Raw genomic sequence first — 111512 nt, 5'->3', positions numbered from 1 at the left:
GTTCACGACGGAGGTGAAGTCGTCCTCGGCGGTGAGGACCTCGGCGCCCGGGGCCAGCGAGGCGGCGACCAGGCCCGAGTGGGTGGACACGGACGGTCCCGCCGCGACCCGGGTGACCGGGACGCCGGCGAGCCGGGCGAACGCGGCGCGGGACTGCTCCACGTCCTCGAACAGCGGATCCAGCGGCCTGCCCTCGGCGCGGATCAGCGCGGCCTCCTGGAGGGCGGTCACGGTGCGGGCGGGGAGCAGGCCGCTGCTCGCGGTGTTGAGGAAGGTGTTCTTCGGGGTGAACTCGGCACGGACGAGGCTCTCGAAGGTCTCCATGGATCCACTGTGGGGCCGGGAGACCTGTCGGTCCATTGCGTTTTTCTTCGTGGTTTCGCCAAGGAACGCTTATACATCCGCGCCGACCTGCGTGTTTGTCAGCCGTGCTGGGGTACGGCGCACCCGTCGGGGCCGCAGGCCTCCGCGCCGGTGTCGCCCTGGTCGATCAGCTGCAGCGGGGAGCGGTTGGCCCAGGCCTGGGTGAGGGCCTGGGTGAAGACCTCGGCGGGCTGGGCGCCGGAGACGCCGTACGTGCGGTCCAGGACGAAGAAGGGGACGCCGTTCGCGCCGAGCTCGGCGGCCTCGCGCTCGTCGGCGCGGACCTCGTCGGCGTAGGCGGTGGGGTCGGCGAGAACCTTGCGGACCTCGTCGGCGTCGAGCCCGGCCTCGACGGCGAGCTCGACGAGCCGCTCGTCGCCCTCGGTGAACAGGGACTTCTCCTCGGCGAAGTTGGCCCGGTAGAAGATCTGGACGAGCTCATCCTGCCTGCCGTGCTCCTTGGCGAGATGCAGGAGGCGGTGCAGGTCGAAGGTGTTGCCGTGGTCGCGGTCACGGGTCCGGTAGGCGAGGCCCTCGGCGGCGGCCTGGGCGCCGAGGTTCTCCTCGCCGGCCTGCGCCTGGGCCTGGCTCATGCCGTACTTCTTGCTGAGCATGGCGAGGACGGGCTCGACGTCGTTCTTGTCCCGCCCCGGATCCAGCTCGAACGACCGGTGCACCACCTCGACCCCGTCACGGTGCGGGAAGGCCTCCAGCGCCTTCTCGAAGCGGGCCTTGCCCACGTAGCACCACGGGCAGGCGATGTCGCTCCAGATCTCGACGCGCATGTCTACGGCTCTCTCCAGGTCGGACGGCTGCGGAGGCTCCCCCGCTCAGTGGGTGAACATTCAAGCAGCGGGTCTCATTCCCCGGGTGGCTGCACCTGCTCAGGGGCGCGGGGCCGTTTCGATGTGCGGCTCCGCCGCGTGGCGCGACCAGCCCCCTCTCACCCGCGGCCGCCCGACCACCGAACCCGGCACCCCGCGGGTGGCGCCCGGCTCGGGCCCAGCGCAGCGCTCAGGTACCGTCCCGCAGATCCGCCGGCCATTCGGGTCGGTACTCGATGTGGTCGTACGTCACCACGCAGCCCTCCCCCATCGGTGACTGGGCCATGAAGCCGACCAGGGCCGCGTCGGTCTCCTTCTCGTCGCCGAGGGTGAAGAGGCGGACGAAGGTCCAGTGGCTGCCGTCGCGGGAGGCGTGGAAGGCGAAGGCGCGGCCGGTGCGGCTGACCCGCAGCCACACCGAACTGCCGTCCACGGTGAAGGAGTTGCAGTCGTCGGAGTGACCCCGGGTGACGACCGTGCAGACGGTGGGGACGTCCGGCGAGTTCTCCAGGCAGAGTTTGGCCCAGGCCCGCTCGCCGACATGGACGTACAGGACGCCCGCGTCGAAGGATCCGTTGAAGCCCACGGTGACGCGGGCTATCAGCTGGAAGTCCCCCTCGGGGGCGCCGAGCAGACGCGGCGCGTCGGCGGCGGGGTCCAGGGACTCTCCGGTGGGCGGCACGAACCGGTCCTGCCGGGGGCCGGCCCAGCCGGAGAGAAAGCCGTCCTCGTACTTCCAGTGCCCGTCGGGGCCGTAGGTGCGGAGCGAGAAGGGGAGTTGGGGAAGGTCGACGTCCATCCTCAGAGTTTTCCAGTTCCCTCTCCGCGGGCGGCCCTCGGGTGCCTAGCGCTCCAGAACGTTGTTGAAACGCCGGGGCACACCCAGCGGGTTGTCGTCCCTCAGCTCCGGCGGCAGCAGGGCCTCCGGCGCGTTCTGGTACGCCACCGGCCGCAGCCAGCGCTCGATCGCCGTGCCGCCCACCGAGGTCGATGTGGAGGTCGTCGCCGGGTACGGGCCGCCGTGCTGCTGGGCCGGGGCCACGGCCACGCCCGTCGGCCAGCCGTTCACCAGGACCCGGCCGGCCAGCGGGGTCAGCTCGGCCAGGATCTCGGCGCCGCGCCCCTCGCCCGCGGCCTCCTGCTCCGACAGGTGGACGGTCGCGGTGAGGTTGCCCGGAAGCCGGGACAGCACGGCGCGCGCCTGGTCGTCGTCCTCGTAGCGGGCCACCACGGTGACCGGGCCGAAGCACTCCTCCAGGAGCAGGTCGTACGCCCCCTCTTCGGTCAGTTTCTCCGCCGCCACCGTGAGGAAGCCCGCGCTGACCGTGTGCTCGCCGCCCGCGCCGGGCGTCACCGGGGTCTCGACCTCGGGGAGCTCCGCGCGCTCGGCGACGCCGGCGACGAAGTTGTCCCGCATGCGGTGGTCGAGCAGAACGCCCGCGTCCGTGTCGCTGACCGCGTCGGTCAGGGACTTCACCAGGCCGTCGCCCGCCGCACTGGACGGCACGAGGACCAGGCCCGGCTTCACGCAGAACTGGCCGACGCCGAGAGTCATGGAGCCGGCGAGCCCGGCACCGATGGCCTCGGCCCGCTCGGCCGCAGCGTCCTCGGTGATCACGACGGGGTTCAGGGAGCCCAGCTCGCCGTGGAACGGGATCGGCACCGGACGCGCGGCCGCCGCGTCGAACAGGGCGCGGCCGCCCTTCACGGAACCGGTGAAGCCGGCGGCGGCGACCAGCGGGTGCTTGATCAGCTCGATGCCGGCCTCGAAGCCGTGCACGAGACCCAGCACGCCCGCGGGGATGCCGTGCTCGTCGGCGGCCCGGCGCAGCACGGACGCGACCAGCTCGGACAGACCCGGGTGGTCGGGGTGGGCCTTGACGACGACCGGGTTGCCGGCCGCCAGCGCGCTCGCGGTGTCGCCGCCGGCGACCGAGAAGGCGAAGGGGAAGTTGGAGGCCGAGTACACGGCGACGACGCCCAGCGGCACCTTGTAGCGGCGCAGGTCCGGGATCGGCGGGGTCGCGGTGTCGTCGGGGTGGTTGATCACCACGTCGAGGAAGGCGCCCTCGTCGACGATGTCCGCGAAGGCCCGCAGCTGGTAGCAGGTGCGGGCGAGCTCGCCGGTCAGCCGGACCGGGCCGAGCGCGGTCTCGGCGTCCGCGGCCTCGACGAGGTGCTCCTTGGAGCCCTCCAGCTTGTCGGCGGCGGTGCGCAGGAAGGCCGCGCGGACGGTGCGGTCGGCGAGGGAAGCACGCGCGTCGTGCGCGGCGCGGACGGCGGCGTCCACCTCCTGGGCTGTGGCCTCCACCGCAACCTGCTCACGCTGCTTCCCGGTTCGGGGGTCGACACTCCAGACTGGTGCTGCTGCCACCGCGGGTCCCTCCAGGTGTATCCGGGTCATCCACCAGGACTGTTCGATATGCTGAACGCTGTCTCTGATGGTGAATATGCTGTTGGAGACTATATAGCTGGGTTCCCGTCGAACGAAGGGGTCAAGGGCGATGTCGGCTGGCGAGACGGGCGGCGGGTCACAGGTCAAGTCCGCGGTACGGACGGTTGAACTGCTCGAATACTTCGCCGGACGTCCCGGCATGCACTCCCTCGCGGCGGTCCAGGAGGCCGTCGGGTACCCCAAGTCGAGTCTCTACATGTTGCTGCGCACGCTGGTCGAGCTGGGCTGGGTGGAGACCGACGCGACGGGCACGCGGTACGGCATCGGGGTGCGGGCGCTGCTCGTCGGCACCTCGTACATCGACGGTGACGAGGTGGTCGCGGCGGCCCGGCCGACCCTGGACCGGCTCTCCGACGACACCACCGAGACCATCCACCTGGCCCGTCTGGACGGCACGAACGTCGTCTACCTGGCCACCCGGCAGTCGCAGCACTACCTGCGGCCCTTCACGAGAGTCGGCCGCCGGCTCCCGGCGCACTCCACCTCCCTCGGCAAGGCGCTGCTGAGCACGTACTCCGACGAGCAGGTCCGCAAGATGCTGCCGGAGACCCTGCCCGCGCTCACCGAGCACACGATCACCGACCGCGAGAAGCTCATCGAGGAACTGCACCAGATCCGGGAGCAGGGCTTCTCCGTGGACCGCGAGGAGAACACACTGGGGCTGCGCTGCTTCGGCGTCGCGATCCCGTACCGCACGCCCGCGCGGGACGCGATCAGCTGCTCGGTGCCGGTGGCACGGCTGACCCCGGCGCACGAGCAGATGGTGAAGGACGCGCTGTTCGACGCCCGGGACCGGCTGACACTGGCCACCCGTAGGCTCTGAGGCATGCAGATCGTTCTCCGCGAGGTTCATGACAGCGATCTGCCGGTGTTCTTCCGGCAGATGAACGACCCAGAGGCCCTGCACATGGCGGCCTTCACCCCGAAGGACCCGGCCGACCGGGACGCCTTCGACGCCCACTGGAAACGGATCCGGGCCTCCGCGGACGTGCAGCGCACGATCCTGGCCGACGGGGACGTGGTGGGCAGCGCTGCCGTGTACGGCGAGCCGGGCGAGCGCGAGGTGACGTACTGGATCGACCGCGCCTACTGGGGGCGCGGCATCGCCACGGCGGCCCTGGGTGAACTGCTCGCCCAGGTCCCCGAACGTCCCCTGTACGCCCGCGCGGCCGCCGACAACGCCGCCTCGCTGCGGGTGCTCCACAAGTGCGGGTTCCGGGTGGCCGCCCAGGCGTCCGGGTACGCCCACGCCCGCGGTGCGGAGATCGACGAGTTGGTGCTCACGCTGGACGCGTGAGCACCGCCGTGGATGAACGTCCGATGAGAAAAGCGGATGTTCGGGAACGATTCGTCCGCCGTTGATCGTCTTGTCAGTGGGATGAACAAGACGATCAGGCGCGCATCGGTCTTCGCGCTGCTCCTGGTGTTCGCTCTGCTGATCCGAGCGACCTGGGTGCAGTTCTACGAGGGCCAGGCACTCGCGGACGACAACGACAACCGGCGGAACGCGATCGAGACGTACTCCTCGCCGCTCGGGAACATCGTCGTGGCCGGAAGGGCCGTGACGGGTTCCGAGAGGACGACGGACAGCGACCTCGCGTACAAGCGGACGTACACCAACGGCAAGCTGTACGCGGCGGTGACGGGCTACGCCTCGCAGGCCTACGCCCCGACCCAGCTGGAGGGCATCTACGCCGACCTCCTCAACGGCACGGACAGCCGGCTGAAGACCGCCATGGACACGATCACCAACCAGCGGGCCGAGCCCGGTGATGTGATCACGACGATCGACCCGGCCGTGCAGAAGGCGGCCTACGACGCGCTCGGCGGCAAGAAGGGCGCGGCCGTCGCGATCGACCCGACGACCGGCAAGATCCTGGCGGTCGTGTCGACGCCTTCGTACGACCCGTCCTCGCTGACGGACGCCAACACCGCGGGCGGCGCCTGGAAGCGGCTCACCGCCGACTCCGACAAGCCGCTCACCAACCGCGCGCTGCGCCAGCCGCTGCCGCCCGGTTCGACGTTCAAGCTGGTGGTGGCCGCGGCCGCGCTGGAGGACGGTCTCTACTCCTCGGTGGACGAGAAGACCGTGAGCCCGGACCCGTACACCCTGCCGGGCACGGTGACCCCGCTGGGCAACGAGAGCGCCTCGGCGCCCTGCGAGAACGCCTCGATCCGGGTCGCGCTGGAGTACTCCTGCAACACCGTCTTCGCGAAGATGGCCGTCGACCTCGGCCAGGACAAGGTGCGGGCGACGGCCGAGAAGTTCGGCTTCAACGACGCCGAGCAGGACGTCCCGGTGCGGGCCTACGAGAGCGTCTACCCGTCCGGCATGAACAAGTCCTCGACGGCCCTGACCGGTATCGGCCAGTACGACGTCACGGCCACCCCGCTCCAGATGGCCATGGTCTCCGCAGCCATAGCCAACGGCGGCAAGCTGGTCTCACCGCACATGGTGTCGACGATCACCGACCATGGCGGTGACGTCCTGAAGAACTACGACGACGAGGCGGCCACGACGCAGGTCGTCAGCTCGGACACGGCGGAACAACTCCAGTCGGCGATGCAGTCGGTGATCCAGGACGGCACCGGCACCAACGCCCGGATCGACGGCGTCACGGTGGGCGGCAAGACGGGCACGGCCCAGCACGGCGAGAACAACAGCAAGACCCCGTACGCCTGGTTCACCTCCTACGGGAAGGCCGAGGGCAAGGAGGTCGCCGTGGCGGTGGTGGTGGAGCAGTCGAACGCGGCCCGCTCGGAGGTGAGCGGCAACGGACTGGCCGCCCCCGTGGCCAAGGCCATGATGGAGGCGGCCCTGAAGAACTGAGCCTTCCCCGGGGTTACTTGGCGCCGAGGATCTGCTCGATCGGGTCGATCGCGAAGTACACGAGGAACAGCGCCGAGGCGGCCCACAACAGCCAGTGGATCTCCTTGGCCTTCCCCAGCACCGTCTTGATCACGACGTAGGCCAGGAAGCCGGCCCCGATGCCGTTCGTGATCGAGTAGGTGAACGGCATCACAGCGATGGTCAGGAACGCCGGGATCGCGATGTCGTACTTGTCCCAGTCGATGTGCTTGACCTGAGTCATCATCAGGAAGCCCACGGCGACCAGGGCGGGAGCGGCGGCCTGGAGCGGGACGATGGTCAGCAGCGGGGTCAGGAACAGGGCCAGGCCGAAGAGCCCGCCGGTGACCAGGTTCGAGAACCCGGTGCGCGAGCCCTCACCGACGCCCGCCGCCGACTCGATGTAGGACGTGGCGGAGGACGCCGACGCCGCGCCACCGGCCACCGCCGCCGCTCCGTCGATCAGCAGGACCCGGCCGAGGTTGGGGACCTTGCCCTCCTCGTCCAGCAGCCCGGCCTCCGCGGTGATCCCGACGACCGTGCCCATCGTGTCGAAGAAGTCGGACAGGATCAGTGTGAAGATCAGCAGGACGACGGTGACGATCCCGACGCCGGGCGCGCTGAAGGAACCGAACAGGCTGAAGTGGCCGATCAGTCCGAAGTCGGGGGTGTCGACGACCTTGTCGGGCCACTCCGGCGTGGTCAGCCCCCAGGTCTTGATGTCGGCGATCGAGTTGATGATCATCGCGAGGACGGTCATGGACATGATGCTGATCAGGATCGCGCCCTTGACCTTGCGCGCGAGCAGCCCGATCGTCAGCAGCACCCCGAGACAGAAGACGAGGATCGGCCAGCCGGTGAGCGCGCCGGTGCCGCCGAGCTGAACCGGCACGGTGGTGTTGGCGGCGTCGGGGATACGGCTGACGAACCCGGCGTCCACGAAGCCGATGAACGCGATGAACAGCCCGATCCCGACACTGATCGCCTGCTTGAGCGGTTGCGGGATGGCGTGCATGACGGCCTCCCGCAGTCCGGTCACCACCAGCACACAGATCAGCAGCCCCTCCAGGACGACCAGGCCCATCGCGTCGTCCCAGCTCATCAGCGGGGCTATCTGGAAGGCGACGACCGCGTTCAGCCCGAGCCCGGCGGCGAGCGCGAGCGGCAGGTTTCCGCCGACGCCCATGACGATCGTCATCACCGCGGCCACCAGAGCCGTCGCGGTGGTCAGCTGGACCGCATCCAACTGGTGCCCGAACTTGTCCTTCGCACTGCCGAGGATGATCGGATTCAGGACAAGGATGTAGGCCATCGTGAAGAACGTGGCGAAGCCGCCGCGTGTCTCACGGGCGAGGGTGGATCCCCGTTCGGAGATCCTGAAGTACCGGTCGACGGACATGGTCGATGCTCCCTGGTGCCTGAATGATCGGTGTGCGGATGCTGGCTGGATTGTTCCTGTGTTGAACGCGCTTCAGGTTTTCCTCGTGTTACGGATTCGGGGATCGCCCTGTCATACCTTGTTCGAAGACCCGTACGAGAGCATGTACTCGGACACTGCTACGCTTCCGGATCTCCGTCCGGCGACTCCCGGATGATCACATGTCATTCACATGACACACAAAGGAGAGGGAGCCCGTGGGCACAGTCGTCGACGACGCCGCCTCCGTGGAGTTCCACGCCTTCTTCGAACGCCATTACGCCGAACTGTCCCGCCTCGCCCTGCTGTTGACCGGCGAGCCGGACGCCGCGGACGACCTGGCGGCGGACGCGTTGCTGGCCCTGTGGCACCGCTGGGACCGGGTGCGCGCGGCCGACCACCCGGCGGCGTACGCGCGCGGAGTGGTCGCCAACCTGGCCCGTACCCGCATCCGCAGCGCGGTCCGTGAGCGCCGGCGCATCGCCCTGTTCTGGTCCCAGCGCGAGGAGAAGGTCGACAATCCCGACGTGGCGGGCACGGTCGACGTCCAGGAGGCGCTGCGCAGGCTGCCGTTCCGCAAGCGGGCGTGTGTCGTGCTGCGGCACGCGTTCGATCTCTCCGAGAAGGACACCGCGCTGGCCCTCGGAGTGTCGGTCGGTACGGTTAAGAGCCAGACCTCCAAGGGAATGGCCGAGTTGCAGCGGCTGCTCGGCCCCCAGAACGCTCCGCTGAGGATGCACGCCGCGATGGCGCGCACCGGTGACGCCGGAGGAAGGGACCGATGACCATGCGGCGGGACGTGCACGGCGACCTGCGCGCCCGGCTGCAGGACGCCGCCGGGGCACACGAGCCGAACCGCGAGCGGATCCTCGCCCGGATCGAGCGCGGCATGTCGGAACAGACCCGCCCCGACCACCGGGCGACCCGGCCGCCGGTCTACGGCTGGGTGCGGGTGGTGAGCGCCACGGCCGCGGTCGCCTGCGTGCTGGGCCTCGGCGGTTACGCGGTGGCGTCCGCGGTGAAGGACGAGCCGCCCGCGCAGAAGTCGGTCGCCGCCACGGGCACGCCCAGCTCCTCGCCCGACGCCACGAGCCGGCCGCCCGCCCAATCGGCGGATCCGAGGCCGAGCAGCACCCCCACGCACCGGGCCGAGAGGCCGAGCGGTACGCCCTCGGGCACGCCGAGCACCTCCGGCGGGGTACAGGCGTCCGGCGCCGAGGACGGCCCGCTGTGGTCGGACGGCTCGGTGGACCCGCACAGCAACGAGTTCTGGGCGCAGAGCGATGTGACCTTCAAGACCTCCGCGCAACTGACCGCGCTCACGGTCGAGTTGAGGATCGCGCAGACCGGCGGTGTCACCGACACCGGCGCCTGGCGCTCGCTGCCCGAGGACGACTTCACGCTGACGGTCGCCGAGAAGGACGGTTTCCTCGTCTACACCTGGGTGCTCAAGGACGGCCGTACGGTCCCGAAGGGCGAGTGGGTGTTCGCCGGGCAGTACAACCACCAGCGCGGCGGCCGGGACGCGAAGGACGACGGCTACACGGCGACGGCGACCGCCAAGTCCGGGGACCTCGCCGTGAAGGGCGGCTTCGCGGCGCAGGACGACGGGTCCGCGGACGAAGGGGACTCGTAGGCCTCTTGCCGGAGTCTCACCGAGAAATCTCCGCGGGGCGGCAACCCTTTCCGCCTCAGCGGCCACTCAACAGGTGTATGGCATGGAACAACCATTCGGTCATCTTCAACGTCACTAGTAGTGCCGGGTAGACCGGCACCTCGCAGTACCCAGACCTGCCGGCCTGAGCCCCCCTCGGTCGGCAGCTGCCGGCTGGAGCCCCCCTCGGGCCGGCACGAGGAACGCCCCGCCTGTGACGACAGGCGGGGCGTTCCGGCGTTGTGCGGCTCAGTCCATCGCGGTGCCGATGGCGGCGGATCCGGTGGTCAGGAAGTCCGTCCGGGGCAGCGAACCGTCCGGACCGCGGGTGCCGTACGCCGTGGTGGCATCCGTCGACCGGAAGGCCGGAGTCGGCACCCGGGCGTCCCAGTTGTTCGCCGCGGACACCGTGGCCGGGCCCGGCTTCGGCAGGCCGCCCTTGTTGCCCACCGCGAGATTGCGCGCCAACCGGGCCTTGCCGGTGGCGAAGAAGAACCCGGCCGCACCGTTGGAGTACGCGGTGTTGCGGTTCAGCACGACCGCCCCGGTGTTGGAGTTCGAGGTGAACCCGTTCAGCGTGTTGCCCCAGGCCGCGTTGTTGTTGACGAGGTGGGCCACCGTGACGCCTCCACCGCCCAGCTTGAACCCGTTGCCGTTGCCCTCGAAGGCGCTGTCCCCCCACCGGTTCCTGCCGTTCCCGAAGGCCCAGCTGTGCTCGACGGTGACCGGCGAGGAGAACTGCCACAGGTCGAGCCCGTCGTCCGAATTGCCGTACAGGCGTGCCCCGGTGATCCTGTTGCCGGTCCCGGACCCGAACTTCACGGCGATCCCGTCGGCGTTCTGCCCGTGCCCGGCCGGGTCGTAGTTGCCGTGACTGTCCAGGTTCTGCACGAGGTTGTCGCTGGTCCCGTCGCCGCGCAGGGTGAATCCGGAGTCCCCGTTGTGCGCGGTGACGAGATTCTTGAAGACCCCGCCGACGGAGGAGGTGACGACCAGGCCCTGGGCCGGCGAGTTCTGGAAGGTGAGGTTCTGGACGGTCCAGTAGTCGCCGTGGATCCCCGCCAGCCAGGACCCGGCGGGCAGCCTGGACCCGTCGATCCTCACCTTCTCGCTGCCGTACGCCCGCAAGGTGATCCTTGCCGAACTCGTGCCGTTCGCCGTGGACTTGAGGGTGGCCGCCGGGGTGTAGGTGCCGGCGCGGACCTGGATGACCGTACCCGCGCTCGCGTTCCGCACCGCCGCCTCCAGCTGGGCCGTACCGGAGACGGTGACCGTCGTCGACGCGGCCTCGGCCCCGCCGCCCGACAGGCCGAGATACACACCGCCCGCGCCCGCGGTGACGGCGACCGCCGCGGCGAGGGAGAGCGTGCGGGTCCGGCGGTGGCGTCCGGTGCTGTGACGCACGGGGGCGTTCCTTTCCTCGGCAGTCAAGACGCCCTGAAGTCGCCGCCATGACCGGTGAGGTTGCCGCGCCTCGACGAAAACAACCGAAACTTTCGCTGCCGCCGCTCGCGCACTCACCGATTGACGTGCTGTTTCCCACTCGTAACACTCCGAAGGCGCGCACAGCCCCCAACAGAAACCCCCACACCCCCACACTCACAGGCGCGACATGCGCCCTCGTATCCTCCTCGTCGCCTGTCTCTCGCTATTGCTGGCCCTGCTCACCGCACCGCCCGGTTCCGCCCACTCAGGAGCACCGCCCGTGAACCACCCCAAGTACGCCGGATATCTCTTCGCCTACTTCACCGGCGAGGGCACCGCCGACGGCGAGCAGATCCGCTACGCCCTCAGCCGCGGCAACGACCCCCTGCACTGGCGCGAGCTCAACCAGGGCAAGCCGGTCCTGACGTCGACGACCGGCGAGAAGGGCCTGCGCGACCCCTTCGTGATCCGCTCCCCCAAGGGCGACACGTTCTATCTGATCGCCACCGACCTGCGCATGTACAAGAACAGCAGCGGCAGTTGGGACGACGTCCAGCGGCACGGCAGCAAGTCGATCATGATCTGGGAGTCCACCGACCTGGTCCACTGGACCGACCAGCGCCTGGTGAAGGTCGCCCCGGACAACGCGGGCAACACCTGGGCACCGGAAGCCTACTGGGACGCCGGCCTCGGCGAGTACGTCGTCTTCTGGGCGTCGAAGCTGTACGCCGACGACGACCCCGGGCACACGGGATCGACGTACAACAAGATGCTGTACGCGACCACCAAGGACTTCCGCACCTTCAGCGCGCCGAAGGTCTGGGACGACCCCGGCTACTCGGTGATCGACTCGACGGTCGTGAAGTACAAGGACACCTACTACCGCTACACCAAGGACGAGCGGGACCCCACCTCCAGCTCGCCCTGCGCCAAGTTCATCACCGGCGAGAAGTCGACGAGCCTGACCTCGACGACGTACGACCTGGTCGCGGACTGCATCGGCAGCGGGGCGATGGACCGCGGTGAGGGGCCGACGGTGTTCAAGTCGAACACCGAGAAGAAGTGGTACCTGTTCATCGACGAGTACGGCGGCCGCGGGTACGTCCCCTTCGAGACCACCGACCTCGACTCGGGCAGGTGGACCCCGTCCACGAACTACCAGCTCCCCGCGAGTCCCCGGCACGGCACGGTACTTCCGGTGACGCAGAAGGAGTACGACCGGCTGCTGGCCGCGTATCCGTCGACACCCGCCTCGGTGGTGGACGCGACGGCCAAGGGCCAGAAGGGGTACGCGATTGTCACGGAGGCCGCGTCGAAGGTCGTGCTGCCGGTGCAGACCGACACCGACCTCACGCACCTCGCTCCGAAGATCGCCGTGGGTGAGGGCGCGAGCATCGCCCCCAGGTCCGGTACCCGGCGCGACTTCCGCAGGCCGCAGTCGTACACCGTGACGGCCGCCGACGGCACCAGCCGCAGTTGGACGGTCGAGGCGGTGCGGACCGGCAGCCCCGTCCTGCCCGGCCTCAACGCCGACCCGGACGTGCACTATCTGAACGGCGAGTACTGGATCTACCCGACCACCGACGGCTTCAACGGCTGGAGCGGGACGCGGTTCAAGGCCTACTCCTCCAAGGACCTGGTCCACTGGAAGGACCACGGGGTCATCCTCGACCTCGGCGCGGACGTGTCGTGGGCCGACAAGTACGCGTGGGCGCCGGCGATCGCGGAGAAGAACGGCACGTACTACTTCTACTTCTGCGCCGAGCAGCAGATCGGTGTGGCGGTGGCGGACTCCCCCGCCGGTCCCTTCAAGGACGCGCTGGGCAAGCCACTCGTGGCCAAGGGCGGTTCGCTGCAGGGCCAGATGATCGACCCGGCCGTCTTCACGGACGACGACGGGACGTCGTACCTCTACTGGGGCAACGGGCACGGCTATGTCGTCCCGCTGAACGACGACATGACCTCCTACGACGCTGCCGCCGTGAAGGACATCACCCCGGACAACTTCCGCGAGGGTTCCTTCGTGATCAAGCGGAACGGCACGTACTACTTCATGTGGTCCGAGGACGACACCCGCAGCGAGAACTACCACGTCGCCTATGCGACGGGACCGTCCCCGCTCGGCCCGTGGACCAAGAAGGGGACGATCCTGTCCAAGCGTGCCGAGTACGGCATCCTCGCCACCGGCCACCACTCCGTGGTGAACGTCCCCGGCACCGACGACTGGTACATCGTCTACCACCGGTTCGCCCTGAACGGGCCGGGGAAGCCCGGCGGCGACGGAATGCACCGCGAAACCACCGTCGACAGGCTGGAGTTCGCGGCGGACGGCACGATCAAGCCCGTGGTGCCGACCCTCGAGGGGATCCGGCCGGTGCGGAACTAGCTCACGAAGTACGTCGGGTTCGGGAGCTTGTACGTCCTGTCGGCGTAGCCGCCCTCCAGGTCGGAGTACTGGTCGCCGAAGTTGGCGATGATCTCGTACCCGAGGTCGTTCTCGATGTGCGCGCGGGTGCCGGACTTGTACTGCACGGTGGTGCAGGTCCAGGTGCCCGGCGTGGCGCAGGCGCTCAGGTAGGCCGGCGGGTTCGCCTTGTTCTTGAGGAACACGTGGTCGGCGTCGAGGTTCACATCGGCGCCGATCTTCTTCAGGTTCTCGACCGCGGCCGCGCGCTGGGCCTCGCTGAGGCCCGAGTTGTAGAAGACCTCGACGCCCTTCTTCTCGGCGTACTGCACGAGCTCGGGACTGCCGAAGACGGCCGGGCGGTCGGCCCGGTTCACGTAGTCGGCCCACGTGGTCGCGTTGTACGTGTAGTTGTAGCGCTTCTCGTAGTCGAGGCTGAGCAGCAGCGTGTCGTCGATGTCGAAGACGACGGCGGGCTTCTCGCCCCTGTGGTGCGCCTTGCGGGCGGCCTGGTCGATCTGCTTCTTCGCGGCCTTGTCGATGGCCGCGAGGTCCTTGGCGTACGGGCTGGTGGGGGACGCCTGGTAGACACCGTTGGCGTCGGCCGTGGTGCCGTAGTAGGTGTCGATGTCCTTGACCAGGACGCCGATGTTGTAGGGCTCGTGCGTGGAGTTCGCCGTGGACTGACCGGCGGTGGCCGCGCCGGCGCCGTAGAGGGCGCCCGCGGCGACGGCACACGCCGCGGTGGCGGCTGCGATACGCAGTGACTTATGCATGACAGAGGTTCTACGCGCGTCACCATGTCGGGCGCGAGACCCGCCCGGTAAAAAACGGGTCAAGCGCCCTGTGCCGGTTCTTTCAGAGGCCCCTCAGTTCATGGTCGCGCCGATGGTGGTGCTGCCCGTCGTCAGGAAGGTGGTGGCGGGCAGGGTGCCGCTGGAGCTGCGGGCGTTGTACGTCGTCGAGGCGTCCGTCGACTTGAAGGCGGGGGTGCTGATCCCGCTGTCCCAGTTGTTGCCGGACGAGGAGACCTTGGAGCCCTTGCTCACCGAGCCGCCGCCGTTGCTCACCGCGAGGTTCTTGCCGAGCTTCGCGGAGCTGGTGGCGAAGTAGTAGCCCCACTTGCTGTTGGCGTAGGCGGTGGTGCGGTTGATGACGATGGCGCCGGTGTTGGAGTTCTCGGTGAATCCGTTGCCGGCGTTGCCCCAGGCGGCGGAGTTGTTGATGACGTGCGCGACGACCTCGCCGTCCCCGCCCAGCTTGTAGCCGTTGCCGTCGCCCGCGAAGGCGGAGTCGGACCAGCGGTTGACGCCGTTGCCCATGGACCAGGTGTGCTCGACGGTGACGGGCGAGGAGAAGGACCAGAAGTCGATCCCGTCGTCCGAGTTGTTGTAGAGGCGGGCTCCGGTGATGAGGTTGCCGCTGCCGGAGCCGAACTTCACGGCGATGCCGTCGGCGTTCTCGCCGTGGTTCGCGGCGTCGTAGTTGCCGTAGGAGTCGATGTTCTTGACGGTGTTGTTCACGGTCCCGTCGCCGGTGAGCGTGAAGCCTGAGTCGCCGCCGTTGATGGTCTTGATGTTGTTCCAGACCGTCCCGGTGCAGGACTGGCAGACGACCGCGCTGTCCGGGGAGTTCTGGAAGGTGATGTTGGAGACGTTCCAGTAGTCGGCGGTCAGCTTGAAGATCCAGTCGCCGTCGGGCAGCGACGAGCCGTCGATCTTCACGGTCTCCGAGCCGTACGCGGTGAGCGTGACCGGCGCGGAGGAGCTGCCGTTGGCCGTGGACTGGAGGGTGGCCGTCGGGTAGTAGGTGCCGCCTCGGACCTGGATGACGGTGCCGGCGGTGGCGTTCTTGATGGCGTTGGACAGGTCGGTCGAGTTGCTGACGACCACGGTCGCGGCCTGCGCCTGGGTGGGCAGGACGGCGAGGCCGACGCCCAGGGACAGGGCCGACAGGACGGTGAGAGCGGTACGACGAGACATGGAGTGCGGGTCCCTTCTCGTGGGGCGAGTTGATTCACCGCGCCGACTGGGCGCAGTTGCGGAGAGTTCTGATGCGTTTCACTTGGTGAGCGCCGGGCAAGAGCCAAGACCCGATTGCAGTGCAAGGCCTTTCTCCTTCAGGGCACCGGGCAGGTTCCGTCCCGGCTGGTGTTGATCGCGTCAGACTTCCCCACTCGTCGAGCGGGAGAGCAGCGTGAGCCAGGAACCTCCCCGCGTGCGGGGAGAGGGTTCAAAGGACGGCATCGAGCCACGTGAACACCTCTTCTTGCATGCGGTTGACGAAGACATGGCCGAGCCCCGGCCATGTCTTCAACCGCAACCGCTCCTCGGCGTGGCGGGAGTGCCAGACGGCGCGCAGCTTGTCGTACGCGACCTGGACGCCGTCGGCGGGGAACAGCGGGTCAAGGCCGCCGTTGAAGAAGAGCATCGGCCTGGGGGCGGCGATGCTCGCCACGTCGGGGAAGTCGAGGAACCGGGGCAGCCCCGGGTGGAGCATGTAGTAACTGGACTGCCCGCGCAGGGTGTTGTTGCCGGGCACCATCATTTCCTTGAGGCCGGTCATCCAGCAGACGGCTGCCGTGGCCGTGACGGCGTCGGTCAGCGCGGCGGTCTGCCAGGCGCGGTAGGCACCCATGGAGAAGCCGACGGCCGCGACCCTTCTGGCGTCCACCCTCTTCAGGCCGGCCAGGAATCCGGCGGCGCGGGCGTCCTCGCGGGCCATGAGCCCGGCGAGCGAGGAGCCGAGGTTGTAGAAGTTGCTTGCCAGGGCCTGCTGTTGGTCGTAGGTGACGGGTCCGCGGTCGCCCCAGCCGAGCGCGTCCGCGCACAGGACGACATAGCCGCGCCGGGCCAGCTCGTCGCCGACGAACCGGCCGCTGAAGTACTTGTCGGCCCAGGACTGCGCGGAGGCGAGCCGGGTGTCGTCGTACCAGGGCCGGACCAGTTTCTCCTTGCCGATGTCGAACTTCGCCCCGTGGTCGTGGAGCAGCAGCACGGCGGGGAACGGACCGGGGCCGTGCGGGGTGAGCAGGGCGGCCCGGACCCGCTCGTGACGGGTGAGGGAGAGCGTGACCAGCTCCCGCGTGTAGCCGTCACCTCGGTCTCGGTCGGTGAACTCGGTCGCGTACGGCGTCCCGTCCTGGCGGTCGACGAGGAGGTGTTCCTCGACCACGACCCTGGCTCTGGTCCGCCAGGCCCTGAAGTCCCGCACCGGCGAGGTTCCCCAGGCCAGCGGGAAGGTCAGCTCGGCCTTGAGTGCCGGATGGAAGTCGGGCAGCGGGCCGTCCACGACCCCGGCCTCGGCGGGGCTCACCGCTCCCCCGGCCAGCGCGGCCGCTCCGGCGCCCACCACGAACGCCCGCCGCCCCAGCGGGTCACCGGCGCTCATAGGGCCTCCAGTCCCCGAGATAGGTGCGGCGGGTGTGTACGGCGGCCTCTTCGGCGGTCAGCTGGGGCCGGTTGTCGGGGACGGAAATCACCGCTCCCGGACCGGAGTTGGCGTACTCCCGGAAACGCATGGTCTGCCAGGGGTAGGCCTCGCGCATGTTGGTGTAGGGCGCGACCGGGTCGATCCCGGGCCCGATCCGGGAGTTCCGCACGACGAGGGACGGCCAGGCGGTCGTCTCGTACGACGGCACCCAGGGCCGTGCCAGTTTGTACGCCCCGTCCTCGGCACCGGAGGTGATGCGGGAGCGGACGGCGAGGATGCCGTACGGGTTGGCGCGGGCCGTGGAGGGGGCGAAGACCATGCCCTTGGGGGTGAAGCCGACGTCCCGCTGGAGGGTGTGGAAGTGGCACTCCTCGAAGACGGCGGTGGCCCGGCCGAAGACGAAGTCCACGTCCCCCTCGATGTGACAGCGGCGGAAGTACTGCCGGTCGAAGGCGGTGAGCGCGGTCGTCTCGACGAAGAGGGTGTCCTGGTGGGCCAGGAGCCGGACGTTGTCGAAGTGGGTGCGGTCGCCGTAGGTGTAGGCGGCGACCGCCTGGGTTCCGGTGATGTCGGGATGGTCGGCGCGCAGCCAGTCGTTGGCGAGGGTGAGATCGCGGACGGTGAGGCCGGGGGCCGCGGAGGTGAAGGTGGCGGAGCCGGCGGTGCCGTAGGTTCCTGAACCGTCGGGCTTCTGGGTGCCGTTGGCGTTGTCGTGGACGATGACCGCGGCACGGGGGTCGGGGACGGCGCCGCGTACGGTCAACTCCGCCTTGTCGGCCGGGACGTTGACGACCTCGCGATAGGTGCCCGGGTGCACCACGATCGTCCAGCCGGGGCCGGTGACCGCGTCGACGGCGGCCTGGACGGAGTCGCCGGGGCGGACGTGCAGGACGCGGCGGGCGCCGGCGTGGGCCGGGGAGGCCGCCGCAAGGGCGAGTCCGGCACCGGCGGCCATGAAGGTCCGTCTGCGCATCTCAGCACGCCTCCTTCCACGGCTTCCAGTCGCCGAGGTAGGCCTCCCGGGTCGCCGACTCCGCCTGCTCGCGAGTGAGTTGGGGCCGGTTCTCCGGGACGGTGATCCGGGCGCCGGGGCCGGTGTTCCGGTACTCGGCGAACCGCTGGCTCTGCCAGGGGAAGGCGTCCGACATGTTGGTGTAGGGAGCGGCCGGGTCGATCCCGGGGCCCAGCCAGGTGTCCCGCACCACGAGCGAGGGCCGCGCGGTGGTGTCGGAGCTGGGCACCCACGGGCGGGCCAGCTTGTAGAAACCCTCCGGGGCCTCACTGCTGACGCGGCTCCTGGTGACGAGGTAGCCGCGCGGGTTGGCGCCCGCCGTGGAGGGCGCGAAGACGAAGCCGTACGGCGCCGCGGCCAGGTCGGTCCGGTTCAGGGTCCGGAAGTGGCAGTTCTCGTAGACGGCCGTGGTCCGCCCGAAGACGAAGTCGACGTCGCCCTCGGCGTAGCAGTGCGAGAAGTACTGGCGGGCGAAGGAGGTGAGGGCGATCGAGTCGGCGTAGAGGGTGTCCTGGTGGCCGAGGAAGCGGCAGTGGTGGAAGGCGGAGCGGTCGCCCTGGACCTTGATGGCGACGGCCTGGGTGCCGGTGATGCCGGGGTGGTCGGCGCGCAGCCAGTCGTTGGCGAAGGTGATCCAGCGGGCCGTGAAGCCGTCGGCCTGGACGGTGGTGGTGGCCGACCCGGTGGTGCCGTAGGTGCCGCCGCCGGGCTTGGGGGTGCCGGCCGCGTTGTCGTACACGATCACGACGTCCCGGGGGTCCTCGGAGGCGCCGATCCAGGTCGTCTCGGTGCGGGTGACGTCGACCGCGACGGTCTCCCGGTAGGTGCCGGGGGCGAGGACGAGGGTCCAGCCGCTACCGGTGGCGGCGGTGACGGCGTCCTTCACGGTGGCGTGGTCGCCGCGGCCCTTCGGGTCGACGTAGAGGGTCTGCGGGGTGAGCCGGGCGGTGGGTGATCCGAAGCGGCCGAAGGGGCGCCGGGCGCCGGCGTGCGCGGGGGCCGGTGCGAGGGCGAGCGCGGCCGCCGCTCCGGTGCTCGCGATCAGGAACCCTCTTCTGGACAGGGGGAGTCGGGTGTCGTGCGAGGGCATGCGGGTGCTCCTTGGACATGCGGCTCAGGGGTGTGGGGTGCCTCGCGTGGGGGGTGAGGTGGGTGGCCGGGGCGGCCGCTGGATTCCGCCCCGGCCGGTCATGGGGGCGGTGTCAGCAGACGTGCCCGGCGCCCGCGCCGCGGTCCACGATCCCCGGCACCTTCTTGGCCGGGTCGATCTTCGTGCGCAGGGTCGGCGTCCAGCCCGCGCCGGACTCCAGGGTCTCGGCGGGGATCTCGGCGTTGTGGACGGCGATCAGGTCGGTGGGCTTGCCGTTGACGTAGTTGTCGGCGGCGGTGAGCGGGGAGACGTTCCACCGCTTGAGCACCTTGGCCGCGCTGACCCCCTGCGGCAGGGTGAACGCGTTGTGCTCGGCGACGAGGTGGGACTCCTTGCCGATGCCGAAGCTGTAGGCGTAGTCGGTGTTGGCCACGAAGTGGTTGTTGTAGGAGTCGACCTGTCCGAAGCGCACGCGGGGGGCGCGCTCGACGAGGTTCGAGAACAGGTTGTGGTGGAAGGTGACCTTGAGCTTGCCCCGGTCGCCGGCCGCCGTGGACTCGCTGTCGCTGTTGCCGATCAGGATCGTCTTGTCGTGCTCGGTGAAGACGTTCCAGGAGGCGGTGACGTAGTTCGCGCCCCGGACGATGTCCAGCTCGCCGTCGTGCTGCTGGTAGAGCATCCCGAAGTAGGTGGGCGCGGCACTGTCGGGGTGGCTGCCGTCGGTGAAGGTGTTGTGGTCCAGCCACACATGGGTGGAGCCGTAGACGACGGCGGTGTCGTACTCGGAGTTCCAGTTGCCCTTGGCACCGTCGGTGGGGTCCCACTGCGGGAAGCAGTCGATGGGGCTCTCGAAGGTGAGGTTGCGGACGATGACGTTGTCGACGGCCTTGATCTGCAGGCTCGCACCCTTGAACCCGGCGTTCTTGCCGACCCCGATGATCGTGGTGTTGGCGGGCACGTTCGCCTTGATGGTCTGGTCCTGATTGGCGGCGGAGACGCGGCGCAGGCCCTCGGGGCTGTCGTCGGGCTCGCCGCTCAGGTCGGTGTCCAGGCCCCAGGCCTCGGGTGAGTACTTCGCCAGGTAGGCGTCGAAGTCGTACCCGGGCGCGGCGAGGGAGTCGCAGCCCTCGGAGACCGCGTCGATGGTCCCCTTCACCTTGATGATCTTCGGTGCGGTGCCGCCCGCGGCGAGGGCGGCCTTGAAGCCGGCCCAGTCGGTGACGGTGTACACGTGGGCGGCGTCGGCGGCCGCGCCGCCTGTGGTGCCGGTGCCGTCGGAGGCCCAGCCGTCACCGGTGGCGAGGGTCTCGCGGGCGGTGTCGTGCCCCTTGGCCTGGGCGGTGGTGCCGGTGACCGCGAGGACCAGGGCGGCGCAGCCTGCCACGGCCATCGCCTTTGTCATGGCATGCCCATGCCATTTCTGTGCGTTCATTGTGCGGCTCTCTTTCGACTGCGAAGAAGGAGTGGTCAGGCGGCGGCCGGAGCCGGCCAGGTGATCCACGACTCGGGGATCCCGGCGTCGAGCCGGCGCACGTCCCGGGGCGCCAGCACTCGGTGCCGCAGCAGTTCACGCGCGACCAGACGCGCCACGGCGATGGCACCGGGCGGATTGAAGTGCGTGTTGTCCTGCTCGGTCGCGGTCCAGTTGAAGTACTTCTTGGTCTCCTCGACCCCGAGCCGCTGCCACAGGGCGAGCGACAGGGCCTGGATGTCGAGCAGCGCGACCCTTTCCTCTTCGGCGAGCGCCCGCATCGCGGCCGGGTACTCCCCGTGGGTCGGTAGGGCGTTGCCGCTCGCGTCGAACTTCCGCCGCTCGACGGGTGTGGCGAGCACCGGCCGGGCACCCTTCGCGCGGGCGCCGTCGATGTACCGCCGCAAACAGTCCTGGTACGTCGTCCAGGGCTCGGTGTAGCGGGTCGGATCGGCGGTCTTCTCGTCGTTGTGCGCGAACTGGATGAGGAGAATGTCGCCGGGCCGGATGAGGGCGAGGATCGCGTCGAGTCGCCCCTCGTCGATGAAGCTCTTGGAACTCCGCCCGTTCACGGCGTGATTGGCGACGGCCAGATCCTTGCGCAGGAAGAAGGGAAGGGCCATGCCCCAGCCGGTCTCGGGGGCGGCGTCGGAGTATTTCTGGGCAGCCGTGGAGTCGCCCGCGATGTAGAGGGTGCGCTGTTCTCCGGCTCGAGCGGTACCGGTCGCACTGAAAGCGACGGGCACGGCGGCAAGCGCCGCCACGGTTACTTGTCTACGAGTGAGTGACAACGTGCGTGACCTTTCCTACTCAGGGGCGCGGGGCTCTGTCGATATGCGGCTCCGCCGCGGGGCGCGACCAGCCACAACGAACCCGCAGCCGGCCGCACGGCGAACCCCCCGATGTCTCAGCCGTTCTGTTCCTTCCACTCCGCCTGAGCCTTGTTCAGCTGGTCGGCCATGGTGTCCAGGAAGTCCTTGGCGCTCATGTCACCCAGCAGCACCTTCTGGAAGTTCGGCTCGTTGTCGGCCTTGGAGATGGTGTTCCAGTCGGGCAGGTAGTACGGCAGCTGGACGATGGTCGTGGAACCGTCGGTCAGCGCGGCGGCGGCCAGCTTCGTGGGCTCGGCCTCCGAGATCCAGGCGTCCTTGGCGGCGTCGTTGTTCGACGGCACCTGCCCGGCGGACTTGTTGAACTTCGAGTTCTCCGCGGCGGAGGTCGCGAACTCGATGAACTTCCAGGCCGCGTCCTTGTTCTTCGAGCTCTTGAACACCCCGAGCCCGTCGACCGGGTTGGACACCTGCACCCGCTTGCCGGAGGCGCCGATCGGCTGCGGAATGCCCCGGAACTTGCCGACCCCGAGCGCCTTCACATGGTCCTGGTACGACCCCAGGTTGTGGTTCAGCATCCCGATGGTGCCGGAGTCCCACTGGGCGACCATCTTGGTGAAGTCGTTGTTGAGGTCGGCCGCCGGAGTGACCTTCTTGTACAGCGCCGCGTACTTTTCCAGCGCCGCCACGTTCTTCGGGTCGTTGACGGTGGTCTTGTCACCGTTCCAGAAGGAGGTGATCCCGCTCTGCCCGTACATCGCGTCCAGGGCCTGGGCGATGGACCCGGCGCCACCGCGGATGGTGTAGCCGAACTCGTTCTTCTTGGCGTCGGTGAGCTTGTCCGCGGCCTCGTAGAACTTGTCCCAGGTGGTCGGCTCGTCGAGGCCGGCCTTCTTGAACAGGTCGGTCCGGTAGTAGAGCACACCGTTGTTGGCGGAGGTCGGGATCGAGTACAGGGTCCCGTCCCCGCCCCCCGACGCCTTCAGCACGCCGACCATGTCCTCGTTGAGCTTGCCGTTCAGGGAGGACTTGGAGAGCCGGTCGTCCAGCGGCTCCAGCGCGTTCTGCGCGGAGAACCCGGCGAGCATGGCCGCACCGACACCGCCGACGTCCGGCAGACCGCCGCCCTGGATGGCGGTGTCGACCTTGGACTGGTACTCGGTGGACGCGATGCCGACGTACTCGACCTTGATGTCGGGGTTGGCCTTCTGGAAGTCGGCGATGACCTCCTTCCAGATGTCGGTGCGCACACCGCCGTTGTTGTCCCAGAAGACGATCTTGCCCTTGCCGCTGCCCTCGTCACCCTTGTCACCGCCGGCCCCGCTGCCGTCGTCACCGCAGGCGGTGACGGTCAGCGCCAGGACGGACCCGAGGGCGACGGCTATGGCAGCGCGCCTGCTTCTGCGGATACTGATCTTCATTGATCGGCTCTCTTCTTCTTCTGATCCAGCGGAGATGTGACGTTGTGGGGGGAAGTCGGTGGCCGGGAGGACGTCAGTGGCGGGCGTGGGGGGCCCAGCCGTCCGTGCCCTTGAGGTAGTTCGCGACGGTGTACGTCCTCGCGTCGGCGGCACCGAGCTGCGGCCGGTCGGCGCTCGGGGCCGCACCGGGCCCGGAGTTGCGGTACTCGGCGAACCGCGCGTCCTTCCACGAGAAGCCGCTCATGTCGGTCCACGGCGAGGTCTTCACCGCGGCCGGCAGTTCGGTGTCGCGGATCACCACCTGGGCCACGGCGGCGGGTTCACCGCCCGGGTGCCACGGCCGCCCCAGGTGGAAGGACTGGTCCGGCGCGTCGCTCACCACCTTCGACCGGGTGATCAGGAACCCGTACGGATTGCCCGTCCAGGTCGAAGCGGCCGTGATGTAGCCGTTGTTGGATTCCGAGCCCCGGCTCAGCGCCCGGATCACGGACCGCTCGATCACCGTCGTCGCCCGGCCGTAGATGAAGTCGACATCGCCCTCGATGTACGAGTCGCGGAGGTAGACCCGGCTGATCACGTCCAGCTTGGGGCTGTCGGTCATCAGCGTGTCCTGGTTGCCCAGGAAGGCGGTGTCCTCGAAGACGATCCGGTCGCCGGTCGTCTTCATCGCGAGGGCCTGCTCGCCCTTCAGCTCGACCGCGGCCTCGTCGAAGTCGTTGCTGAAGGTGAGGTGGCGGGCGGTGACGTCGTTCGCGGCGATCCGGACCGTCGCGCTGCCCGTCGAACCGCCGTACTCGGCGGGGGTGTCGTAGACGATGACGGTGTCGGACCGGTCCTGTCCAGTCCCCTGGAGCACGATCCTCGGCTTGGTCGCCGGGATGTACACCTTGGCCCGGTAGATTCCCGGCGCGACGGCGATCGTCACCCGCTCGGCGTTCCGGTCGGGCACGGCGTCCACGGCGGTCTGCACGGTCGGATAGTCACCGGGGACGTGCAGGGTCACACCGATCCGCTGCTGCGGCCCGGAGAACCGGGACACCAGCGAGGGCACTGCGGCGGCCGGGTCCAGCCGGTAGGCGTAGAAGGAGCGCGGGTCGAATGCGGTTCCCCACGCGTCCGTTCGCCCGCTCGTGTGCTTCAGGATCGAGCCGCGCTGCACCAACTCGGCGGTGGCATCTGCCTGGTAGGGATGCTGGACACCGTCGTAGTAGCTGTTCTCGATGACCATCTTGGTCTTGCCGCGCGCCCAGTTCCCGTATGTCCACACCGGGTCGCCGTCGGCGACCTGCGAGGACAGGTAGTTGTTGTACAGGTGGGCGTAGGCGAGGTTGTCCGCCGAGGGGTTGCGCTGCTTGGTGCCGCGGAACCAGTTGTGGTCGATCGTCATCTCGGTGAGGACATTGGTGGTCCAGCCGATCCCGAACGCCTTGTTGTGGTTCGTGAACTGGTTGTAGGAGACGGTGATGTACCGGCTGTCCTTGCGGATGTCGAGCAGCCCGTCGCCCATGTGCGTGAAGCGGTTGTGGTCGATCCAGACGTGGTCGACCGTGTCCATCTGGATCGCGTCGAAATCCGTCGTCTTGCCGTCCCAGTCGCCCTCGACGTAGGAGTCACGGATCGTCAGGTTGCGGATGATCACATTGTGCGTGCCGGGGTTCAGGTGCAGCTCGCCGTGGACGATCTCGCCGGTGTCGCCGACGCCGATGATCGTCTTGTTCGAGCCGACCACGATGTCCGAGCCGAAGGGTTCGACGGCTATCGTGCCCGAGACCCGTATGACGTACGGCTCCTCGGCCGCAGCGTACGCCGCCAGCGAGGCCTGGTCGGTGACGGTGACGACCTTGCCTCCGGCCCCTCCGGTGGTGCCGCCGGCAAGCGAGGCGAAGCCGTGCGCCCGGTCGCTCCAGCGGTCGACCGGGGCCTTCTCGGCGGTGACGGCCCCGGCCTGTCCGATCACCCCGAGGCTCAGCGCGGCCACCAGGCCGAGCACAGCGGCCAGGACCATGCCGTATCCCGGTCTCTGCAAGCGCTTGCTATCAAGGTGCTGCGTCATTGCGGCTCCCAACAGGCTTACGGGTTCGGTGCGTTACAGGTGGTCGATCCTGAAGTGCGAGAAGGTTGCCGCGCCGGCGTGTCCTCCTCCTACGGGCGCGAGGGCGAACAGTCCGAGCAGGGCTCCGACCCAGCGCCAGGGGGTGGCCGCGAAGACGGGTCCGCTGGGACGCGGGCCGTCGCCGAGGTCGTAGAAGAACCTGCAGCGGGCCCCGGCGCCGATCTCGATCCGCAGTCGCACGTGTTCGGCGAGGGCGAGGCGCGGATGGTCGGCGTCCCGCTCCTGCTCGGCGACGCCCTCGGCGAACCGGTGCACGAGATGGACACCCCCGTCGGCCCCCCGCTGGAGTCCGATCCAGCTGAAGGCGTCCCCGAGGACGGCGAGACCGGCCCGTGCGCCGGGTTCCTCGCTGTGCAGGCGCAGTTCCACCTCGACCGCCGACGGGGTGCCGGGCAGCCGCTGGGTGAGGACGTTCGGCAGTTTGCGCAGGTCGTGCGCGTCGGCCGAGCGGACGCAGGCGAGCCGCAGCCCGTCACCGGAGTGGTGGGTGGCCCAGCCGGGCTGTGGGTTGGCGGTCCACTGCCACTGGCGGCCGAAGCGTCCGCCGGGGAAGTCGTCGTCGGTGGCGGGCGCAGCGTCCGGCTGCGGCGGCAGATCGGGCCGTTCGTGTAAGGCGACGGGGGCGCCCTCGTCACCGAGCACCGGCCAGCCTCCCCCACTCTCGGCTTCGCTCGAGCGGGAGGTGCCCCCATCGTCCCAGCGCATCGGCTGGAGGTGGACGACCCTGCCGTAGGCGCCCCTGTGCTGGAAGTGCAGGAACCAGTCCTGGCCGGACGGGGTCCGCACCCAGCCGCCCTGGTGCGGCCCGTTGACGTCGGTGTCCTTCTGTTCCAGGACGACCCTCTCCTCGTACGGCCCGAAGAAGCCGCGCGAGCGGAAGGCGCCCTGCCAGCCGGTCTCCACTCCACCGGCGGGGGCGAGGATCCAGAACCAGCCGTCGTGCCGGTAGAGCTTGGGGCCTTCGAGGGTGAACCAGCCGGGGATCCGGTCGCCGTCGACGATCACCTTGCCCTCGTCGAGGAGTTCACGGCCGTCGAGGTCCATCCGGTGGCCGGTGAGGCGGTTCTTGACGCCGGAGCGGGACTTGGCCCAGGCGTGCACGAGGTAGGCCTCGCCGGCCTCCTCGTCCCACAGGGGGCACGGGTCGATCAGGCCCTTGCCCGACTTGACGAGGTGCGGACGGGTCCAAGGACCCCTGATCCCGGGCGCGTTGACCTGGAAGATGCCCTGGTCGGGGTCGCCCCAGAAGATCCAGAACCGTTCGTCGTGGTAACGGAGGGACGGCGCCCAGACCCCGCAGTCGTGCCGGGGCTTGGTGAACTCCCCGGCGGGTTCCAGGCGCTCGAGGGCGTGGCCGATCAGGGTCCAGTTGACGAGGTCGCGGGAGTGCAGCAGCGGGAGGCCGGGGACGCGTCCGAAGCTGGAGGCGGTGAGGTAGAAGTCGTCGCCGACGCGGATGACGTCGGGGTCGGACCAGTCGGCGTTCAGGACCGGGTTGGTGTACGTCGACGGAAGGGCCGGGGTCGGGTGGGTCACTGGCTGACCGCCTTCCGTACCAGGGCCGCCGCTTCGAGCCGGGGCAGGCGTCCGTCGGCCACGACCGTGACGATCCGTCGTACGACGGTCTCGCCGGTCGGGATCGGCAGCCTCGCGTCGGAGGCCAACGAGGAGCCCACGCCCGGGTATTCACCGGCGCGCACGAACCAGGGGTCGCGGCGGGTCTGTTCGGTGGCCCCGGCGAAGACGAGCGTCCAGGTGGCGCCGGTGAGGGCCACCCAGTCGGCGCGGGTGCCGTGGATCACGTCCTCGCCCTCACGGTCGACGGTGAAGACGTCCGGCGCCGCCTCTTCCTTCCGGGCCCGCCAGAAGAAGCCGCCGTAGGCCGCTCCCGGGCGGCCGTTGGTGGCCGGGCTGCCGATCGACAGCGCGTCCCGGGTGACGTTGGTGAGAGAGAAGGTGAAGTCCAACGCCCAGGCGGAGCCGGTCAGTTCGGTGGCCGCGACCGTACGGCGCTCGCGCAGCAGCTCGGCGCCCGAGGCGATCCAGCGCAGCTCCTCCACGAAGCCGTCGGGGTCCCGGAGCTGGAAGGAGGTGTGGCGCTGGGCACCGTGGTTGTCGAGCTCGGTCGGGCCCTGGTCGCGGACGTAGGTGCGTCCGCCCCAGAAGTTGTGCCCCTCGACGTCGGGAACGGCGACACCGACGCCGAGGTGGTGGATGTGGTCGGTCGGGCTGAGTTCGGTGACCGCCGTGCCGGCCAGGGTGGTGACGGGGTGCAGATAGGGGCGCGGGGAGAGCCGGGCGGGCAGCTCGGGCCGGGTGACGTAGCGGCCGACCGGGCGGCCCGCGACACGCAGGACCGGGGAATCGGGGGTCGTCATGTGCTCACCTCGTTCGCGACATGTGGCCGGGCCCAGTCGGCGCCCAGCTCCGAGTAGAGGGCGAGGTTGTCGGCGGCGGCCGCGACGAGTCCGTCGATGCCGGGGACGACGCGGCGGTCCTCGCCGGGCAGCAGGTGCCAGGCCGTGGCCGGGAGCGGGGTCGGGTCCGGGGCCGTCCGGATCGCCTCGACGACCTTCATGAAGGCGCCCGTCACCTCCGGGACGACCAACAGGTCGTCGCCGTCGGTGACATGGTCGACCAGGTTCTCCAGCAGGTCGGTGCGGCCGTACTCGTACTCCTCGGGGCCGTGGCCGGCCCGCTGGAGCAGCACGCGGTCCTGCTTGTACCAGTAGGTGATCCGGCCGCGGTCGCCGTGCACGACGACGTACGGCTCGTCGGGGTCCTCGGCACACAGGGTGGCGGCGACGGTGACCCTGAGGCCGTTCGCGGTGGTGACGCGGACGCAGGAGGTGTCGTCGGACTCGATGTCGTTGGCGCGCAGCAGCTCGGTCTCGATACGGGTGACGTCCTCGGCGCGGGTGGTGCCGTTCAGGGCGAGCGCGGTGGCGACGGCGTGCGCGAGGGGGTTGGTCAGCACGCCGTCGATCACGTCGACGCCGTTCATCCGCCGCTTGCCCGCCCAGGGCGCGCGCCGGTAGTACGCCTCGGCGCGTGCCCAGGCACCGGCTCCGCCGATCCCGGTCACCTCGCCGATCGCGCCCTCTCCGACCAGCTCGCGGATCGCGGGCACGGCGTGCGAGCCCAGCGACTGGAAGCCGATCTGGCAGGCGACCCCGGCCGCGGCGACCCCGTCGGCCATGCGGCGGAACTCGGCGTACGACGGGGCGGGGGGCTTCTCCAGCAGGATGTGCACGCCCCGCCGGGCCGCCACGAGCGCCAGGTCCGTGTGGGTCGGGATCGGGGTGCAGATCACCGCGATCCGGGCGCCGGTCGAGTCGAGGAGCGCGCCGAAGTCACCGGACTGCTCGGGCGTGCCCAGCCCGTCGGGGATCTCGTCGCCGGTCAGCGGGGTCAGCTCGCAGATCCCCGCCAGTCGTACGATCCCCTTGTCCTGCAGCCTGCGGATGTTCTCCAGGTGCCAGCGGCCGTGGCCGCGCGCGCCCGCCAGGACGATGTCTACGGTGCTCATGGGATCCTCCCCGCGCCCGCGCCGTGCGCCACCTGTCGGTCGGCCGCCTCGGCGCTGTCGATCTTTGTGTGCAGGGTAGGCGTCCAGCCGACGTCCGCCGTGAGATCACGCTCGCTGCCGGAGTTGTAGGCGTTGTGGATCGCGAGCAGGTCCACCGGATAGCCGTTGAAGAGGGTGCCGCTCTGGTGCAGGGCGCTGCCGTTCCAGCTCTTGACCAGGTCTGCGGCCTCGATGTGGCCGGGGGTGTGGAAGGCGTTGTTCTCGGCGTAGATCGCGGACTCGGTGGAGACGCCGAGGGAGTACCGGTAGTCGTCGCCGTCCGCGAGGTACCGGTTGTTGTAGACGTGCACCTGTCCGAAGCGGACGCGGGGCGCGCGCTGTACGACGGAGTCGAACTCGTTGTGGTGCAGGGTGACCCGGAGTGTGCCGCGGTCGCCGGTGGCCGAGTCGCTGTTGCCGATGAGCATCGCCTTGTCGTGGTCGGCGAACCGGCTCCAGGAGACGGTGACCAGGTCGGAGCCGTTCGTGATGTCCAGCAGGCCGTCGTGGCGCAGGTAGTTGCGGGCGAAGTAGGTGGGCTCGGCGGAGTCGGGGTGGCCCTTGTCGCTCAGGGTCACGTGGTCGACCCACACATGGGTGGCGCCGGCCAGCCAGATGTTGTCGTACGCCGTCTTCCAGTCGCCGAGGCCGCCGGTGTTGGGCTGCCAGACGGGGAAGCAGTCGTAGGCGTCGCGGAGGTCGAGGTTGCGGATGATGACGTTGGTGGCGTTCCTGACCTGGAGGCTGCCGCCCTTCAGGACCGCTCCCTTGAGCCCGACGATCGTGGTGTTGGAGCCGACGAGCAGCTCGACCCGCTCGGCCTGCTTCCTCGCGGACGCCTGGCGGGCCTCCTCCTGCGGGCCGCTGGGCTTGGCGGAGCCCCAGGTGCGGGGGTCGTAGGCGGCGAGGTACTTCTTCAGCGAGTAGCCGTCGGTGGCGTAGTCGGCGCAGTCCAGGTGGTCGCCGTCGTCGTCGGTGTTGGCGTCGACGCTCCCGGCGATCCTGATGATCTTCGGCGTGTCGCTGCCGCCGTCGAGGGCGCGGACCAGTCCGGCCCGGTCGGTGACGGTGTAGACGTGATCCGCGTCGGCGGCGGAGCCTCCGGTGGTGCCTTCTCCCTCCGAGGCCCAACCGTCGTTCGCGGGCAGGGTGTCCCGGCTGATGTCCCGGGCCTCGGCGTGAGCGGGGAGACAGAACAGCCCCACCATGCCTGCGGCGAGAACGACGTGACGGAACCTCATGTCCTCACCCCCCTGCCAGAACCGCAGACCGACGGTTGCCGCACACCCACGGCCACACCCGCCGTCTCGGAGGCCTCGGCGCGGACGGGGAGGCCGAGCGCCATCGCGCCTGCGAAGCGCTCGACCCGACGCGGCCTCGCCCTCACTCCACCACCGGATCCGAGATCCACCCGCGCACCGGCGGCCCGGCACACAGACACCCCGGCCCGACCGCGACCGACGGCCCCATCCGCCGCGCGAGCGGGCAGGCAGAGTCCCACCACACCTGCAGCTGGCCCGACTTGACGCGACCTCGCTCTGACCCCCCTGCCAAAGCCGAAGGCCCACTGATCCCGGACACCTGCGACCCGACCGCGACCGACCGCCACACCCGCCGCGCGAGAGGGAAGGCACAGCCCCACCACACCTGCGGCAAGCCCGATGTAGCCCGACCTCATACCCTCACCCCCCTGCCAGAACCGCAGACCGACCGTTGCCGCACGCCCACGGCCACACCGGAATCACCGCGACCGACCGCCGTACCCGCCGTCTCGGACAGCCCGGCGGCACCCACTCCGAGGAGCCTTCGGCCGACGGTGCGGCCCTCGGAGCGGACGGCTACGCCGACCAGGCCCAGCACCATGCCCCCCAGCGCGATCCGACGGAGGCTCATCCCTTCACCGCCCCCGCGCTGAAGCCCGTGATCAGCCACTTCTGGATGAAGGCGAACACGATCACCACGGGGACGGCGGCGATGATGCCGCCGGCGGCCAGTGCACCCAGGTCGACGCTGTCCGCGCTCATCAGGGTGTTGAGGCCGACCGGGATCGTCTGCTTGTCCTGGTTGTTGAGGAACATCAGGGCGAACAGGAAGTGGTTCCAGGAGTGCACGAAGGCGAAGGAACCGACGGCGATCAGACCGGGTCGCAGGAGAGGGAGGACGACGATCCGGAACGCGGTGAACCGGTTACAGCCGTCCACCCAGGCCGCCTCCTCCAGGGAGTACGGCACGTTCTTGATGAAGTTGCTGATCAGGATCATCGACAGCGGCAGCTGGAAGACCGTCTCGGCGATGATGACACTGCTCAGCGAGTTGATCATCTTCAGCTCGGCGAAGATCTCGAACAGCGGCACCAGGAGCAGCGCACCCGGCACGAACTGCGAGCACAGCAGCGCCAGCATGAACGCGTTCTTGACCTTGAAGTCGAAGCGGGCGAGCGCGTAGCCGCCTGCCAGGGCCACCAGGGTCGTCATCACCAGCGTGGCGAGGCCGACGTACACGCTGTTCTCGAAGTACGTGCCGAACGCCCGCTCCGTCCACACCTTCTCGAAGTGGTCGAAGGTGATCGGCCAGGGCACGAGCGAGGTCGAGCCGGCCGGACGCAGCGCGAACAGCAGGATCCAGTAGAAGGGGATGATCGTGAAGACGAGGTAGATCGACAGCGGCAGGTAGACGTGCCAGCGCGGGACCTCGTCCCAGGTGCGGCGGTGCTTCACCGAGCGGGGCGGCTCGGGTGCCTCGCGCACGGGAGCGGGTGCGACCTCCGTGGCCTCCTTGGTGATCACTTGGAACCGCCTCCGAACTTGCTCAGCCGCAGGTACACCATCGAGCAGAAGAGCAGGATCACGAACGCGACCGTGGTCAGGGCGGACGCGTAGCCGAAGTTGTGGGCGTCGACGGAGGTGTTGGCGATGTACAGCGGGAGGGTGGTGGTCTCGCCCGCCGGGCCGCCGCCGGTCAACGTGTAGAGCAGGTCGACGTTGTTGAACTCCCACACCGCGCGCAGCAGCGTGGACAGGATGATCGCGTCCTTCAGGTGCGGCAGCGTGATGTGCCAGAACTGCTTGAAGCGGCTGGCCCCGTCGACCTCGGCGGCCTCGTACAGGTCCTTCGAGACGGACTGGAGGTCGGCGAGGATGAGGATCGCGAAGAAGGGGACACCGCGCCACAGGTCGGCGACGACCGCCGCCGAGAAGACGGTGGAGGTGTCCGACAACCAGCTGGTGCCGTAGGAGCCGATGCCCATGTCGGCGAGGTAACGGGTGATGCCCGTCTGGGAGTTGTAGAGCAGCACCCAGATCGCGGAGGTCAGCACACCGGAGACGGCCCACGGTGAGAAGACCATCGCGCGCCCCAGCCCCCGGCCCACGAAGCTCTGGTTGACGATCAGCGCGAGCGCCAGGCCGAACAGCAGCTGGAGTCCGACCTCGACGAAGACCCACTTGGCGCTGAACGTCAGCGTGTCCCAGAACTGCGGGTCCTTGGTGAAGATCTGGACGAAGTTGTCGAAGCCCGCGTAGCCGTTCCGCCACGGCTTGGTGGGGTTGTAGTTCTGCAGGCTGTAGTAGAAGACGCTGATGACCGGGTAGGCGATGAAGCCCAGCATCAGCAGGGCCGCGGGCGCGATCAGCAGGTAGGGCAGCTTGCGCGGTGTGGCGGAGCCACGGCGTCGCCGGGGTGGCGCGGGCGGTTTCGCCACGGCTGCGGCTTGGGCCATGACTGTTCTCCGTTCTCAGTACGTCGGACGTGCGACGTGCGTTCGTCGTGCGGGAAGCGCTTTCTCTCTGCACATGGATGTGCCAGGTCGTGCTGTGCGATGGTGCCGCCCGCCCCAGCGGGTCGTGGTTCAGCTCGCGTACGGGTCGGCGACCTTGCCCGGGCGGGCGAGGAACTCGAAGTCGCAGCCGGTGTCGGCCTGGGTGATCTGTTCGTTGTAGAGCGCGCCGTAGCCGCGCTCGTCACGCGCGGGCGGCGGCGTCCACTCCGCCCTCCTGCGCTCCAACTCCTCGTCGTCCACGTTGAGTTGCAGCAAGCGCGCCTCGACGTCGAGGGTGATGCTGTCCCCCGTGCGCACGAGGGCGAGCGGTCCGCCGACGTACGACTCGGGCGCCACGTGCAGCACGCAGGCGCCGTAACTCGTCCCGCTCATCCGGGCGTCGGAGATCCGGACCATGTCCCGCACGCCCTGCTTGAGCAGGTGGTCGGGGATGGGGAGCATGCCGTACTCGGGCATGCCCGGGCCGCCCTTGGGCCCGGCGTTGCGCAGCACCACCACGCTGTCGGCGGTGATGTTCAACGCCGGGTCGTTGATGGTGCGTTGCATGGACTTGTAGTCGTCGAAGACGACCGCGGGCCCGGTGTGCTTGAGCAGGTGCGGCTCGGCGGAGATGTGCTTGATGACGGCGCCGTCCGGGCAGAGGTTGCCGCGCAGGACGGCGACCCCACCCTCGCCCGCGACCGGGTTCTCGCGGGTGCGGATGACGTCGTCGTTGTGGACGACGGCCCCCGCGATCTGCTCGCCCAGGGTGCCGTTGACGGTCGGCCGGTCCAGGTGGAGCAGGTCGGTGATCCGGGAGAGGAAGGCGGGCAGACCGCCGGCGAAGTGGAAGTCCTCCATCAGGTACGTCTGTCCGCCGGGCCGGACGTTCGCCAGCACCGGAACGGTACGCGCGATGCGGTCGAAGTCGTCCAGGGTGAGCGTGACCTGGGAGCGGCCCGCCATCGCGATCAGGTGGATGACCGCGTTGGTGGAGCCGCCGAGTCCGAGCACCGTGGTGACGGCGTCCTCGAAGGCCTCGCGGGTGAGGATCTCGGACGGCCTCAGCCCGGTCCAGGCGAGCTCCACCGCGCGGCGCCCGGAGGCGGCGGCCATCCGCTCGTGCGCGGAGTCGACGGCCGGGATGGAGGAGGCACCCGGCAGGGTCATGCCGAGGGTCTCCGCCGCCGCGGTCATCGTGGACGCGGTCCCCATGGTCATGCAGTGGCCCGGGGAGCGGGCCAACCCGCCCTGCAGTTCCCGCAGTTCGCAGTCGGTCAGGTTGCCGGCGCGGTGCTCGTCCCAGTACTTCCACATGTCGGTGCCGGACCCGAGGGTCTCGCCCCGCCAGTGCCCCGGCAGCATCGGCCCGGCGGGCACGAAGAGGGAGGCGACATCGGCCGAGGCCGCGCCCATGAGCAGTGCGGGCGTCGACTTGTCGCAGCCGCCGAGCAGCACCGCCGCGTCGATCGGGTACGACCGCAGCAGTTCCTCGGTCTCCATCGCGAGCAGGTTGCGGTAGAGCATCGGGGTGGGCTTCTGGTAGGTCTCCGAGAGGGTGGCGACCGGGAATTCGAGCGGGAAGCCGCCGGCCTGCCACACCCCCCGCTTGACCGCCTCGGCGCGCTCGCGCAGGTGCACGTGGCAGGGGTTGATGTCGGACCAGGTGTTGAGGACGGCGATCACCGGGCGGCCCTGGTACTCCTCCGCCTCGTAACCGAGCTGGCGCATCCGGGCGTTGTGCGACCAGGTGCGCAACTGGCCCTCGGCGCCGTACCACTGGTGGCTGCGCAGTTCCTCCGGCCGCAGGCGCTCTCTGTCCGTCATATCGACCACCCGGCGGCTATCGCGGCGACCTCGGAGCGCTCGGCCTCGGGCAGCTCGCGGCTCGGCGGGCGCACGTCGCGGCGGCACAGGCCGAGGGAGGCGAGGGCCTCCTTGACGACGGTGACGTTGTTGGCGGAGCCGTTCGCCGCGCGGAGTTCCTCGAAGCGGCGGATCTGCTCCCAGATCTTCATGGCGGCCGGGAAGTCACCGGACCGCAGCGCTTCGATCATGTTCAGCGAGACGGCGGGGGCGACGTTCACGAGCCCGGAGGTGAAGCCGGTGGCGCCCGCCGAGAAGTAGGAGGGCGCGTAGGGCTCGGCGAGCCCGGCGATCCACACGTAGCGTTCGAGTCCCGCGTCCCGTGCGAAGGCGGCGAACCTGGCCGCGTCCGGGACGGCGTACTTCACGCCGATCACGTTCGGGCAGGCGTCGGCGAGTTCGGCGAGACGGTCGCCGCCGAGCTGGGCGTTGCGGATGTACGGGACGACCCCGAGTTCCGGGACGGCCGAGGCGATCGCGCGGTGGTAGTCGATCCAGCCGCCCTGCGAGACGTAGGGGTGTACGGGCTGGTGGACCATGATCATGCTCGCGCCGAGTTCGCGGGCGTGGCGTGCGGAGGCGACGGCGGTGGGGACGTCGTGTCCGACGCCGACGAGGATGTCGGCCCGGTCCCCGCCCTCGTCGAGGGTCCACTCGGTGACCAGGCGGCGCTCTTCGGGGCTGAGGGCGTAGAACTCGCCGGTGTTGCCGTTGGGGGTGAGGGTGGTGATCCCTCCGTCGAGCAGCCGACGCAGCAGGGCCCGGTGGGTGTCCTGGTCGACGGTGCCGTCCTCGGCGAACGGGGTCACCGGGATCGCCACCACGTCGGCCAGGGCCGCCCGCTGGGTCTCGAACGTCTCGCTGCTCATTCCTGACCTTCCTGGTCCAGCACTCCGGGGAACGCTCGTTCCACGAAGGACGCGATGTGGGCGTGCAGGGCGCGGGCCGCGCCGTCCGCGTCGCCGTCCAGGGCGAGCCGCAGGATCTCCCGGTGCTCGTCGGCCTCCCGGTCCCAGGACGGCGAGGCGGCCCAGGCGACGGCGGAGACCAGGGCGGCCTGGTCGCGGACCTCGTCGAGCATCCGGCCGAGCAGCGGGTTGCCGCAGGGCAGGTAGAGGGCGCGGTGGAACTCCCGGTTGGCGAGGGAGCGTTCGGCGGTGTCGGTGGCGTCGTCGGCCCGGGTCAGCGCGTCTCGTGCGGCGTCGAGGGAGGCCCCGCGCCGTACGGCCCGCTTGAGTGCCTCGGGTTCGAGGAGCAGCCGGACGTCGTAGACCTCGCGCGCCATGTCCGCGTCCACCATGCGCACCGTGACGCCTTTGTACTGGCTCATCACGACGAGCCCGGTCCCGGCCAGGGTCTTGAGCGCCTCGCGCACCGGGGTCTTGGACACCCCGAACTGTGCGGCGAGTTCGGTCTCGACCAGGGCCTGACCAGGCGTCAGGCGCCCGGTGAGGATGCGGCGTTTGATCTCCTCCAGCACGTACTGCGTGCGGGAGGGGATCGGCGTGGGCACAGAGGTCATGCGCGCCTCTCGGATCTCGCGTATCGGATCTTGCGTATCTGATCTCGCATATCGCGTCTCATATATGACGTACGAAGTACGACGCGTTGAAGGTAGGGAGGACCGCGATGTTTCGTCAATGCTTCTGGCAAAAGAAGCTGAAGTTGCGGTGCGGACGCGGGTCAGACGAGCCGGGTGGCGCCCTCGAAGGCCGTGCTGGTGCGCCCCGCGAAGGCGACGGCGGCGCGCGTGGTCGCCTCTTCCCTGGTGAGCGTGGGTCCGACGTGGGTGACGATCAGCTCGCGCGCCCCGGCCTTGCGGGCGATGTCACCGGCGTCCTCGGGGGTGAGATGGACCTGTTCGCCTTCGCGATGACGGTCGATGTCCGCCTCGCACAGGAACAGGTCCGATTCCGCGGCGAGCTCGACGAGGGCGGCGCAGGGCCCGCTGTCCCCCGAGTACGCGAGGACCCGTCCCGCGCACTCGGCGCGCAGACCGTACGCCTCGGTGTCGTGGACGACGGCCCGGGAGGCGAGCCGGAGGTTCCAGTGCCGGACCTCGCGGCCGTCGTACAGGGGGTGGAAGGTGAGAATGCCGTCGAGGAAGCGCACGTCGGACCGTCCGAAGAACCCGGCGAGGCGGTGGGCGCAGCCGGGTGGCGCGTACACCGGGATCGGGGCGGGCGGAGTGAGTCCGCCGTACGCGAAGGCGTAGACGGCGGCGAGCAGATCGGCGCTGTGGTCGGCGTGGAGGTGGGAGATCCAGATCGCCGTCAGCCGGGAGGGGTCCGTGTGCCGCTGCAACTCCGCGAAGGTGCCGGGCCCGGCGTCCACCCACACCTCGGTGCCCCCGCCGCGCAGCAGATAGCCGGAGCAGGGGCGGCCCGGCCCCGGGTGCGGGGAGGCGGTACCGAGGACGGTGAGGCTCAGCGGCGGCATGGTGGGGAGCGTACGGTCCGGGCCTGCCGCCCGCCGCCCGTTTCCGTACCTCTACGGCAGGGTCGTACCGGTGTCTACGGCAGCCGGGCGCGGCGCGTCGGAGAAGGCCCGTGTCGAAGGCAGCGAGAAGGGGACGCCGACCGGGGCCCCCGCGACGGCGTCCACGAGACCCGGTTCCCGTTACGGCGTCCAGCCCGGGTTCCGCCCACTGAGCCCGATCGCCCGGTCCAGCAGCGGCGCGTCCTGTGCCACAGGGACGATCGGGCCGAAGATGGCGTCCCGGCTCGGATCCTCCGCAGAGGCGAGGAGGAAGTCGTAGCAGGCCCGGAGCGCGGCGGGGTCCGGTTCGTAGGCCTGGCCGGTGGCGCGGGCCAGGTCCCAGCCGTGGACGACCAGCTCGTCGATCGCGACGGCGGCGGCGACCTCGGCGGGCAGGTCCACGCCGCCTGCTCGGGTCATGCCGGTCCAGGCGGCCGGGTCGCGCCAGGCCTCGGCGAGTTCGTCGAGGACCTTGGGGAGCTCCTGGCGCCAGCCGGGGCCGATGTCCGGGACGGAGTCGGTCGGCGGGGTGTCGGTCGTGACGCCGAGGTCCTTGCGGGCGGCGTCACGGAAGGCCGCGGCGAGGCCGAGCAGGTGGCCCAGCAGATTGCGCACCGCGAAGTCGGGACACGGGGTCGGGTCCGCGAGCCGCTCGTCGGTCACGGCGTCCGCCAGCCGGGCGATGATCCCGCTCTGGGGCTCGAAGTCGATGGTCGTGCCGGTCATGCGTCACTCCTCACGGTGCCCGGGGCGCTGTTCCCGGGCACGACTCCCGGGCGCGGTACCCGGGGCCGTGCAGGGTGGACCGCCCGCGTCCCGAAAACTCATCGGTGCCGCCGGGACAAGTGTGTCCGCGCAGGTCAGGGAGTTGTTTCCGGCCCGGCGAGGGGCTTGGGCAACAACCTCGGCGACGTGAGGATCGAGTTGTTCCGGGCCCCTGCCGGGGTCCAGGCGTGCCGGCGACACCCGCACCGCCGCGGCCGTTGATCCGACTCATCCCGACCAAGGAGCTCATCAGTGCTGACCTGGTTCAGTGGGCGCCCATTCACACGGGTGCCGATACGGACACTGCTCATCGCCGTACTGGTCGCCGCCGTGGCCGCCACGGTCCTCGACGCGCGGGCACCGGCCCTCAGGGCCGCGGCCCCCAAGATCTCGGTCTCGCGGATCTGTGACGACTCGGTCAACGCCATCGAGGCGGCGTACGGAAGACCGGACCGTTCGGTGACTACCGGTCCGGTCCTCGCGCGGGCCGCCTCCTACCCGCTGACCGCCCCACCGGCGAAACCGCTCGGGGCACCGCAGGCGAAGATCGTCGCCACCAAGGAGAAGCAGGCCACCGCCGACTGCGCGAGCAAGCTGCACAAGGCGACGACGGCCGGCTGGTCCTATCTGACCGCACGGGCGGTCGAGATCGCCGTGGACGCGGTGGTCACGATCCTCGCCTCCACGTTGATCTGCTCGCTCACCGGTCCGGCCGGCTGCAAGTGGGGCGTGCGGATCGCCTCGTTCACCGGCGGCTTCGTGGGCGCTCTGGCCTTCCAGTACCTGACCGACGGCTACCTCAACTGGAAGAGCGTCGGCGGCGCCTTCTTCGACGCCACGGTCTCCATGCTGGCCTTCTCCGGCCTCGACAAGCTGGACGAGAAGTACGTCGGCCAGGGCGTCAGGGCCACGTTCAAGGAGCTCGGCAACCTCCTCAAGACGGTGGGCAACCGCATCGGCAGCGCCGGACCCGCCATGGTCGGCAGCATCCAGAACGCCGCGGACTACATCCTGACCCACGCCACCACCTGGGCCTTCCCCGCCGCGTACACCGGCGGCGGGTCCGTCGAGCCGGTCATCGCCGAGAAGCGCGGCGACCCGATCGCCGACGGCCTGCAGTTCCGCATCCCCCACAACGCCTCCGGCGCCGACGTGCACGACGACCTGTTCTCGGGCAACTGGAACCACCCGTACTACAACTGGGACGTCGCCGAGACGCCGCACACCAACAAGGACGGCGCGGTGGGCTACCTGATCGGCCAGGGCAACCAGTGCCTCGGCTACACCGGCGGCTACGCGGTCCTCAAGACCTGCAACTACAACGACCACACCCAGTGGTGGTTCGTCGACGGCGACGAACTGATGGCGGACACCGGCCAGTGCATGGGCGAGGTGGAGAACGCCCAGTCGCGCATGATGGGCAGTTGTGACGGACTGAACGTCCGGGCGAACCCCGAGAACTTCGACGACCAGTTCATCGTGACCCCGCCCGGCGGCACCTACATCCCGGACACCGTCAGCAACTGGAAGAGCCACCTGTCCTACTACGAGCACGCGTGACCGGATCCCGGCGCCGAGCGCGCTGAGAGACGGGGCCCGGGCCGGTGACCGACGTCACCGGCCCGGGCATTGTTCGGGTACCGGTCACTCCGCCATAGTTCGGGGCAACACAGGTTTTGTTGCTTTCTGGGGAGTTTCGATTGGGCCGTCCCGAGCGCCCGGTGGATCCTGACGCCGGTCCGGTCCAGCGGCTCGCGCATGACCTGCGTCAGCTGCGCCAGGAGGCCGGCAACCCCGCGTACCGGGAGATGTCCCGGCGCACCGGCGTCTCGGTGACCACGCTGTCGAGGGCCGCGGCCGGCGAGCGGCTCCCCTCGACGGCGGTCGTACGGGCCTACGCGCAGGCCTGCGACGCCGATCCGGACGTGTGGGAACTGCGCTGGAAGACCGCCGCCGAGGAGGCCGCCGAGGACACGGCGGCCCGTTCCCGCGAGGACGACACGACGTCGCCGTACCGGGGGCTGGCGCGTTTCGAGCCCGGCGACCGTGAGCTGTTCTTCGGCCGCGACCGCCCGGTGGCCGACTTGCTGGGCCTGGTGCGGGAGCATCGTTTCGCCGCGATGTTGGGGGCCTCCGGCAGCGGTAAGTCCTCGCTGCTGCGCGCCGGGCTGATCCCGGCCGCCCAGGAGGCCGCGCAGGGCCTGGGGCGCCCGGCGGCCCTGCGGATCGTCACTCCTGGCGAGCGGCCGGCGGCCACGTACGGCCGGCTGCTGGCGCCCGGGGACGGCGAGCCGGACAGCTGGCTGATCGTCGACCAGTTCGAGGAGGTCTTCACCCTCTGCCGGGACCGGGCCGAGCGCACCCGCTTCATCGACCTGCTGCTCACGGCCAGGGACCCGGACTCCCGGCTGCGCACGATGATCGCGATGCGCGCCGACTTCTACGGGCAGTGCGCCGAGCACCCGGGCCTCGCCGACGCGCTGCGCCACTGCGGCCTGCTGCTGGGGCCGATGAGCCCGGCGGAGCTGCGTGCGGCCGTCACCGGTCCGGCCGGCGCGGCCGGCCTCGTGGTCGAACGCGAGCTGACCTCGCGTCTCGTCGAGGAGGTCGTCGACCAGCCCGGCGCGCTGCCCATGCTCTCGCACGCCCTGCTGGAGACCTGGCGCCGGCGGCGGGGGCGCATCCTCACCCTCGCCGCGTACGAGGCGGCGGGCGGTGTCCACGGCGCGATCGCGGCCACCGCGGAAGAGGCGTACGGCACGCTGACGCCCGCCCAGGAGGTCACCGCGCGCCGGCTGCTGCTGCGGCTGATCGCCCCGGGCGAGGGCACGGCGGACACCCGCCGTTCAGCCGGCCGCGCGGAACTGGACGAGTGGTCCGACCCCGAACTCCCGCCGGTCGTGGAGCGGCTGGCCGCCGCCCGGCTGCTGACCCTCGACGGCGACACCGTGGAACTGGCCCACGAGGCGCTCATCAGCTGCTGGCCGCGGCTGAGCGGCTGGATCAACGAGGACCGCGCCCGGCTGTCGGAGCACCGCAGGCTGAGGGAGGCCGCGCTCGCCTGGACGGAGCTGGGCCACGACCAGGGAGCCCTGTACCGGGGCGTGCGACTGGAGCGGGCCGCCGAGCTGTTCGTCACGCCGGACGAGCGGGAACTGACCGCGACCGAGCGGGCCTTCCTCACCGCCGCCCTCGACACCCGCGAGGCCGAGCGGCACGCCGCCGCGCAGGCCCGCCGCCGGACCCGGCGCCTGATCGGCACGCTCTCCGCGCTGCTCGCCGTCGCGCTGGTCATCGGCCTGGTCGCCTGGCAGCAGCACCGCACCGAGGTGCGCGACAGCCAGGTCGCGGCGGCCCGCCGGGTCGCCGAGGTGGCCGCCACCATGGCGACCACTGATCCGCGGACCGCCAAGCTGCTGAGTCTGGCCGCCTGGCGGATCGCGGCCCTGCCGGAGACCCGCGCGGCGCTGCTGGGCTCCCTGGCCCAGTCCGAGCAGGACGCCTTCACCGATCCCGGGGAGGGCGGCACGGCCGTGCGCTTCCTCGTCGGCTCCGGCCGGGTCCTGCTGAGCGTCCGTGGCCGTACCTGGCGCACTTGGAGCACTGTCACCCACCGTGCGATCGCGTCCGGGCGGCTCCCGGCGGGCACCACGTGGGCCGAGGCGGCCGGCCGGGACGGCACGCTCCTCGCGCTGGACGGTGACTGGGGCGTGCGGCTGTGGGATCTGTCCTCGGGGCGCTGGGCCACGGCCGCCGGAGCCGTGCCGGACGCGGACATCGTCACCTTCGAGGCCGACCCGCGAAGCTACCTGGTGAGCGACCCCGATCGACCGCGGTCCGAGCTGCGCGCCGTCCCGGACGGCCGGCTGCTGGTCCAGGCGCCGGTGGCCTCCGAGACCAGCGTGGCCACCACCGAGGACGGCCGTCTGGTCGCGGTGTGCCCCGTCGGCGGGACGGTCCGGGTCCGGGACACGGTCGGACGCCGTGACCTCGCGGGCGGCTGGACGAGCAGCGGCGGCTGCGCCGACGACAACTCACGGCTGGAGTTCGACCGCGGCGGCCACCGGCTCGCGGAGGTCCTCCGCACCGGCGTGCGGGTGTGGGACATCGCCTCGGGGCGGCGGATCGCCGACATCGCCTTCCCGGGCGCCGAATCCACCGTCTTCAGCGAGGACGGAGGCTTCCTGGCCACCGTCGGTCCCGCCGAGCTCACGGTCTGGCGGCTGTCCGCGCCCGGTTCGCCCGTCTTCCGCCATGCGCTCAGCGGGCAGCGGCCGACCGACCGGATCGCCTGGGACCGCGAGGAGCCCGTGCTGCGGTACCTCGAAGGGGGCACGGTGCACTCCCTCGACCTGGGCGCGGCCGTCACCTCCCGGTGGCGGCCCGGCCCGCTCTACGACGCGGTGCTGAGCCCGGACGGCCGTACCCTCGCCACCGCCGAAGTGTCCGGCGCGGGCTATGAGTTCCGGCTGCTGGACCTGGGCAACGGCCGCCTGCTGCGGACACTGCCCACCGCGCACCTTCCCCTGGCCGCCGACGGCGGCGGTCCGGTGGCGGCGGCGGACACCGTGCCGGTCATGGCCTTCGGCCCGGAGGGCACGTCCTTCGCGTACGGCGTCTCGGCTCCGGGCCGGGCCGCCTCGGCGCAGTCCCTGACCCTCTGGGACACCGCCTCCGGCCGTGTGCGGTCCACGCTGGACCTGGCGCCCTCGGGACCCGAGGCGGCGGTGGAGAGCCTCGCCCTCGGCCCCGGCGGGCGGACGCTGGTGGCCGTCCGTGACACCGCCGAGGGGCAGATCGGCGAGGTGTGGGACACCGCGACCCGACGCCGGACCGCGGTACTGGGTGAGGTGAACCCCACCGCGCTGGGCCTGCGCCCGGACGGCCACCTCCTGGTCGGCGGGGACCGGTTCGCCCGGCTGCCCTCCGGTCCGGCCGGGGCAAGGACGCTGGGTCTGGGGCAGGAGATCGAGGCGGTCGCCTTCAGCGCGGACGGCTCGCGCGTGGCCGTAGGCGATGCGTCGGGGCGGGTCGCCCTGTGGGACGGCGGCCTCGGCCACCGGCTCGGCGTCCTGCCCAGCACCTTCCCGGCGCCCCTCCCGGACGGCGCCCCGGAAGCCGTCAGCGCCCTGGCCTTCAGCCCCGACGGCGGCACCCTCGCCGTCGCCGGTGACTCCGGCACCCTCCAACTCTGGGACACCGCCGGCCAGGAGCCCCTCGGCGACGGCCTGACCACCCCCGGCGAGGGCATCGTCTCCCTCGCCTTCGCCCCCCGAGGCGGCACGCTCTACGCCACCAGCCCGCACGCCCCCCTCCAGCGCTACTCCGTCACCTCCTCCCACGCGGCCGCCGCGATCTGCGCGGGCACGGCCACGACGCTGTCCCCGGCCCAGTGGCACACCTACATCCAGGACGCCCCTTACCGGGACGTGTGCCCGGGAGGCTGATCCGCGAGGACATCCGGGGCATCTGCCCGATGCCCGCACCGGGGCCTCAGATCCACGATGTCCAGGCATGACGAGAACACGCAGGACACCCAGAACACCCAAGACGCCCAAGACATGGCCCGTGCTGCGCGTCGTGCGCGACCGCGACGCGGGGTTCTTCCTCGCCGCGGTCGTGGTCTCCGGCTTCGGCACCTCGGCGCTGTGGCTGGTGTCAGGCGTCTGGGTCAAGGACCTCACCGGCTCGGACGGACTGGCCGCGCTGTGCATGCTCGCGATGTGGGCGCCGACCGTGGCGGGCCCGCTGCTGGGCGCGCTCGCCGACCGTGTCCCCCGCAAGCCCCTGCTGATCGGCGCGAACCTGCTCCCGGCGACCCTCCTGCCGCTGCTGTTCACCGTCGACTCCCAGGACCGCGTCCCGCTCCTCCTCGCGGTCCTCTTCCTGTACGGCGCGGCAGGCGTCGTCCATGACGCGGCGGAGTCGGCCCTGGTCGCGGGCGCCGTCGCCCCGTCGCTGCTCGGCGACTTCAACGGTCTGCGCACGGCGGTCACGGAGGGCATGAAGCTGGTGGCACCCCTCGCGGGCGCGGGCCTCTACGCGCTCCACGGCGGCCCGGGCGTGGCCCTTCTCGACGCGATCACCTTCGTGCTCGCCGCGGTGCTGTACGCCCGGCTGCGCGTCCGCGAGAGCGAGCCGCGGTCGGCCGTCGACGGCCGACGGAGGTCACCCCGACTCACCCCCGCCTCCGAGGGCGTCCGCCACATATGGGCCCACCCCACACTGCGCCCCCTGATCCTGGCCGGCGGCACCACCATGCTCTTCGCCGGGCTCAACGGGGCGCTGATGTATGCCGTGACCGACGGCCTCGGCCACTCCCCCGCCTACGCCGGTGCGCTGTACGCCGTCCAGGGCGCCGGTTCCGTGGCGGTGGGGCTGCTGTCCGGGCCCGCCCTGCGCCGCCTGGGCGAGCGCCGGTTCGCCGCCTACGGCATCGCGTTGACGGCCGTCGCCGCCGGGTTGCGGGCGGTCCCCTGCGACCCGCTCGCCCTCGCGTGCAGCGCGGCGAGCGGGATGGGCCTCCCCTGCGTGCTGATCACCGCGCTCACCGCCGTGCAGCGACAGACGCCGGACGAACTGCTGGGCCGGGCGGTCGCGACGGCCAACACCGTGGTGTTCACGCCGAACGTGCTCGGCCTCGCCGCGGGCGCCGCGCTGGTCGAACTGGTCGACCAGCGGCCCCTGTCGGCCGTTCTGGGCGTCGTGTGGCTCGCCACGGCCGTACCGCTTTTTCAGAGGCCGGCCAGCGCCCCACGGATCGCGTCCAGGTCGCCGTCCGACGCCAACCCGGCGTGATAGAGCCGGATTTCGGTGGCCCCGAGTTCCCGCGCCCGGATGGCGTCCGCGGCGAGCGTGCCCGGGCTGCCGCCCATCTGGGAGACGACGGTGAAGTTGGCGGCGATCACCGCGTCCTCGCGGGCCCGCGCGAAAGGCGTGAGCAGGTCCGGTCCGCCCGCGCAGGGCACGACGACGCCGTCCGCGACGGACAGGATGTGCCCGGGGTCGACGCCCGGGTTGGCGCCGACGTGGTACGTCACGGGGTCGGCGTGCAGCAGGATCTGGAAGCCCTCGGGTGCGGCCGCGCGGACCGCCCGGACCGCCGACTCCTGAAGGGTGCGGGCGGTTTCGTCGCGCCACGCGCGGGTGGCCGCCGCCGTCCCGGACCCGAGCAGCTTCTCGACGCCGGCCCAGCCCTCGTCGTCCGGCGCGCCCCGCCACAGCGGCTCCAGGGCGGTGCGTACGGCGGCCGCCAACTCGTCGGCGTCGACGCCTTGTTCGCCGTACCCCTCGCGGCAGGTGCCGCAGAAGCAGAGCGCCATGAGGTACATGCCGGCGTCGCCGAGGGGCACCCCGCCGGTCTTGTCGTGGGCGTGCAGGTGCTGGAGTCCGTACCAGCCGAGGGACTCCAGTTCGGTGCCGGCCGCGCCCGGGCGCAGTGCCGCCTCGACGGCGAGGTCGACGAGGTACGCGCGCGTGGCGGGCTGCGCGATGCACGGGGCCCAGGGGTAGCGGTCGCCGTAGGCGTTGACGACGGAGGTGTCCGGGTGTTCCGCGCCCAGGCGGGAGTTGTGCGCGAGGACGACCCAGGTGTGCACCTCGAGCCCCGCGTCCGTCAGGGCCCGCGCCGCCTCGCCGAAGGCGTCACCGGGGGCCCAGTCGCCGGCCGCGTAGGGGCGCAGTTCGCGGCCCGTCCAGCGGTCGTCCACGGGGTAGAGCACGGCCGCGTGCTCGGCGGTGACGATGCGGTGGCGGGGGTGGCGGGGGGTCAACGCGCGCGTGGAGTGGTAGGCGGAGGCGAGGGTCGCCTGCCGTACACCGAGCGCGGCGATGCGGTCCGCGGCCTGCGGATCCCCGTTGACGTCCCAGGGGTAGACGAACGTAGCGGCCTTCACTTCTCCTTCTCCTCCTCCAGCAGCGCGTACCCGCGTTCGGTGATCTGCGCGAGCTGCTTCACATGGTCCTCGCCCGGCTCGTGCAGCGGCGGGCGGACCTCCCCCACGTCGAGCCCGCGCATCCGGACCCCGGCTTTCACCAGGGAGACCGCGTACCCGCGGCCCCGCGCGCGCAGTTCGACGAAGGGACGGTAGAAGCCGTCGAGCAGACGGTCGGCGGTGGCCCGGTCGCCGTCGATGAGCGCGCGGTGGAAGGCGAGGGCGATCTCGGGGGCGAAGCAGAACACGGCGGACGAGTACAGGGGGACGCCGATGGCCTGGTAGGCGAGCTGGGTCTGCTCGGCGGTCGGCAGTCCGTTGAAGTAGAGGAAGTCGCCGGGGACCTCGGTGCGTACGGCGCTGACGATCCGCTGCATGAGGTCCAGGTCGCCGAGGCCGTCCTTGAGGCCGATGATCCCCTCGCTGCGTGCCAGTTCGACCACGGTCTCCGGGGTGAAGACGGCGTTGTCGCGCTGGTAGACGATCACCGGGAGCGCGGTCGCGGCGGCCACCTCGCGGTAGTGCCGCAGCAGCCCCTCCTGCCCGGCCACGACGAGGTAGGGCGGCAGGGCGAGCAGTCCGTCGGCGCCGGCCGCCTCGGCGAGCCGTGCGTACCGTACGGCGAGCGCGGTGCCGTATCCGGCGCCCGCGATCACCGGCACCCGGCCCGCCGTCTCCTCGACGGCCGCCCGGACGCACGCCTCGAACTCCTCGGGCGTGAGCGCGTGGAACTCCCCGGTGCCGCAACAGGCGAACACGGCCGCGGCCCCCGCCGTCACGCCCTCGCGCACATGCGCGCGGTAGATGTCGAGGTCGACCGAGCCGTCGGCGCCGTACGCCGTGACCGGGAAGAACAGCGGCCCGCTGGGGATGCCGAGTCGATGGACGAGGTCGGCAGACGTCACAGGCTCTCCCTAGAACAAGTGGAACGGGCGGACAGAACGGAAGGGGCGTGCGGGATTCTGATCGGAGTTTATATTTATGAACATGGGTAGCGCCACCCTTGACGAGGCAGGGCAATGATCCTTAGCTTGTCCACGAATGTGAATACCGTGCACTCATACGGCCGTCGCCCCAAGGAGACCCGAGGATGCCCGCTCCCCGTACCGTTCTGCTCACCGGTGCCGCCGGCGGGCTCGGCACCCTGATGCGGGATCTGCTCCCGGCCTACGGCTACGACCTGCGCCTGCTCGATCTGCGACCCGTCGAGGGCGAGCCGGACGCGATCGTCGCCGACCTCGCCGACAAGGAGGCCGTCCGCGAGGCCGTACGCGGTGTCGACGCGATCATCCACCTCGCGGGCATCTCCCTGGAAGCCCCCTTCGAGAAGATCCTCAAGGCGAACATCGAGGGCACCTACAACCTGTACGAGGCCGCGCACGCGGAAGGCGTCGGACGGATCGTCTTCGCCTCCTCCAACCACGCCGTCGGCTACACCCCGCGCCCGCGGGGCGACGACCCGCTGATCCCGATCGACACCCCGCGCCGCCCCGACACCTTCTACGGCCTGTCCAAGTCCTTCGGCGAGGACCTCGCGCAGTTCTACTGGGACAAGCACGGCCTGGAGACCGTCTCCGTGCGCATCGGCTCCTGCTTCGCCGAGCCCACCAGCGTGCGCATGCTCTCGGTGTGGATGAGCCCGGCCGACGGCGCCCGTCTCCTCCACGCGGCCCTGACCGCCGAGGACGTCGGCCACACCGTGGTCTACGGCTCCTCCGCCAACACCCGCCTGTGGTGGGACCTGACCACCGCGCGGTCCCTCGGCTACGACCCGCAGGACGACTCCGAGCCCTACGCCGAGAAGCTCATCGCCGAACAGGGCGAACTCCAGGACGGCAACGAGGGCCACGCCTACCTGGGCGGCCAGTTCGTGACGGACCCGCCGATCTGGCCGTACTGACACCCACGAGACGGACGGGCGGGCACCGAACGGGCCCGCCCGCAGCCATATCCGGGCACGGGGAACAGCCGCTGATGGTCGCGCGAATCGCACACTCAGGGGCGCGGGGAACTGCGCGACCAGCCACAACACGCCCGCAGCCCCACACAAGCGCACCACCCGAGCTTGTGGGCCCGCCCCGCCCGAACGGGCACACGCGGTCACTATCACCCCCGCAACAGACCTGGTCACCACACCCCACCCGCTGTAGAACTTCCCCCAGAGCCCGAACGGGCAGACAGCGCAGCAGCAAGGCGGGTGAGCCCATGACCAACAGCGCGGAAGACCGCCAGCGGCACATCGTACGGACCGCCCGCACCACCGGCTCCGTCGACGTCAACACCCTCGCCACCCAACTCGGCGTGGCCAAGGAGACCGTGCGCCGGGACCTCCGCGCCCTGGAGGACCACGGCCTGGTCCGCCGTACGCACGGCGGCGCCTACCCCGTGGAGAGCGCCGGGTTCGAGACCACGCTCGCCTTCCGGGCCACCAGCCATGTGCCCGAGAAGCGCCGGGTCGCGGCCGCCGCGGCCGAGTTGCTCGGGGACGCCGAGACGGTCTTCGTCGACGAGGGCTTCACCCCGCAGCTCATCGCCGAGGCCCTGCCCCGGGACCGGCCGCTGACCGTGGTCACCGCGTCCCTTCCGGTCGCCGGGGCCCTCGCCGAGGCCGAGAACACCTCCGTCCTGCTGCTCGGCGGCCGGGTCCGCCCCGGCACCCTGGCGACCGTCGACCACTGGACGACCAAGATGCTGGCCGGCTTCGTCCTCGACCTGGCGTTCATCGGCGCCAACGGCATCTCCCGTGAACACGGCCTCACCACCCCCGACCCCGCGGTCAGCGAGGTCAAGGCGCAGGCGATCCGGGCCGCGCGCCGCACGGTGTTCGCCGGCGTGCACACCAAGTTCGGCGCGGTCAGCTTCTGCCGGTTCGCGGAGATCGGCGCGCTGGAAACGATCGTGACGAGCACGCTGCTGCCCTCTTCCGAGGCCCACCGCTACTCACTGCTGGGACCACAGGTCATCCGGGTCTGACTCTCCAATCGGCTTGTTCAGCAGGCTTTTTGTGCCACACGACACCCTTTATGTCCCTCTATGTCCAGGAGTGATCCATGCGAACCCAGAGCCGACGACGGCCGCCGCGAGCCACGCTCGCCATGGCCGCCGCAGGGACGCTGCTCGCCCCGCTGCTCTCCGGCTGCTGGGTCGGAGCGGGCGGGGCCGGGTCGGGCGGTGACGCCATCAACGTCCTGATGGTCAACAACCCCCAGATGACCGAGTTGCAGAAGCTGACCCGGGCCCACTTCACCAAGGAGACCGGGATCAAGGTCAACTTCACCGTTCTGCCCGAGAACGACGTCCGCGACAAGATCAGCCAGGACTTCGCCAACCAGGCAGGCCAGTACGACGTGGCGACCCTGTCGAACTACGAGATCCCGATCTACGCCCGCAACGGCTGGCTGCACGAGATGAACTCGTACCTGGCCAAGGACCCCTCGTACGACGAGAAGGACGTCCTGGCGCCGATGCGCCAGTCGCTGACCGGCGACGACGGCAAGCTCTACGGCCAGCCCTTCTACGGCGAGTCGTCCTTCCTGATGTACCGCAAGGACGTGTTCGAGAAGGAGGGTCTGACGATGCCGGCCCACCCCACCTGGACCCAGGTGGCCGACCTGGCCGCGAAGGCGGACGGCGCCGAGTCCGGCATGAAGGGCATCTGTCTGCGCGGCCTGCCCGGCTGGGGCGAGGTCATGGCCCCGCTGACCACGGTCGTGAACACCTTCGGCGGCACCTGGTTCGACAAGGGCTGGAAGGCCCGCCTGGACTCCCCCGAGTTCGAGAAGGCGGTGAAGTTCTACGTCGGCCTGGTCCGCGACCACGGCGAGTCCGGCGCCGCCCAGTCCGGCTTCGCCGAGTGCCTCAACAACATGACCCAGGGCAAGGTCGCCATGTGGTACGACGCCACCTCCGCGGCCGGTTCCCTGGAGGCCAAGGGCTCCCCGGTCAAGGGCAAGATGGGCTACGCCCCCGCCCCCGTCGAGGAGACGAAGTCCTCCGGCTGGCTCTACACCTGGGCCTGGGGCATCCAGGACGCCTCACGCAACCCCGACAAGGCCTGGAGGTTCGTCTCCTGGGCCTCCGGCAAGCAGTACGAGCAGCTGGTCGGCGACGAGATCGGCTGGTCCAACGTGCCGGCCGGCAAACGCGCGTCGACGTACACCAACCCCGCCTACGTCAAAGAGGCCGCCGCCTTCCAGGAGATGACCAAGGAGGCCATCGAGCAGGCCCGGCCGAACGACCCGGGGGTGCAGCCGCGCCCCGCGCCCGGCATCCAGTTCGTCGGCATCCCCGAGTTCACCGATCTCGGCACCAGGGTCTCCCAGGAGATCAGCGCGGCCATCGCCGGACGCCAGTCCGTCGAGTCGGCCCTGAAGAAGTCCCAGCAGCTCGCCGAGAAGATCTCCGAGGAGTACGAGGGACGATGACCGCGACAACCATGGCCCCGCCGGCCACTGAGACCGTACGCACCGCGGACCCGTCGAAGGCCCGCCTCCGCGCCTGGGCCACCCGCGGCCCGCTCCTCCCCGCCCTGATCTTCATGATCGTGGTCACCCAGCTGCCGTTCGTGGCCACAGTGGTGATCTCGTTCTTCGACTGGAACTCCCTCTATCCCAAGGCCCGTCACTTCACCGGCGTCGACAACTACCAGGAGGTCCTCACCGACGCGGACCTGCGCCACTCTGTGTGGACGACGGTCCTGCTGACGGTGACCGTGGTCCTGGTCAGCCTGATCCTCGGACTGCTCCTGGCCCTGCTCCTCGACCGCCGCTTCAAGGGCCGGGGCGTGGTCCGCACCCTGCTGATCGCCCCCTTCCTGGTGGTCCCGGTGGCGGCAGCGCTGCTCTGGAAGCATGTGCTCTACAACCCTGAATACGGCCTGCTCAATGGGTTGCTGCACTATGTGGGCGGCCCACAGCCGGACTGGATCTCCAGCACCCCGCTGCTCGCCGTCGAGGCCTCCCTGGTCTGGCAGTGGACCCCGTTCATGATGCTCATCCTGCTGGCCGGCCTGCAGAGCCGCGACCAGCAGCAGATGGAGGCAGCGCGGGTGGACGGCGCGAGCGACTGGCAGATCTTCCGCTATCTGACCCTCCCGCACCTGCGCAGGTACCTGGAGCTGGGCGCGCTGCTGGGCTCGATCTACATCGTCCAGAACTTCGACGCGGTCTTCACGATCACCTCTGGCGGCCTGGGCACCGCCAACCTTCCCTACACCGTCTACCAGAGCTTCTACCAGGCCCACGAGAACGGCCTCGCCTCGGCCGCCGGCGTCCTGGTCGTCATCGGCTCGATCGTCATCGCGACCTTCGCCCTGCGCGTGGTGTCGTCCCTGTTCCGTGAGGAGGTAGGCCGGGCATGAGCAGCACAATCGCCGTGAAACGCAAGGGGCTTGGGCTGGGTCTGGTGGCCTGGCTGCTGGGGATCGTGTTCTTCCTGCCGATCGCCTGGATGGCCCTGACGTCCTTCCACTCGGAGACGGACGCGGCCACCAACCCGCCTTCCTTCGGCGCCGCCCTCACCCTGGACGGCTACCGCGAGTTCTTCGGCACGGGCGGCGGCGCGAGCCCCTGGCCCGCCCTGATCAACTCGACGGTCGCCTCGCTGGCCTCGACCGTCTTCGTCCTGCTTCTGGCCCTCCCGGCGGCGTACGCGCTGTCGATCCGCCCGGTGAAGAAGTGGACGGACGTCCTGTTCTTCTTCCTGTCGACGAAGATGCTCCCGGTGGTGGCGGGCCTGCTGCCCATCTACCTGTTCGCGAAGAACACCGGCATGCTCGACAACATCTGGCTGCTCGTCATCCTCTACACGTCGATGAACCTGCCGATCGCCGTCTGGATGATGCAGTCCTTCCTCGCCGAGGTCCCGGTGGCCGTGATCGAGGCCGCGCGCGTGGACGGCGCCCGCCTTCCCACGATCCTCGCGCGCGTGGTCGCCCCGATCGCCCTGCCCGGCATCGCGGCGACGGCCCTGATCTGCTTCATCTTCAGCTGGAACGAACTGCTGTTCGCGAGGGTGCTGACCGGCGTGGTGGCCGAGACCGCGCCCGTCTTCCTGACCGGCTTCATCACCAGCCAGGGCCTGTTCCTGGCGAAGGTGTGCGCCGCGTCCCTCGTCATCTCCCTGCCGGTGCTCGCCGCGGGGTTCGCCGCCCAGGACAAACTGGTCCAGGGCCTGTCGCTGGGAGCCGTGAAATGAAGGCCGCCGTCATCGAGTCCGTGGGCCGTGCCGTCGTCGCCGAGGTCCCGGACCCGACGCCGGGCCCGCGCGAGGCCGTCGTCGAGGTCGCCGCGTGCGGCCTGTGCGGCACCGACCTGCACATCCTCCAGGGCGAGTTCGCGCCCAAGCTGCCGATCGTGCCGGGCCACGAGTTCGCGGGCGAAGTGGTCGGGGTCGGCACCCAGGTCACCGAGCTCGCGGTCGGCGACCGGGTGGCGGTGGACCCCTCCCTGTACTGCCACGAGTGCCGGCACTGCCGTACGGGCCACAACAACCTCTGCGAGCGCTGGGCCGCGATCGGCGTGACCACGGCGGGTGGCGCGGCGCAGTTCGCCGTCGCGCCGGTGGCCAACTGCGTGCGGCTGCCGGAGCACATCCGGACGCAGGACGCGGCGCTGGTGGAGCCGCTGTCCTGTGCCGTGCGGGGTTATGACGTCCTGCAGTCCCGGCTGGGCGCCCATGTCCTGATCTACGGCTCGGGGACGATGGGCCTGATGATGCTGGAGCTGGCCAAGCGGACCGGCGCGGCGAGCGTGGACATGGTGGACGTGAACCCGACCCGTCTGGAGACGGCCCGCCGGCTCGGCGTCTCGGCGTCCGCCGCGAACCCGGACGAGCTGGACCGCCCCCAGGGCTGGGACCTGGTCATCGACGCGACGGGCAACGCGGCGGCGATCCAGGACGGCCTGGACCGGGTGGCCAAGGCGGGCACCTTCCTCCAGTTCGGCGTGGCCGACTACGCGACGCGGGTGACGATCGACCCGTACCGCATCTACAACCAGGAGATCACCATCACGGGCTCGATGGCGGTGCTGCACAGCTTCGAGCGGGCGGCGGAGCTGTTCGCGAACGGCGTCCTGGACCCGGAGATCTTCATCAGCGACCGGGTCCCCCTGGACCGGTATCCGCAGGCGTTGGAGCAGTTCGCGGCGGGGGTGGGCAGGAAGATCGTGGTGGTGCCGTAGCCCCGCTCGGCCATTTGGCCGTCGGGTAAGGGAACGGCAAAGTGGGCCCGATCGTTCACGGGGCATGACAGCTATGACCCCCGGCTCGAACATCCCCCTGTCCGCCGCCCGCGTGACGGTGGACGTCGCCGCGCCCGTGCGCCTCGACGTATCGGGCCTGCTGCTCACCGCCGACGGCAAGGTGCGCTCCGACGACGACTTCATCTTCTACAACCAGCCCTCAGGCCCGGGGGTGACGTACCGCTCGGGCGGCGGTACGGCCCCCGACGCGATCACCGTCGACACGTCGGCCGTACCGCCCGGCATCGAGAAGATCGTCGTCACCGCGAGCCCGGACGCCGCGGGCCAGACGTTCCAGGGCATCGAACCGACGGCCACGATCCGCAACGCGGACGACAACAGCGTGCTGGCCACGTTCACGCCGCCGCAGCTCGGCACCGAGACGGCGCTGGTGATCGTGGAGGTCTACCTGCGCAACGGCGCCTGGAAGGCCCGGGCGGTGGGGCAGGGCTACGCCAACGGGCTGGCCGGGATCGCGACGGACTTCGGCGTGACGGTGGAGGAACCGGCACCCACGGCCGCCGCTACGCCCGCGCCGACGCCTGTGGCTCCGCCGGTCGCGCCCACCGTGCAGACCCCGGTGGCTCCGCCCGCCCCGGCCGTGGACCCCAGGATCGCCCCGCCGCCGGCCCCCGCCGCGCCCCCGGCTCCGCCCGCTCCCGCTCCCGGTGCCGGGAAGATCAACCTCGACAAGGGCCGCGTCAGCCTCCAGAAGAACCAGACGGTGTCCCTGGTCAAGGGCGGCCGTCCGCTGCTCTCCCAGGTCAAGATGGGTCTCGGCTGGGAGCCTGCCTATCGCGGCAAGGACATCGACCTCGACGCGTCGGTCATCGCCTACGGCCCGCAGCGCAACCACATCGACAGCTGCTACTTCGGCAAGCTGTCCATCGTCGGCGGCGCGATCAAGCACTCCGGCGACAACCTCACGGGTGAGGGCGGCGGTGACGACGAGGTGATCGTCGTGGACCTCGGCCGGCTCCCCCAGGAGGTCACCGGGCTCGTCTTCACGGTCAACTCCTTCTCGGGGCAGAAGTTCACGGAGGTCGCCAAGGCGTACTGCCGTCTCATCGACGCCGCGAGCGGAGAGGAACTGGTCCGCTTCGACCTCACCAACGCGGAGGCGCAGACGGGCGTGATGATGGCCAAGCTGATCAAGCAGTTCTCCGGCGAGTGGGAGATGACGGCGATCGGCGACTTCGTGAAGTCCCGCACGGTGAGGGGAATGGTGAAGCCGGCGGCACAGGCGCTCTGAGGGGCGCCGGGGGTGGTTGTTCGGCTGCGGACCGGTGGGGGCCGGTCACGCAGTTCCCCGCGCCCCTGAAGCAGGTGGGTACAGTCGCGCGAGCCCGGCTGCACCAGCCCTTTTTTGGGGGCGCGGGGAACTGCGCGACCAGCCACGACGCACCCGCACCCGCACCCGCACGATCACAAAGCAAGGCACATCCAAACGCGCCCTACGCCCGCAGCCCCTCCATGAGCAGGGACAGGTACCGCCGGACGGACTCGCCCCCGCCGTCCGCCAACTCCGCCGCACCGGCGACGCCGTGCGCCAGCCGAAGCAACTCGATCGGCTCGACATCCGGCCGCAGCGTCCCCTCCGCCCGCGCCGCCGACACCAGCCGCGTCGCCGCCTCCCGCACATGTGTCCCGCACACCGTGAGCACCGCTTCGCTCCCGTCCGCCATCGCGGACCCCAGCAGCGTCCTCAGCCCCCGCACCTGGATCGTCCCGACGCACAGCTCGTAGAGCCACTCCGCCAGCGCCCGCCCCGGCGGCAACTCCTTCGCGAGCTCGTCGGCACGCCGGGCCAACCCCTCGACGCGGTCCACGTACGCCGCCTCCAGCAGGGCCCGCCGCGTCGGGAAGTGCCGGTACAGCGTCCCGGACCCCACACCGGCCCGCTTGGCGATGTCGTCGAGGGACGCGCCCTCGCCACGCTCGGCGAACGCCTCCGCGGCCACCTTCAGCAGCCGCTCGTAGTTGCGCCGAGCGTCCGCGCGCATGGGCCTGACCTGCGTCATCCGGGTGCTCCTTCCCCTCAGGGCAGTTGGCCGGAGGCGTGCAGCGCGTCGAACACCATTTGATCCACCGCCGAGACGCGCGCACGATCGCCGTAGCCGAACCAGTCCGACTCCGCGATCTCCCGTGAGGCAGTCAGCGGACCGGTGTACTCGGCGGTGTAGCAGATCATCCGGAACTCGGTGCCCCCGTCGCCATCCCTCCGCGTCTCGAAGGTGCCGACGTGCACCATCGTGGCCGTATCGACCCGGGACCGGAGTTCCTCGGTGATCTCGCGTGCCAAGGTCTCGGCGTCGGACTCGCCCGGCTCCCGCTTCCCGCCCGGGAAGTAGAAGACGTCCACACCGCGGTTGCGTGTCACCAGCACCCGCCCGTCACGCACCAGAACCCAGGCCACCTTCTCCGGAACGCCCTCGCGCTTCCCCATACCCGGACCCTACCCACTGGCTAGAACAGCGCGCTGTACCCGTTGAGCGCCGGCTGCCCGCCCAGGTGGGCGTAGAGCACCGTGGAGTCCGCGCCGATCTCCCCGCGCCCGACGAGGTCGATCATCCCGGCCATGGACTTGCCCTCGTACACGGGGTCGGTGACCATCCCCTCGGTGCGGGCGGCGAGGCGCATCGCCTCCAGCGTGGTCTCGTCGGGGATGCCGTAGACGCCCGCGTGGTACCGCTCGTCCAGCTCTACGTCCTCTTCGGTCAACTCCTTGTGTACGCCGATGAGCTGCCCGGTGCGGTGGGCGATCCGTGCGATCTGTTCCCGGGTGGTGACAGGCTTGGCGGAGGCGTCGATGCCGAGCACGCGTCGGGGCCGGCCGCCCGCCTCCTCCAGCGCCCGGAACCCGGCGACCATGCCGGCCTGGGTGGACCCGGTCACCGAGCAGACCACGACCGTGTCGAAGAAGACGCCCAACTCACGCTCCTGATCGGCCACTTCATAGGCCCAGGCGGCGAATCCGAGGCCCCCGAGCGGGTGGTCGGAGGCGCCGGCGGGGATGGCGTAGGGCTTGCCACCCCCCTCCTCGACGTCCCTGAGCGCCTGCTCCCAGCTCTCCTTGAACCCGATCCCGAACCCGGCCTTCACCAGCCGCACGTCGGCCCCGGCGAGCCGGCTGATCAGGATGTTGCCGACCTTGTCGTAGACGGCGTCCGGCCAGTCCACCCAACTCTCCTGCACCAGCACGCACTTGAGCCCGGCCCGGGCGGCACACGCGGCGACCTGGCGGGTGTGGTTGGACTGGACGCCGCCGATCGAGACCAGGGTGTCGCAGCCCTTGGCGAGGGCGTCCGCGACCAGGTACTCCAGCTTGCGGGTCTTGTTGCCGCCGTACGCGATCCCGGAGTTGCAGTCCTCGCGCTTGGCCCACAGGGCGGCACCACCGAGGTGCGCGGTCAGGCGCTCCAGGCGGTGCACGGGGGACGGCCCGAAGAGGAGGGGGTAACGGTCGTAGGACGAAAGGGGCATGAGGACCTCCCGGGTCGGTCGCTGTGGGCTCAGTCGCTGTCGGCCAACTCGGCCAGGCCCCGCCAGATCTCCGCCGTGACCCGGACCGCCTCGTCCACGTCACCGGCCGCACAGGCCTCGATCAGCCGGTCGTGCAGGCCCGCCGACCGGCAGTTGCCGCCCTCGCCGAAGCGCCTGCGCTCCAGCCGGCGGATGAGCGGGGTGTACCGGGCGGTGGTGGCGGCGGCCGCGCCGTTTCCGCTGACACGGACGAGAACGTCGTGCAGGGCGTCGTCGGCGCGCAGGGCCTCGTCCACCTCGCCGGCGCTGACGGCGGCCGCGAAGCGTTCGTTGGCCGCGCGCATCGTCTCGATGTCGGCGGCGAACAGGCGTGGCACGGCGACCCGGGTGACCAGTTCGTGCATGGCCCCGACCACGGCGGCGGCGTCCCGCACGTCGGCGGCGACGACTTGGGTCACGCGGGTGTAGCTCTGCGGCTTGCTCTCCAGCAGCCCCTCGTCGACCAGCCGCGCGAAGGCCTCCCGCACCGGCGCCCGCGACAGCCCGAGCCGCTCGGCGAGATCGGCGTCCCGCACAACCTCCCCGGGCTCGATCTCGCCGGCCACGATGGCGTCCCGGATGGACGCGTAGGCACGGTCCCGGAGAAGGGTGCGGGCAAGCGGTCGTATGGCCTCCATGGACTGAAATGTTAGATGTCAGTACTGGGGCGGGCAAGGGTGTGGCCCGCACCCCCCGTGAGGTGCGGGCCACGCTCGGGCTCAGGCCGCCCAGGGCCAGTCGGCGTTCTGACGAAGTTGGCGACCGCGAGCAGGAACAGTTCGGAGCGTGCGTCACGCTCGCGGCCCCGGCCGCCCTCGTAGGTCCGCAGGATGCGTCCCGTCGACGTCACCCGCGAAGTGGGACGGGCCCGAGCGGCCTTCTTGTTGAATCGCGCCACGGTGAATTCCCCCGAATTCATTTCCGTTTCGGAGGGAGGCGCAGCAAAAGGAGGGTGACCGAGGTCGAAGTCGACTGCGGTGCTTATAAACTGGCGCGTCTTCCGTTCCGCCACACCGACCCTGAGTCGATGACGGAATCGAACCCGCACGAGGGCTTTCCCCCACCAGTTCCCGAAGTATCCGCTGCCTGCGCACCGGGCACCCACCATGAGCTGCGCCTCCCGAGATCAGCATGCTCGCACCGGGAGGTGCGTGAAGTTGTGGTGCCCAGTATTCAGATCGGCGGAACCGCCATTAGGTGCTCTGCCTCTGAGCTAGGCCGGCACGTGGTACCGGTGGCGGGATTCGAACCCGCGGCCTCCCCATTAAGAGTGGAAGTAGGTCCTGCCTTCGCACCTGGACGTTCATCACTCTAGGAGGCGTGCCGCGGGCCGGGCGAGCGAATTGAATTCAGCCGCGCTTCTGCCGCTTCCACGGCCCCGTGATCGCCAGCATGATCCCCGGAGTCTGGATGTTGGCGTACAGCGTCCGGCCGTCGGGAGAGAAGGTGACGCCGGTGAACTCGCTGTACTCGGGCTCGTCTTCGGTGCCGAGGTTCAGTTCGTTGCGGGCGATGGGGTAGGTGCGGCCGCTCTCCGTGGCCCCGAACAGGTGCTGGACGCCCTCGCCGTCCTCGGCGATGACGAGTCCGCCGTACGGGGAGACGGTGATGTTGTCGGGGCCGTCGAAGGCGCCGTCCTTGGACGGGTCGGGGTTGACGCCGAGGAGGACCTTCAGGGTGAGGGTGCGGCGCTTGGGGTCGTAGAACCAGACCTGGCCGTCGTGCTGGACGGGGCTCTCCTCACGGGCGTACGAGGAGACGACGTACGCGCCGCCGTCGCCCCACCACATGCCCTCGAGCTTGCGGGCGCGGGTGACCTGGCCGTCGGTGAACTGCTTGCGGACGGAGACCGTCTTGGCGTCACGGTCGGGGACGTCGACCCAGTCGACGCCGTACACCGTGCCGATCTTCGTGGCGCGGGAGAGGTCGTCGACGAACTTGCCACCGGAGTCGAAGCACTTGAAGGCCTGCAGGACCCCCGCGTTGTCGGCGAGGGTGCGCAGCTTGCCGCGGCCGTGGTGGAAGCCCGTCGGCGGGGTCCAGCGGAAGAGCAGGCCGTTGGGGCCGGAAGCGTCCTCGGTCAGGTAGGCGTGGCCGCGCTTGGGGTCGATGACGACCGCCTCGTGGGCGTACCGGCCGAACGCCTTGACGGGCTTGGGGTCGCGGTTGGCGCGGCGGTCCTCGGGGTCGACCTCGAAGATGTAGCCGTGGTCCTTGGTCATGCCGTTCTGGCCGGCCTTGTCCTCGGTCTCCTCGCCGGTGAGCCAGGTGCCCCAAGGGGTGCTGCCGCCCGCGCAGTTGGTGGAAGTGCCGGCGATGCCGACCCACTCGGCGACATGCCCGTGGCGGACCTCGACGACCGTGCAGCCACCGGAGGCGGCGGGGTCGTAGACGAGGCCCTCGGTGAGCGGCACGGGGTGGGGCCAGTTGGCACGCGGGCCCTTGAGCTCGTGGTTGTTGACCAGGAGGGTCGCGCCGCGGGGGCCGCAGAAGGTGGCCGTGCCGTCGTGGTTGGACGGGGTGAACTCGCCGGACTCCAGCCTGGTTTTGCCGCTGTAGGTGATGACGCGGTACTTGAACCCGGCGGGCAGCGCGAGCAGGCCGTCGGGGTCGGCGATCAGCGGGCCGTAGCCGACGCCGCCGTGGACGCCCGCGGACTGCGCGTCCGCGCTCTCGACGTCGGTGGCCGCGAGCGCGTTGGGGGCGGTGGCGAGAGCGCCGACCGTGCCCGCCAGCACGACACCGGCCCCGGTGATGGCGGATTTCGCGGCAAAGTCCCTGCGGGTGAGCGACATGGTGTCTCCTGAGACGGTGGGTATGCCGTGGAGGGTGGGGGACCTCGGGTCGGCGCTACGCTCCCGCCCACATCTGAACACCGGTTGAACGCCAGGAGACTTCAGTGCACCCGGTTCCATGAATCAACAAAGGGCGAGAAAAGCGCCCCTTTTAGGGGCGCGGGGAACGGCGCGACCAGCCCCCACTCACCCGCACCCGCGACACCACCTCAACCCCCCTGCTGCGACCGCGCCTTGAACGCCGCCTTACGGGCCTCCTTGGCCACCCTCTTGTCCGGATGCAACCGCCCCATCGCCTCCAGCACATCCGCCGTGGCCGGGTGATCCACCCGCCAGGCCGCCGCGAAGAACCCACCGTGCTGCTGGGCCAGCCCTTCCACCAGCCCCTGCAGCTCCTCGGAGTTCCCCTCCGCGGCGAGCTGCGCGGCGATCGTGTCGACGGTCAGCCAGAACACCATGTCCTGGGACGGCGCGGGCACGTCCCCGAACCCGCGCTCGGTCAGCCAGACCCGGGCCAGCCCGCCCAGCTCGGCGTCATCGAGGACCTCCCGCAGCGCGGGCTCGGCCACCGCGCCGACCAACGACAGCGCCTGCTGACACCGCAGCCTGCGCAGCGGCGCCCCGGCGTCGCTGCCCCGGGCCGCTGCCAGCAACTCCCGTGCGGCGGCCAGGGATTCACGCCGGTCCAGCCACTGCTCGGTCTCGGCCTGGGCGGCGGAAGGAGGAAACGCGGCGGTCCCGTCCAGGAGCGCGTCCGCCCCCTTGTCGGCGAGGTCGCCGACGGCCGGGGCCGCGATTCCGGCCTCCAGCAGCCGCGAGCGCAGCCCGTACAGCCCGAGCGGGGTCAGCCGGACCATGCCGTACCGGGAGACGTCGGTGTCGTCGACGACCGCGGCGGGCTCCTCGTCGGTGTCGGCCATCAGCGCCTCGTCGACAGGCTGGTACTCGACGATCCCGACCGGCTCCAGGATCCGGAACTGCTCGTCCAGCCGCATCATCGCGTCGGACACCTGCTCCAGGACGTCGTTGGTGGGCTCGCCCATGTCGCTCGGCACGATCATCGACGCGGCGAGGGCGGGCAGGGGGACCGGTCCGTCGCCCGGGCCGTCGGCGCCGACCGTGAGCAGGTAGAGGTTGCCTAGCACGCCGTCGAGGAACTCCTGCTCGGCCCGCGGGTCCCAGTCCAGGGAGGCGAAGTCGACCTCGCCGTCCTCGTCCAGGGCATCGACCAGATCGTCCAGATCCGGCACGCTCGCGTCGGCCAGCGCCGTCTCCAGCGCCGTCAGCCACACGCCGAGCACGTCCTGCGGGGACCCGGACAGCAGGGCCAGGTCCTCGCCGGTGGCAACCGTGCCCTCCTCCTCGTCGACGATCTCGACGAGCCCGGTGTCGACGGCGATCCGCCAGGCCTCGCTCGCGTGGGCGGCCGCGTCGTCCCCGGTCAGCTGGAGGTGCGCGGCCGCCGCGGGCAGCTGCTCCTCGACGAGTCCGCCCCCGGCGTCGACCCGGGTGTCCTCGCCGGCCCAGCGGGCGAGCTTGGCGGCCCGGGCGAGCAACGGCGTGGACAGGGCGTCCCGCGCCAGCTCCGCTTCGGGGTGCAGCCGCACCGGCGGCAGGGGGGAGCTGTCTGACATCGGCTGGTTCTCCTAGGACGCGTCGTGCCACTCAGCCGCTCAGCGTAGACGGATATCCACCCATGCCGCCCGGTTCATCTCCCGGACGGGGTCCGTACATGGCTGAAACCTTGACAACTGGACTGACCAGGCAGGAGATTGACGCGCGTAGAAATCCGGCGGACATCTGTTCACTGTATGTTCTACGCGCGTCGCCACCGCCCCACAGGTCGCGGCTCCCCCGTTTCACGTTCACCCTCGTCCCAGGCGCCTACGTTCGTCCCCGGAGGGATCCCGTTGCCGAGCAAGAAGTCCGCGCGTCTCGCCGCGCTCACCGTCGCCGCCCTGTCCGCGGCCTCCACCGTCGTCCTCGTCTCGCCCGCCCACGCGGCCGCGGTGAGCATCCATGACATCCAGGGCGCGACCCGGATATCCCCGTACGCCGGTCAGAAGGTCACGGATGTGGCCGGAATCGTCACCGGCGTGCGTACCTACGGCTCCTCCAAGGGTTTCTGGATCCAGGATCCGAACCCCGACGCCGACCCGGCCACCAGTGAGGGCGTCTTCGTCTTCACCAGCTCCGCCCCGAAGGTCGCCGTCGGCGACGCCGTGACGGTCACCGGCACGGTCTCGGAGTACGTCCCGGGCGGCACCTCCAGCGGGAACCAGTCGGTGACCGAGATCACCAAGCCGACCGTCACGGTCCTCTCCAGCGGCAACGCGGTCCCGGCGGCCCCGGTGATCGACGCGAGGTCGGTACCGGCCGCGTATGTCCCGGCGGGCGATGCCGCCGCGGGCAACTCGATCAACGGCCTGACGCTGGAGCCGAAGAAGTACGCCCTGGACTTCTACGAGTCCCTGGAGGGCATGAACGTCAAGGTCGCCGACACCCGCGTGGTCGGCGCGAGCGACCCGTACACCGAACTGTGGGTGACGGTGAAGCCGCGCGAGAACGCCACGGCGCGGGGTGGCACGCTCTACGGCTCCTCCAGCTCGCAGAACACCGGCCGGCTGCAGATCCAGTCGCTGGGCGCGACCTCGGCCTTCCCCGTCGCGAACGTCGGTGACGTCCTCACCGGCTCCACCGCGGGCCCGCTGGACTACAACCAGTTCGGCGGCTACACCCTGGTCGCCAACGAGATCGGCACGCTGAAGAGCGCGGGTCTGGCGCGGGAGACCACGCAGAAGCAGAGGAACGGGGAGCTCGCGGTCGCGACGTACAACGTCGAGAACCTCGACCCGACCGACGCCACCTTCGAGGAGCACGCCTCCGCGATCGTGAACAACCTGAAGTCGCCCGACATCGTGTCCCTGGAGGAGATCCAGGACGACAACGGCGCGAAGGACGACGGCACGACCGCCGCCGACGTGACGGTGAACAAGCTGATCGACGCGATCGTGGCGGCGGGCGGTCCTAGGTACGAGTCGCGTTCGATCGACCCGGCCAACGACACGGACGGCGGCGAGCCGGGCGGCAACATCCGCCAGGTGTTCCTGTTCAACCCGGAGCGGGTCTCCTTCACGGACCGCGCGGGCGGCGACGCCACCACCGCGGTGGGCGTCAACAAGGTCCACGGCAAGGCGCAGCTGACGGCCTCCCCGGGCCGTATCGCCCCCACCGACGACGCCTGGAAGTCCAGCCGCAAGCCGCTGGCCGGCGAGTTCGTCTTCCGGGGCCGCACGGTCTTCGTGATCGCCAACCACTTCAACTCCAAGGGCGGCGACTACGGTCTGACCTCGGCGACCCAGCCGGTGCCGCGCAGCTCGGAGATCCAGCGCCACCAGCAGGCGACCCTCGTCCACGCCTTCGTCAAGGACATCCTCGACACCCAGAAGAACGCGGACGTCATCGCCCTCGGCGACATCAACGACTTCGACTTCTCCGACACCGCGAAGATCCTGGAGGGTGACGGCGAGCTCTGGTCGGCGATCAAGTCGCTGCCGAAGAGCGAGCGTTACACCTACGACTACCAGGGCAACCAGCAGGTCCTGGACCAGATCCTGGTCAGCCCGTCGATCCGGCGCGGCTGCGACTTCGAGTACGACAGTGTGCACATCAACTCGGAGTTCCACGACCAGATCAGCGACCACGACCCGCAGGTGCTGCGCTTCAAGCCGTAACCCGTAACCCGTAATCCGTAACCGGTCAGGCCTGGTTGAACACGCCGTTCAGCCAGGCCTGCCACTCGCCCTCGCACTCCTTGATGTCGGAGTCGGGGGCGAAGTCGTGCAGGGAGATGCCGACCGGGTGGCCCCAGTGGTTGCGCCCGAAGACACGGGTGAGTGACCGGTCGGTGCGCAGCCCGATGAAGTAGGGGTTGCGGAAGTCGACCACGGCGTCGAAGGTGTCCGGGCCGTGGACCGTCACGCGCGTGCCGGCGGCCACGTCCTCGCCGACGCCGAGGGCCCGTCCCACGACGGCGAGGGCGTCGGGGGCCTTGGACGCCTCGGGTCCGTCGAAGGTCGCGAAGGCGGCCGGGCGGGGCGCGAAGTGGGTCAGGTACTCGCGCAGGGTGTGCAGATAGAAGTCGGTGTGCTTGGCGGCGCCGTCGTACTGGTTGTCCCAGTCGTCGACGAAGATCCCGCTGTGCACGTAGCGCACCCAGGCCCGCCGGCCCTCGTCACGGGGTTCGACGGTGTAGTCGAGCTGGTTCAGGCTCTGCTCGGAGATGCCGTCGACGTCCTCGACCCGGTTGGTGTAGTGGTGCGGCGGGTCCCAGGCGGTGACCTTGGACCCGAAGGGGCCCTTGCCGCCGACCCGGGGCTCGGGCGGCTCCATCGGCCACAGATAGCCGCCGGTGCCGGTGGTGATCGCCTCCCACACCTGCTCGGGGGTGGCGTCGACCTCGAACTCGCGGGCGATCTCGAACTCTTTGGACATGATCTACTCCAACTCGCTCTGTTTCAGCGTGGGATGGACGGCCACCACGATCCGGTGGTCACGGCCCCCCTCGGCGTCCGGGGCGTCGTACTTGCGGATCAGGCCGGTGACTCCGGCCGTCAACTCCTCGATGAACGCGGCCCGTTCGGCGGCCGAGGCGAAGCGCACCTCGCCGTCCAGCGCGTACGTCGCCAGGCGCTTGCGGGCCTTCGTCGCGCCGGTGATCAGCGAGCCGACGTCCCGCACCAGGCGGGCGCCGAGCGCGAGGAGCCAGCGCGCGGAGAGCTGGTCGCGGAAGCGGTCCGGGTCGGGCTGCACGGCGGCGAGGGCGAGCGGTGAGATCACGTACGACGCCGCGGTCGCCCGCATCAGCCGCTCGGTGACGTTGCCCTTGCGGCGCTCCCCCGCGAGCTCGACCAGGCCGTGCCGCTCCAGCGCCTTCAGGTGGTAGTTCACCTTCTGCCGGGGCAGCCCGACCTTGCCGGCCAGCATGGCGGCCGACGCGGGGCCGGCCGCCAGCTCGGCGAGCAGCCTCGCCCTTATGGGGTCCAGGGAGACGGCTGCGGCCTCGGGGTCCTCGATCACGGTGACGTCCAGCATGGGTCCACCGTCTCACCGAACACTTTTTTTGTCCAGACGGTTCGAGTTTTCGGTGGGGCGCTCTGGGACGCCCTAGTCGGGAATCAGCCCGAGAGCGTGGTCGTACCGGCTGACCGTGGTGCTCTTCAGCCCCGGCCAGGTCTGCACGCGCTCCCAGCGGTCCGAGGCCGAGCCGATCCCGTCGCCCGGGGCGGCGAGCGCGTCGAGGTGGGCCTGGGCGCTCTCCCACTCGGCATAGTTGAGGACGCGGGTGCCGTCGGTGCTGAGGTGGAAGTGGCCGCTGATACCGCCAGGGTGCGGATTGGGCTCGCTCTCCAGCGCTTCGAGGACGGCGTCCACCCAGGCGCGCTGCCGGTCGGAGTCGGGTCCGTCGAACTCGATGTCGACGATCACGATGCAGCCGGGCACGCGCGGGTCACCGTCCCGGGCGGCGCTGCGGTAGTGCCGGTAGCGGCCGAGGCCGAGGCGCTCGATGCCCGGAACGACGGTGTCGATCTCGTCCACCCGCTCCTGCCGGTGCGTCTTGACGAAGGCCTCGTAGGCCTGCTCGCTCGTCCACTGCGAGTAGTGCATCAGGGTGGCGGCGTCGTGCCCGCTGTAGAGGTGATAGCCGAGCAGGCCGTCGGCGGGCCAGGGCCGCCGCTCCCAGACGGCGGCGACGGCCTCGACGGTCTGCCGCTGGCGCAGGGGGGTGCCCACACGCCAGTGGCTGAAGAAGGGAGCACCGACGCGAGGGTCGGTCAGGTCGGGGTGAGTGTCGGTACGACGTGTCATGCCGACCACCCTCCGACCTCAACCGCGATTCAGGTCAAGTCGGCGATTCAGAAGGGGGTTTCGGGAGACCCGCCACGACATGGACGAGCAGGCCGACGACCAGCCCAGCAGCCCTTCCAAGTTGCCCGCGCGCTCCTGGCGGCGGTGCTGCGGCGCACGGGGAAGGAGTTGCTGGACGACGAACTCGCCGACCGCGCGGCGGCGTTGACGTACTACGGCGTCCTGTCGCTGTTTCCCGCCCTGCTGGCGATGGTCTCCCTGCTGGGCGTGGTGGGACAGCGCGCCACGGACAAGATCCTGGACAACATCGCGGACCTCGCACCGGGCCCGGCCCGGGACATCCTGCGCAACGCGGTGGTCCAGCTCGGCGACAGCGGCGGCACCGGCAGCGTCCTTGCGATCCTCGGACTGCTGGCCGCGCTGTGGTCCGCCTCCGGGTACGTCGCCGCGTTCATCCGTTCGTCCAACGCGGTGTACGACCTTCCCGAGGGCCGCCCGGTGTGGAAGCTGACACCGCTGCGGCTGGCGCTGACCGTGACGCTGATGCTGATGCTGGCGGCGAGCGCGCTGATCGTGGTGTTCACGGGTCCGCTGGCCATGGGGGTCCCCCCGGTCGAACGAAGTTGAGACTGGGGGAGGGCGGGCAGGGCGGTGGGGTTCGGTGACGCGGCGATCGCGATCTGGGGCGTGGCCAAGTGGCCGGTGCTGCTGCTCCTGGTCGTCATGATGATCGGGCTGTTGTACTGGGCCGCCCCCAACGTCCGCGGCCGCGGCTCCAGCTGGATCTCCCCGGGCAGTGTCATCGCCACCCTGGTCTGGCTCGCCGCCTCCGCGGGTTTCGCCCTCTACGCCGCGAACTTCGGTTCGTACGACAAGACGTACGGCACCCTCGCCGGCGCCATCGTCTTCCTGGTGTGGCTCTGGCTGACGAACCTCGCGATCCTGCTGGGTCTGGAGTTCGACGCGGAGCTGGCGCGGGACGGGCTATCGCCTCCGGCGCGGCCGGGCCGACTCAGGAGCCGTATGTGGAGCCCGGGACACGCGGAAGTGGCCGCCGAGATTGCGGGCGTCCCGGGCGTCCCGGGCGTCTCGGGGCAAGTGAGCCGACCCGGCCCACCCGGCACACGCGGACGTGGGCGGCACCCGTGACTCCGGGTGCCGCCCACGTCGGGCCTTCGGCGTACCGAGGCCTACTTCTTCGGGGCCTACTTCTTCGGGTACCGCCACGACACGACGACGATCGCGGCCAGGGCGGCGCCGACGATCAGCGCCGGCCGTGGATGCCGTAGCACCGCCATGACCAGCGGCCGGGCCGGTCCGGGCACATCGTGCTGCGCCCTGCGCTCCAGCGCGGCACTCGTCTGGGATGCCTTGCCCTGGGTGGTCCGGCCCGCCCGCTGCGTCCGGTCCTGGACCTTGTGGCCGGCCTGCGTGGCCTTGTCGTGCACGGTGTGACCGGCCTGCGCCGCGCTGCTGCGCAGTTGCACGGTCATCGCGCCCGCCTTGTCCCTGAGGTCTGCCGCACGGGCCCGGGCACGGCCCTTCACATCCATCTTTCCTGCCAACTCCTCCACTGTGTCGCCCAGTTCGCTGCGGGTCCGCTCGATCTGCTGCCGCAGTTCCTCGGGCCCCTTGGCTCCCGTCACGGGGGGCTCCCCGCCCGTCCTGTCCGTCATCGGTGCGCCCTTTCCCTGATCTCCTCGACGTCCGCCTTGACGCTGCCGAGGGCCTCCTCGGGCGTCGGGGGTGTGGCACGGCGCAGCTGAGCGCGGCCGAGGGCGGCGAGCACCCCCGCGATCACGAACAGCACAGCCGTCACGATCAGCGCCGAGGCCCACACCGACAGCACCAGTGAGAGCGCGGCGGTGGCCGTTCCGGCCAGGGCGAGCAGACCCGCGTAGGCGAAGGCACCGGCCGCGCCGAGCAGCCCGCCGCCCTTCCCGGCCCGCCGGCCCTTCTCGGCCAGCTCCTCCTTCGCGAGGGCGACTTCCTGCCGTACCAGCCGGGAGACCTGTTCGCTGGCCTGTCCGACGAGTTCGCCCACCGAGTGATGTTCGTCTTGCGCCGGCCTGGGGGCCGTGGTTCCGGTCACGTGTTCCGCCTCCTCTCGGTCGGACCACCCGGGTACCCGGCCCGGCCCCCGCTACCCCACCTGCGGGCCGCCGTCCGGGCCGCACTGTCCGAGCCGGGCCAGCTGGCTCTGGAACCAGTCCAGCCGGGCCTGCAACAGGGCTGCCTCGGCGGCGAGTTCGGGCACTCCGAGTTCCTGGGGCAGCCCGGGATCACCGGGCTCGAGGACGGCGGCCGGCCGTGCCACCACCCGCAGCCCCTCTCCGGCCAGCCGGGCGAACCCGGCGAGCGAGACGGCCGTACGTCCGCGCAGGCAGCCCCCGCAGGACGGAGACAGGGCCCGCCAGCCGGGTCTGCCCCAGCCGGCGTCGGCCAGGGCCGCCGCGACCGTGCCGCAGGCGCAGGGTCCGACGGTGGCGGTGCGCACCCGCTGGCGGGCGTAGCGGAAGCCGCGCTCGAAGCGGAGGTAGCGGCCGAGGACCAGGACGTCGAGAAGGACGGCCGTGCGGTGCTCGGCCGTGCACAGCAGAGCCTCCGCCGCCGCGCGGTCGTGCACACAGTGGAAGCCGCAGTCGCAGCGGCGGTTCGGTGCCCGGTGCCGCAGGCCGTAGACGCAGGACGCGTCGGCCAGGACTCCGTACGGCCGCGCGCCGCCGAGCGACACACCGGTGAACCCGGCCCGGGTGCCGTCCTGGGACAGCACCGGGTGGGCGATCTTGAATCCGGTCGGCGGCTCCGTCGGTCGTTCCTCCGGAAGCCGCAGTCTCATCGGGCCGCCGGAACCTCTTCGGGGGCCTTCAGTTCCTTGATCTCCTCCGGAAGTTCGAGCTCCTCGTCCTGAATCTGCGGCCGCTCCTCGGCGACTCCGGTGGCCAGTGCCTTGCCGAGCTTCATGACGCCTCCCACACAAAGGGGTCCTTCTCGCCATGGTGACCCATGAGGGCCGTAATGCCCATAGGGCCGCCCCGGACTCCGTAGCAACCCTTCACGGCGCCTCGTAGGAGAATTAAGTGGAGCTTCACCTTCGGCGGGCCGAGACTGCTGCCATGACGACTTCGCCCGCCTTCGGCCGCGCCCTCTGCGCCATGATCACTCCCTTCACCGAGGAGGGCTCGCTCGATCTCGACGGCGCTCAGCGGCTGGCCGCGCGGCTGGTGGCCGAGGGCTGCGACGGCCTCGTGCTGTCCGGCACGACGGGTGAGTCGCCGACCACGACGGACGCGGAGAAGGCGGCCCTGGTGACGGCGGTGCGGGAGGCGGTGGGCGAGAGAACGCCGGTGGTGGCGGGGGTGGGCACCTTCGACACCCGGCACACCGTGGAGCTGGCCCTCGCCGCCGAGAAGGCGGGCGCGGACGGGGTGCTGGTGGTCAGCCCCTACTACAGCAGGCCGCCGCAGGACGCGCTGGAGGCCCACTTCCGCGAGATCGCGGACGCCTGCGCACTGCCCGTCATGCTCTACGACATCCCCGGCCGCACCGGCACCCGCATCGAACCGGAGACGATGATCCGGCTCGCCGAGCATCCCCGGATCGTCGCGGTCAAGGACTGTTCCTACGACTTCCTGGGCGCTCAGAAGGTCCTGGACCGCACGGAGTTGGCGTACTACGCGGGCTGCGACGAGCACATCCTCGCCCTGTACGCGGTGGGCGGGACGGGGTACGTCAGCACGGTGGCCAACGTGGTCCCGGCCGAACTCCGCGCGGTCCTGGACACGTTCGAGGCGGGCGACACCCCCGTGTCCGCCCGCCTCCAACAACGGGCCACGCCGCTGATCGAGGCGATGATGTCGGCGGGCCTGCCCGGCACGGTCACTGCCAAGGCCCTCCTCAACGCGCTCGGTCTGCCGGCGGGCCCGGTCCGCGCCCCGCTGCGGCCCGCCGACCGGGAGACGGCCGACGGGCTGCTGGCGGAGTACGAACGCCTCGTGGCCGCCTGATCAGGGCTGGGCGAACAGCGGCTCCCAGCGCCCGGCGTCCCCGTCGTTGCCCTCCCGGAAGCCGCTGAGCGGGACCTGCTTGTCGCTGCCGACGGTGACCAGGACGAGCCGCTGATGGAACTCGCTCTTGTCGTTCTCGCCGATGTCCCAGGCGATGAGCTGCTTGTTGCCCACCCAGGCCAGCAACTGCTGCCCGCGCACCTCGGTCTTGGCGCCGGTCTCGGCGTCGAGGACCCAGGAGGAGGTCTTCCACTTCCTGCCCGCGAAGTCACCGGCGACGAGCATGCCGCTGGGCGACTTGCCCGCGTCGACGAACCACTCCAGGTACCTGTCCTGCGCGGGCGTGGGGACCTTGACGCCCTTGAGGTCCCAGAACTCCTTCCCGATGTCCCCCATGGGGTTCCCGGCCCAGACGTGCCGGCCGTCGTCGGTGAGGGCGAAGTCCTGGCGGGCGTTGAGGAAGCCGGCCCCGAACTCACCGTCGTCGGAGGCGAGCTTCACCTCGCTCCAGGCGCCCTTCCCGGAGGCCCCGTCGAGGACGTAGAAGCCGGTGCGGCTCGACGTCCCCTCCTGATCCCAGCCGTCGGAGCCCTGCGTCTTGATCAGCCGATCGGGGTTCTTGCTGTACGTCGTCGCGACCAGCTTGCGGCCGTCGCGGGAGAAGGCGAGTCCGCCGACGCCGTGGTCGACCGGGATCCACCGCTGGACCGTGCCGGTGGTCAGGTCGAGCAGACCGATCCGGGAGGCGGGCAGGTCCTGTTCGAGGACGGCGGCGGTCTTCGCGCCGGGAGCGACGGCGACCCAGGACCAGTCCGCGGCCCTGGCGTACTTGCCGGTCTTCGGGTTGAGCAGGTGGTAGGTGCGCCGGTAGACGGCGGTCCCCGCGGTCTTCTTGACCGTCTCCGGGACGAAGTACCCGGCCAGGGTCGTGCCCCCGACGGAGATCTCCTCGCGCGGCGGGGACTGGTCGGGGTGGGCCTTGGTCTTCTTCTCCACCACGACCCCGCCGCCGCCCGAGGGGCGCACGTCCTCCTTGCCGGAGTCCAGCAGCGGCACCGCCACCCCGACGGCGACCACGGCGACCGCGGTCACGGCGGCGGCCGCGATCCTGCGGTTGCGGCGGCGGCGCCGGACGGCGAACACCCGGTCGGCGAATCCCACTGCCGCCGGGGACTGTTCGGCGGCCTGTTCGCGCAGTGCGTCGCGCACGATGTCGTCGACGTTCACGAACGCACCTCCACGGGCGAGTGGTCACGGGAGTCGAACCGCTCGGTCTCCGCGGGCCCCAGGGCGGCCAGTTCGGGGGCGAGCTGACGCAGCCGGGCCAGCGAACGGTGGGTGGTGGACCGCACGGTGCCGACCGAGCAGCCCAGCAGGCGGGCCACGTCGGCCTCGGGCAGGTCCTCGAAGTAGCGCAGCACCAGCACGGTGCGCTGGCGTGCGGTGAGCCGGGAGAGGGCCTCGCGTATCACCAGGCGCAGTTCGGCCGCGGCGGCGGTGTCGGGGCCGGGTTCGCCGGTGCCCGGCGGTTCGGGCGGCTCGGCGACACTGACCTCCCGGCGGGGCCACTTCAGCCGCCAGCGGCTGACCTGCTGGCGGTAGAGGACCTGCCGTACGTAGGCCTCCGGTTCGTCGATCTTCTGCCACCGCCCGGCCGCCTTCACCAGGGCGTTCTGCAGCAGGTCCTCACCGGCGTGCCGGTCTCCCCCGCACAGCAGCACGGCGGTCTTCAGCAGAGCGGACGACCTGCTGTCCACGAAGTCCCGGAAACTCTCCAGCCCTTCGGCATTCATCGTCACCTTCTCTTCCCCGGCGACACCTGTGCGCCGCCCCTCCGACCCTTGTGACGCGTGCGGGTCGCCGCCGCTATGCCACCCCCACGAAAAAAAATCGCCGCGGAGGAACTCTGTCCTCTGCGGCGACTTTCGGTGGCGCGGATCGGTTGCGCGGGTTCAGTTGTGGCTGTGCAGGACGTCGTTGAGGCCGCCCCAGACCGCGTTGTTCGGGCGGGCCTCGACCGTGCCGGTGACGGAGTTGCGGCGGAAGAGGATGTTCGAGGCGCCGCTGAGCTCGCGGGCCTTGACGATCTGGCCGTCGGGCATGGTGACCCGGGTGCCCGCGGTGACGTAGAGACCGGCCTCGACGACGCACTCATCGCCGAGCGCGATGCCGACACCCGCCTCGGCGCCGATCAGGCAGCGCTCGCCGATGGTGATGCGGACGTTGCCGCCGCCGGAGAGCGTGCCCATGGTGGAGGCGCCACCGCCGATGTCCGAGCCGTCGCCGACCACGACACCGGCCGAGATGCGACCCTCGACCATCGACGTGCCGAGCGTGCCCGCGTTGAAGTTGACGAAGCCCTCGTGCATGACGGTGGTGCCCGCGGCGAGGTGCGCGCCGAGGCGGACCCGGTCGGCGTCGGCGATGCGGACGCCCTTGGGGGCCACGTAGTCCGTCATGCGCGGGAACTTGTCGACGCTCGTCACCGCGAGGTGCAGGCCCTCGGCGCGGGCGTTGAGACGCACCTTCTCGATCTCGTCGACGGCGACCGGGCCGAGCGAGGTCCAGGCGACGTTGGGCAGGAGGCCGAAGATGCCGTCCAGGCTCTGGCCGTGCGGCTGGACCAGACGGTGCGAGAGCAGGTGCAGACGCAGGTAGGCGTCGTGCGTGTCGAGCGGCTTGTCGTCGAGGGAGGCGATGACCGTGCGGACCGCGATCACCTCGACGCCACGGCGGGCGTCCGGTCCGATCGCCTTGGCGGCGCCTTCGCCGAGCAGTTCCACGGCCCGGTCGGCCGAGAGCCGCTCGGTGCCGGCCGGGCCGGGTTCGGCGGAGAGCTCGGGAGCGGGGAACCAGGTGTCGAGGACGGTGCCGTCGGCGGCGACGGTGGCGAGGCCTGCGGCGATGGCGCCGGTGGTGCGCGGAGCAGTCGTGTCGGTCATGAGGGAAACCTAACCGGCGCGGGGCACGGTACGCGAACCCGTACACGGGGCGTCTCGGGTGATGGGCGGCCCGCACTCCCCCGCGGTGCGGGCCGCCCGGTCGGTGGGGTCAGCCGCGATCACCGGCCCGGGCGACGACGGCCGTAGCGGTCGTCGAGCCGCGCGAACAGCTCCGGCTGCTCCAGCGACCGGGCCACGACCTCCGCGTCGTCCTCCGTCCGTGCCGTGGACGACGGTGGCCCACTCACAAGGCTCCCCCTGGTTCGTCGGTGTGTGCGTGACACCCCCTGTTGCCCGATGGGCCGCGAAGAGTTCACGGCCGGCGCGGGAATCTCAGCGCATCACCCGGTCCCGACCGGGATCACCCGCGCCAGCACCTCCCGCGCATACTCCTCGTCGTACGGCACTCCGGTCAGCAGCACCTGGAGACAGATCCCGTCCATCAGCGCGACCAGCGCCCGTGCCGTGACCCGGTCCGTGCGGCGGGCGAGGCGTTCGGCGAGGTCGTCGGCCCACTCGGCGGCGACGGGGCGCAGGGCGGGGCGGCGCAGGGCGGCGAGGTAGAGCTCGTACTCCAGCTCGACGCCGGTGCGGTCGCCGCCGAGCCAGTCGCCGAGGACCCGGGCGAGCCCGGCGGCCAGGTCACCGCCGGGGTCGTCCAGGGCGCCGTGCGCGGCGACCGCCTTGGCGAAGCCCTCGCTGGCCTGGCGCAGCGCGGCGACCATCAGCTCGTCGAGGCTCTTGAAGTGGTACGTCGTCGATCCGAGCGGCACATCGGCCGCAGCGGCGGCGCTGCGGTGGCTCAGCCCCGCGAGCCCCTTCTCCCCCACGACCCGGATGGCGGCGTCGATGATCCGCTGCCGGCGCTCGGGGTCGTACCGCCGGGCCATCAGTGCGCCCCGCCCAGGTTCAGGACCACGACGCCCACGATGATCAGCGCGATCCCGGCGGCTCTGGTGACCGTCATCCCCTCCCCGAGGAAGACCATCCCGATCGCGGCGATGGCCGCGGTGCCCGCTCCGGCCCAGATCGCGTACGCGGTGCCGACCGACACCGTCTTCAGCGTCTGGGCGAGCAGCGCGAAGGAGAGGACATAGCCGAGCACGGTCAGCAGCGAGGGCCCGAGCCGGCTGAAGCCCTCGGTGTACTTCATGGCCGTGGTCGCTCCGACCTCGGCGGCGATGGCTCCGGCGAGCAGCAGGTATCCCATGTGTACGAGCGTACATAACCGCGGGTTGCCGTCGCCGCATATGGGCGGGCTGAGGCCCGCTTGAGCGAGGAATGTGGAAACCGGCCGCTTCAAAGGGCTGCTCGGGACCGCCGGTAACCACTAGTGTTCCTCCGAACCACTTGTGTTTCACCATTCACATACCGCGCCACCACAGCAGCGGCACGTCGCCTCGCGCCGCGCCGGAGGAACAGCGCATGCCCGAAGAGAAGTCCCGGCCGCCCCAGAACCGCCCCTGGGAGAACGGCTGGACGTTGGACACCTCCCGCACGCCCGGCACCCGACGGCTCTATCTCGCCGGGGCGCTGGCGGTGGCCACGATCATCGCCTGTGTGGCGGCGATAGCCGCCACCGACGACAGAGGTGACGATTCGTCAAAAACCGCACGGGACGAGGGAGGCCTGATCTCCTTCTCCTCGCAACCCGTGACGACCACGGCGCCGCAGGGCGACAGCGGCCTTTCGTCGGTGTCCCCCACTCCCCGGGGCCCCCGGCAGCAGGGCACCGGCCCCACCGTCGCGGTCACGGCCACCCCGAAGCCGCCCAAGCCCACGGCTTCCAAGGGCAGTTCGGCCAAGCCGAAGCCCTCGGTGACCTACCGCTCGGTCCGCTCGGTCAACTACCCCGACCGCTACTGGCACGTGGACGACGGCTATGTGGGCCTGGACCCGGTCCGCGGTTCGGAATCCCGCGAGGATTCCACCTTCAAGCAGGTCAAGGGCCTGGCGAACGCCTCGTGTTACTCGTTCACCACTCATGACGGCAAGTACCTGCGCCACCGCAACTTCGTCCTGCGGGCCGACCGCGACGACGGCTCGTCCCTCTTCCGACAGGACGCCACGTTCTGCCCCCGGGACGCCGCCTACACCAGCGCGACGATGCTGGAGTCGGTGAACTACCCCGGCTACTTCCTGCGCCACAGCAACTTCGTGATCCGTCTGGAACGCTTCGAGTACAGCTCGCCGTATCTGTCGGACTCGTCGTTCCAGCTGGTGGACGGCCTGGCCTGAACCGCGTCCGAGCACCGGAAAGCGGCGGCACCCGGAAGGCGCCGCCGCTTTCCCACGTGCACGTCTGTCAGACGTTGAACCCGAGCGCCCGAAGCTGCTCGCGTCCGTCGTCCGTGATCTTGTCCGGGCCCCACGGCGGCATCCACACCCAGTTGATGCGGAGTTCGCTGACGAGGCCGTCCGTGGCGGACTTGGCCTGGTCCTCGATGACGTCCGTCAGCGGACAGGCCGCCGAGGTCAGGGTCATGTCGAGGGTCGCGATGTTCGCGTCGTCGATGTGGATGCCGTAGATCAGGCCGAGGTTGACGACATCGATGCCCAGCTCGGGGTCGACGACGTCGTACAGCGCCTCGCGGACCTCTTCCTCCGAGGCCGGCTTCATCTCAACGGTCTCGCTCATGCCGTCTTCCTTTCGGCGTCGGCTCCGGCGTCCAGCGCCTGGGCCGTCGCGTCCTTCCATGCCATCCAGCTGAGGAGGGCGCACTTGACCCGGGCCGGGTACTTGGAGACACCGGCGAACGCGACCGCGTCCTCCAGCACCTCCTCCATCGCGTCGTCGGGCTCGATCCTGCCCTTGGACTGCATCAGCTCCAGGAAGGTCTCCTGGATCCGCTGCGCGTCCGCCAGGTCCTTGCCGACCAGCAGATCGTTCAGTACGGAGGCGCTGGCCTGGCTGATCGAGCAGCCCTGACCCTCGTAGGAGACGTCCTCGATCGTCGTGCCGTCGTACTTCACTCGGAGGGTGATCTCGTCGCCGCACGTCGGGTTCACGTGGTGCACCTCGGCGTCGCCATCCCTGAGACCACGCCCGTGCGGGTGCTTGTAGTGGTCCAGGATGACTTCCTGGTACATCGAATCCAGCTTCATGCGATAGCCCGTTCCCGTCAGCCGAAGAAGTTCCGTACGTGCTCCAGCCCCTCGACCAGTGCGTCGATCTCGGCCGGAGTGGAGTACAGATAGAACGACGCTCGCGTGGTCGCGGGAATTCCGTACCTCAGGCAGACCGGCCGCGCGCAGTGGTGGCCGACCCGGACCGCGATGCCCTGCTCGTCGAGGACCTGGCCCACGTCGTGCGGGTGGATGTCGCCGAGCGTGAAGGAGATCGCCGCGCCCCGGTCCTCGGCCGTGGTCGGGCCGATGATCCTGAGGTCGGGGATCTCCGTCAGGCGCTGGACCGCGTACTCGGTCAGCGCGTGCTCATGGGCGAGGATCTTGTCCATGCCGATGGCGTTCAGGTAGTCGATCGCCGCGCCCAGACCGACCGCCTGCGCGACCGGAGGGGTGCCCGCCTCGAACTTGTGGGGCGCCGGGGCGTACGTCGACGAGTGCATCGACACGGTCTCGATCATCTCGCCGCCGCCGAGGAACGGCGGCAGGTCCTCGAGGAGTTCCTGCCGGCCCCACAGCACGCCGATGCCCGTCGGTCCGCACATCTTGTGACCGGTGAAGGCCACGAAGTCGGCCTGCAGGGCCTGTACGTCCAGCGGCATGTGCGGCGCGGCCTGCGAGGCGTCGATGCAGACCAGGGCACCGACCTGCTGTGCCCGGCGCACTATCGCCTCGACCGGGTTGACCGTGCCCAGGATGTTGGAGACCAGCACGAAGGAGACGATCTTCGTCTTCTCGGTGATGATCTCGTCGATGTTGGACAGGTCGAGGCGGCCGTCGTCGGTCAGCCCGAACCACTTCAGCTTCGCGCCCGTGCGCTGCGCCAGCAGCTGCCACGGCACGATGTTGGAGTGGTGCTCCATCTCCGTGATGACGATCTCGGTCTCGGAGTCCACGCGGTAGGGCTCATCCGCCCAGCCCAGCATGTTCGCCACGAGGTTGAGCGACTCGGAGGCGTTCTTGGTGAAGATCACCTCGTTGCGCGAGGGCGCGTTGATGAACTCGGCGACCTTGTCGCGCGCGCCCTCGTACAGCGCCGTGGCCTCCTCGGCGAGCACATGCACACCGCGGTGGACGTTGGCGTTGTACCGCTCGTAGTACTCGCTCAGGGCGTCCAGCACCTGGCGCGGCTTCTGCGAGGTCGCCGCGTTGTCCAGGTACACGAGCTTCCGGTCGTCGTGGACCAGGCGGTCCAGGATCGGGAAGTCCTTGCGGATCGCCTCGGTGTCGAGGAGGCCCGGCAGCTGCGTCACGCGGATACGCCACCCTTCGTGTATGCCTCGTAGCCCTCGTTCTCCAGCTTGTCGGCGAGCTCGGCGCCGCCGGACTCGACGATGCGACCGCCGGAGAAGACGTGGACGAAGTCGGGCTTGATGTAGCGCAGGATGCGCGTGTAGTGCGTGATCAGCAGGGTGCCGACCTCGCCGGTCTCGCGGACGCGGTTGACGCCCTCGGAGACGACCCGCAGGGCGTCGACGTCGAGGCCGGAGTCCGTCTCGTCGAGGATCGCGACCTTCGGCTTGAGCAGTTCGAGCTGGAGGATCTCGTGGCGCTTCTTCTCACCGCCGGAGAAGCCCTCGTTGACGTTGCGCTCGGCGAAGGCCGGGTCCATGTGGAGGCGCTCCATGGTCTCCCTGACCTCCTTCACCCACGTCCGCAGCTTGGGGGCCTCGCCGCGGATGGCGGTGGCGGACGTACGGAGGAAGTTGGAGACCGAGACGCCGGGGACCTCGACCGGGTACTGCATCGCCAGGAACAGGCCCGCGCGGGCGCGCTCGTCGACGGACATCTCCAGGACGTCCTCGCCGTCGAGGGTGACGGTGCCGCCGGTGATGGTGTACTTCGGGTGACCCGCGAGCGAGTAGGCGAGCGTCGACTTGCCGGAGCCGTTGGGGCCCATGATGGCGTGCGTCTCGCCCTGCTTCACGGTCAGGTCGACACCCTTGAGGATCTCCTTCGTGGCGTTGTCGGCCTCGACGGTGACGTGCAGGTCTCGGATTTCAAGCGTTGCCATGGGTGCCTCAGGACTCCTGGGAAAGGGAGACGAGCACATCGTCCCCTTCGATCTTTACGGGATATACGGGGACGGGGCGCGTCGCGGGAAGGCCGGACGGTTTACCGGTGCGCAGGTCGAAGCTGGAGCCGTGCAGCCAGCACTCGATCTGGCAGTCCTCCACCTCGCCCTCGGAGAGCGAGACGTTCGCGTGGGAGCAGATGTCGTGGATGGCGAACACCTCCCCCTCGGTACGGACGACCGAGACCGGCGTGCCGTCGAGTTCCACCCGCTTCGGGGTGTCCTCCTCCAGCTCGCTCAGCCCGCAGGCCCGAACGAAACGGGCACGGTCGTAGGCCATCAGACGGTGGCCTCCAGCTCCTCGTCGATCTTCACGAGAAGGCGCTCCTCGATGTCGTCGACACCGATCTGCTGGACCAGCTCGGCGAAGAAGCCGCGGACGACCAGACGCCGGGCCTCGTCGGCGGGGATGCCACGGGCCATCAGGTAGAAGAGCTGCTCGTCGTCGAAGCGGCCGGTCGCCGAGGCGTGTCCCGCTCCGACGATCTCGCCGGTCTCGATCTCCAGGTTCGGCACGGAGTCGACCCGGGCGCCGTCGGTGAGGACGAGGTTGCGGTTCATCTCGTAGGTGTCGGTGCCCTCGGCCTTGGCCTCGATGAGCACGTCACCGATCCACACCGCGTGGGCGCCCTCGCCCTGGAGCGCGCCCTTGTAGGCGACGTTCGACTTGCAGTGCGGGGTGTTGTGGTCGACCAGGAGACGGTGCTCCTGGTGCTGGCCGGCGTCCGTGAAGTACAGGCCGAACAGCTCGGCCTCGCCGCCGGGGCCGGCGTAGGCGACGCGGGGGTGCAGCCGGACGAGGTCGCCGCCGAAGGTGACCACGAACGACTTGAAGGTGGCGTCCCGGCCGATGAGCGCGTTGTGCTGGGCCACGTGCACGGCCTTGTCGTCCCAGTCCTGGACGGACACGACGGTCAGCTTGGCGCCGTCGCCCAGGATGTAGTCGACGTTGGAGGCGAGTACGGCGTCACCGGTGTGGTCGATGACGACGACGGCCTCGGCGAAGGCTCCCAGCTCGACGACCTGGTGGCCGTAGCGGACCCCGCCCTCGCCGTGCACGGCGATGCGGATCGGCTCGGTGAGCACCGTCTCCTTGGGGACGGTGACCACGCCGGCCTTCTCGAACGCCGAGTACGCCTGGGCGGCGATGCGGTCCACCGGGGTGCCGGCCTTGCCGAGCCGGGCGTCGTCGCGGCCGACGGTCTCGATCACCACGCCCTCGGGCGCCGTGATGTCGACCTTCACGCCGCCGTCGGTGGCGACCGCGGTGCCGTCGTGCAGCCCGCGCAGGCGCTCCAGCGGGGTGAACCGCCACTCCTCCTCGCGGCCGTGGGGGACCGGGAAGTCCGCCACGTCGAAGGACGGGGGCGCGCTCATGCGCGTGGCGACGGTCGACTCGGCGGCCACCGCGATCTGGCCGGCGGTCGTGCTGCCCACCGGAATGTTCTGAGCCTCAGCCATGGCTGTCGGTCTGCTCTCTTCCTACGTCAGGTTCGCTAGCTGTGTCCGAAAGGGGGCGGGCGTCAGCCGACCGCGCCTTCCATCTGCAGCTCGATCAGCCGGTTGAGCTCCAGCGCGTACTCCATCGGCAGCTCCTTCGCGATGGGCTCGACGAAGCCGCGCACGATCATCGCCATCGCCTCGAACTCGCTCAGACCACGGCTCATCAGGTAGAAGAGCTGGTCCTCGGAGACCTTGGAGACAGTCGCCTCGTGGCCCATCGACACGTCGTCCTCGCGGACGTCCACGTAGGGGTACGTGTCGGAGCGGGAGATGGTGTCGACGAGCAGCGCGTCGCACAGCACGTTGGACTTGGAACCGTGGGCGCCCTCGCCGATCTCGACGAGACCGCGGTAGGACGTACGACCGCCACCGCGCGCCACCGACTTGGAGACGATGTTGGAGGAGGTGTTCGGCGCCATGTGGACCATCTTGGAGCCGGCGTCCTGGTGCTGGCCCTCGCCCGCGAAGGCGATGGACAGGGTCTCGCCCTTGGCGTGCTCGCCCATCAGGTAGACGGCCGGGTACTTCATCGTCACCTTGGAGCCGATGTTGCCGTCGATCCACTCCATGGTCGCGCCCTCGTACGCCACGGCGCGCTTGGTGACCAGGTTGTAGACGTTGTTCGACCAGTTCTGGATGGTCGTGTAACGGCAGCGGGCGTTCTTCTTGACGATGATCTCGACGACCGCGGAGTGCAGCGAGTCCGACTTGTAGATCGGCGCCGTACAACCCTCGACGTAGTGCACGTAGGCACCCTCGTCGACGATGATCAGGGTCCGCTCGAACTGGCCCATGTTCTCCGTGTTGATACGGAAGTAGGCCTGGAGCGGGATCTCCACGTGCACGCCCTTCGGCACGTAGATGAAGGAGCCGCCGGACCACACCGCGGTGTTCAGCGACGCGAACTTGTTGTCGCCGACCGGGATGACCGTGCCGAAGTACTCCTTGAAGAGCTCCGGGTGCTCCTTGAGAGCGGTGTCGGTGTCCAGGAAGATGACGCCCTGCTCCTCCAGGTCCTCGCGGATCTGGTGGTAGACGACCTCGGACTCGTACTGGGCCGCGACACCGGCGACGAGGCGCTGCTTCTCCGCCTCGGGGATGCCGAGCTTGTCGTACGTGTTCTTGATGTCCTCGGGCAGATCCTCCCAGGACTCCGCCTGCTTCTCCGTGGAACGCACGAAGTACTTGATGTTGTCGAAGTCGATGCCGGAGAGGTCCGAGCCCCAGTTGGGCATGGGCTTCTTGCCGAACAGGCGCAGACCCTTGAGGCGGAGCTTGGTCATCCACTCCGGCTCGTTCTTCTTCGCGGAGATGTCGCGGACGACGTCGTCGTTGATACCGCGCCGCGCGGAAGCGCCGGCCGTGTCGGAGTCGGCCCAGCCGTATTCGTACTTGCCCAGGCCCTCGAGCTCGGGGTGGGCAGTCTCCGTGGGGAGAGTCATGCGGGGTTCCTCCCGGCCGTGCTTGCAGATGCGTGATCAGACATGTGGGAAATCTTGGGGATGAACGTCGTGCAGACGCCGTCGCCGTGCGCGATGGTGGCCAGTCGCTGGACGTGCGTTCCGAGCAGCTGGGAGAAGATCTCGGTCTCCGCCTCACAGAGCTGGGGGAACTTCTCCGCGACATGGGCCACCGGGCAGTGGTGCTGGCAGAGCTGCTCGCCGACCGGTGCGCTGCGCGCCGTAGCAGCGTACCCGTCCGCGCTCAGGGCCTTGGCCAGGGCTTCGGTGCGCTCCTCGGGGGCGGCGGCCTCGACGACCTTGCGGTACTCCTCGGCCTGCGCGGCGATCCTGGCGCGCGCGAAGGCGACGACCGCCTCGTCCCCGCCGAAGCGCTCCTGGATCCAGCTCAGGGCGTCCGCGGCGAGCTTGTCGTACGACTGGTCGAAGGCGTCCCGGCCGCAGTCGGTGAGCGCGAAGACCTTGGCGGGGCGGCCGCGCGTGCGCGCGCCGTAGACCCGCTGCTCCCGCGCCTCGACGACGTCGTCGGCCACCAGCGCGTCCAGATGACGTCGTACGGCCGCCTGGGTGAGCCCCAGCCGCCCGGCCAGCTCGGCGACGGTCGACGGGCCGTGGTCCAGGATGGATCGCGCGACGCGGTTGCGGGTGGACCGCTCACCGGTCGCGAGCTCCTCCTGAGGGGCCCCCGTGGGGGTCTCCCGAGCCTCGCCGACGTTTTTCACAACGCCATTGTTGCGTAATTCCTCAGGACCGGGCAACCCGCGTCCGTCACGACGGGCGGTGCCCTACATCACTTAGGTACTCCTAACCTGACCTGGGGAAACGATCTTTGATCGATCAAACGGGTGGCGTCCGGCGGTCCTGTCGGGAACACTCGCGAGGATGCTCATACCACCTCCCACCGGCCCACTTGTCACTCGCGAGACCCTCGCCGGAGACCTGCGCGAGCTGGGTGTGAAAAGCGGCGAGATCCTGCTCGTGCACTCCTCCCTGAGCTCCCTGGGCTGGGTCTGCGGCGGCCCGGTCGCGGTGGTCCAGGCCCTCCTGGACGTAATCGGCCCGGACGGCACCCTGGTGGTCCCCACCCAGACCGGCGACCTGTCGGACCCGGCGGTGTGGAGCAACCCCCCGGTGCCCGAGGAGTGGTGGGACACCATCCGGGCGACCATGCCCGCCTACGACCCCCTCGTCACGCCCTCACGCGGAGTCGGCGTGATCCCGGAGACCGTGCGCACCTGGCCCGGCGCCCTGCGCAGCGCGCACCCGCAGACCTCCTTCGCGGCGATGGGGCCACACGCGCGTGCGGTCCTGGACGGCCATGCCCCCGACTGCCGCCTCGGCGAGCAGAGCCCCCTGGCCCGCCTCGAGGCGCTCCACGCGCGGGTGCTGCTCCTCGGCGCGGGCTACGACACCTGCACCAGCTTCCATCTCGCCGAGTACCGCGTCCCGGCCCCCCGGGTACGGGTCGGCCGCCCTGGACCGGACGGCTGGGAGGTGGTCACCGAGGTCTCGATCACCTCGGACCGCTTCGACGAACTCGGGTACGACTTCGAGCGGGACAGCGGCGTCGTCGTACGGGGAAGGGCGGGCGCGGCCGACGTACGGCTGTTCCCGGTGGCGGACGCGGTGCGGTACGCGCAGCGGTGGCTGACGCTGCACCGCTCACGGGAGGACGTTCCCGGAAATGCGCTGGGTGGAGATCCTGCACCCGCCCGACTGCGGCGCGGGCCGCGAACCTAGACTCGGGCGCATGCGAAGTGAGCCCGTGGTCCAGGTCCACGCCCTGGTGAAGCGGTACGGCACGAAGACCGCCGTGGACGGCCTCGACCTGGTGACCCGGGCGGGCGTGACCGCCGTTCTCGGGCCCAACGGGGCCGGCAAGACGACGACGGTCGAGACCTGCGAGGGATACCGGAAGCCGGACTCCGGCACGGTACGGGTCCTGGGCCTCGACCCGGTGCGCCAGGCCCGTGAGCTGCACCCGAGGATCGGAGTGATGCTCCAGTCCGGGGGCGTGTACTCGGGCGCCCGGGCCGACGAGATGCTGCGGCACATGGCGAGACTGCACGCGCACCCGCTCGACGTGGACGCGCTGATCGAGCGCCTCGGACTGGACGGCTGCGGCCGGACGACGTACCGCAGGCTGTCGGGCGGCCAGCAGCAGCGCCTGGCTCTGGCCATGGCCGTCGTGGGCCGGCCGGAACTGGTGTTTTTGGACGAGCCGACCGCGGGGCTCGACCCGCAGGCCCGCCGCGCGACCTGGGACCTGATCCGCGACCTGCGCGCGGACGGTGTCTCGGTGGTCCTGACCACGCACTACATGGACGAGGCCGAGCAGCTCGCCGACGACGTGGCGATCATCGACGGCGGCCGGGTCATCGCCCAGGGCACCCCGGAAGAGCTGTGCCGGGGCGGCGCGGAGAACACCCTGCGCTTCACGGGCCGCCCCGGGCTCGACGTGGGCTCCCTGCTCAAGGCCCTCCCGGCGGACTGCTCGGCGGCCGAACTGACCCCCGGCTCCTACCGGGTCGTGGGCAAGGTCAACCCCCAGCTGCTGGCGACGGTGACGTCCTGGTGCGCCCAGCACGGCGTGATGCCGGAGAAGATCTCGGTGGAACGGCACACCCTGGAAGACGTTTTTCTGGAGCTCACGGGCAAGGAGCTGCGCGCGTGACGGCCACCGGTATGTACACCCCGAAGCCGGGCGCGGCGCCCCTGGGACGCATGATCGCGACCCAGGCGGTCCTGGAGACGAAGATGCTCCTGCGCAACGGCGAGCAGCTCCTGCTGACGGTGGTGATTCCGGCCCTGGTGCTGGTCCTGTTCAGCTGGGTGGACATCATCGACACGGGCCAGGGCAAGGCCGTGGACTTCCTCACCCCCGGTGTCCTCGCCCTCGCGGTCATGTCCACGGCGTTCACCGGGCAGGCGATCGCGACCGGCTTCGAGCGCCGCTACGGTGTCCTGAAGCGCCTGGCCTCCTCCCCGCTCCCCCGCTGGGGCCTGATGACGGCGAAGACGGCGTCGGTCCTGGTGACGGAGATCCTCCAGGTGATCCTCCTGACGGTGATCGCCTTCGCGCTGGGCTGGTCCCCGCACGGCAACCCCTTCGCCGTCCTGCTGCTCCTGATCCTCGGCACGGCGGCCTTCTCGGGCCTCGGCCTCCTGATGGCCGGCACCCTGAAGGCGGAGGCCACCCTGGCGGCGGCGAACCTGGTCTTCCTCCTGCTGCTGGTGGGCGGCGGCGTGATGGTCCCCCTGTCCAAGTTCCCTTCAAGCACCCAGGACGTACTGAGCCTGCTTCCCATCACGGCCCTGTCCGACGGCCTGCGGGACGTGCTGCAGCACGGGACCGGGACGCCGTGGGGGGATCTGGGGATTCTGGCGGTGTGGGCGGTGGCGGGCCTGGCCTTGGCGGGACGCTTCTTCCGCTGGGAGTAGGGGGCCTCGTGAAAGCGTGCACAAGCTGCCCTCTACGATGGAAAGCGTGCCGAACCTGACCCGTGCCGACGCCGTAGCGGCCGTCCGCAACCCGCTCGCCTTCATCGCCGCACGCTGGACCCCGACCCCCCGGACGGTTCAGCGGGCGGCTCTCTCCGCGCTCGTCATGGCGGTGGTCATCGTGGTCACCGGCGGGGCGGTGCGGCTGACCGGGTCGGGGCTCGGGTGCCCGACCTGGCCCAAGTGCACGGACGACTCGCTGACCGCGACCAGCGCGATGGGCTTCCACGGCGCCATCGAGTTCGGCAACCGGATGCTGACGTACGTGTTGTGCGCCGCCGTCGGGTGGGCGATCATCGCCGCGCGCTCCGAGAAGCCGTACCGGCGCAGCCTGACACGGCTGGGCTGGGCGCAGTTCTGGATCGTGATGAGCAACGCGATCCTCGGCGGCATCGTCGTGCTCGTGGGTCTCAACCCGTACACCGTCGCGGCGCACTTCGTGGCGACGACGGCCCTGATCACGGTCGCCGCGGTGATGTGGCAGCGCACCCGTGAGGGCGACACGGCACCCCGCCCGCTGGTCGGCAGGCCCGTGCAGCAGCTGGTGTGGTTCATGGTCGCGGCCGCCGCCCTGCTGATCCTGGTCGGCACGGTCGTGACCGGCGCCGGACCGCACGCCGGTGACTCCAGCGAGGTCGATCGGATGCCGCTGGACTGGGAGACGGTGGCCAAGGTCCACGCGGTCCTGGCCTGGATCGTGGTGTCGCTGACCTTCGCCCTGTGGTTCATCCTCAAGGCGGTCGACGCCCCCAAGGGCCCCCTGCACCGCACCCGTGACCTGTTCCTGGTCCTCCTCTCCCAGGGCGTCATCGGCTACGTCCAGTACTTCACGGACCTGCCCGAGTTCCTGGTCGGTCTGCACATGCTCGGCTCGGCGCTGGTCTGGATCGGTGTCCTGCGCGTCCTGCTGGCCCTGCGGGAGCGGTCCGGGGGCGAGCCGTCCGAGGTGCCCGTTCAGTCGTACGCCGCCACCAGTTCGTCGATCGCCGGGCCCAGGTAACCGCGGGTCAGCGCAGCCCTGTTCTCGACGGCGGGTCCGGGCTCGCCGTAGCGGCGCCTCCGGATGTCCTCGACGAGCTCCACGGGCGCCCCGAGTCCCGGCAGCAGTTCCAGCGCCTCGCGCTTGCTGATCAGTCGCCCTTCCCGCAGGGTGACGCTCGCGCGGGCGAAGGTCAGCAGCCCCCCGTCGACCCACACGTCCCGCGTCCACAGCGGGGCGTTGCCGAGGGCCGGGCGCCAGAAGTCGCGCTGGTCACGGACGACGAAGTCGGTGAGCTCCCGGTCCGACACCGGCGGCAGCAGGTCCGCGGGCGGTTTCCCCAGCAGCACCCGCCCGAAGCTGTGCAGTTCGCGCTGGGTCACCGCGGTGACCGGCCGCTTGAACAGCTCCTCGTGCGCCCAGGTGAGGTGGCGACGGCCCGGATCGGCCGACGGTGTCAGGTAGGTGCAGTGCAGCTGCCCGGACAGCGGCTCGGCCCGCAGCCGGGCGTGTGCCTTCGCCAGCCGCCAGACCGTCCGCGGCCCCAGCCCGTCGAGTACGGCGATCAGGTCCAGGTCGCTGCGGCCCTCCTGATAGTCGCTGCCGGCCAGCGAGCCGTGGGCCCAGACGGCGACGGGCTCGAGCGGGGCGAGCTCGGTCAGGAAGCGGTCGAGTAACACCTCGGTCTGCATGCATCCCATCCTGTACAGCTCACTCCAGCCCGTAAACCCTGCGCGCGTTCCCCGCCGCGATGAGCCCCGCCACCCGCTGCGCGTCGGCCAGCGACCAGGCCCCCTCCGTGACCCAGCCGCCCAGCACCCTGGCCAGCGCCTCGCGGAACAGGCGGGCGCCCACCACATGCAGTTCGGGCAGGCTGTGGGCCCCGCTGGAGAAGACGATCTTGCCGAAGGGGGCCAGTTCCAGGATCTCCGCGAGGACGGTCGCCGCGCGGGCGCCGGTGCGCGCGAGGGCGGCGCCGGAGTCGGCGTAGACGTGCGGGAAGACACCGGCGAGATGGGCGGCGTGCCGGTGGTAGGGGTAGCTGTGCAGCAGGACGAGGTCGGTGCCGAGGCCCGCGGTGGCCCGGACGAAGTCGGTGAGCAGGACGGGGTCCGTGCGGTCGATGCGCAGGCCCGGTTCGCCGAGCCCGGCGTGGAGTTGGAGGGGCAGGCCGGAGGCGGCCGCGATCCACAGCAGGTGCCGTAGCAGGACGGGGTCGGACAGCTCGCCGCCCACCCGGCGGCCCGCCAGCCACCGGCCCGCCGCGCCCCGCACCTCTCCGGGACCCGGCGGCTCGGGCGCGAGCGCCAGTCCGTGCCGTACGCCGGCCACCGAGGTGAAGGCGACCGCGCTCGCGGCGGCTCCGTGCACCGACTCTGCGAGGTTGGCGAGGAAGGACTCGACGGTGCCGGAGGTGTCGGCGACCTGTTCGGCGAGGAGTTCCAGGCGCACGATCTCGCGGGCCTCGGCGGCCGCGGCGGAGGCCAGCTCGGTGGGTCCCGTGAGGTCCCCGGGCAGCCCGGTGTCGACCAGATAGGTCGTGATGCCGCTGCCGCGGAGCAGCCTGCGGCCCGCTTCCAGGACGCCCAGTTCACGGCGCCGGGCCAGATAGCGGGCGGGCAGACAGTGCGGTTCCAGGCCGAGCAGGGGCGGGCACCATCGCCGTACGGCGAAACCCGTCTGGGTGTCGAACAGGGTGGTCCCCGGGGCGGGTGGGCCCTCGGTGCGGGCCAGCTGGGCCTCGAAGGTGCCGAGACCCAGCTCCGTCCTCAGTACGCCGTGGCAGTACTGGTCCACGAGGGACGGCGTTTCGATCATCCGGGCTCCCCGTGGCAGGACTGTGCGCTTGCTACAGGTCCTAACGGGTGAACCGGGCGTCAGGTGTTGCTGTCACACACCCCGTGCGAAGCGCGCCGCGGGTTGAGCCGTTTCGCCCACGCTGAGGGACCCCGCCGGCCTTCGCGCGACTGCGGGTCCGTCGTGGCCGACAACGCCCACCCGGCGAAGCCGCACGCCGAGCGCGGCGGCGACACCGTCACCGGCAGCCCGTACCGCATCCGGGTCGTCGACGTGCGCTCCGGAGCACTGACCCGGCTCACCGGGCACCGCGGACAGCACGGCCCGGCGCAGGGCGGTGCCTGGGAGGACTTCGACCCCCTCGCCTCGGTCGCCGCCGCTACAGCCCCGTGCCGTTTCGGGGCGCGTTGATCAGCCGTTGCTCGGGCCGCCGACCTGGATGCCCGCCATCCGGCTCCACTCGTACGGCCCGGTCTTCACCTTCGCGGCGAACTCGCCGTCGAACTCCTCGTGAACGGTGATGCCGGACTTCTCGACGGCCTTCTCGGCGATCTCGTACGAGGGGGCCACCAGGTCGCCCCAGCCGCCGTCCTCGCCGACGAGGACGATCCGGGTGCCGCGCTCGCCGATGTAGGCCAGCTGGCCCTCGGCGCCGCCGTGCTCCTTGGAGAAGGCGCTGATCTGCTTGGCGAGCCGGGCGACCTTGCGCTCGGCCTTCGCGTCTACCTGCTGCGTGTCTGCCATGACCAGGATGCTACCGACGGGTAGAGGGGACGGCGACGTGACCCTCACCTCAGGAAGGGATCGACCGCCACGGCGACGAAGAGGATCGACACATAGGTGATCGACCAGTGGAACAGCCGCATCTCCTTGAGCTTCGCGCCCGTCACCTCGGCCTTGGCCCGGTTCTGCAGGCCGTGCGCCTCCCACAGCCAGAAGCCGCCCGCGAGCAGCGCGACCGCCGTGTAGAACCAGCCGGTGTAGCCGAGCGGCTGCAGCAGCAGCGACACCCCGACCATCACCCAGCTGTAGAGGACGATCTGCCTGGCGACCACCTTGTTGGAGGCGACCACCGGCAGCATCGGCACGCCCACGCGCGCGTAGTCCTCGCGCACCTTCATGGACAGCGGCCAGTAGTGCGGCGGCGTCCAGAAGAACATGACCAGGAAGAGGATGATCGGCGCCCACGCCATGGAGTTCGTGACGGACGACCAGCCGATGAGGACCGGCAGGCAGCCGGCGATGCCGCCCCACACGATGTTCTGCGAGGTACGACGCTTGAGGATCATCGTGTAGACGACGACGTAGAAGAGCAGCGCTCCGAGCGACAGCCAGGCGGACAGCCAGTTGACGGTGAGGCCGAACAACAGCGTCGAGACGACCGCCAGTGTGATGCCGAAGGCCAGGCACTCGCGCGGCGACACCATTCCGGTGACCAGTGGACGCTGCGAGGTGCGGTCCATGAGCGCGTCGATGTCGCGGTCGATGTACATGTTGAGCGCGTTGGCGCCGCCGGCCGAGAGATAGCCGCCGACACAGGTCAGCAGGACCAGCTTCAGGTCCGGCACACCCTGCTGCGCCAGGAACATCACCGGAACGGTGGTGATCAGCAGCAGCTCGATGATCCGGGGCTTGGTCAGCGCCACGAATGCCTTGACACGGGCCCCGAACGGCCGGTGACTCGAGCTCTTGCTCTCCCCCAGCACTCCGGCTGGACGGGATTCGACGGCCGTCACGCACACCCCTACAGAGACATCCCAGCGAGCCTCACCCGTGTGAAGTACCGGTAAAGGCTCGCGCGTACCACGCCACTGTAGACGTTGCCCATACCCGGGCATTCGCGGGGGTCCGGTCGTGTCCGGGGACGGCCCCGGAAGAGCTCGGCGCCACTCTGTTGAGCACTCGTACGAGCGGCTGCGTATTCACTTGCCGAATGCCGGTACGGGCCAGTCGGGAGGCGGATCCCAACCCGGCCCGCCAGTCTGGAATGACTCGAAAAGACGCACGTACTTGCGGGGGTAGGCTCGACAACGGCCGGGCGTCCCGTGCACCGGCATTTCGACATGCGTGACATGTGGAGAGGAGCCCTGACCCAGGGTGAGCACCAAGCCGACCACCACAGACCTCGAGTGGACCGAGTTGGACCAGCGGGCCGTCGACACCGCCCGCGTCCTGGCCGCCGACGCCGTACAGAAGGTCGGTAACGGCCATCCCGGTACGGCGATGAGCCTGGCTCCCGCCGCCTACACCCTCTTCCAGAAGGTGATGCGGCACGACCCGGCCGACCCCGACTGGGTCGGGCGCGACCGCTTCGTGCTGTCCGCCGGCCATTCGTCCCTGACCCTCTACACCCAGCTGTACCTGGCCGGTTTCGGCCTGGAGCTGGACGACCTCAAGGCCTTCCGCACCTGGGGCTCGAAGACCCCGGGCCACCCGGAGTACGGCCACACCAAGGGCGTGGAGACCACCACAGGTCCCCTCGGCCAGGGTGTCGCCAACGCGGTCGGCATGGCGATGGCCGCCCGCTACGAGCGCGGTCTGTTCGACCCGGAGGCGCCCGAGGGCACCTCCCCCTTCGACCACTTCGTCTTCGCCATCGCCGGTGACGGCTGCCTCCAGGAGGGCATCTCCGCCGAAGCCTCCTCGATGGCCGGCCACCAGAAGCTCGGCAACCTGATCCTGCTGTGGGACGACAACCACATCTCGATCGAGGGCGACACCGAGACGGCCGTCTCCGAGGACACGGCTCTGCGCTACGAGGCGTACGGCTGGCACGTCCAGCGTGTCGAGCCGCAGGCCAACGGCGACCTCGACCCGGTCGCGATCTTCGAGGCGATCCAGAAGGCCAAGGCGGTCACCGACCGGCCGTCCTTCATCGCGATGCGCTCGATCATCGCCTGGCCCGCCCCGAACGCCCAGAACACCGAGGCCGCCCACGGCTCGGCGCTCGGCGACGACGAGGTCGCGGCGACCAAGCGGGTGCTGGGCTTCGACCCCGAGCAGTCCTTCGAGGTGTCCGACGAGGTCATCAACCACACCCGGCAGGCGCTGGAGCGGGGCCGCCAGGCGAAGGCCGAGTGGGAGAAGTCCTTCCAGGAGTGGCGGAACAACAACCCCGAGCGCGCGGCCGAGTTCGAGCGCGTCGCCGCGGGTGAGCTGCCCAAGGGCTGGGAGTCGGCGATCCCGGTCTTCGAGCCCGGCAAGGGCGTCGCGACCCGTGCCGCGTCCGGCAAGGTCCTGCAGGCCCTCGGCGCCGTGATCCCCGAGCTGTGGGGCGGCTCCGCCGACCTCGCGGGCTCCAACAACACGACGATCGACAAGAACAGTTCGTTCCTCCCGGCGGACAACCCGCTGCCGGAGGCGGACCCGTACGGCCGCACGATCCACTTCGGTATCCGCGAGCACTCCATGGCCGCGGAGATGAACGGCATCGCGCTGCACGGCAACACCCGTATCTACGGCGGTACGTTCCTCGTCTTCTCCGACTACATGCGCAACTCCGTCCGGCTCTCGGCGTTGATGCACCTGCCGGTGACGTACGTGTGGACGCACGACTCCATCGGTCTGGGCGAGGACGGCCCGACGCACCAGCCGGTCGAGCACCTGGCCTCGCTGCGCGCGATCCCCGGTCTGAACGTGGTCCGCCCTGCGGACGCCAACGAGACCGCGATCGCCTGGCGCGAGATCCTGGGCCGCTGGACCAAGGAGTTCGGCAAGGGTGCCCCGCACGGCCTGGCGCTGACCCGTCAGGGCGTGCCGACGTACGAGCCCAACGAGGAAGCCGCCAAGGGCGGTTACGTCCTGTTCGAGGCCGAAGGGCCCGAAGGGCAGAGCGCGGACCCGCAGGTCATCCTGATCGCCACCGGTTCCGAGGTGCACGTGGCCGTCGAGGCGCGTGAGCAGCTCCAGGCCGACGGTGTGCCGACGCGTGTCGTCTCCATGCCGTGCGTGGAGTGGTTCGAGGAGCAGGACCAGGGGTACCGGGACAGCGTCCTGCTTCCGTCCGTGAGGGCCCGTGTCGCGGTCGAGGCGGGTATCGGTCTGACCTGGCACAAGTACGTCGGGGATGCCGGCCGCATCGTTTCCCTGGAGCACTTCGGTGCTTCCGCGGACGCCAAGGTCCTCTTCCGGGAGTTCGGCTTCACCGGCGAGAACGTGGCCGCGCAGGCACGGGAATCTCTCGCCGCCGCCCAGCGCTGACGCTCACATACGACTTAGGAGATGTAATTCCATGACAGACGCACTCAAGCGCCTCTCCGAGGAAGGCGTGGCGATCTGGCTGGACGACCTGTCGCGCAAGCGGATCACGTCCGGCAACCTCGCCGAGCTGATCGACCAGCAGCACGTCGTGGGCGTCACCACCAACCCCTCGATCTTCCAGAAGGCGATCTCCGAGGGCGACGGTTACGACCAGCAGCTCTCCGACCTGGCCTTCCGCAAGGTGTCCGTCGAAGAGGCCATCCGCATGATCACGACGGCGGACGTCCGGGACGCCGCCGACATCCTGCGCCCGGTCTTCGACGCGACGGGCGGCCAGGACGGCCGGGTGTCCATCGAGGTCGACCCGCGCCTGGCGCACAACCTCAAGGCGACCGTCGCCGAGGCCAAGCAGCTCGCCTGGCTCGTCGACCGCCCCAACACCCTCATCAAGATCCCGGCCACCCAGGCCGGCATCCCCGCGATCACCGAGGTCATCGGCCTCGGAATCAGCGTCAACGTCACGCTGATCTTCTCGCTGGAGCGCTACCGCCTGGTCATGGACGCCTTCCTGGCCGGTCTGGAGAAGGCCAAGGAGCGGGGTCTGGACCTGTCGAAGATCCACTCCGTGGCGTCCTTCTTCGTGTCCCGTGTGGACACCGAGATCGACAAGCGCCTCGACGGGCTCGGCACCGACGAGGCCAAGGCCGCCCGCGGCAAGGCCGGCATCGCCAACGCGCGCCTGGCCTACCAGGCGTACGAGGAGGTCTTCTCGGGCGAGCGCTGGGCGAAGCTGGAGAACGCCGGCGCCAACAAGCAGCGTCCGCTGTGGGCCTCGACCGGCGTCAAGGACCCGGCGTACAAGAAGACCATGTACGTCGAGGAACTGGTCGCGCCGAACACGGTGAACACCATGCCGGAGGCGACGCTGTTCGCCACCGAGGAGCAGGGTGAGATCCGCGGCGACGCCGTCTCGGGCACCTACGAGCAGGCGCGCGCCGACCTCGACGCGCTCGAGAAGCTCGGCATCTCCTACGACGAGGTGGTCCAGCTTCTGGAGGACGAGGGCGTCGAGAAGTTCGAGGCGGCCTGGAACGACCTGCTCAAGTCGACCGAGGCGGAGCTTCAGCGCCTCGCCCCCTCGGAGGGCTGAGATCTTGTCGAGCAGCAACCCGCTGCGTGACCCCGCCGACCGACGGCTCCCGCGTATCGCGGGGCCGTCGGGCCTGGTCATCTTCGGCGTCACGGGCGATTTGTCACGAAAGAAGCTCATGCCCGCCGTGTACGACCTCGCGAACCGGGGTCTGCTGCCGCCGGGCTTCTCACTGGTCGGCTTCGCCCGGCGGGACTGGGAGAACGAGGACTTCGCGGAAGTCGTCCACGACGCCGTCAAGGAACACGCCCGGACGCCGTTCCGCGAGGAGGTCTGGCAGCAGCTCATCCAGGGGATGCGCTTCGTCCAGGGCACGTTCGACGACGACGACTCGTTCGAGCGGCTGCGCGACACCATCGACGAACTCGACAAGGCGCAGGGCACCGGCGGCAACTTCGCCTTCTACCTGTCCGTGCCGCCGTCGGCCTTCCCCGTGGTCATCCAGCAGCTGAAGAAGCACCGGCTGGCCGACCAGTCGAGCGGCTCCTGGCGGCGCGCGGTCATCGAAAAGCCCTTCGGCCACGACCTGAAGTCGGCCGAGGAGCTCAACGCGACCGTCGAGGAGGTCTTCGCCCCGGACCAGGTCTTCCGCATCGACCACTACCTGGGCAAGGAGACCGTCCAGAACATCCTGGCACTGCGCTTCGCCAACACGATGTTCGAGCCGATCTGGAACCGGTCCTTCGTGGACCACGTGCAGATCACCATGGCCGAGGACATCGGCATCGGCGGCCGGGCCGGGTACTACGACGGCATCGGCGCCGCCCGTGACGTCATCCAGAACCACCTGCTCCAGTTGATGGCCCTCACCGCGATGGAGGAGCCCGCCTCCTTCGACGCGGACGCGCTGGCCGCTGAGAAGACCAAGGTGCTCGGCGCGGTGAAGCTGCCGAAGGACCTGGGCCGCAACGCCGTGCGCGGACAGTACGCGGCGGGCTGGCAGGGCGGCGAGAAGGCAGTCGGCTACCTCGAAGAGGACGGCATCGACCCGCAGTCCAAGACCGACACCTACGCGGCCATCAAGGTGGAGATCGACAACCGCCGCTGGGCGGGCGTCCCCTTCTACCTGCGCACCGGCAAGCGGCTCGGCCGCCGGGTCACCGAGATCGCGGTGGTCTTCCAGCGGGCACCGCACTCCCCCTTCGACACGACGGCCACCGAGGAGCTCGGCTCCAACGCGATCGTCATCCGCGTCCAGCCCGACGAGGGCGTCACCGTCCGCTTCGGCTCCAAGGTGCCGGGCACCTCGATGGAGATCCGGGACGTGTCGATGGACTTCGCCTACGGCGAGTCGTTCACGGAGTCCTCTCCCGAGGCGTACGAGCGTCTGATCCTCGACGTCCTGCTCGGCGACTCGAACCTCTTCCCCCGTACGGAGGAGGTCGAGCTGTCCTGGAAGATCCTCGACCCGATCGAGGAGTACTGGGACACGCACGGCAAGCCCGCTCAGTACCCCTCCGGTACCTGGGGCCCGGTCGAGGCGGACGAAATGCTCGCACGAGAGGGACGGAGCTGGCGCCGGCCATGAAGACAGACCTCACGGACACCACGGCCAGCAAGATCAACAAGGCCCTGGTCAAGGCCCGTCGGGCCATCGGCACACCGGCCGTCGGCATGGTGCTCACCCTGGTCATCGTCACCGACGAGGAGAACGCCTACGACGCCCTCAAGGCCGCCAACGACGCCTCCCGCGAGCACCCCTCGCGCACGCTGGTGGTCATCAAGCGGGTGTCGCGGAGTCCTCGTGACCGCACCCAGTCCCGCCTCGACGCCGAGGTGCGGGTGGGCGCGGACGCGGGCACCGGCGAGACCGTGGTGCTGCGGCTGTACGGCGAGGTCGCCGACCACGCCCAGTCGGTCGTCCTTCCGCTGCTGCTGCCGGACGCGCCGGTCGTCGTCTGGTGGCCGGTGGACGCGCCGCTCGACCCGGCCGGGGACCCGCTCGGGGCGCTCGCCCAACGACGGGTCACCGACACGTACGCCTCCGAGCAGCCGGTGCGCGAGCTGACGGCACGCGCCGACGCCTACACACCGGGCGACACCGACCTCTCCTGGACCCGGATCACGCCGTGGCGCTCGATGCTGGCCGCCGCACTCGACCAGGTCATCTGCAAGGTGGAGGCCGTCGAGGTGGAGGGCGAGGAGTTCAACCCGAGCTGCGAGCTGCTGGCGATGTGGCTGGCGGACCGGCTGGACGTGCCGGTGAAGCGGTCGCTGTCGAACGGACCCGGCCTCACGGCGGTCCGCATGCACACGGACAGCGGCCCGATCGTCCTGGACCGTGCCGACGGCTCGCTGGCCACGCTCTCCATCCAGGGGCAGCCGGACCGTGCGGTGGCGCTCAAGCGCCGGGACACGGCCGAGCTGATCGCGGAGGAGCTGCGCAGGCTGGACCCGGACGACACGTATGCCTCCGCGCTGCGGTTCGGGGTGGAACGGCTGAACCCGTCGGCGCCCTTTCCGGAACCTGCTGCCAAAGGAGAACCCGGCTCCGATACCGGCGCGTCCGGCTCCGGAGATTCCGTCTCCGCGGAGCCGGCCGCAGCCGGAGCCTCCGCGGAAGTCGCCGTCAAAGCCCCTGTCGAGGGCCCTGCGAAAGCTTCCGGGCGGGAAGCGGCGCCGTCGGCATCGCTGAAGCCGGTCCCTTCCGGCCTGTCCGGGAAGGCGGCGAAGTGAGCACTCCGCAGCTGGTCGTGCACCACGACAAGGAGCTGATGGCGCAGGCCGCCGCGGCCCGTCTGATCACGAAGATCGTCGACGCGCAGGCCTCCCGGGGCTCGGCGTCGGTGGTCCTCACGGGCGGCCGCAACGGCAACGGCCTGCTCGCCGCCCTCGCCACGGCCCCCGCCCGGGACGCCGTGGACTGGGGCCGCCTGGACCTGTGGTGGGGCGACGAGCGCTTCCTGCCCGAGGGCGACCCGGAACGCAATGACACACAGGCCAGAGAGGCCCTGCTCGACGCCGTACCGCTGGACCCGAAGCGCGTGCACGCCATGCCCGCGTCGGACGGTCCGCACGGGGACGACGTCGAGGCCGCCGCGGCGGCCTACGCCGAGGAGCTGGCCCGCGCGGCCGGCCCCGAGAACCATGGCGCGGTCCCGACCTTCGACGTGCTGATGCTCGGCGTCGGCCCGGACACCCATGTGGCGTCCCTGTTCCCCGAGCTCCCGGCGGTCCGGGAGACGGAACGCACGGTCGTCGGTGTCCACGGGGCCCCGAAGCCCCCGCCGACCCGGATCTCCTTGACCCTGCCCGCGATCCGCGCCGCCCGCGAGGTGTGGCTGCTCGCGGCCGGCGAGGACAAGGCACAGGCCGCGGCGATCGCCCTGTCCGGCGCGGGCGAGATCCAGGCACCGGCGGCGGGCGCACGCGGCCGGGCCCGCACCCTGTGGCTGCTGGACTCGGCGGCGGCCTCCCAGCTGCCGAGGTCGCTGTATCCCCCGGCTTCGTCGTAACACCAGCCCTGCGTACGGCAGTCGACGCCGGGTCTCTCTCAGGAGAGGCCCGGCGCTCCTGTGACGTCCGGGAAGTCGTACGCTCCCCACTCCCCCGGCGCCTTGCGAATCTGCCGGAGCAGGTCGGAGAAGAGCGGCGCGTCGAAGAGCAGGCCGTTGTAGTCGTCCGGGATGCGTTTGTAGTTGATCACTGCGGTCGGTGTGCCCGGGCCTTTGGATTCCTCACTGCCACCGACGCTCTCGTATGCCTCCTCGGAAGCTTTCAGCCGTCCTCGGCCTCCTCGGGCTGGTGGCCGTGGAGCACCTGGTGGTACTCCGCGAACCTGCCCTGCGCCAGCGCCGCCCGCAGCGCGTTGACCGCCTTCTTCGAGCCGCTGCCGCCGAGCCTGTCGTCCAGGAAGGACGCCAGGGTGCACTCGGTCCTGGCCTCGCCCCGCACGGTCGCCTCCCGCAGCTCCGGGCCGGCGCCGGTGGACTCGAACTCCTCGCGGACCGGGCACCGCGGGTCCACGTAGAGATGCACCGTCACCGGGGCGTGCGGGTTGCCCACGGTGATCGTCGTGCCGTCCGGGCCGAGCTTCTCCGGAACGCTCTCCAGACTGCTGTAGGCGTCTTCGAGAGGCGTGCCCCGCTGCCCGCGACCCGCGAGCACCGCCCCCACAAGGGTCGCCGTGAGTGCCACGGCGACCCGTCCCCGCAGAGGGGTGTCCTACTGCCGTCCGCGCAGCTCGCGGTAGGTCGCCACCAGGGCCTTGGTCGAGGCGTCCAGGCCCGGTACCTCGGCGCCCTCGGTGAGTGCCGGTTCGACACGCTTGGCGAGGACCTTGCCGAGTTCGACGCCCCACTGGTCGAAGGAGTCGATGTTCCAGACCGCGCCCTGGACGAACACCTTGTGTTCGTAGAGGGCGATGAGCTGGCCGAGCACGGACGGGGTGAGTTCCTTCGCGAGGATCGTGGTCGTCGGGTGGTTGCCCCGGAACGTCTTGTGCGGAACCAGCTCCTCGGCCACCCCCTCCGCCCGCACCTCGTCCGGCGTCTTGCCGAAGGCCAGCGCCTGGGTCTGGGCGAAGAAGTTCGCCATGAGCAGGTCGTGCTGGGCCTTGAGCCCGCCGGAGAGCTCGGCGACCGGCTCGGCGAAGCCGATGAAGTCCGCCGGGATCAGCTTGGTGCCCTGGTGGATGAGCTGGTAGTAGGCGTGCTGCCCGTTGGTGCCGGGCGTGCCCCACACCACCGGTCCGGTCTGCCACTGAACCGGGTTGCCGTCCCGGTCCACCGACTTGCCGTTGGACTCCATGTCCAGTTGCTGCAGGTAGGCGGTGAACTTGGACAGGTAGTGGGAGTAGGGCAGAACGGCGTGCGACTGCGCGTCGTGGAAGTTGCCGTACCAGATGCCCAACAGGCCGAGCAGCAAAGGCACGTTGGACTCCGCCGGGGCGGTGCGGAAGTGCTCGTCGACGAGGTGGAAGCCGTCGAGCATCTCCCGGAAGCGGTCCGGGCCGATGGCGATCATCAGGGAGAGGCCGATCGCCGAGTCGAAGGAGTAGCGGCCGCCCACCCAGTCCCAGAACTCGAACATGTTGGCGGTGTCGATGCCGAAGTCCGACACCTTCTCGGCGTTGGTAGACAGCGCCACGAAGTGCCGGGCGACGGCTTCCTGACCGGCCTTCAGCTCACCGATCAGCCACTCGCGGGCCGAGGTGGCGTTGGTGATCGTCTCGATCGTGGTGAAGGTCTTGGAGGCGATGACGAACAGCGTCTCCGCGGCGTCCAGGTCGCGGGTGGCCTCGTGCAGATCGGCGCCGTCGACGTTCGACACGAAGCGGACGGTGAGGTCGCGGTCGGTGAAGCCGCGCAGCACCTCGTAGGCCATCGCGGGACCCAGGTCGGAGCCGCCGATGCCGACGTTGACCACGTTCCTGATGCGCTTGCCGGTGTGCCCCGTCCACTCCCCCGAGCGGACGCGCTCGGCGAAGTCACTCATCTTGTCGAGCACGGCGTGCACCGCCGGGACGACGTTCTCCCCGTCGACCTCGATCACCGCGTCGCGCGGGGCCCGCAGAGCGGTGTGCAGCACGGCCCGGTCCTCGGTCGTGTTGATCTTCTCGCCGCGGAACATGGCGTCCCGCAGGCCGAAGACGTCGGTCGCGGCGGCGAGTTCACGCAGCAGCCGCAGCGTCTCGTCGGTGACCAGGTGCTTGGAGTAGTCGACGTACAGGTCACCGACCCGCAGTGTGTACCCGGTGCCGCGCCCGGGGTCGGCGGCGAACAGCTCCCTCAGCCGCACCTCGCCGAGCTCCTCGCGGTGCTCGGCCAGCGCGGTCCATTCGGGTGTCCGGTTGAGCCTGGTACGGCCGTCTGCGTTCATGTCCGACTTCAGCCTTCTTTCGTGCCTGTCCCAGCTGTTCCAACCTAGTTGATCATCGCGGGGCGCGAGCCGTGCCGGCGTCGGCACCCGGCGCAACCACAGGTACGTGCGCGCGGAGCGCGGGTATCAGCGAGGGAAGGCACCGGACGAAGAAGCCGGACGCGAGCAAAGCCCCGGGCTGTGCGCGCGGTGAACCTCGCGGCGGCAGCACAGATCGGTGCCCCCGCGCCCAAGGGCCCGGCCGGGCTCCCTCGTCAGGATCCCGGCCGGCACGTCCCCCACCCTGCCGGCGAACCGAAGACGGCTGTCGCCTGAGCGAGCGGGTCGCGGACCGCGCGCACCTGTCCCACGCGGGTGCCGACCGGCCGCTCACCACTTCCTCGGCCGGGGCCACCAGTTGTGCGGGCGGTCATCTCCGTCGCGTACCCTGCGGTGCCCGCGCCCGCGATCAGGGCATCCACCAGAAGGCCCGGCAGCACGTCACCGAAGGCCGAGAGCACGGCGGCACTCCTCAGCCGCCCGAATCCCCTGACCTCGACCTGACAATCGGCGAGCAGCGGACGTGAAACCGCTCCGGCCAGGCACCCCTCGGTGCCCGGCCGGCTCTCGACTCCTAGATCTCGCCCCGCAGTTTGGCGAGCGCCTCGGCGAGGATCGCCTCGCCGTCCGCGTCGCTGCGCCGCTCCCGTACGTACGCGAGGTGCGTCTTGTACGGCTCGGTGCGCGGCGGGTCCGGCGGGTTGTCCCGGTCCTGTCCGGCGGGAAAGCCGCAGCGCGGGCAGTCCCAGGTATCGGGGACCTGCGCGTCGCTGGCGAAGCTGGGCTGCGTCTCGTGCCCGTTGGAGCACCAGAAGGAGATGCGCAGACGGGGCGCGGACTCGCCCCGCTCGGCTTCGCCCATCGGCCCCGCCCCGACCCGGCTACCTCGGATCGCGTTGCCACTTGCCACGGTCGTAACTCCCCTGCGTGATGGTGCCGCGAAGCGAGTCGACGTGTCGCTTCGTTGCGAGCGCCTCAGTCTACGTAAGGCCCAACGCGCGTCCAGTGATTGGAGTTACAGCTCCCACACCTAGACGCAAGCCCCATGATAGGCCGCGCTCAGGTGCGCGTACCGAACATGGGGCCTTACGTGCGGAATGGACGTGCTGTGTGTGGCGTGACCGCTCAGCTGTTCGTCTTCATGAGGAGACTGAGCACGATGATGCACGCGAACCAGAGCAGACCGACCACGATGGTGATCCGGTCGAGGTTGCGCTCGGCGACCGAGGAACCACCGACGGACGACTGCATGCCGCCACCGAACATGTCGGAGAGGCCGCCGCCCTTGCCCTTGTGCATGAGCACCAGCAGCATCATCAGGCCGCTGAAGATGATCAGGGCGATCGAGAACCCCATAACCACGGCTGGACCAACTCTCTCGGATTCGGGTGAACGACGGGGGCACGGCCTTCAGGGCCATGCCCCCGCAAGGGTACGACGGATCGCCGCTAGGGCCTACTCACTGGTCCCGGAAGCGCACGATCTTGACGAACTCTTCGGCGTCCAGCGAGGCACCGCCGACCAGGGCGCCGTCGATGTCGGCCTGCGCCATGATCTCGGCGACGTTGCCGGACTTGACGGAGCCGCCGTACTGGATGCGGACCTGGTCGGCCAGCTCCTGCGAGTACAGCTCGGCGATCTTGCCGCGGATGGCGGCGCAGACCTCCTGGGCGTCCTCGGCGCCGCAGACCTTGCCGGTGCCGATGGCCCAGACGGGCTCGTAGGCGATGACGACGGACTCGGCCTGCTCGGCCGGGAGGTCCTTGAGGCCGCCCTCGACCTGGGCGAGGGTGTGGGAGACGTGGTTGCCCGCCTCGCGGACGTCCAGCTCCTCACCGACGCACAGGATCGGGGTGAGGCCGTGCTTGTAGGCGGCCTTGACCTTGGCGTTGACGATCTCGTCGGTCTCGGCGTGGTACTGGCGGCGCTCGGAGTGGCCGACCGCCACGTACGTGCACTTCAGCTTGGCCAGCATCGAACCGGAGATCTCGCCGGTGTAGGCGCCCGAGTCGTGCGCCGAGAGGTCCTGGGCGCCGTACTTGATCTTGAGCTTGTCGCCGTCGACCAGGGTCTGCACGGAGCGCAGGTCGGTGAAGGGCGGCAGGACGGCGACCTCGACGGCCTCGTAGTCCTTGTCCGCGAGGGCGAAAGCGAGCTTCTGGACGTGCGCGATGGCCTCGAGGTGGTTGAGGTTCATCTTCCAGTTGCCCGCCATGATCGGCGTGCGAGTGGTCATGCGGGGTCAGTCCTCCAGTGCGGCGAGGCCGGGGAGCGTCTTGCCCTCGAGGTATTCGAGGGAGGCGCCGCCACCGGTCGAGATGTGGCCGAATGCGTTCTCGTCGAAGCCCAGGATGCGGACGGCCGCGGCGGAGTCGCCACCGCCGACGACCGTGAAGGCCGAGGAGTCGAGGAGAGACTGGGCGACCGCCTTGGTGCCCTCGGCGAATTCGGGGTGCTCGAAGACGCCCATCGGGCCGTTCCAGAAGACGGTGGCGGCGTCGGTGATCTTCGAGGCGTACAGCTTGCCGGACGCCGGGCCGATGTCCAGGCCCATCCGGTCGGCCGGGATGGCGTCCGCGGCGACGGTGGTGGCGTCGGCCGGGGCCTTGGTCTTCAGGTCCGGGAACGCGGGGGCGACCACGGCGTCGACCGGCAGGACCAGCTCGACACCGGTCTTCTCGGCGCGCTCGATGTACTCCAGGACCGCCGGGATCTGGTCCTCCTGGAGGAGGGAGGCGCCGACCTCGTGGCCCTTGGCCTTGAGGAAGGTGAAGGCCATGCCGCCGCCGATGAGGATGCGGTCGGCCTTGCCGAGCAGCTGGTCGATGACGGCGAGCTTGTCGGAGACCTTGGCGCCGCCGAGCACGACCACGTAGGGCCGCTGGACCTCGTCGGTGAGCTTCTTCAGGACGCCGACCTCGGTGGCGATGAGGTAGCCGGCGTAGTGCGGCAGCCGGGCCGGGAGGTCGAAGACCGAGGCGTGCTTGCGGTGCACGGCGCCGAAGCCGTCACCTACGTAGACGTCGGCGAGGGCGGCCAGCTGGTCCGCGAAGGCGCCGCGCTCGGCGTCGTCCTTGGAGGTCTCGCCGGCGTTGAAGCGGAGGTTCTCGACGACCGCGACCTGGCCGTCGGCGAGGTCCGCGACCGTGGCGGTGGCCGACTCGCCCACCGTGTCGGTCGCGAAGGCCACGGAGGCGCCCAGGAGTTCACCGAGACGGGCGGCGGCCGGGGCGAGGGAGAAGGCCGGGTCCGGGGCGCCCTTGGGGCGGCCCAGGTGGGAGGCGACGACCACGCGGGCGCCCGCCTCGGCGAGGGCCTTCACGGTCGGCAGGACGGCGCGGATACGGCCGTCGTCGGTGATGGTGGTGCCGTCCAGCGGCACGTTGAGGTCGGCGCGGACGAAGACCCGCTTGCCGGCCACGCCTTCGGCGAGCAGTTCGTCGATCGTCTTCATGAAGGGGACTCCTGAGGAGGGCTCTGGATCGAAGGAAAGCTGATCACGTGAGTCAGGGCTCGGGCAACGCGTCCTCGCGCTGCCCGAGCCCTGCTCACACACCTAGGTGCCTGATCGGTCGATCAGAGCTGGTTGCCGACGAAGACCGTGAGGTCGACGAGGCGGTTGGAGTAGCCCCACTCGTTGTCGTACCAGCCGAGGATCTTCACCGTGTTGCCCTCCTGGACCATGGTCAGGGAGGAGTCGAAGGTGCAGGACGACGGGTCGCCGACGATGTCCGAGGAGACGATCGGGTCCTCGGTGTAGGTCAGGAAGCCCTTGAGGTCGCCGTCGTCGGAGGCCTTCTTGAACGCGGCGTTGACCTCGTCCTTGGTGACCTCGCGCTGCAGCGTCACGACCAGGTCGGTGGCCGAGCCGGTCGGGACCGGGACGCGCATCGCGATGCCGTCCAGCTTGCCCTTGAGCTGCGGGAGCACCAGCGCGGTGGCCTTGGCGGCACCCGTCGTGGTCGGGATGATGTTCTCGGCGGCGGCGCGGGCGCGGCGCAGGTCCGAGTGCGGGAAGTCCAGGATCCGCTGGTCGTTCGTGTACGCGTGCACCGTCGTCATCAGGCCCTTGACGATGCCGAAGTTCTCGTCCAGAACCTTGGCCATCGGCGCCACACAGTTGGTGGTGCAGGAGGCGTTGGAGATGACGTGGTGGTTGGCCGCGTCGTACTTGTCCTGGTTGACGCCCATCACGATGGTGATGTCCTCGTCCTTGGCCGGAGCCGAGATGAGGACCTTCTTGGCGCCGCCGGCGATGTGCTTCTCGGCGTCGGCCTTCTTCGTGAAGATGCCGGTCGACTCGATGACGATGTCGACGCCGAGGTCGCCCCAGGGGATGTCGGCGGGGTTGCGCTCGGACAGCACCTTGATGGTGTGACCGTCGACGGTGATCGTGTCGGCGGTGTGCGACACCTCGGCCTTCAGGCGGCCCAGGATGGTGTCGTACTTGAGCAGGTGAGCGGTGGTCGCGGTGTCACCCAGGTCGTTGACAGCCACGATCTCGATGTCAGCACCCTGCTCCAGCAGCGCGCGGAAGTAGTTACGACCGATGCGGCCAAAGCCGTTGATGCCTACGCGGATCGTCACGAAACCGATCTCCTCGTTGGTACGCCGGGTTCGAATCCGGCGAGCTGTATGGGATGTCCCCGACCACCCCCGACCCTACCTCCCTGAGCCCGGCGGAGTGACATCGAGATGCCCCATACACGGCAGGGCGGTCCGTACCCGCCAGTAGGGGTACGGACCGCCCCGGACCGAAAGCTCCGGTCACCCGGAACGACCGTGTCGGGTCACCCCGGGTTCACCCGCCGATGGCCGCGAGCGCCTTGGTGAGAAGTGCCGTGCGGTCGGCCGCCGCGGTGACGTGCTCCAGGCCGAAGCCCAGCAGCACGGTGTCGTCCGTGGTGACCGCGCCGTACGTCTTGAACAGCTCTCCGACGCGTCCCCAGTCCTTCACGACCGCGGGGCTGCCCGCGGGCGGTCCGGGCACGCTCCACGCGCCGAGCGAGGTCTCGAAGCCCTCGGTCTCCACGGCCTGGCCGCCGATGACCGCGGACGCGTTGTCGGCGAGGACACCGCGGCCGCCGGAGCCCGGGTCGGTGATGTAGCTGAGGGAGACCTCGACCTTCTTGCCGGCGTACGCGGAGAGGTCGAAGGAGACCTCCTGCCAGCCGGCCGACGCCCCGGTGAGGCTGTTCCACCGGCCGCTGGTGCCGGAGGCCGTGCAGCCGTCGGTGCCCTGCGTCAGATACCGCTTGAGCGCGGGGTGGGCGGCGATGAAGAACCCGGCCTCGCACTCGGCGGGTACGGCGTTGCTGGTGGCGCCGTTCCTCTCCGGGAGCGTGGTCCAGTCGTCGGCGCCCGCGGTGTGCGCCTCCAGGACGGCGTGGTCGTAGCCCTCCTCGGTGTCCCAGAGCAGCCGGGTGCGCAGGGTGGGTGCCTGTGCGGCGGTGACCTGGGTGAGGTCGACGGTGCGGGTGAGGCGGTTCCAGGCGTAGTCACTGTGCGTGACGGCCGCCATGGAGGCACCCTCGTACGGTCCGTACGGGTTGGGCGTGCCGGGGTAGGTGCCGGCTCCCGCGCTCGTGAACTGCGGGAAGGTCGCCGCGGGCAGGTTGTCCGAGGTGACGCTGAAGGATCCGGCGGCGTCCAGCGGGTTGCCGGGGGCGGCCCCGAGGCCGGCGCCGGCTCCGGCGAGCTTGCCGACGCCCTGGAAGGCGGTGGCGCCCGGCAGGGTCGTACGGGTGTAGGCGCCCAGGTAGTACTGGCTGAAGTCGTTCGACAGGGTGCCGCCGCCCAGGTCGACGTTGCCGCCGGCCCGCTCGCCCGCCTCGATCAGCTTGCCGCCCTCGTTCAGGAAGGCGCGCAGCTGGAGCTGGGTGGGGTTGCCCGGGACGGTCGCGCCCGTGTAGTGGACGACGGTTCTGAAGTGGTCCAGCACACCGAGCGCGTCGGGCGCGCCCTGCGTGGCGACGTTCCAGACGATCGCCTTGCGTCCGGCCGCCTTCAGCGCGTCCACGTACGTCTGCGCCTGCGTGGCGGTCGCGCCCTCCTCGGCGACCACGAGCACGTCCGCGCGGGGCCGCTCGGCCACGGTGTAGGTGAAGTGCGCGCTGGAGGTGGGCTTTTTGCCCTTCGTCCGGCCGGTGAACCAGACCTCGACCTTGTCGCCGGGATCGCCGTCGGGGATCTTGGCCCGGTACTCGTCGAAGTACAGGTTGTCCTCACCGCCGTACGTCTCGCCGCCCTTCCAGGCCCTGAGCGTCCTGTCCTTGGTACGGCCGCCGTTGACGCGGTACTTGAGCTCCTTGTCGCCCACCGACTTGCGGACGACGACGGAGACCTCCTGGTCGGCGCCGCGCGAGTAGGACGTGGTGAACGTCTTCGGGGTGAAGTCGGCGGCCTTCAGGCCGAGCGAGGACTTCGGCTGGTCCGGCTTGGCCGCGGACTCGGCGACGGAGAGCGCGAAGGGGATGTTCTTCTCGAACTCCTGCTGGATCAGCTTCTCGTCGTCCGGGAAGTTGAAGACCGACTGGCAGTCCGCCGCGTTCCACTGGTCGTTCGGGTCGAGGTCCGAGGCGGTCTGGCAGGTCGACATCTCGGGGGTGAACATCGCCAGGCCGTTGACGTTCGACGCGTGGCCGTCCGCCTCGCCGTTGGTGGTGTACAGCTCCGAGGAGACCTGCGGACGGTAGCCGGGGATCGCGGAATTGTCCGGGGTGCCGGCGAGCGCCTTGTACATGACGTCGTCGGGCGTGTCGGTGGCCACCTGCCAGCCGACGCCGTAGAGGAGGAGTTCGGCGGCGGAGTGGTAGTTGATGCCGTACGTGAAGCCGATCCGCTTCTCGAAGGCGTCCAGCGCCTTGGTCTCGGGCTCCGAGGACGGGGCCGTGCCGCGGTAGGTCTCGCTGGTGGGGTTGGGGGACGAACCCTCGTTGTCGTAGCCCCACTTGTAGGAGAAGTTGCGGTTGAGGTCGACGCCGTCGCCGACGCCTATGGTGCCGTCGCCGTTGTTGTCGTGCAGGTTCTTGCGCCACAGGCGGTTGTCGTCGTTCTGGAAGGTGTAGTCGTAGCCGTCGGGGTTGGCCGACAGGACGAACCACAGCTCGGTGGAGTCGACGATCTTCTTGAGGCGCTTGTCGGTCCGGTAACCGTCCACGTAGTGGTGGAGCAGCCGCCTGGTCATCTCCGGCGTGATCCACTCGCGCGCGTGCTGGTTGGACATGTAGAGGACGGCGGGTTTGGCGCCGTCCTTGGACTTCTTCGCGTTCTTGGTCAGTTTGAGCGCGAGGATGTCCTTGCCGTTGACGGTCTTGCCGATGGAGACGACCTTGGTGAGGCCGGGGTTGGCGCGGGCGGTCGCGAGGATCTCCTCCCGGAGCCCGCCGCTTCCGCTGTACGGCCGGAACACGCCCTCGGCGGCCTTGTCCACGCGCGCCTCGGCCTTGGCGCTCAGGGTGTGCTCGGTGAGCTCGACACCCTGCCCTTCGAGCTTGTGGGCCTCCTGGTCGGTCAGGTAGACCTCGACGGTCGCGGTGCCCTTCGCGGGCACCTGCTCGCTCAGTTCGTGGCCGTCCTGCCCGGCCGCCAGCAGCAGGGGTACCTGCCCGCTGGTGACCTCGGCGCGGAAGACCTTGACTTCGTTCGGATCAGGAGAACTGGCGCTCTGCGCGGCCTGGGCGACGGGCGCGATGCCCGCGCCGCCGAGCAGGAGCGCGCCAACGGCGAGGATCGGTCTCGCTCTTCGTCTCATGAGCCCCCCTTGCGGTGGTCCGCCACAGCAGCGAACAGATGCCAGGCTCATGACAGTTCATGATCCAGTCAAGGGTGCCTCACGGATGCGTAAACGCCGGTGCCGACCACCCAAGTGGGCGTCGGCACCGGCGAGGTGAGGAAGGGTCAGCCGACCAGGTTGTCGGCCATCTCCTCGGTGATGCTGGACTCCGTGCCCGGGATGCCGAGGTCGGAGGCACGCTTGTCGGCCATGGCCAGCAGCCGGCGGATCCGGCCGGCGACGGCGTCCTTGGTCAGCGGCGGGTCGGCGAGCGCGCCCAGCTCCTCAAGGGATGCCTGCTTGTGGTCCATGCGCAGTCGGCCCGCGGCAGCGAGATGCTCGGGCACGTCATCGCCCAGGATCTCCAGGGCGCGCTGGACCCGGGCACCGGCGGCGACGGCCGCCCGCGCGGAGCGGCGCAGGTTGGCGTCGTCGAAGTTGGCGAGACGGTTCGCCGTGGCCCGCACCTCGCGGCGCATCCGGCGTTCCTCCCAGGCGAGCACCGACTCGTGGGCGCCCAGCCGGGTGAGCAGGGCACCGATCGCGTCACCGTCCCGGACGACCACGCGGTCCACGCCGCGCACCTCGCGGGCCTTGGCGGGGATCGAGAGGCGGCGGGCGGCGCCGACCAGGGCGAGCGCGGCCTCGGGGCCCGGGCAGGTGACCTCCAGGGACGAGGAGCGGCCGGGCTCGGTGAGCGAGCCGTGGGCCAGGAAGGCTCCGCGCCAGGCGGCCTCGGCGTCACAGGTGGCACCGGAGACGACCTGCGGGGGCAACCCCCGGATCGGGCGGCCCCGGCCGTCGACCAGGCCGGTCTGGCGGGCCAGCTGGTCACCGCCGGCCACGACCCGGACGACGTAACGCGAACCGCGGCGCAGTCCGCCCGGTGCCATCACGATCAGTTCGGAGCTGTGGCCGAAGATCTCCAGGATGTCCCGCTTGAGTCTGCGGGCCGCCATCGCGGTGTCCAGCTCCGCCTCGATCACAATGCGCCCGCTCACCAGGTGGAGGCCGCCGGCGAACCGCAGGACGGCGGAGACCTCCGCCTTTCTGCAGCAGGTCCGGGTGACGGGGAGCCGGGAGATCTCGTCCTTCACCGCTGCCGTCATCGCCATGGGCCGATCCTTCCATGCATCCGAAAAATACGGTCGTACGCGGCGGCCAACAGCTCCGGGTCGTGCCTCGGGGTCCCGTCGGGCCGGGCCACCGGCGCCAGCTCGACCGCGGCGCCGAACCGCTTGGCGGCATCGGTCAGGGAATCGCGGTCGGGCACGGCGGCCTGGTCGGCCAGCACCACGTCCAGGGCGAGTTTAGGGGCGTGTCGTCCCAAAACCTCCAAATGACGCTGCGGGGAGAAGCCATCGGTTTCTCCCGGCTGCGGTGCGAGGTTCAGGGAGAGTACCCGGCGCGCCTTCGTCTGGGTGAGGGCGTCCAGGAGTTCGGGCACCAGCAGGTGCGGGATGACCGAGGAGAACCAGGAGCCGGGGCCGAGGACCACCCAGTCCGCGTCCCGGACCGCCTCCAGCACCTCGGGGACGGCGGGCGGGTCGTGCGGCACCACGTGCACCGACTGCACCTCGCCCGGGGTCAGGGCCACCGTCGCCTGTCCCCTTACGGTCTCCACGTCCTCGGGCCGGTCCGGGTCGTGCCCCTTGACCAGGGCCTGCAGCTCCAGGGGTACGGCGGACATGGGCAGCACGCGCCCCTGCGCGCCGAGGAGTCTGCCGACCAGGTCGAGGGCCTGGACGTGGTCGCCGAGCTGCTCCCACAGAGCGACGATCAGCAGATTGCCGACCGCGTGTTCGTGCAGGTCGCCCTTGGACTGGAAGCGGTGCTGGATGACCCGGGCCCAGGTCTGCCCCCACTCGTCGTCACCGCACAGCGCGGCCAGCGCCTTGCGCAGGTCGCCGGGCGGCAGCACGCCCAGCTCGTCGCGCAGGCGCCCGCTGGAGCCGCCGTCGTCGGCCACGGTGACGACGGCGGTGAGGTCGCCGGTGATCCGGCGCAGGGCGGCCAGCGAGGCGGACAGGCCCATGCCGCCGCCGAGCGCCACCACCTTGGGCTGAGCACCGCGTCGGCGGGGCCGGGCGCCGCGGGTCTCGACGGTCCGGGTCGCCCGCCCTTCGGGGACGACCCGGCGCAGCCTGCTCAGCCGCGGACTACGTGCGGTCATTCCCGTCCCATGTCCCGGTGTACGACCACCGTCTCCACACCCTCGGCCGCGAGGCGCGCGGCGAGCTTCTCCGACGTGGCGACCGAGCGGTGCTTGCCGCCGGTGCAGCCGATGGCGATGGTCACGTACCGCTTGCCCTCGCGGCGGTAGCCGGCCGCGATGAGGCGCAGCAGCTCGGCGTAGCGGTCGAGGAACTCCTTGGCGCCGGGCTGGTTGAAGACGTACGCCGACACCTCCTCGTTGAGGCCGGTGAAGGGGCGCAGCTCCGGGACCCAGTGCGGGTTGGGCAGGAACCGCATGTCCGCGACCAGGTCGGCGTCGACCGGGAGGCCGTACTTGAAGCCGAAGGACATGACGGTGGCACGGAGCTCGGGCTCCTCCTCGCCGGCGAACTGGGCGTCCATCTTGGCGCGCAGCTCGTGCACGTTGAGGCTGGAGGTGTCGATGACCAGGTCGGCGTCGCCGCGCAGCTCGCGCAGGAGCTCGCGCTCGGCGTCGATGCCGTCGACGATGCGGCCGTCGCCCTGCAGGGGGTGCGGGCGCCGCACGGACTCGAAGCGGCGCACCAGGGCCTCGTCGGAGGACTCCAGGAAGACGATCCGCCGGGTGACGTGCTTGGCCTCCAGGTCGGCGAGGGACTCGCGGAGGTTGTCGAAGAAGCGCCGGCCGCGGACGTCGACGACCACCGCGATCCGGGCGACATTGCCCTGGGAGCGGGCGCCGAGCTCCACCATGGTGGGGATCAGCGCGGGCGGGAGGTTGTCGACGACGAACCAGCCGAGGTCCTCGAGACACTTCGCGGCGGTCGATCGCCCGGCGCCGGACATCCCGGAGATGATCACCAACTCGGGGATGGCCGCCTCCGGGACTCCGGCCGCATCGGCGGGCGCGCCCGTACTCACCTGTGCGTCTTCTCCGCCCTGGTCCTGTTGTTCTTCGTGCTCGTTCACATTCATGTCTCCTGCCCCCGTCGTTCGTCCGGGGCACCCGCCGTCACGGGGTCCCCGCCGGAACCCGTGGTGCCGGGTTCCTCCTCATCCATGATCTCTCCAGTCGCCGTGTTCACGGCGGGCGCGGCCGGGGCCGCCTGGGCGAGGGCCACGGCGATCGTCTCGGCCGTCTTGCGGCCTATGCCGGGGACCTCGCAGATCTGGTCGATGGTGGCGGATCGTAGTTTCTTCAAGGACCCGAAATGTTTCAGCAGGGCCTGCTTGCGTGTGTCCCCGAGACCGGGGACGTCGTCGAGCGGGCTCGACCGGAAGCGCTGGGCCCGCTTGGTGCGCTGGTAGGTGATCGCGAAGCGGTGGGCCTCGTCACGGACCCGCTGGAGAAGGTACAGGCCTTCGCTGGTGCGGGGCAGCACGACCGGGTCGTCATCGCCCGGCAGCCAGACCTCCTCCAGGCGCTTGGCGAGGCCGCAGACGGCGATGTCGTCGATGCCGAGCTCGTCCAGGGCCTTCTTCGCGGCGGCGACCTGGGGCTGCCCGCCGTCGACGACGACGAGCTGGGGCGGGTAGGCGAACTTCTTGGGGCGGCCGTCGTCGTCCTTGAGGCCGTTCTCGGTGGTGCCCTCCTCGGGGAGGTCGTCCACCCACTCGCCCGTCTTCTCCTTCTCGGCGAGGTAGCGCCGGAAGCGACGGGAGATCACCTCGTGCATGGACCGGACGTCGTCCTGTCCCGCGAAGCCCTTGATCTGGAAGCGGCGGTACTCGCTCTTGCGCTGGAGTCCGTCCTCGAAGACGACCATGGACGCGACCACGTCGTCGCCCTGGAGGTGGGAGATGTCGTAGCACTCGATCCTGAGCGGTGCGCTGTCCAGGTCGAGGGCCTCGGCGATCTCCTCCAGGGCACGCGAGCGCGTGGTCAGGTCGGAGGCGCGCTTGGTCTTGTGGAGGACGAGGGCCTGCTGCGCGTTGCGCTGCACGGTCTCCATGAGGGCCTTCTTGTCGCCGCGCTGCGGGATGCGCAGGGAGACCCCCGAGCCGCGGCGCTCGGTCAGCCACTCCTGGACCGGCTCGACCGGCTCGGGCAGGGCCGGGACGAGGACCTCCTTGGGGACCGAGTCGCCCTTCTCCTCGCCGTAGAGCTGCTGGAGGGCGTGCTCGACGAGGGCGCCAGTGGTGATCTCCTCGACCTTGTCGGTGACCCAGCCGCGCTGGCCGCGCACGCGCCCGCCGCGCACGTGGAAGATCTGGACGGCGGCCTCCAGCTCGTCCTCGGCGACCGCGATCAGGTCGGCGTCGGTCGCGTCGGCGAGCACGACGGCGCTCTTCTCCATGGCCTTCTTCAGGGCCCCGATGTCGTCGCGCAGACGGGCCGCCCGCTCGTACTCCATCTCCTCGGCGGCGTCCTTCATCTGCTTCTCCAGACGGCGGATGTAGGTGCCGGTGCGGCCGGCCATGAAGTCGCAGAACTCCTCGGCGAGGTCGCGGTGTTCGTCGGCGGAGACGCGGTCGACGCAGGGTGCCGAGCACTTGCCGATGTAGCCGAGGAGGCAGGGGCGGCCGGTGCGGGTGGCGTTCTTGAAGACGCCGGCGGAGCAGGTGCGGACGGGGAAGACGCGCAGCAGGAGGTCGACGGTGTCGCGGATCGCCCACGCGTGCCCGTAGGGCCCGAAGTACCTCACGCCCTTGCGTTTGTGGCCGCGCATCACCTGCACGCGCGGGAACTCCTCGTTCATCGTCACCGCGAGATACGGGTAGCTCTTGTCGTCGCGGTACTTGACGTTGAACCGGGGGTCGAACTCCTTGATCCAGGAGTACTCCAGCTGGAGGGCCTCGACCTCCGTGGACACCACCGTCCACTCCACGGAGGCGGCCGTGGTCACCATCGTGCGGGTGCGGGGGTGCAGGCTCGCCAGGTCCTGGAAGTAGTTCGCCAGGCGCTGGCGCAGGCTCTTCGCCTTTCCGACGTAGATCACCCGGCGGTGCTCGTCGCGGAACCTGTACACCCCGGGAGTGTCCGGGATCTCCCCGGGTTTGGGGCGGTAGCTGGAGGGGTCGGCCATGTCTCACACCCTACTGGCGAGGGCTGACAGTCCGGTGAGCCTGTGGACAACGGCCGGTGGCCACGCATCGGGCCGGCCGCTGCCTCCCGGGATGATCTCCGCCTTTCTCGACACCGCCGAGGTCGCGTCCGGGCTGCTGCGTTCGCCGGTACTGGCCGAACGCTGGGAGCGGCCGAGTGCACTGGACCGTTTCCGGATCAGCGGCCTGGTCGGCCATCTGGCCCGAGCCGTTCTCAACGTCGAGCACTGGCTCGCCTCGCCACCCCCCTCGGACCGGACTCCCGTTGACGCGGTCACGTACTTCCTGGCCGGTGTCGGCCCGGCGCCGGATCCGGACGACGCGGTGCCGCTGCGGATCCGTGAGCTGGGCGATCAGGAGGCGGCCGGTGGGCCCGACGCCCTGGCCGAGGCGTTCGACACCGCTCGTGCCCGGCTCGCGGCGCAGTTGCCGGCCATGCCGTCCGACCGGCCCGTAGGTGTGTTCGCCCACGTCCTGCCGCTCGACCAGTGCCTGCTCACCCGTCTCGTGGAACTTGTGGTCCACCTCGACGACCCGGCCGTCAGTCTGGAGGTCCCCATGCCGTCGGTGCCCGCCGAGGCCTCCGACGCGGTCACCGACTGCCACCCGTATCGCCGTGGCCCGTCACGGCTTCCTTCCGGTGCTGCGCACCCTCGCCCGCCGGGAACGCGCCACCGCTCGGATCGCGGCGTTCTGACGCCCGCCTCCGCCGGGTGGACCGGCGGTGGTCCTCGGGCCCTCGGTGAGGCCGAGCTTGCCAAGGATGCTGCGGACTTGTTTCTCGACGGTGCCCTCGGTGACCCGCAAACGGCCGACGCCGGCGTTGGAGCGGTCCTCGGCGGCTTCGACGTGGCGGTGGAACCGGCCTGCAGGCGGCCGGGAGTGCACCACCGTTCGGCGACAGGTGTTGTCGGGACTTGGTCAACACGCTTCAATGCGGAGGAACTCGGGGCCGGGAACGACGGCGTACGGATGTGAAGCCTCCCCGGCACTGCCACGGACGGCCCCGGCACACCCTCGCGAACGGCCTGACCAGCCGCCCGGACCTGCACAGAAAGGCCCCTGCATGCCGCACGCCACACAGCACGCGGACGACGTCAGCGTCGCCGACGCGGAACTGGATTCGGCCCTGCGCGGCGGCCCCTTCCATGTCGCGCTGCGTGCGGCGATCGCCGCACGGGGGCTGCCGCTCCAGCGCGTCCAGCACCATCTGTCGCGCCACGGGGTCAAGGTCGGTGTCACCAGCCTCAGTTACTGGCAGCAGGGCGCCCGGCGCCCGCAGCGTCCCGAGTCGCTGCGGGCCGTACGGGCGCTGGAGGAGATCCTTCAGCTGCCGGAGGAGTCGCTGATCCGGCTGCTCGCCGAGGACGACGACCGGTCGGCGGCCG

Annotated in this window: 102 protein-coding genes and 4 pseudogenes (2 of these 106 only partly in view); 32 read left to right on the top strand and 74 right to left on the bottom strand. The window is 70.2% G+C overall.

The window, feature by feature from the left end; genetic code table 11:
• The 4 genes from ACIRP7_RS14595 to ACIRP7_RS14580 form a co-directional block, all read right to left on the bottom strand.
• On the bottom strand, window positions 1–324 hold the beginning of the coding sequence (locus tag ACIRP7_RS14595) for an aminotransferase class V-fold PLP-dependent enzyme (RefSeq protein ID WP_403658143.1). The gene continues 729 nt to the left of window position 1, outside the view; only the first 324 of its 1053 coding nucleotides appear in the window; it begins with the start codon at window positions 322–324; its stop codon lies off the left edge, out of view.
• Between the two features lie 98 nt (window positions 325–422).
• Window positions 423–1148 carry a DsbA family oxidoreductase gene (locus ACIRP7_RS14590; protein ID WP_403658140.1) on the bottom strand — a complete coding sequence of 242 codons (726 nt, stop codon included), beginning with the start codon at window positions 1146–1148 and terminating at the stop codon, window positions 423–425.
• Window positions 1149–1377: 229 nt separating this feature from the next.
• On the bottom strand, window positions 1378–1986 hold the full coding sequence (locus ACIRP7_RS14585; RefSeq protein WP_352390482.1) for a DUF1349 domain-containing protein: 609 nt from the start codon (window positions 1984–1986) through the stop codon (window positions 1378–1380).
• Window positions 1987–2031: 45 nt separating this feature from the next.
• Window positions 2032–3561, bottom strand: coding sequence for an aldehyde dehydrogenase (NADP(+)) (locus ACIRP7_RS14580; RefSeq protein ID WP_403658137.1), 1530 nt, complete (start codon window positions 3559–3561; stop codon window positions 2032–2034).
• A 130-nt stretch (window positions 3562–3691) separates the two neighbouring features.
• Here ACIRP7_RS14580 and ACIRP7_RS14575 point away from each other — a divergent pair, with 130 nt between their 5' ends.
• The 3 genes from ACIRP7_RS14575 (at window position 3692) to ACIRP7_RS14565 (ending at window position 6472) form a co-directional block, all read left to right on the top strand.
• A complete protein-coding gene (locus ACIRP7_RS14575) occupies window positions 3692–4465 on the top strand; it encodes an IclR family transcriptional regulator (protein ID WP_007381154.1) in 774 nt (257 codons plus the stop codon).
• Between the two features lie 3 nt (window positions 4466–4468).
• Window positions 4469–4939: a GNAT family N-acetyltransferase gene (locus ACIRP7_RS14570; RefSeq protein ID WP_403658133.1), complete on the top strand. Its 471-nt coding sequence runs from the start codon at window positions 4469–4471 to the stop codon at window positions 4937–4939.
• Window positions 4940–5020: 81 nt separating this feature from the next.
• Window positions 5021–6472 carry a peptidoglycan D,D-transpeptidase FtsI family protein gene (locus ACIRP7_RS14565; protein ID WP_403658130.1) on the top strand — a complete coding sequence of 484 codons (1452 nt, stop codon included), beginning with the start codon at window positions 5021–5023 and terminating at the stop codon, window positions 6470–6472.
• Between the two features lie 13 nt (window positions 6473–6485).
• On the opposite strand, the gene ACIRP7_RS14560 is transcribed toward ACIRP7_RS14565, so the two are convergent.
• Window positions 6486–7889 carry an NCS2 family permease gene (locus tag ACIRP7_RS14560; RefSeq protein WP_403658127.1) on the bottom strand — a complete coding sequence of 468 codons (1404 nt, stop codon included), beginning with the start codon at window positions 7887–7889 and terminating at the stop codon, window positions 6486–6488.
• 236 nt (window positions 7890–8125) lie between these two features.
• On the opposite strand from ACIRP7_RS14560, the gene ACIRP7_RS14555 reads away from it, so the two are divergent.
• Together ACIRP7_RS14555 and ACIRP7_RS14550 are read left to right on the top strand one after the other, a co-directional pair.
• The gene (locus tag ACIRP7_RS14555) at window positions 8126–8692 is read left to right on the top strand and encodes a SigE family RNA polymerase sigma factor (RefSeq protein ID WP_403658124.1); all 567 of its coding nucleotides are present in this window, start codon (window positions 8126–8128) and stop codon (window positions 8690–8692) included.
• Window positions 8689–9543 (top strand): hypothetical protein, encoded by an 855-nt coding sequence (locus ACIRP7_RS14550; RefSeq protein WP_403658121.1) that lies wholly within the window; start codon window positions 8689–8691, stop codon window positions 9541–9543. Before ACIRP7_RS14555 ends, ACIRP7_RS14550 begins: the two co-directional genes overlap by 4 nt.
• A gap of 267 nt (window positions 9544–9810) precedes the next feature.
• Here ACIRP7_RS14550 and ACIRP7_RS14545 read toward each other — a convergent pair whose 3' ends face one another.
• Window positions 9811–10965, bottom strand: coding sequence for a right-handed parallel beta-helix repeat-containing protein (locus ACIRP7_RS14545; protein WP_403658118.1), 1155 nt, complete (start codon window positions 10963–10965; stop codon window positions 9811–9813).
• A 208-nt stretch (window positions 10966–11173) separates the two neighbouring features.
• On the opposite strand from ACIRP7_RS14545, the gene ACIRP7_RS14540 reads away from it, so the two are divergent.
• The gene (locus tag ACIRP7_RS14540; protein ID WP_403658115.1) at window positions 11174–13372 is read left to right on the top strand and encodes a family 43 glycosylhydrolase; all 2199 of its coding nucleotides are present in this window, start codon (window positions 11174–11176) and stop codon (window positions 13370–13372) included.
• Here ACIRP7_RS14540 and ACIRP7_RS14535 read toward each other — a convergent pair.
• From ACIRP7_RS14535 to ACIRP7_RS14440, 20 genes are all read right to left on the bottom strand, one after another.
• A complete protein-coding gene (locus ACIRP7_RS14535; RefSeq protein ID WP_403658112.1) occupies window positions 13369–14166 on the bottom strand; it encodes an HAD family acid phosphatase in 798 nt (265 codons plus the stop codon). The genes ACIRP7_RS14540 and ACIRP7_RS14535 overlap by 4 nt on opposite strands.
• 93 nt (window positions 14167–14259) lie before the next feature.
• Window positions 14260–15372, bottom strand: a complete 1113-nt coding sequence (locus tag ACIRP7_RS14530) for a chondroitinase-B domain-containing protein (protein ID WP_403658109.1) — start codon at window positions 15370–15372, stop codon at window positions 14260–14262.
• 250 nt (window positions 15373–15622) lie between these two features.
• Window positions 15623–16780 (bottom strand): dienelactone hydrolase family protein, encoded by a 1158-nt coding sequence (locus ACIRP7_RS14525; RefSeq protein WP_403658106.1) that lies wholly within the window; start codon window positions 16778–16780, stop codon window positions 15623–15625.
• Window positions 16767–17795: a pectinesterase family protein gene (locus ACIRP7_RS14520; RefSeq protein WP_403658104.1), complete on the bottom strand. Its 1029-nt coding sequence runs from the start codon at window positions 17793–17795 to the stop codon at window positions 16767–16769. The genes ACIRP7_RS14525 and ACIRP7_RS14520 overlap by 14 nt, the downstream gene beginning before the upstream one ends.
• A gap of 1 nt (window position 17796) precedes the next feature.
• Window positions 17797–18924 (bottom strand): pectinesterase family protein, encoded by a 1128-nt coding sequence (locus ACIRP7_RS14515; protein WP_403658101.1) that lies wholly within the window; start codon window positions 18922–18924, stop codon window positions 17797–17799.
• Window positions 18925–19036: 112 nt separating this feature from the next.
• Entirely contained in the window at window positions 19037–20356 is a 1320-nt protein-coding gene (locus tag ACIRP7_RS14510) for a polysaccharide lyase family 1 protein (protein WP_403658098.1), read from the bottom strand.
• A gap of 35 nt (window positions 20357–20391) precedes the next feature.
• Window positions 20392–21186, bottom strand: coding sequence for a rhamnogalacturonan acetylesterase (locus tag ACIRP7_RS14505; protein ID WP_403658095.1), 795 nt, complete (start codon window positions 21184–21186; stop codon window positions 20392–20394).
• 116 nt (window positions 21187–21302) lie between these two features.
• The gene (locus ACIRP7_RS14500) at window positions 21303–22646 is read right to left on the bottom strand and encodes an ABC transporter substrate-binding protein (protein WP_403658092.1); all 1344 of its coding nucleotides are present in this window, start codon (window positions 22644–22646) and stop codon (window positions 21303–21305) included.
• Window positions 22647–22719: 73 nt separating this feature from the next.
• The gene (locus ACIRP7_RS14495) at window positions 22720–24699 is read right to left on the bottom strand and encodes a pectinesterase family protein (RefSeq protein ID WP_403658089.1); all 1980 of its coding nucleotides are present in this window, start codon (window positions 24697–24699) and stop codon (window positions 22720–22722) included.
• Window positions 24700–24732: 33 nt separating this feature from the next.
• Window positions 24733–26295, bottom strand: coding sequence for a family 43 glycosylhydrolase (locus ACIRP7_RS14490; protein ID WP_403658086.1), 1563 nt, complete (start codon window positions 26293–26295; stop codon window positions 24733–24735).
• Window positions 26292–27137, bottom strand: a complete 846-nt coding sequence (locus tag ACIRP7_RS14485) for a PmoA family protein (RefSeq protein ID WP_403658083.1) — start codon at window positions 27135–27137, stop codon at window positions 26292–26294. Before ACIRP7_RS14485 ends, ACIRP7_RS14490 begins: the two co-directional genes overlap by 4 nt.
• A complete protein-coding gene (locus ACIRP7_RS14480; protein ID WP_403658080.1) occupies window positions 27134–28288 on the bottom strand; it encodes a Gfo/Idh/MocA family protein in 1155 nt (384 codons plus the stop codon). The genes ACIRP7_RS14485 and ACIRP7_RS14480 overlap by 4 nt, the downstream gene beginning before the upstream one ends.
• Complete coding sequence (locus tag ACIRP7_RS14475; RefSeq protein ID WP_403658077.1) at window positions 28285–29568, bottom strand: polysaccharide lyase family 1 protein; 1284 nt, start codon at window positions 29566–29568, stop codon at window positions 28285–28287. The genes ACIRP7_RS14480 and ACIRP7_RS14475 overlap by 4 nt, the downstream gene beginning before the upstream one ends.
• 648 nt (window positions 29569–30216) lie before the next feature.
• Window positions 30217–31113 carry a carbohydrate ABC transporter permease gene (locus ACIRP7_RS14470; protein ID WP_403658074.1) on the bottom strand — a complete coding sequence of 299 codons (897 nt, stop codon included), beginning with the start codon at window positions 31111–31113 and terminating at the stop codon, window positions 30217–30219.
• Window positions 31110–32045, bottom strand: coding sequence for a sugar ABC transporter permease (locus tag ACIRP7_RS14465; RefSeq protein ID WP_352390506.1), 936 nt, complete (start codon window positions 32043–32045; stop codon window positions 31110–31112). Before ACIRP7_RS14465 ends, ACIRP7_RS14470 begins: the two co-directional genes overlap by 4 nt.
• Window positions 32046–32174: 129 nt before the next feature.
• Window positions 32175–33911 (bottom strand): L-arabinonate dehydratase, encoded by a 1737-nt coding sequence (gene araD, locus ACIRP7_RS14460; protein ID WP_403658070.1) that lies wholly within the window; start codon window positions 33909–33911, stop codon window positions 32175–32177.
• On the bottom strand, window positions 33908–34819 hold the full coding sequence (locus tag ACIRP7_RS14455) for a dihydrodipicolinate synthase family protein (RefSeq protein ID WP_403658067.1): 912 nt from the start codon (window positions 34817–34819) through the stop codon (window positions 33908–33910). Before ACIRP7_RS14455 ends, araD begins: the two co-directional genes overlap by 4 nt.
• On the bottom strand, window positions 34816–35472 hold the full coding sequence (locus tag ACIRP7_RS14450) for a GntR family transcriptional regulator (RefSeq protein ID WP_403658064.1): 657 nt from the start codon (window positions 35470–35472) through the stop codon (window positions 34816–34818). The genes ACIRP7_RS14455 and ACIRP7_RS14450 overlap by 4 nt, the downstream gene beginning before the upstream one ends.
• Window positions 35473–35633: 161 nt before the next feature.
• Complete coding sequence (locus ACIRP7_RS14445) at window positions 35634–36389, bottom strand: MBL fold metallo-hydrolase (RefSeq protein ID WP_403658061.1); 756 nt, start codon at window positions 36387–36389, stop codon at window positions 35634–35636.
• Between the two features lie 180 nt (window positions 36390–36569).
• On the bottom strand, window positions 36570–37154 hold the full coding sequence (locus ACIRP7_RS14440) for a TIGR03086 family metal-binding protein (protein ID WP_403658058.1): 585 nt from the start codon (window positions 37152–37154) through the stop codon (window positions 36570–36572).
• 327 nt (window positions 37155–37481) lie between these two features.
• Here ACIRP7_RS14440 and ACIRP7_RS14435 point away from each other — a divergent pair, with 327 nt between their 5' ends.
• The 3 genes from ACIRP7_RS14435 (at window position 37482) to ACIRP7_RS14425 (ending at window position 43991) form a co-directional block, all read left to right on the top strand.
• Window positions 37482–38753 carry a hypothetical protein gene (locus ACIRP7_RS14435; RefSeq protein WP_403658055.1) on the top strand — a complete coding sequence of 424 codons (1272 nt, stop codon included), beginning with the start codon at window positions 37482–37484 and terminating at the stop codon, window positions 38751–38753.
• A 161-nt stretch (window positions 38754–38914) separates the two neighbouring features.
• Window positions 38915–42640, top strand: a complete 3726-nt coding sequence (locus ACIRP7_RS14430) for a helix-turn-helix domain-containing protein (protein WP_403658052.1) — start codon at window positions 38915–38917, stop codon at window positions 42638–42640.
• A gap of 67 nt (window positions 42641–42707) precedes the next feature.
• A complete protein-coding gene (locus ACIRP7_RS14425) occupies window positions 42708–43991 on the top strand; it encodes an MFS transporter (protein ID WP_403658050.1) in 1284 nt (427 codons plus the stop codon).
• Here ACIRP7_RS14425 and ACIRP7_RS14420 read toward each other — a convergent pair.
• On the bottom strand, window positions 43928–45088 hold the full coding sequence (locus ACIRP7_RS14420) for a hypothetical protein (RefSeq protein WP_403658048.1): 1161 nt from the start codon (window positions 45086–45088) through the stop codon (window positions 43928–43930). The two genes, ACIRP7_RS14425 and ACIRP7_RS14420, sit on opposite strands and share 64 nt — an antisense overlap.
• Entirely contained in the window at window positions 45085–46032 is a 948-nt protein-coding gene (locus ACIRP7_RS14415) for a 5-dehydro-4-deoxyglucarate dehydratase (protein ID WP_403658046.1), read from the bottom strand. Before ACIRP7_RS14415 ends, ACIRP7_RS14420 begins: the two co-directional genes overlap by 4 nt.
• Before the next feature lie 185 nt (window positions 46033–46217).
• On the opposite strand from ACIRP7_RS14415, the gene ACIRP7_RS14410 reads away from it, so the two are divergent.
• The 7 genes from ACIRP7_RS14410 to ACIRP7_RS14380 all read left to right on the top strand — a co-directional run bounded on the left by ACIRP7_RS14410 (window position 46218) and on the right by ACIRP7_RS14380 (window position 53620).
• Window positions 46218–47027, top strand: coding sequence for an NAD-dependent epimerase/dehydratase family protein (locus ACIRP7_RS14410; protein WP_403658044.1), 810 nt, complete (start codon window positions 46218–46220; stop codon window positions 47025–47027).
• Between the two features lie 305 nt (window positions 47028–47332).
• Window positions 47333–48100 (top strand): DeoR/GlpR family DNA-binding transcription regulator, encoded by a 768-nt coding sequence (locus ACIRP7_RS14405; RefSeq protein ID WP_403658041.1) that lies wholly within the window; start codon window positions 47333–47335, stop codon window positions 48098–48100.
• Window positions 48101–48177: 77 nt separating this feature from the next.
• Window positions 48178–49551 (top strand): ABC transporter substrate-binding protein, encoded by a 1374-nt coding sequence (locus ACIRP7_RS14400; protein ID WP_403658038.1) that lies wholly within the window; start codon window positions 48178–48180, stop codon window positions 49549–49551.
• A complete protein-coding gene (locus ACIRP7_RS14395) occupies window positions 49548–50486 on the top strand; it encodes a carbohydrate ABC transporter permease (RefSeq protein ID WP_403658035.1) in 939 nt (312 codons plus the stop codon). The genes ACIRP7_RS14400 and ACIRP7_RS14395 overlap by 4 nt, the downstream gene beginning before the upstream one ends.
• Complete coding sequence (locus tag ACIRP7_RS14390; RefSeq protein WP_403658032.1) at window positions 50483–51322, top strand: carbohydrate ABC transporter permease; 840 nt, start codon at window positions 50483–50485, stop codon at window positions 51320–51322. Before ACIRP7_RS14395 ends, ACIRP7_RS14390 begins: the two co-directional genes overlap by 4 nt.
• Entirely contained in the window at window positions 51319–52308 is a 990-nt protein-coding gene (locus ACIRP7_RS14385) for a zinc-dependent alcohol dehydrogenase family protein (RefSeq protein WP_403658029.1), read from the top strand. Before ACIRP7_RS14390 ends, ACIRP7_RS14385 begins: the two co-directional genes overlap by 4 nt.
• Before the next feature lie 73 nt (window positions 52309–52381).
• Window positions 52382–53620: a TerD family protein gene (locus tag ACIRP7_RS14380; RefSeq protein ID WP_403658436.1), complete on the top strand. Its 1239-nt coding sequence runs from the start codon at window positions 52382–52384 to the stop codon at window positions 53618–53620.
• Between the two features lie 202 nt (window positions 53621–53822).
• Here ACIRP7_RS14380 and ACIRP7_RS14375 read toward each other — a convergent pair whose 3' ends face one another.
• The 7 genes and pseudogenes from ACIRP7_RS14375 to ACIRP7_RS14345 all read right to left on the bottom strand — a co-directional run bounded on the left by ACIRP7_RS14375 (window position 53823) and on the right by ACIRP7_RS14345 (window position 60319).
• On the bottom strand, window positions 53823–54389 hold the full coding sequence (locus ACIRP7_RS14375) for a TetR/AcrR family transcriptional regulator (RefSeq protein ID WP_403658026.1): 567 nt from the start codon (window positions 54387–54389) through the stop codon (window positions 53823–53825).
• Window positions 54390–54406: 17 nt separating this feature from the next.
• Window positions 54407–54814 (bottom strand): NUDIX domain-containing protein, encoded by a 408-nt coding sequence (locus ACIRP7_RS14370; RefSeq protein ID WP_403658023.1) that lies wholly within the window; start codon window positions 54812–54814, stop codon window positions 54407–54409.
• A 20-nt stretch (window positions 54815–54834) separates the two neighbouring features.
• Window positions 54835–55851, bottom strand: coding sequence for a 1-aminocyclopropane-1-carboxylate deaminase (locus tag ACIRP7_RS14365; protein WP_352390524.1), 1017 nt, complete (start codon window positions 55849–55851; stop codon window positions 54835–54837).
• A gap of 29 nt (window positions 55852–55880) precedes the next feature.
• Window positions 55881–56528 carry a GntR family transcriptional regulator gene (locus ACIRP7_RS14360; RefSeq protein WP_403658018.1) on the bottom strand — a complete coding sequence of 216 codons (648 nt, stop codon included), beginning with the start codon at window positions 56526–56528 and terminating at the stop codon, window positions 55881–55883.
• Between the two features lie 98 nt (window positions 56529–56626).
• Window positions 56627–56788: pseudogene (locus ACIRP7_RS14355) on the bottom strand (TROVE domain-containing protein); the annotation flags it as partial.
• Window positions 56789–57239: 451 nt separating this feature from the next.
• The gene (locus ACIRP7_RS14350; RefSeq protein WP_403658015.1) at window positions 57240–58685 is read right to left on the bottom strand and encodes an alkaline phosphatase PhoX; all 1446 of its coding nucleotides are present in this window, start codon (window positions 58683–58685) and stop codon (window positions 57240–57242) included.
• Window positions 58686–58894: 209 nt separating this feature from the next.
• Entirely contained in the window at window positions 58895–60319 is a 1425-nt protein-coding gene (locus ACIRP7_RS14345; protein ID WP_403658012.1) for a hypothetical protein, read from the bottom strand.
• Window positions 60320–60595: 276 nt separating this feature from the next.
• On the opposite strand from ACIRP7_RS14345, the gene ACIRP7_RS14340 reads away from it, so the two are divergent.
• Window positions 60596–62419 carry an endonuclease/exonuclease/phosphatase family protein gene (locus ACIRP7_RS14340; RefSeq protein WP_403658009.1) on the top strand — a complete coding sequence of 608 codons (1824 nt, stop codon included), beginning with the start codon at window positions 60596–60598 and terminating at the stop codon, window positions 62417–62419.
• A 25-nt stretch (window positions 62420–62444) separates the two neighbouring features.
• Here the strand turns inward: ACIRP7_RS14340 and ACIRP7_RS14335 are convergent, their stop codons facing one another.
• The 3 genes from ACIRP7_RS14335 to ACIRP7_RS14325 all read right to left on the bottom strand — a co-directional run bounded on the left by ACIRP7_RS14335 (window position 62445) and on the right by ACIRP7_RS14325 (window position 64553).
• Window positions 62445–63179: an SRPBCC domain-containing protein gene (locus ACIRP7_RS14335; protein ID WP_403658006.1), complete on the bottom strand. Its 735-nt coding sequence runs from the start codon at window positions 63177–63179 to the stop codon at window positions 62445–62447.
• A gap of 3 nt (window positions 63180–63182) precedes the next feature.
• Window positions 63183–63779: an ArsR/SmtB family transcription factor gene (locus tag ACIRP7_RS14330; protein WP_403658003.1), complete on the bottom strand. Its 597-nt coding sequence runs from the start codon at window positions 63777–63779 to the stop codon at window positions 63183–63185.
• Window positions 63780–63851: 72 nt separating this feature from the next.
• Complete coding sequence (locus ACIRP7_RS14325) at window positions 63852–64553, bottom strand: antibiotic biosynthesis monooxygenase (RefSeq protein WP_403658000.1); 702 nt, start codon at window positions 64551–64553, stop codon at window positions 63852–63854.
• Between the two features lie 79 nt (window positions 64554–64632).
• Here ACIRP7_RS14325 and ACIRP7_RS14320 point away from each other — a divergent pair.
• Window positions 64633–65655 (top strand): annotated as a pseudogene (locus tag ACIRP7_RS14320) (YihY/virulence factor BrkB family protein).
• Between the two features lie 103 nt (window positions 65656–65758).
• Here the strand turns inward: ACIRP7_RS14320 and ACIRP7_RS14315 are convergent.
• From ACIRP7_RS14315 to ACIRP7_RS14300, 4 genes are read right to left on the bottom strand one after another with little or no spacing between them, the layout of a single operon-like run.
• The gene (locus ACIRP7_RS14315) at window positions 65759–66229 is read right to left on the bottom strand and encodes a DUF3618 domain-containing protein (RefSeq protein ID WP_403657997.1); all 471 of its coding nucleotides are present in this window, start codon (window positions 66227–66229) and stop codon (window positions 65759–65761) included.
• Window positions 66226–66645 carry a phage holin family protein gene (locus ACIRP7_RS14310; protein WP_403657994.1) on the bottom strand — a complete coding sequence of 140 codons (420 nt, stop codon included), beginning with the start codon at window positions 66643–66645 and terminating at the stop codon, window positions 66226–66228. The genes ACIRP7_RS14315 and ACIRP7_RS14310 overlap by 4 nt, the downstream gene beginning before the upstream one ends.
• Window positions 66646–66696: 51 nt before the next feature.
• Window positions 66697–67392 (bottom strand): hypothetical protein, encoded by a 696-nt coding sequence (locus ACIRP7_RS14305; protein ID WP_403657991.1) that lies wholly within the window; start codon window positions 67390–67392, stop codon window positions 66697–66699.
• Complete coding sequence (locus tag ACIRP7_RS14300) at window positions 67389–67517, bottom strand: hypothetical protein (protein WP_352390537.1); 129 nt, start codon at window positions 67515–67517, stop codon at window positions 67389–67391. The genes ACIRP7_RS14305 and ACIRP7_RS14300 overlap by 4 nt, the downstream gene beginning before the upstream one ends.
• A 152-nt stretch (window positions 67518–67669) precedes the next feature.
• Between ACIRP7_RS14300 and dapA the strand changes: the two genes are divergently transcribed.
• Complete coding sequence (gene dapA / locus ACIRP7_RS14295; protein WP_403657987.1) at window positions 67670–68560, top strand: 4-hydroxy-tetrahydrodipicolinate synthase; 891 nt, start codon at window positions 67670–67672, stop codon at window positions 68558–68560.
• Here dapA and ACIRP7_RS14290 read toward each other — a convergent pair whose 3' ends face one another.
• The 6 genes from ACIRP7_RS14290 to ACIRP7_RS14265 all read right to left on the bottom strand — a co-directional run bounded on the left by ACIRP7_RS14290 (window position 68561) and on the right by ACIRP7_RS14265 (window position 72712).
• Window positions 68561–69787, bottom strand: a complete 1227-nt coding sequence (locus ACIRP7_RS14290; RefSeq protein WP_403657984.1) for a WD40 repeat domain-containing protein — start codon at window positions 69785–69787, stop codon at window positions 68561–68563. It abuts the gene before it with no gap.
• Entirely contained in the window at window positions 69784–70353 is a 570-nt protein-coding gene (locus ACIRP7_RS14285; protein ID WP_403657981.1) for a SigE family RNA polymerase sigma factor, read from the bottom strand. Before ACIRP7_RS14285 ends, ACIRP7_RS14290 begins: the two co-directional genes overlap by 4 nt.
• Before the next feature lie 159 nt (window positions 70354–70512).
• The gene (gene dapD / locus ACIRP7_RS14280) at window positions 70513–71502 is read right to left on the bottom strand and encodes a 2,3,4,5-tetrahydropyridine-2,6-dicarboxylate N-succinyltransferase (protein ID WP_352390541.1); all 990 of its coding nucleotides are present in this window, start codon (window positions 71500–71502) and stop codon (window positions 70513–70515) included.
• A 119-nt stretch (window positions 71503–71621) separates the two neighbouring features.
• Window positions 71622–71750, bottom strand: a complete 129-nt coding sequence (locus tag ACIRP7_RS14275; protein ID WP_403657978.1) for a hypothetical protein — start codon at window positions 71748–71750, stop codon at window positions 71622–71624.
• Between the two features lie 93 nt (window positions 71751–71843).
• Entirely contained in the window at window positions 71844–72392 is a 549-nt protein-coding gene (locus ACIRP7_RS14270; protein WP_403657975.1) for a TetR/AcrR family transcriptional regulator, read from the bottom strand.
• Window positions 72392–72712, bottom strand: coding sequence for a DMT family transporter (locus ACIRP7_RS14265; RefSeq protein ID WP_390005607.1), 321 nt, complete (start codon window positions 72710–72712; stop codon window positions 72392–72394). Before ACIRP7_RS14265 ends, ACIRP7_RS14270 begins: the two co-directional genes overlap by 1 nt.
• A gap of 215 nt (window positions 72713–72927) precedes the next feature.
• Here ACIRP7_RS14265 and ACIRP7_RS14260 point away from each other — a divergent pair, with 215 nt between their 5' ends.
• Window positions 72928–73740: an AbfB domain-containing protein gene (locus tag ACIRP7_RS14260; RefSeq protein WP_403657971.1), complete on the top strand. Its 813-nt coding sequence runs from the start codon at window positions 72928–72930 to the stop codon at window positions 73738–73740.
• A gap of 67 nt (window positions 73741–73807) precedes the next feature.
• Here ACIRP7_RS14260 and ACIRP7_RS14255 read toward each other — a convergent pair whose 3' ends face one another.
• The 8 genes from ACIRP7_RS14255 to ACIRP7_RS14220 form a co-directional block, all read right to left on the bottom strand.
• On the bottom strand, window positions 73808–74140 hold the full coding sequence (locus tag ACIRP7_RS14255; protein WP_028809645.1) for a metal-sulfur cluster assembly factor: 333 nt from the start codon (window positions 74138–74140) through the stop codon (window positions 73808–73810).
• Window positions 74137–74607 carry a Fe-S cluster assembly sulfur transfer protein SufU gene (sufU, locus tag ACIRP7_RS14250; RefSeq protein WP_352390547.1) on the bottom strand — a complete coding sequence of 157 codons (471 nt, stop codon included), beginning with the start codon at window positions 74605–74607 and terminating at the stop codon, window positions 74137–74139. Before sufU ends, ACIRP7_RS14255 begins: the two co-directional genes overlap by 4 nt.
• Before the next feature lie 17 nt (window positions 74608–74624).
• Complete coding sequence (locus ACIRP7_RS14245; protein ID WP_403657966.1) at window positions 74625–75881, bottom strand: cysteine desulfurase; 1257 nt, start codon at window positions 75879–75881, stop codon at window positions 74625–74627.
• The gene (gene sufC, locus ACIRP7_RS14240) at window positions 75878–76642 is read right to left on the bottom strand and encodes a Fe-S cluster assembly ATPase SufC (RefSeq protein ID WP_057618339.1); all 765 of its coding nucleotides are present in this window, start codon (window positions 76640–76642) and stop codon (window positions 75878–75880) included. Before sufC ends, ACIRP7_RS14245 begins: the two co-directional genes overlap by 4 nt.
• 7 nt (window positions 76643–76649) lie before the next feature.
• Window positions 76650–76982 carry a non-heme iron oxygenase ferredoxin subunit gene (locus ACIRP7_RS14235; RefSeq protein ID WP_403657963.1) on the bottom strand — a complete coding sequence of 111 codons (333 nt, stop codon included), beginning with the start codon at window positions 76980–76982 and terminating at the stop codon, window positions 76650–76652.
• A complete protein-coding gene (gene sufD, locus ACIRP7_RS14230) occupies window positions 76982–78163 on the bottom strand; it encodes a Fe-S cluster assembly protein SufD (RefSeq protein WP_403657960.1) in 1182 nt (393 codons plus the stop codon). The genes ACIRP7_RS14235 and sufD overlap by 1 nt, the downstream gene beginning before the upstream one ends.
• Before the next feature lie 62 nt (window positions 78164–78225).
• Window positions 78226–79647, bottom strand: a complete 1422-nt coding sequence (gene sufB / locus ACIRP7_RS14225) for a Fe-S cluster assembly protein SufB (RefSeq protein ID WP_352390552.1) — start codon at window positions 79645–79647, stop codon at window positions 78226–78228.
• Window positions 79644–80387 carry a helix-turn-helix transcriptional regulator gene (locus ACIRP7_RS14220; RefSeq protein ID WP_403657956.1) on the bottom strand — a complete coding sequence of 248 codons (744 nt, stop codon included), beginning with the start codon at window positions 80385–80387 and terminating at the stop codon, window positions 79644–79646. Before ACIRP7_RS14220 ends, sufB begins: the two co-directional genes overlap by 4 nt.
• A 160-nt stretch (window positions 80388–80547) precedes the next feature.
• On the opposite strand from ACIRP7_RS14220, the gene ACIRP7_RS14215 reads away from it, so the two are divergent.
• Genes ACIRP7_RS14215 through ACIRP7_RS14200 form a run of 4 tightly spaced genes read left to right on the top strand, consistent with a single transcriptional unit; the run spans window position 80548 to window position 84166 of the window.
• On the top strand, window positions 80548–81405 hold the full coding sequence (locus tag ACIRP7_RS14215) for an aminoglycoside N(3)-acetyltransferase (protein ID WP_403657953.1): 858 nt from the start codon (window positions 80548–80550) through the stop codon (window positions 81403–81405).
• Between the two features lie 10 nt (window positions 81406–81415).
• Window positions 81416–82339 (top strand): ABC transporter ATP-binding protein, encoded by a 924-nt coding sequence (locus tag ACIRP7_RS14210; RefSeq protein ID WP_403657950.1) that lies wholly within the window; start codon window positions 81416–81418, stop codon window positions 82337–82339.
• Window positions 82336–83106 (top strand): ABC transporter permease, encoded by a 771-nt coding sequence (locus ACIRP7_RS14205; RefSeq protein WP_403657947.1) that lies wholly within the window; start codon window positions 82336–82338, stop codon window positions 83104–83106. The genes ACIRP7_RS14210 and ACIRP7_RS14205 overlap by 4 nt, the downstream gene beginning before the upstream one ends.
• 37 nt (window positions 83107–83143) lie before the next feature.
• Entirely contained in the window at window positions 83144–84166 is a 1023-nt protein-coding gene (locus ACIRP7_RS14200; RefSeq protein WP_403657945.1) for a heme A synthase, read from the top strand.
• Here the strand turns inward: ACIRP7_RS14200 and ACIRP7_RS14195 are convergent.
• Together ACIRP7_RS14195 and ACIRP7_RS14190 are read right to left on the bottom strand one after the other, a co-directional pair.
• The gene (locus tag ACIRP7_RS14195) at window positions 84121–84837 is read right to left on the bottom strand and encodes a nucleotidyltransferase (RefSeq protein WP_403657943.1); all 717 of its coding nucleotides are present in this window, start codon (window positions 84835–84837) and stop codon (window positions 84121–84123) included. The genes ACIRP7_RS14200 and ACIRP7_RS14195 overlap by 46 nt on opposite strands.
• A gap of 19 nt (window positions 84838–84856) precedes the next feature.
• Window positions 84857–85963: an amidohydrolase family protein gene (locus tag ACIRP7_RS14190; protein WP_403657941.1), complete on the bottom strand. Its 1107-nt coding sequence runs from the start codon at window positions 85961–85963 to the stop codon at window positions 84857–84859.
• A 162-nt stretch (window positions 85964–86125) separates the two neighbouring features.
• Between ACIRP7_RS14190 and ACIRP7_RS14185 the strand changes: the two genes are divergently transcribed.
• The gene (locus ACIRP7_RS14185; protein ID WP_403657938.1) at window positions 86126–86353 is read left to right on the top strand and encodes a hypothetical protein; all 228 of its coding nucleotides are present in this window, start codon (window positions 86126–86128) and stop codon (window positions 86351–86353) included.
• On the opposite strand, the gene ACIRP7_RS14180 is transcribed toward ACIRP7_RS14185, so the two are convergent.
• Window positions 86354–86686: a hypothetical protein gene (locus ACIRP7_RS14180; protein ID WP_403657935.1), complete on the bottom strand. Its 333-nt coding sequence runs from the start codon at window positions 86684–86686 to the stop codon at window positions 86354–86356. It lies immediately after the preceding gene.
• A 44-nt stretch (window positions 86687–86730) separates the two neighbouring features.
• Window positions 86731–87684: a heme o synthase gene (locus ACIRP7_RS14175; protein WP_403657932.1), complete on the bottom strand. Its 954-nt coding sequence runs from the start codon at window positions 87682–87684 to the stop codon at window positions 86731–86733.
• A 355-nt stretch (window positions 87685–88039) separates the two neighbouring features.
• Between ACIRP7_RS14175 and tkt the strand changes: the two genes are divergently transcribed.
• From tkt to pgl, 5 genes are read left to right on the top strand one after another with little or no spacing between them, the layout of a single operon-like run.
• Window positions 88040–90142 carry a transketolase gene (gene tkt, locus ACIRP7_RS14170; RefSeq protein ID WP_403657929.1) on the top strand — a complete coding sequence of 701 codons (2103 nt, stop codon included), beginning with the start codon at window positions 88040–88042 and terminating at the stop codon, window positions 90140–90142.
• Window positions 90143–90173: 31 nt separating this feature from the next.
• Window positions 90174–91292 (top strand): transaldolase, encoded by a 1119-nt coding sequence (gene tal / locus ACIRP7_RS14165; protein WP_403657926.1) that lies wholly within the window; start codon window positions 90174–90176, stop codon window positions 91290–91292.
• A gap of 1 nt (window position 91293) precedes the next feature.
• A complete protein-coding gene (gene zwf, locus ACIRP7_RS14160) occupies window positions 91294–92820 on the top strand; it encodes a glucose-6-phosphate dehydrogenase (RefSeq protein ID WP_403658433.1) in 1527 nt (508 codons plus the stop codon).
• Window positions 92817–93968 carry a glucose-6-phosphate dehydrogenase assembly protein OpcA gene (gene opcA, locus ACIRP7_RS14155; protein WP_403657923.1) on the top strand — a complete coding sequence of 384 codons (1152 nt, stop codon included), beginning with the start codon at window positions 92817–92819 and terminating at the stop codon, window positions 93966–93968. Before zwf ends, opcA begins: the two co-directional genes overlap by 4 nt.
• The gene (pgl, locus tag ACIRP7_RS14150; RefSeq protein WP_403657920.1) at window positions 93965–94747 is read left to right on the top strand and encodes a 6-phosphogluconolactonase; all 783 of its coding nucleotides are present in this window, start codon (window positions 93965–93967) and stop codon (window positions 94745–94747) included. Before opcA ends, pgl begins: the two co-directional genes overlap by 4 nt.
• 38 nt (window positions 94748–94785) lie before the next feature.
• Here pgl and ACIRP7_RS14145 read toward each other — a convergent pair whose 3' ends face one another.
• From ACIRP7_RS14145 to uvrC, 13 genes are all read right to left on the bottom strand, one after another.
• The gene (locus ACIRP7_RS14145) at window positions 94786–94938 is read right to left on the bottom strand and encodes a hypothetical protein (protein ID WP_403657917.1); all 153 of its coding nucleotides are present in this window, start codon (window positions 94936–94938) and stop codon (window positions 94786–94788) included.
• Window positions 94939–95009: 71 nt separating this feature from the next.
• Window positions 95010–95429 (bottom strand): thioredoxin domain-containing protein, encoded by a 420-nt coding sequence (locus tag ACIRP7_RS14140; RefSeq protein WP_403657914.1) that lies wholly within the window; start codon window positions 95427–95429, stop codon window positions 95010–95012.
• Window positions 95430–95456: 27 nt separating this feature from the next.
• On the bottom strand, window positions 95457–97112 hold the full coding sequence (pgi, locus tag ACIRP7_RS14135) for a glucose-6-phosphate isomerase (protein WP_403657911.1): 1656 nt from the start codon (window positions 97110–97112) through the stop codon (window positions 95457–95459).
• 613 nt (window positions 97113–97725) lie between these two features.
• Entirely contained in the window at window positions 97726–98013 is a 288-nt protein-coding gene (locus tag ACIRP7_RS14130) for an RNA polymerase-binding protein RbpA (RefSeq protein WP_004002138.1), read from the bottom strand.
• Between the two features lie 263 nt (window positions 98014–98276).
• Window positions 98277–98507, bottom strand: a complete 231-nt coding sequence (gene secG, locus ACIRP7_RS14125; protein WP_403657908.1) for a preprotein translocase subunit SecG — start codon at window positions 98505–98507, stop codon at window positions 98277–98279.
• A 103-nt stretch (window positions 98508–98610) separates the two neighbouring features.
• A complete protein-coding gene (gene tpiA / locus ACIRP7_RS14120) occupies window positions 98611–99387 on the bottom strand; it encodes a triose-phosphate isomerase (protein WP_393604494.1) in 777 nt (258 codons plus the stop codon).
• Window positions 99388–99393: 6 nt separating this feature from the next.
• Complete coding sequence (locus ACIRP7_RS14115) at window positions 99394–100605, bottom strand: phosphoglycerate kinase (RefSeq protein WP_403657904.1); 1212 nt, start codon at window positions 100603–100605, stop codon at window positions 99394–99396.
• A gap of 122 nt (window positions 100606–100727) precedes the next feature.
• Complete coding sequence (gap, locus tag ACIRP7_RS14110; RefSeq protein ID WP_007381239.1) at window positions 100728–101738, bottom strand: type I glyceraldehyde-3-phosphate dehydrogenase; 1011 nt, start codon at window positions 101736–101738, stop codon at window positions 100728–100730.
• A gap of 214 nt (window positions 101739–101952) precedes the next feature.
• Window positions 101953–104904: a M14 family zinc carboxypeptidase gene (locus ACIRP7_RS14105; RefSeq protein ID WP_403657900.1), complete on the bottom strand. Its 2952-nt coding sequence runs from the start codon at window positions 104902–104904 to the stop codon at window positions 101953–101955.
• 146 nt (window positions 104905–105050) lie between these two features.
• On the bottom strand, window positions 105051–106040 hold the full coding sequence (whiA, locus tag ACIRP7_RS14100; protein ID WP_403657896.1) for a DNA-binding protein WhiA: 990 nt from the start codon (window positions 106038–106040) through the stop codon (window positions 105051–105053).
• Window positions 106031–107098 (bottom strand): uridine diphosphate-N-acetylglucosamine-binding protein YvcK, encoded by a 1068-nt coding sequence (gene yvcK, locus ACIRP7_RS14095; protein ID WP_403657893.1) that lies wholly within the window; start codon window positions 107096–107098, stop codon window positions 106031–106033. Before yvcK ends, whiA begins: the two co-directional genes overlap by 10 nt.
• The gene (rapZ, locus tag ACIRP7_RS14090; protein ID WP_403657890.1) at window positions 107095–108054 is read right to left on the bottom strand and encodes an RNase adapter RapZ; all 960 of its coding nucleotides are present in this window, start codon (window positions 108052–108054) and stop codon (window positions 107095–107097) included. Before rapZ ends, yvcK begins: the two co-directional genes overlap by 4 nt.
• Window positions 108051–110105 (bottom strand): excinuclease ABC subunit UvrC, encoded by a 2055-nt coding sequence (gene uvrC / locus ACIRP7_RS14085; protein WP_403657887.1) that lies wholly within the window; start codon window positions 110103–110105, stop codon window positions 108051–108053. Before uvrC ends, rapZ begins: the two co-directional genes overlap by 4 nt.
• Between uvrC and ACIRP7_RS14080 the strand changes: the two are divergent.
• Window positions 110104–110646 (top strand): annotated as a pseudogene (locus tag ACIRP7_RS14080) (maleylpyruvate isomerase N-terminal domain-containing protein); the annotation flags it as partial. The gene uvrC and the pseudogene ACIRP7_RS14080 overlap by 2 nt on opposite strands.
• A 196-nt stretch (window positions 110647–110842) precedes the next feature.
• On the opposite strand, the pseudogene ACIRP7_RS14075 reads toward ACIRP7_RS14080, so the two are convergent.
• Window positions 110843–110964: pseudogene (locus tag ACIRP7_RS14075) on the bottom strand (DNA-binding response regulator); the annotation flags it as partial.
• A gap of 226 nt (window positions 110965–111190) precedes the next feature.
• Here ACIRP7_RS14075 and ACIRP7_RS14070 point away from each other — a divergent pair.
• On the top strand, window positions 111191–111512 hold the 5' end (the start) of the coding sequence (locus tag ACIRP7_RS14070; RefSeq protein ID WP_403657884.1) for a hypothetical protein. Its footprint extends 659 nt past the window's final position; 322 of the gene's 981 nt are visible here — the first part of the coding sequence; it begins with the start codon at window positions 111191–111193; its stop codon lies off the right edge, out of view.

The sequence above is a fragment of the Streptomyces sp. NPDC102270 genome, from assembly GCF_044766405.1.
Lineage (GTDB): Bacteria > Actinomycetota > Actinomycetes > Streptomycetales > Streptomycetaceae > Streptomyces.
The sequence above is the reverse complement of the archived record's forward strand: the minus strand, read 5'-3'. Positions and strand labels throughout refer to the sequence as shown.

What these genes read in the sequence shown, in the direction of transcription:
- ACIRP7_RS14590 (WP_403658140.1), bottom strand. Translation starts at nt 1,148, where the DNA reads ATGCGCGTCGAGATCTGGAGCGACATCGCCTGCCCGTGGTGCTACGTG.
- ACIRP7_RS14585 (WP_352390482.1), bottom strand. Translation starts at nt 1,986, where the DNA reads ATGGACGTCGACCTTCCCCAACTCCCCTTCTCGCTCCGCACCTACGGC.
- ACIRP7_RS14575 (WP_007381154.1), top strand. Translation starts at nt 3,692, where the DNA reads ATGTCGGCTGGCGAGACGGGCGGCGGGTCACAGGTCAAGTCCGCGGTA.
- ACIRP7_RS14570 (WP_403658133.1), top strand. Translation starts at nt 4,469, where the DNA reads ATGCAGATCGTTCTCCGCGAGGTTCATGACAGCGATCTGCCGGTGTTC.
- ACIRP7_RS14565 (WP_403658130.1), top strand. Translation starts at nt 5,021, where the DNA reads ATGAACAAGACGATCAGGCGCGCATCGGTCTTCGCGCTGCTCCTGGTG.
- ACIRP7_RS14560 (WP_403658127.1), bottom strand. Translation starts at nt 7,889, where the DNA reads ATGTCCGTCGACCGGTACTTCAGGATCTCCGAACGGGGATCCACCCTC.
- ACIRP7_RS14550 (WP_403658121.1), top strand. Translation starts at nt 8,689, where the DNA reads ATGACCATGCGGCGGGACGTGCACGGCGACCTGCGCGCCCGGCTGCAG.
- ACIRP7_RS14540 (WP_403658115.1), top strand. Translation starts at nt 11,174, where the DNA reads ATGCGCCCTCGTATCCTCCTCGTCGCCTGTCTCTCGCTATTGCTGGCC.
- ACIRP7_RS14535 (WP_403658112.1), bottom strand. Translation starts at nt 14,166, where the DNA reads ATGCATAAGTCACTGCGTATCGCAGCCGCCACCGCGGCGTGTGCCGTC.
- ACIRP7_RS14530 (WP_403658109.1), bottom strand. Translation starts at nt 15,372, where the DNA reads ATGTCTCGTCGTACCGCTCTCACCGTCCTGTCGGCCCTGTCCCTGGGC.
- ACIRP7_RS14525 (WP_403658106.1), bottom strand. Translation starts at nt 16,780, where the DNA reads ATGAGCGCCGGTGACCCGCTGGGGCGGCGGGCGTTCGTGGTGGGCGCC.
- ACIRP7_RS14520 (WP_403658104.1), bottom strand. Translation starts at nt 17,795, where the DNA reads ATGCGCAGACGGACCTTCATGGCCGCCGGTGCCGGACTCGCCCTTGCG.
- ACIRP7_RS14515 (WP_403658101.1), bottom strand. Translation starts at nt 18,924, where the DNA reads ATGCCCTCGCACGACACCCGACTCCCCCTGTCCAGAAGAGGGTTCCTG.
- ACIRP7_RS14510 (WP_403658098.1), bottom strand. Translation starts at nt 20,356, where the DNA reads ATGAACGCACAGAAATGGCATGGGCATGCCATGACAAAGGCGATGGCC.
- ACIRP7_RS14500 (WP_403658092.1), bottom strand. Translation starts at nt 22,646, where the DNA reads ATGAAGATCAGTATCCGCAGAAGCAGGCGCGCTGCCATAGCCGTCGCC.
- ACIRP7_RS14495 (WP_403658089.1), bottom strand. Translation starts at nt 24,699, where the DNA reads ATGACGCAGCACCTTGATAGCAAGCGCTTGCAGAGACCGGGATACGGC.
- ACIRP7_RS14485 (WP_403658083.1), bottom strand. Translation starts at nt 27,137, where the DNA reads ATGACGACCCCCGATTCCCCGGTCCTGCGTGTCGCGGGCCGCCCGGTC.
- ACIRP7_RS14480 (WP_403658080.1), bottom strand. Translation starts at nt 28,288, where the DNA reads ATGAGCACCGTAGACATCGTCCTGGCGGGCGCGCGCGGCCACGGCCGC.
- ACIRP7_RS14475 (WP_403658077.1), bottom strand. Translation starts at nt 29,568, where the DNA reads ATGAGGTTCCGTCACGTCGTTCTCGCCGCAGGCATGGTGGGGCTGTTC.
- ACIRP7_RS14465 (WP_352390506.1), bottom strand. Translation starts at nt 32,045, where the DNA reads ATGGCCCAAGCCGCAGCCGTGGCGAAACCGCCCGCGCCACCCCGGCGA.
- araD (WP_403658070.1), bottom strand. Translation starts at nt 33,911, where the DNA reads ATGACGGACAGAGAGCGCCTGCGGCCGGAGGAACTGCGCAGCCACCAG.
- ACIRP7_RS14455 (WP_403658067.1), bottom strand. Translation starts at nt 34,819, where the DNA reads ATGAGCAGCGAGACGTTCGAGACCCAGCGGGCGGCCCTGGCCGACGTG.
- ACIRP7_RS14450 (WP_403658064.1), bottom strand. Translation starts at nt 35,472, where the DNA reads ATGACCTCTGTGCCCACGCCGATCCCCTCCCGCACGCAGTACGTGCTG.
- ACIRP7_RS14445 (WP_403658061.1), bottom strand. Translation starts at nt 36,389, where the DNA reads ATGCCGCCGCTGAGCCTCACCGTCCTCGGTACCGCCTCCCCGCACCCG.
- ACIRP7_RS14440 (WP_403658058.1), bottom strand. Translation starts at nt 37,154, where the DNA reads ATGACCGGCACGACCATCGACTTCGAGCCCCAGAGCGGGATCATCGCC.
- ACIRP7_RS14425 (WP_403658050.1), top strand. Translation starts at nt 42,708, where the DNA reads ATGACGAGAACACGCAGGACACCCAGAACACCCAAGACGCCCAAGACA.
- ACIRP7_RS14410 (WP_403658044.1), top strand. Translation starts at nt 46,218, where the DNA reads ATGCCCGCTCCCCGTACCGTTCTGCTCACCGGTGCCGCCGGCGGGCTC.
- ACIRP7_RS14405 (WP_403658041.1), top strand. Translation starts at nt 47,333, where the DNA reads ATGACCAACAGCGCGGAAGACCGCCAGCGGCACATCGTACGGACCGCC.
- ACIRP7_RS14400 (WP_403658038.1), top strand. Translation starts at nt 48,178, where the DNA reads ATGCGAACCCAGAGCCGACGACGGCCGCCGCGAGCCACGCTCGCCATG.
- ACIRP7_RS14395 (WP_403658035.1), top strand. Translation starts at nt 49,548, where the DNA reads ATGACCGCGACAACCATGGCCCCGCCGGCCACTGAGACCGTACGCACC.
- ACIRP7_RS14390 (WP_403658032.1), top strand. Translation starts at nt 50,483, where the DNA reads ATGAGCAGCACAATCGCCGTGAAACGCAAGGGGCTTGGGCTGGGTCTG.
- ACIRP7_RS14385 (WP_403658029.1), top strand. Translation starts at nt 51,319, where the DNA reads ATGAAGGCCGCCGTCATCGAGTCCGTGGGCCGTGCCGTCGTCGCCGAG.
- ACIRP7_RS14380 (WP_403658436.1), top strand. Translation starts at nt 52,382, where the DNA reads ATGACCCCCGGCTCGAACATCCCCCTGTCCGCCGCCCGCGTGACGGTG.
- ACIRP7_RS14375 (WP_403658026.1), bottom strand. Translation starts at nt 54,389, where the DNA reads ATGACGCAGGTCAGGCCCATGCGCGCGGACGCTCGGCGCAACTACGAG.
- ACIRP7_RS14370 (WP_403658023.1), bottom strand. Translation starts at nt 54,814, where the DNA reads ATGGGGAAGCGCGAGGGCGTTCCGGAGAAGGTGGCCTGGGTTCTGGTG.
- ACIRP7_RS14365 (WP_352390524.1), bottom strand. Translation starts at nt 55,851, where the DNA reads ATGCCCCTTTCGTCCTACGACCGTTACCCCCTCCTCTTCGGGCCGTCC.
- ACIRP7_RS14360 (WP_403658018.1), bottom strand. Translation starts at nt 56,528, where the DNA reads ATGGAGGCCATACGACCGCTTGCCCGCACCCTTCTCCGGGACCGTGCC.
- ACIRP7_RS14350 (WP_403658015.1), bottom strand. Translation starts at nt 58,685, where the DNA reads ATGTCGCTCACCCGCAGGGACTTTGCCGCGAAATCCGCCATCACCGGG.
- ACIRP7_RS14345 (WP_403658012.1), bottom strand. Translation starts at nt 60,319, where the DNA reads ATGTCAGACAGCTCCCCCCTGCCGCCGGTGCGGCTGCACCCCGAAGCG.
- ACIRP7_RS14335 (WP_403658006.1), bottom strand. Translation starts at nt 63,179, where the DNA reads ATGTCCAAAGAGTTCGAGATCGCCCGCGAGTTCGAGGTCGACGCCACC.
- ACIRP7_RS14330 (WP_403658003.1), bottom strand. Translation starts at nt 63,779, where the DNA reads ATGCTGGACGTCACCGTGATCGAGGACCCCGAGGCCGCAGCCGTCTCC.
- ACIRP7_RS14325 (WP_403658000.1), bottom strand. Translation starts at nt 64,553, where the DNA reads ATGACACGTCGTACCGACACTCACCCCGACCTGACCGACCCTCGCGTC.
- ACIRP7_RS14315 (WP_403657997.1), bottom strand. Translation starts at nt 66,229, where the DNA reads ATGACGGACAGGACGGGCGGGGAGCCCCCCGTGACGGGAGCCAAGGGG.
- ACIRP7_RS14305 (WP_403657991.1), bottom strand. Translation starts at nt 67,392, where the DNA reads ATGAGACTGCGGCTTCCGGAGGAACGACCGACGGAGCCGCCGACCGGA.
- ACIRP7_RS14300 (WP_352390537.1), bottom strand. Translation starts at nt 67,517, where the DNA reads ATGAAGCTCGGCAAGGCACTGGCCACCGGAGTCGCCGAGGAGCGGCCG.
- dapA (WP_403657987.1), top strand. Translation starts at nt 67,670, where the DNA reads ATGACGACTTCGCCCGCCTTCGGCCGCGCCCTCTGCGCCATGATCACT.
- ACIRP7_RS14285 (WP_403657981.1), bottom strand. Translation starts at nt 70,353, where the DNA reads ATGAATGCCGAAGGGCTGGAGAGTTTCCGGGACTTCGTGGACAGCAGG.
- dapD (WP_352390541.1), bottom strand. Translation starts at nt 71,502, where the DNA reads ATGACCGACACGACTGCTCCGCGCACCACCGGCGCCATCGCCGCAGGC.
- ACIRP7_RS14270 (WP_403657975.1), bottom strand. Translation starts at nt 72,392, where the DNA reads ATGGCCCGGCGGTACGACCCCGAGCGCCGGCAGCGGATCATCGACGCC.
- ACIRP7_RS14265 (WP_390005607.1), bottom strand. Translation starts at nt 72,712, where the DNA reads ATGGGATACCTGCTGCTCGCCGGAGCCATCGCCGCCGAGGTCGGAGCG.
- ACIRP7_RS14260 (WP_403657971.1), top strand. Translation starts at nt 72,928, where the DNA reads ATGCCCGAAGAGAAGTCCCGGCCGCCCCAGAACCGCCCCTGGGAGAAC.
- ACIRP7_RS14255 (WP_028809645.1), bottom strand. Translation starts at nt 74,140, where the DNA reads ATGAGCGAGACCGTTGAGATGAAGCCGGCCTCGGAGGAAGAGGTCCGC.
- sufU (WP_352390547.1), bottom strand. Translation starts at nt 74,607, where the DNA reads ATGAAGCTGGATTCGATGTACCAGGAAGTCATCCTGGACCACTACAAG.
- sufC (WP_057618339.1), bottom strand. Translation starts at nt 76,642, where the DNA reads ATGGCAACGCTTGAAATCCGAGACCTGCACGTCACCGTCGAGGCCGAC.
- ACIRP7_RS14235 (WP_403657963.1), bottom strand. Translation starts at nt 76,982, where the DNA reads ATGGCCTACGACCGTGCCCGTTTCGTTCGGGCCTGCGGGCTGAGCGAG.
- sufD (WP_403657960.1), bottom strand. Translation starts at nt 78,163, where the DNA reads ATGGCTGAGGCTCAGAACATTCCGGTGGGCAGCACGACCGCCGGCCAG.
- sufB (WP_352390552.1), bottom strand. Translation starts at nt 79,647, where the DNA reads ATGACTCTCCCCACGGAGACTGCCCACCCCGAGCTCGAGGGCCTGGGC.
- ACIRP7_RS14215 (WP_403657953.1), top strand. Translation starts at nt 80,548, where the DNA reads ATGCTCATACCACCTCCCACCGGCCCACTTGTCACTCGCGAGACCCTC.
- ACIRP7_RS14210 (WP_403657950.1), top strand. Translation starts at nt 81,416, where the DNA reads ATGCGAAGTGAGCCCGTGGTCCAGGTCCACGCCCTGGTGAAGCGGTAC.
- ACIRP7_RS14200 (WP_403657945.1), top strand. Translation starts at nt 83,144, where the DNA reads ATGGAAAGCGTGCCGAACCTGACCCGTGCCGACGCCGTAGCGGCCGTC.
- ACIRP7_RS14195 (WP_403657943.1), bottom strand. Translation starts at nt 84,837, where the DNA reads ATGCAGACCGAGGTGTTACTCGACCGCTTCCTGACCGAGCTCGCCCCG.
- ACIRP7_RS14190 (WP_403657941.1), bottom strand. Translation starts at nt 85,963, where the DNA reads ATGATCGAAACGCCGTCCCTCGTGGACCAGTACTGCCACGGCGTACTG.
- ACIRP7_RS14180 (WP_403657935.1), bottom strand. Translation starts at nt 86,686, where the DNA reads ATGGCAGACACGCAGCAGGTAGACGCGAAGGCCGAGCGCAAGGTCGCC.
- tal (WP_403657926.1), top strand. Translation starts at nt 90,174, where the DNA reads ATGACAGACGCACTCAAGCGCCTCTCCGAGGAAGGCGTGGCGATCTGG.
- opcA (WP_403657923.1), top strand. Translation starts at nt 92,817, where the DNA reads ATGAAGACAGACCTCACGGACACCACGGCCAGCAAGATCAACAAGGCC.
- pgi (WP_403657911.1), bottom strand. Translation starts at nt 97,112, where the DNA reads ATGAACGCAGACGGCCGTACCAGGCTCAACCGGACACCCGAATGGACC.
- ACIRP7_RS14130 (WP_004002138.1), bottom strand. Translation starts at nt 98,013, where the DNA reads ATGGGCGAAGCCGAGCGGGGCGAGTCCGCGCCCCGTCTGCGCATCTCC.
- secG (WP_403657908.1), bottom strand. Translation starts at nt 98,507, where the DNA reads ATGGGGTTCTCGATCGCCCTGATCATCTTCAGCGGCCTGATGATGCTG.
- tpiA (WP_393604494.1), bottom strand. Translation starts at nt 99,387, where the DNA reads ATGACCACTCGCACGCCGATCATGGCGGGCAACTGGAAGATGAACCTC.
- ACIRP7_RS14115 (WP_403657904.1), bottom strand. Translation starts at nt 100,605, where the DNA reads ATGAAGACGATCGACGAACTGCTCGCCGAAGGCGTGGCCGGCAAGCGG.
- ACIRP7_RS14105 (WP_403657900.1), bottom strand. Translation starts at nt 104,904, where the DNA reads ATGAGACGAAGAGCGAGACCGATCCTCGCCGTTGGCGCGCTCCTGCTC.
- whiA (WP_403657896.1), bottom strand. Translation starts at nt 106,040, where the DNA reads ATGGCGATGACGGCAGCGGTGAAGGACGAGATCTCCCGGCTCCCCGTC.
- yvcK (WP_403657893.1), bottom strand. Translation starts at nt 107,098, where the DNA reads ATGACCGCACGTAGTCCGCGGCTGAGCAGGCTGCGCCGGGTCGTCCCC.
- rapZ (WP_403657890.1), bottom strand. Translation starts at nt 108,054, where the DNA reads ATGAATGTGAACGAGCACGAAGAACAACAGGACCAGGGCGGAGAAGAC.
- uvrC (WP_403657887.1), bottom strand. Translation starts at nt 110,105, where the DNA reads ATGGCCGACCCCTCCAGCTACCGCCCCAAACCCGGGGAGATCCCGGAC.